We start from the raw sequence: 115343 nt of genomic DNA on the forward strand, positions 1-115343 counted from the left end.
TTGCAGCACCAGGATGTCTGGGGTGTCCATTTCCTTCCTCGATAGCGACAACCAGGGAATCGTTTCCCTTGAGAGGTGCGATTGTAAGCGTGGAGTCGGCAGTAGATGAAGGAGATAAGCGACAAATAGCTGACAGAAAGTGCGAAGCTTGCGCGCATCAAAGCGCGCAATGAGCGCGCAAGCGGCGATTTTTCCTAGGCGGCGAAGCGTTGCAGCTGCATCTCTTGCAGACGACTCAGGGTGCGGCGGAAAGGAAACTCCAGGTAGCCTTCGGTGTACAGGCTGTGCAATGGCACCTCGGCGTCGATAAAAAGTGGCACCTTGCGGTCGTAGCATTCGTCCACCAACGCGATAAAGCGCCGCACGCTGTCATCGTGCACCGACAACTGCGGCAACTCTCGATCCCCCGCCACCACGCGCTCGGCGCCGTCTTCAGTGCCACGGGCAATCCGGCCCGGGCGTTTTTGCGCACTGAGGTTGGGGACGTCTCCCAGCAGGATGGCGTGGAAGCGGTCACACAGCAGCATGAAGTCCATGGCTGCCAGAGGTTGCTCGCACAGGTCGGCATAACGACACCAAAGCACGGTGTCACTGGCCTGCACCGTCATGATGGAGCGGTGCCCTACGTTTACCGCCCCGCTGGTGACGGTTTGCCCTTGGCTCAATTGTCGGAACACCGCCGCCAGTGCCTCGGGTTGATTCACCCAATAACGCTGCACGCCCACGCCGGGATGCAAGCGATGATCCTCGCCACCGTCCACGGCCACCACCTGCATATGCTGCTTGAGCGCATCGATGCCCGGCAGGAAACGCTCACGGTTGAAGCCATCGGCATACAGCTGGTCGGGCGGCTGGTTGGACGTGCACACCATCACCACACCCTCCTCGAACATCACCTGGAACAGACGGCCGAGAATGATCGCGTCACCGATATCATTCACAAACAGCTCATCGAAGCACAGCACACGCACCGCCTGGCTCAGCTCCCGGGCCAACGCCTGCAAGGGGTCCTGGGTGCCCGTGAGCTGGAATAAGCGCTGGTGCACCCAGGCCATGAAGTGATGAAAATGCTGACGCCGAGCAGGCACACGCAGGCTTTGGTAGAACTGGTCCATCAACCAGGTCTTGCCACGCCCCACCGGCCCCCAGAGGTAAACGCCGGCAATCGACGAACGCCCTTGATGCAAGGCCTCGTGACAGGCTTGCAAGGCTTGTACCGCCCGGCGCTGGGCGTCGTCGGCGACGAAACCTGGCTGGGCGATGGCATGTTGATAAGCGGCGAGAGGCGAGTCGAAAGTCATAGGTGCCAGTATGACGGACGCAGAGTTGTTCAGGCACGAAATCTTGGCCTGCCCACGGTAACCACGATGCGAAGCGAGCCGCTCTTGATCTTGCTCTTGATCTTGCTCTTGCTCTTGCTCTGCTTGTGATCTTGATCTCAGGCGCCCCGTTAAACCACGCTGGCCGGAATTCGACAGGGATTTGGGGGGTAAACCGGCAGGGATGCCGGTTTAGCCGCCCCGCGCCATGGATGGCGCGTGGCGGCGGCCCCCCAAATCACTGGCGGATTACGGGCACACCGAGCCTAAGCGAGGTGCCGAGTGGTGGGGCAGGAGCCCTTTGGTTACTTTGGGGCTCTTTTCCAAAGTGACCCGCCGTCAGGGCGGAACCCTAAATGGCCGTTACCGCAGCAATGGATATGTACACAATCCAGCTGTGTTGACTGCCAGGCCGCCTTCGCGAGCAAGCCTGCTCCCACAGTTGGATCGTTGGGGTGTCAGGTAGATAGGGGCAGGCAAGCCAGCTCCCACAGATTCGCGTTAACGCGACACCGTAGCCCCCTGGCACGCCTGCCCCTCCCGCTCACAGATCTCCCACCCGCCACCCAGCGCCTTATAGATCCCCACCACCGCCAAGCGCTGTTCCGTGCGCGCCGCCGTCAACGCCCGGCGGCTGGTGAAGTCCGCGCGTTCGGCCTCAAGCACATCCAGGTACACACCCTCCCCTTGCGCAAACCGCTCGCGCGCAAAGCTGGCGGCCTCACGATTGGCCGCCGCCTCCAACAGTCGCAAGCCCAGCGCGTTGCCCGCCGTACGATTAGCCTGAAACGCATCATCGGTTTCCTGCAGGGCCCGCAACACGGTCTGGTCATAAGCAATCAAGGCGGCTTGGGTGCGCGCCTCGCTGGCGGCAATCCGCGCACGTACGCGCCCGGTGTCCAGCAACGACCAGCGAATCACCGGCGCGATAAAGTTCGACTGCATGCCCGCATCGCCCAGGGCGCTGAGACTTCCGGCCAGCAAACCGATGGAGCCCTGCACCTGGATATCCGGATACAAGCCCGCGGTTTCCACGCCAATCTGCGCGGTCGCAGCCGCCAGCGTGCGTTCGGCCGCGGCGATGTCGGCGCGGCGCGCCAGCAAGCCGGCGGGGTCTCCCACCTGCAGCGTGCGCAGGTTCAAGGTTTCACGCCCAGGCCGGGCCAGCGGTGGTTTGAAGCCTTGAGGCGCCTGCCCCAACAACACCGCCAGCGCGTTGGTTGCCCTGGCGCGACGTCGCTCCAGGTCAGGCGCTACCGCCTCCACATTGCGCAACAAAGCCTCGGCGCGCAGCCGGTCGAATTCGGTGGCGGCGCCGACGCTGACCATCTGCCCCACCAGGCCCAGGCTGTCGCGCTGGCTCTGGCTGATATCCGCAACCACGGCCTGTTCAGCTTCGATGCCTTGCAGGTCAAACCAGGTGGCCGCAACAGTCGCTGCGACGCTCGCTTGCACGTTGCGCAACAACGCCTGACGCGACCCCGCCTGGGCCTGGGCCGCCTCCACCGAGCGACGCACGCGACCAAACAAGTCGATTTCCCAGGCCGCATCCACCGCCGCGCGGGTGGTTTCAATGGAGCGCTGCTCGCCGAATGGGGTCTGGACCTCGCTGCGCTTGCGGTGCTCGTAGCCCAGGGCGGCGCCGCCGCTGGGCAGGAAGCCTTGCCGGCTTTCGCGCAACAGCGCCTTGGCTTCGTCCAGGCGTGCGGCGGCGATGCCGATGTCGTGGTTGGCCGCCAGTGCCTGCTGGATCAATTGGCTCAGTGCCGGCTCGTCGAACACCTGCCACCACTGCACTTCGACCTCGCCCGGACCAAGCCCGGCGATGGGCGCGCCAAAGCTCGTCGCCCGCTGCGCAGCGGGCAGCACCGGCGTGGAATAGTCCGGCCCCACCGAGCCGCAACCGGCCAGCAGGGTCAACGACAACACAAAAGCTGGATACGCCTGTTTCATGATGCGCTCTCCTTTAGCTGCACCTTCGGGCTCGCCCCCTGACGCTGCACGCGCAGCGCCAGGCTGCGCATCACCACATAGAACACAGGCGTCAGGAACAGGCCGAACAGCGTCACCCCCAACATCCCGGCAAACACCGCCACCCCCATGGCATGGCGCATCTCGGCACCGGCGCCACTGGCAAACACCAGCGGCACCACGCCAGCGATAAACGCCAGGGACGTCATCAAAATAGGCCGCAGGCGCAATTGACAGGCGTGGATCACCGCTTCCAAGGGGCTGGCGCCCTCGGCTTCGAGGCTGCGGGCAAACTCGACAATCAGGATGGCGTTCTTCGCCGCCAGCCCCACCAGCACCACCAACCCGATCTGCACGAACACATTGTTGTCGCCGTCCACCAGCCACACGCCGAGGATTGCGCTGAGCAGGCACATGGGCACGATCAGCAACACCGCCAACGGCAGCAGCCAACTGTTGTACTGCGCGGCGAGGATCAGATACGCCAGCAACACACACAGCGGGAAAATAAACAGGGCCGATGACCCGGCGAGCTTTTGCTGGTAGGTCAGGTCTGTCCATTCATAGGTCACGCCCTCGGGCAGTACCTCCTGGGCCAAGCGCTCCATGAGCGCAACCGCCTGCCCGGAGCTGACCCCTGCCATCGCGCCGCCAGAGATATCCGCCGAGGGATAACCGTTGTAGTGAATCACCCGGTCAGGCCCGGAGCTCGGCGTGACCGTGACAAACGCCGATAACGGCAGCATGTCGCCGGCGGCGTTGCGCACCTGCAGGCGGCCAATGGCTTCGGCCTGCATGCGGTGGTCTGCATCGGCCTGGGCCGTGACTTTGTAGGTGCGGCCAAACCGGTTGAAGTCATTGACATACAGCGACCCCAGATAGACCTGCAGCGACTCGAACACATCCGCCAGGCGCACGCCCTGGCTCTTGACCTGGGTGCGGTCGATGTCGACATTCAGTTGCGGCGCGTTGACGTCCAGGCTGGTCATCAACCCGGCCACCTGGCCTGACTCAGTGGCTTTGGTCATCAGTACCTGGGTCTGCTGCACCAACGCCTCAAGCCCGACGCCGCCACGGTCTTCGACCTGCAGCTTGAAGCCTCCGGTCACCCCGAGCCCCGGTACCGGCGGCGGCGGGAATACCCCGAGGAAGCCGTCGGGGATGCTCGCAAACTTGGCTTGCAGGCGCCCGGCAATGGCGACTGCTGTCATGTCCGGCGAGGTGCGTTCTTTGAACGGATCAAGCATGACGAACATCACCGCCGCATTCGGGACGTTGACGAAACCGTTGACCGACAACCCCGGGAACGCCACCACACTCTCGACCCCCGGCTCATCCAGGGCGATTTTCGACATTTGCCGCACCACCGCATCGGTACGCTCCAACGAGGCCGCGTTGGGCAGTTGGGCGATGCCGACCAGGTAGTACTTGTCTTGCATCGGCACGAAGCCGGCCGGTACCGCGTTGAAGCCAAACCAGGTCAGCGCGAGCAAGCCGCCGTAGGCCAACAGCGCCACGCCGCGACGGCCGACAACCGTGCGCACGGTGTTGCCATAGGCTTGCGGCGCACGCTGGAACGGCCGGCCCAGCACCTCCAACAGCCGCGTGGCGCGACCGCGCAGGCTGCGCGGGTCATGCACCACGGCGGCATGCCGTGGCCGCAGCAACAGGCCGGCCAGCGCCGGGCTGAGGGTCAACGAGTTGACCGCCGAGAGGATGGTGGAAATTGCGATAGTCAGCGCAAATTGCCGATAGAACTCGCCTTGCAGGCCACTGAGAAACGCAGTGGGAATGAACACGGCCGCCAGTACCGAGGTGATCGCAATGATAGGGCCAGTAACCTCGCCCATCGCTCGCCGCGCAGCCTGCATCGGCTCCTCGCCGTTCTCGATATGGCGCTCGACGTTCTCCACCACCACGATGGCATCGTCGACCACGATGCCAATCGACAGCACCAGGCCAAACAACGACAAGGTATTGAGGGAGAAGCCCATCAGGTGCATGACCGCGAAGGTGCCGATGATCGACACCGGCACCGCCATCAAGGGAATCAGCGACGCGCGCCAGTTGCGCAGGAACACCACCACCACGATCACCACCAGCAGGATCGCTTCCATCAGCGTAATGGCCACCGACTCCAGCGAAGCGCGTACAAACACGGTGGGGTCATAGGCAATCCGCGATACCAGCCCTTCGGGGAAGTTGGTTTGCAGGCGCTGCATGGTGTCGCGCACCGACTGCGCCACATCCAGCGCGTTCGCCCCCGGGCTCTGGATGATTTGCAAAGCCACCGCAGGCTCGCCGTCCAACAGGCTGCGCAGCGCGTAGGCATCGGCGCCCATTTCGATACGGGCCACATCGCGCAAACGCGTGACTTGGCCGTTATCGCCGGTGCGGATGATGATGTCGCCAAACTGCTCTTCGTCCGTCAGGCGCCCGAGGGTATTGACCGTGACTTGGAAGGCCGCAGTGGAATCCGGCGACTGGCCGACCGAGCCGGCGGCCACTTGCACGTTCTGCTCGCGCACGGCAGCAATCACATCACCGGCGGTCAAGCCACGGGCGGCGATCAGGTCCGGGTCGAGCCACAGGCGCATGCTGTATTCACCCGCGCCCCACACCAGCACATCGTTGATCCCCGGCAGGCGCGACAGCTCGTCGCGTACCTGCAGGTAGGCGTAGTTGGAGATGTACAGCGGGTCATAACGCTGGTCGGGGGACAGTAGGTGGACCACCATGAGGATGTCCGGCGAGGTCTTCTGCGTGACCACGCCCAGGCGCTGCACCTCTTCGGGCAAGCGCGGCAAAGCCCGCGAGACACGGTTTTGCACCTGGATCTGCGCCATGTCCGCGTTGGTGCCCTGGGCGAAGGTCGCGGTCAGGATCATGCGGCCATCGGTGGCCGACTGCGAGGTCATGTAAAGCATGCCCTCGACCCCGGTGATCACCTGTTCCAGCGGCGCTGCCACTGTCTCGGCAATTACCTGCGGGTTGGCCCCCGGATACGACGCAGTCACTTGCACCGTGGGCGGCGTAACGGCAGGGTATTCGCTCAACGGTAGATGGAAGAAGGCCACGATGCCGCCGATCATCATCAACACCGAGAGGACGATGGCGAAGATCGGCCGGTCAATGAAAAAGCGTGGGAAGCTCATTGCACGCCACCCACCGCCAGCGGTGCCTCAAGCGGCTTGCCCTCAATATTGGCAGCCAGCGGTGTCACCTGCATGCCGGGGCGTACCAGGCCTTTGACGACAATGCGCTCGCCCGGTTGCAGGCCCTGTTCGATGACCCGCAGGCCGTCGATCACAGGGCCCAGTTCGACCGGGCGGTACTCGGTCTTGTCGCCTTCACCGACGACCAGCACATAGCGGCGACCTTGGTCGGTGCCGATGGAGTGGTCGGCAATCAACACTCGCGGTTGCGCCGTGCCGGTGTCCAGCTTGACCTTGGCAAACAGCCCCGGCGTCAAGCGCCCATCCGGGTTCGCCACCACCGCACGTACGCGCACGGTGCCGGTCTTGCGGTCGGCCGAGTTGGCCAGAAAGTCCACGCGCCCTGCCCGTGCATAGGTGGTGTCATTGAGCATCGCCACCATGACCTTGGCGGCTTGTTCGCCCTTGGACCCGGCGTGCTGCCGCGTCGCTGCCAACGAATGCAGGTAGGTGCGTTCGTCCACATCAAAATACACATGCAAGGGGTCGATGGAGACAATCGTGGTCAGGGGTGTTTCCCCACGGGTGACATAGTTGCCTTCCGTCACCAATGCGCGGTCGATGCGCCCGCTGATAGGCGCGGTGACGCGGGTGTAACTCAGGTCCAGTTGGGCCGTATCCAGCGCAGCCCTGGCCGCTTCGACCTGCGCCCTGCCGGCATTCAATGAGGCAATGGCGGTGTCGAGGCGATCACGCGCTACCACTTTTTTGGCGTACAACTGCTCGGCACGGCCATGCTCGGCCTGGGCCAGCAACGCATTGGCCTCGGCCTCGCGCAAACGTGCCTTGGCGGCATTTACCGCGGCCTGGAACATGCGCGGGTCGATCGCAAACAAGGGGCTGCCCTTGGCCACGAACTGGCCTTCGGGCACGCTGACACTTTGCAGATAGCCACTGACTCGCGGGCGCAATTGAACCTGGTCGATGGCGGTCAACGAACCGGTGTACTCCACAAACGGCGTCACCGCCCGCGCCACTACCTGGGCCACCGGCACGCCGGGTGGTTGGGCGGCTGCGGCTGGCGGCGCCTTGTCCGAGCATCCGCCCAGCGTCAACGCTACGGCCAACGCCCCGGCAATCAGGCTTACTGGTTTGGTGTACATCGTTCACCCTCCTTGGAATTTTCAAGACAAATCGACACGTGGGGTTTTTATCCGGCTTGCCATACTGGGAAGGTCAAGCGCTATAAAACCGGGGGTGTGTTTTGTCTGAGAAATATCTGGAGGGTTAAACAGGTAGGAGCGAGCTTGCTCGCGAAAAACTCACAAGCGCCGCGCTTATTCAGGAAGACGCGTCATCGTTGACGTTTTTCGCGAGCGAGCTCGCTCCTACAGAGGAGCTCCATCAGGTCCAGGCGACTACCAACAAGCCTGCGCCCAACACCAGGCACAACGGCGAGTAAAAATACGTATCCAGGCGAGCAAACTTCGACCCGCCGACCTTCTTGAAAAATCCTACCAGCTCCGAATCCCCAATCGCCCGGGCAAACATCAGCACGGCTATCGCACTGATGCCCCACTGCAACGCCCCATGGGACACCGGCGAGAAATACAGCCCGGCGCGCAGGCACACGAGCAAGGCAATCGCCACCAGCCCCATCGCCACCAGGAAAGTGCCCAGCGCCGACGGTTTGAACGCCGGCCTGGGCCCGCTGGCAAACTCTCCGGGCAGTTGCGGGATAGCGGCCAGGCTACCGAGCTTGCCACCCGCAGCCCAATACAGATGCACCATGCTGATGAAGGTAAAGACCCCGACGATCCATCGCGCAATCACAAAGCTCATGGCCGGCGCTCCCTAAAAATGTGCGAATGAGGATAGTCGCCCTGAGATTTTTTGCAGGCATTTCGTCGGTCGCTGATGATAAAGTGCCGCCCCATGAAACTCGCCCGTGCCGACCGCTCGCTCATTGCCTGGATGCTCTACTGCTGCGTCCTGTTCAATGTGTTCGCCTGCAGCATTGGGCATGGGCAGATGGTGGGGATGCAGCTCAACGGCATCAGCGGCCAGTTCTGCACGGTCGACCCACGCACCCAGGCGCCGCTGCCCAGCAACTCGACGGACGAGAACCTGCCCACGCTGTCGAAGGCGTTTGGTTGCCCGTTGTGTTCTACCGGCGGCATGGGCCCGGCGCTCAACTCCCACCTGAATGTGGCGGTGCTGCCGCAACCCCATGCGCCGCCTGCTGCGGTGGTGCTTGCCGCTGACATTCCTGCCCGCTTCACCTGGCCTGCGGCTAATCCGCGCGCGCCACCTGCCTTCGCCTGATCCCTGCGCTTTCTGATCTGCATTGCCTCGTTTCCGTAAGGAGGACGGGTGGCTGTGCGTTGTTTTCGAGCCAAGTTTTCAGGATTCAACCATGAAACATTTACCCCTGTTGGCGGGCCTGTTCGGCTGCCTGCCTGTTTGCGCCTCGGCCCTTGAGCTGGCGCCGACCACCATTGATGGCGAGCAAAGTGCCGAGCCAGGCCTGGCCCTGGACCAATCCAGCGGCATGGCCTCGCGCCTGGGCCTGAGCGTGCGGGAAACCCCGGCGTCGGTGGCCATCGCCAACCGCAAGGATATCGAGCGCCACGGCGCCAAGACCTTTCGCGATGCGGCCAATACCCTGCCCGGCGTCAACGCCAGCGCGCCGCCCGGGTTTGGCGGTTTTGTCTCGTACCGAGGGTTTACCAGCAGCCAGATCACCCAGATGTTCAACGGCATCAATGTCGCCACCGGCCTGGCACGGCCGGTGGATGCGTGGATCTACGACCGCGTCGAACTGGTGGGTGGCCCCTCCTCCTTGATCAACGGCGCAGGCTCCGTGGGTGGCTCGCTAAACTACGTGACCAAGCTGGCAAGCCGCGAGGAACAGGCCGTCGAAGGCCAACTGAGCTATGGCAGCTACGACACCACTGGCATAGCGTTCGGCCTCAACCATGCGCTGACCGAACCCGGCGCAGAGGTACAGCATTACGCCCGCCTGGATGTGAGCCGCAACACCAACCACAGCTACATCGACCGAGACCAGCGCGATGCCTGGAGCGTCGCGTTCTCCCTGCTCAGCGACCTCACCCCGAACCTGTCCCACACCCTGGCGCTTGAGTATCAGGACGAGCATGAAGATAGCCCGTATTGGGGCACGCCGGTGCTCAACCCCAAGGCCGGTGAGCTGAAGATCGACAAACACAACCGCTTCAATAACTACAACGTTGCCGACGGTCGTTATGAGCAACGCACGATCTGGGCACGTTCGATCATCGACTACCGGATCAACGACAGCACCACACTGAAAAATACCCTATACCACCTCGACAGCCAGCGCGACTATCGCAACCTGGAGACCTATCAGTACAACGCCGACAACAGCGCGGTGAACCGCTCGACGGCCTATCAGGTGCGGCACCAGGGCGAACAGAACGGCAACCAGTTCGAGCTGCGCCATGACACCAGCGTGTTCGGCCTTGCCACCACCTGGTCGGGCGGTTTTGAGTACAAGGTCAACAGCACCACCAACAGCCCGTTGAATGTGCCGGGCAAGAGTACCGTAGACCCGAACCACTACGACCCAGGGCACTTCTATGATATTCCCGGTACCCGGCCAGGTTTCGTCAAGGACAAGACCAACCAGGTGACGACCAAAGCACTGTTCGTGGAAAACCGTCTGGGACTGACGGATAAGCTCTCGCTGCTGACCGGCCTGCGCTATGACGCCATCGATCTGGACGTGACCAACCATCGTACGATCACCGCCACCAACCCACGGCACTTCAAGCGCAGCTGGGAACCAGTGACCGGCCGGGTGGGCCTGACCTATCAGTTCATCCCCTCCGCCAACGTCTATGTGCAATACAGCACCGCCGTCGAACAGCCCAATACCACCACCCAGGTGTTCGACGTGTCCACCGGCAAGCAATGGGAAATCGGCAGCAAGTTCGATTACCTGGAAGGTCGGGGTTCGGCCACGGTCGCGGCCTACAAGATCGAGCGCAAGGACTTTGCCGTCACCGACCCGCTGGACCCGACCAGCAGCATTCCGGTGGGCGCACAATCGTCCAAGGGCATCGAACTGGCCAGCTCGTTGCGCATCACCCCGAGGCTACTGGCCGAAGGCAACTTCGCCTGGGTGGACGCGCAGTACGATGAGTTCAACGAAAAAATCGCCAGCGGCGCCGTGGTGTCGCGCAAGGGCAATACGCCAACCAACGTGCCCAAGCGCGTGGGCAACCTGTGGCTGACCTACGACTTTGCCGAGGACTGGCAAGGTGGCGTGGATGCGCGCTACGTCGCCCAGGTGTATGCAGACAATGCCAACACCCAGACCGTGCCGGCGTATACGCTGTTTGGCACGTTCCTGCGCTATAAGCTGGATGCGAACACCTCGGTCACCGGGCGCGTGCGTAACCTGACTAACGAGGTGTATGCCGAGTTTGCCCATGTGTCGCCGGCCTACTATCTGGGGTCGCCGAGGACCTTTGAGCTGGCTGTACAGACCAAGTTCTAACGCTGCAACGACCGTTGACTTGAAATGCAATTGAATGTGGGAGCTGGCTTGCCTGCGATGACTGAGTGTCAGACAACCTATTTTTATGCTGACCCACCGCTATCGCAGGCAAGCCAGCTCCCACATGTTGATCTTCACTGGATACAAAGACCGCCGCTTACTTGAGGCTTGCCTCGACCTTCTGCGCCACATCGTCCGTCAACCAGGCCTTCCACACCTGTGGATGTTCCTTGAGAAACGCCTGCGCCACTTCCCTAGGAGGCGTATGGCGCTCGCTCATCGTCGCCAAGGCTTTGTTAAGTGGCTCGATGGGAAACTCGACCTTCTCGAAGAACTGGGCAATCTGTGGATGTTCCTGCTGGAACGGCGTCGATACGCCAATGCTCAACTTGGACGCCAGTGAGCGTGTCGGCTTGGGGTTCGGGTTGTCGGCATCGGTCAGGGTCTTCCATGCGTCTGCGTCAAATGGCGGTTCTTGCAACTGGATCAATTTGTAGCGCCCCATCAACGGGGTCGGCGACCAGTAGTAGAACAGCACGGGCTTGCCCCGGCGAATCGACGAGGCAATCTCCGCATCCAGCGCTGCGCCCGACCCGCTGCGGAAGTTCACGTAGCTGTCGTCCAGGCCATAAGCCTTGAGCTTCTGTTTGTTGACCACTTCGGACGTCCAGCCGATGGGGCTGTTGAGAAAGCGCCCCTTGCCTGGGGATTCAGGGTCTTTGAACACGTCCTTGTAACGCGCCAGGTCCTGTACGCTTTTCAAATCCGGTGCCAGGGGCTTGAGTCCTTTAGAGGGGTCACCCTTGACCACGTATTCCGGCACCCACCACCCTTCGGTGGCGCCTTTGACGATATCGCCCAGGCCCGCCACCTTGCCTTCGGCTTCAGCCTTGACCCACACCGGGCTGCGGCCTGCCCACTCCTCGCCGATCACCTGGATATCATTCTTGGCCAGGGCGGTTTCCAGGGTGATGGTGGTGCCAGGCAAGGTGTCGGTGGGCAGGTCATAGCCCTTCTCGACGATAAAACGCAGTACTTCTGTGATCAGGCTGCCGCTTTCCCAGTTCAGGTCGGCAAAATGCACCGGCGCCTGGGCAGCCGATACCGGCAATGACAGACTCAGGGTCGTCAGGCCCGCCGCCAGCAGTGACTTCAATCCTTTCATGCCTTTGCACCTCGCGTTTTCGCAGTCATGGCAAACGGCTTTGCTGCGAATGCGCGAAGCCTCTGAATAGTTAAGTCAACTCAACTGTAGTAGAGGTTCCACAAGACAACGCTGCGCAACGTGTTCAGCGCCTACTCGCTGGCCTTGAAGGTCACCAGCTCACCCTTGCGCCACTTGGCGGCTTTGCCTGTCACGGCCTTGAGGGTTTTGGTCAACCCTTCCTGCAATTGCTCATGGGCGGCGAATACCAGCATCACGCTGTGGCCTTCCTTGAACACAATACCCTGGCCTTCGTTCGACGACACAAAGGCATAGTCGCCGAGGCCGTAGACGGTCAACTTGATATCGCGAAACCTCAATTCGAACTTGCCACCCTCGCGGCTGGGCAACACCGACGCGCGGAAATGGTCACCCACTTTAAGTTCCAGGCGCGGCTTGTCATCCACGACCAGCGCCGTTTCGGTATCGATCTCGGCGATATAAATACCTTCCGGCGTCTGTTCAGTGACGTAGACAAACCGAGATTGAAACTGCTTGACCAACTTAGCGCGCAAATCACCCAGCACGAATAACGCGTGCATATCCAGATTACTGACTGCCAAGGAAACGCCCCCACATCAAAAAAGCGCTGGCCGCCGAAGCGAACAGCACAAAAAATCGCCGTTACGACACGATCACAGAGTCATTAAAAAACTGAAGAGAACGCGTAAGACTAGTACAGACATCTGCGGCGGACCTCATGCAAGGTCATCCGGTGGTACAGCAAATCACAGGTTCAACGACCCGAGAATACAGGTCGACCAACTTCAGAGAATAACCCGATTAAAAATGCAGTTTTCCGACACCCAACACAAAAAAATATTCAAGACATGGAACCAGTCGCGAACTGCCGACGACAATACTAAAACAGCAACCGGGGTCAAAACCACCGCAAATGCTAACCACAGGCCAATAAAATCGATCGACAGGAGCTGAGCATGCAACGACGTCAACACGACGCTACGTCTTTCCACACTCGTTCATCATGTCCAGACGAACGCCAATACTACTGCTTGCTTAACCTTGACGGGTACTCCAATTCAGTGCTGTACCAAGTTGTACCGGCAGGAAAGAACTTTTTTCATATTCTTGAAGTGCCCAGCGGCAGGATCAAGGGTTTTCGCAGCGATCACAACAAGGCCTGTGAACTGGCCAAGACTCTGGAAGCAAAGCTGCACGCTCGTTGCGGTCGGGTCGTTTCGTCACCTGGCTGACTTTACTGCGCCACCGCCCCTCAACAACTGCCATACTGGCCCGTCCATTGAAGTTTGTCCCCTGCGGGTCAGGTTTCATCAACGCAGTTACCTTGAAGGGAAAGCTATACGTGACGGAATTTGATATTGGCGAATTTATTATCCACGGTGATGCGAGGGAAGTAGACGGCGAGTTTCAAGCGGTCATCATCATGCGAGCCAAACCGCCGCTGAACAAGGTCACCGCGCATCAGGTGGAAAAAGACCGCTGGTTCAAAACCGCCGACGCAGCTGCCGTGGCAGGCAAAGAAGCGGCCCAGGCGCTGAAAGCCGCCGTGGATTGCGGCGCGCTCAATTCCTGACAATCCGATAGAACTCTGGCGTCCCCCTACCCCTCACATGCATGACGATAAGCCCGCATGGAGAACGTTATGGACACCACCACCCCAACCCTTGAAACCCTGTTCGAACAACTGGGCCTGGATTCCAGCCAGGAAGCCATCGAGCGTTTTACCGCTGAACATCGCCTGCCCGATGAGGTAAAACTCATCGACGCGCCATTCTGGACCGAACAGCAGGCGAGCTTCCTCAGGGAACAATTGCACGTCGACGCAGAATGGGCGCCCGCAGTGGATGACCTCAATGCACTGCTGCATGAACGCCCCCACGTTTGATTCAATGCAGGCTGTCTGACTCTTCCAGGCGCAACAGCGCTTGCCAGGCAGCCTGGCATTCCTGCGCTTCATCCCGGCTGGCGAATGCAGTACCGCGCTGCTCACCGTTGAGCAACACCACCCAGCAAGCTCGCTGGCCCAGGGCACGCAGGGTTTCTGGTACGCCACTGCCGATCATCACGGCCACATCGACTTTGTTTTGCATGGAGCTTCTCCGCAGCATTAGTTAGCTGGCTAACAATGTTGGCCATGCTACGGTTTTATTCCAGTTGGAAAAAGCTATCTTCGGAATAGCTTCATTGCATAAACAGCAACAATGTAGAGACCGGGGCGGCCCACTCGAGAGCCGCCCCCTTCAACGCATCAGGCTTGACGCTGGTGCTTGTCGATCTGCTCGTGGCGCTCTTGCGCTTCGATGCAGTACTTGGTGGTGGGGCTGATCAGCAGGCGCTTGAGGCCGATAGGCTCGCCGCTGTCGTCACACCAGCCGAAGGAATCTTCCTTGATGCGCTCAAGGGCACGCTCAAGTTGCGGCAGCATGCGCTGGTCGCGGTCAATGGCGTTCACCAGCCAGGTGCGTTCTTCTTCGACGGAAGCCGCGTCAGCCGGGTCGGCCGGGGTGTCCAGGCTTTCGATGGCGATACGGTTCTGCTCAATGCGCTCGTGGTGTTCCACTTTCATGTCTTGCAGCAACTTCTCGAAAAAAGCGTGCTGTTCGGCATTCATGTAGTCATCCGCCGGCATGGCCAGCAACTTTTCCTTTGTCATTGATTTCTCTATAAAAAATACGTGCATTAAGGCGAATAAGGGAGCGTTCCGCAAGGCCTGTGCAGGTCTCGGAAGGGCGCCGTCCATTTCAAGCGCCACCCGGCACTCAATTTACGAGGGGCGGCAGTCTAAGGCCGACTTGAGGGCGCAGCAACTGAAAAGACAGGCATTTTTTCCCGATCAACCCCCAAAGGCACCAGGACGGGCTTGGCGAATGGTCATCGGAGTGCGTTTATAGCAAGAAATTCAGTGTAGTGGAGCTATATAGAAGACAAACGGTTGAAACAGACTGATCCCCTGTAGGAGCGAGCTTGCTCGCGAAGCACTCAAGGACACCGCGCTCAATCAGATAGCCCGCGTTATCTTGGCAGCTTTCGCGAGCAAGCTCGCTCCTACAGGGGTAGAAATTCAGCGCTTGAGCTTGCGCTTGTTGCGGTATTGGTCGATCACCACCGCCACCACAATGATCAGGCCCTTGATGATGTCCTGGATATACGCATCCACCCCGACAAAGGTAAACCCGCTGGCCATCACGCCCAGGATCAGCGCGCCGATCACCGTGCCGGTGATGCGCCCCACCCCGCCCGCCAGGCTGGTACCGCCGATCACCGCAGCAGCAATCGCATCCAGTTCGTAGGACATGCCCATGCCGGCCTGCCCCGTTGCAGCACGCGCCGAGGCCACCACGCCGGCCAGGCCCGCCAGAAGACCCGCGATGCTATAGACAATGATCAGGTGACGCTTGACGTTGATCCCCGAGGTACGCGCCGCCTGCATGTTGCCGCCGATGGCGTAGGTGTACTTGCCATATTTGGTGTAACGCAGGGCAATGTGGAAGATCACCGCCACCACCAGGAAGATAATCACCGGCATGGCGCCATGGCCGATCGCCGTGTAGGAGTCCGAGAGCATGCTCACCGGCTGGCCTTCGGTGTAGTAGCGCGCCAGGCCACGGGCCGAGACCATCATACCCAGGGTTGCGATAAACGGCGGGATGCCGGTGACCGCGATAATGCTGCCGTTGATTGCCCCCGCTAAAAGCCCCACGCCCAAGCCCATCGCCACCGGGATCCACACCGGCAAGTCGGTGAGGGACGGAAACACCGCCCGGGAAAAGTCGGAGGTCTGCGCCAGGCTGGCGGCGATCATCGCTGACAACGCCAGTACCGAGCCGGACGACAAGTCGATACCCGTGGTAATGATCACCTGGGTCACACCGATGGCCAAAAGGCCGATGATCGACACCTGCAAAATCATCAGCACCAGGCGCTGGGAGTTCATCAGAAAGCTCTGGTCGCGCACGATCCAGCCGAACAATTCAAACACCAGGCCGATACCGATCAGCACCAGGAAGATACTCAGCTCGGTGGGCATGCGTCGACGGTTCTTGACCGGTGCAGTTGCCGGCTTGTTGTCTGTTATTGCGTTCATAACCCATTACCTTCTTATTCTGTAGATCAGTGGACTGCGGTCATCCCGGAAGCCAACTGCATGACTTTTTCCTGGGTCGCCTCGGCGCGGTCCAGGGTGCCCATCAGCTCACCTTCGTGCATCACCATCACCCGGTCGCTCATGCCGAGCACTTCGGGCAGTTCGGAAGAAATCATGATCACTGCCATGCCTTCGCTGGCGAGGAAGGCGATCAAGCGATAGATCTCGGCCTTGGCGCCTACATCGATGCCGCGCGTCGGTTCATCCAGGATCAGCAAGCGTGGGTTGGTCATCAACCAACGCGCCAGCAAGGCCTTTTGCTGGTTGCCGCCGGACAAGGTGTCGATGCATTGCTCCAGCGAAGGGGTTTTCACCCGCAGCTTCTTGCACATGTCTTCACACAGGGCACGCAAGGCTTTCTGCTGGATAAAGCCGTTGCCCGAATAGTGCGGCAACACCGCCATCTCCATGTTCTCCAGCACCGACAGGCACGGGAACAGGCCGCTGAGCTTGCGGTCCTCGGTCAACAGCGCAAAGCCTTTCTCGATGGCCATATGCGGGTCGGTAATGCGCACCGCCTTGCCGTCCAGAGTGATTTGCCCGCTGGAGCTTGGGGTGATGCCAAAAATGGTTTCCGCCACGTTGGTGCGCCCGGAGCCCATCAGCCCGGCGATACCGAGGATCTCCCCGGCGTGCAGGTCGAACGATACGTCTTTGAAGACGCCGTCCAGGCTCAGGTCGCGCACCGACAGCAGCAGGTCGCCAATCGGCGTCTCGCGCACCGGGAACAACTGGCTCAGCTCACGCCCGACCATCATCGAGATGAGGCTGTCGCTGTTCATGCTGTCGGCCCGTTGCAAGCCGATGTATTGGCCGTCACGGAATACCGCCACTTCATCGGCGATGGCGAACACTTCGTTCATCTTGTGGGTGATATAGACGATGCCTTTGCCCTGGGACTTGAGGTCGGCAATGATCGAAAACAGGTGGGCCACTTCCTTGTCGGTAATGGCCGAGGTGGGTTCATCCATGATCAGGATGTCGGAGTCATAGGACACGGCCTTGGCAATCTCGACCATCTGCCGTTCGGCGATGCTCAGGTTGCCGACCTGTTCTTCCGGGTCGAGGTTGATGCGCAGGCGCGCCAGCAACTCGGCGGTGCAGCGATGCATTTCGCGGTGGTTGACCATGTGCAGGCTGTTGAGCTGTTCGCGGCCGATCCAGATGTTCTCGGCGATGCTCATATGGGGCATCAGGTTGAGTTCCTGGTGGATCATCGCGATCCCGGCCTTTTGCGCAGCCAGCGGCGTTTCAAAGGTGATCGGCTTGCCACGCAGGCGAATCTCGCCAGCATCGGGCTGGTAGATGCCGGCGATGATCTTCATCAGCGTCGACTTGCCCGCACCGTTCTCACCCATCAACGCCAGCACGGTGCCGGGGCGCACCCGCAGTTGAACATCGTCCAGGGCCACGACACCGGGAAAGCCTTTGCTGATGTTGAGGATTTCCAGCAGGTAGGGTTCGTCCAGCGCCAGCGCCGGGTGGGCGGCGGGCTGCGACGTGGCGGCTTGAGCAAGCATAGGGAGGTACTCCATCTGCAGGGCGGCCGTGACCGCCCTGCCAGCTTTTGTTGTTATGTGGGGGCTACTTGAAGTCTTTGACGTTGTCCGGGGTGATCAACTGGAACGGGATCACCACGTTCTGCTCGACCGGCTCGTTCTTGGCCATCTTGCGCGCCGCTTCCACCGAACCCACCGCCTGGCCCTTGGCGTCCTGGAACGCCGACACGGTCATGTCGCCCTTGGTGATCGCATTCAAGCCATCGGGCGTGCCGTCGACACCGGCAATCAACACGCTACCTTTTTCCTTGCCGGCCGATCTCAGGGCCATGGACGCACCGATCGCCATCTCATCGTTATTGGCCAACACCGCATTGAACTCCCGGCCCTGGGTCAGCCAGTCGTTGACCAGGGTCATGCCCCTGTCACGCAACCAAATGCCGGTTTGTTCCTGTTCGATCTTGATGTCCGGGTACTTGGCCAGTACTTCCTTCACGCCCTTGGTACGGTTGGTAGTGGAGTTGTTCGCCAGGTCACCCAGCAGGATCACGATCTTGCCCTTGCCGCCGAGTTTTTCGGCGATGTACTGCATCTGCAGGCGGCCGGCCTCGACGTCATCGGAGGTCACGGCCACTACGTCCTTGGGCAGGTCTTTCTGGTCTGGGCGACGGTTGACGAACACCAGCGGAATACCTGCCTTGGTGGCGGCACTGATGATGTTCTTGGTCGACGCGGTATCAACCGGGTTGACGATAATCGCGTCGACCTTCTGGCTGATGAAGTTCTCGACCTGGCTCAACTGCTTGACCACATCGGCACGGGCATCTTCGAACTGCAGTTGCACGCCATCGCCTTTTGGATAGGACTTGGCTTGCTTGTCCATGTCCTCGCGCAGGTAAGTGAGGAAGGTGTCATCGAACGCGGACATCGTCACGCCCACCTTGAGGTCGGCGGCGCCGGCAACGCCACTGGCCAGCAGCATGGACAGGGCCAGGGCGGTAAAACGGATCGGGGTCTTCATGAACGGTCTGTCTCCACTTTCTTGTTGATTTTTTTTCGACGTAGCGTTGATCAGGACTCGGCGGTCAGTCGCACCACCGGCGCGCCTGGAATGCAGCACACCAGCGCGCCCTGGTTTTCGACGCACAGCACATTCAGAAAGGAGAAGTAGAACGGCCGGGCACGGGGCAGTCCGCGTGGCGCTTGGAGGGGGCGTAAAACTCGCAGTACAGCGTTGAAGATTTTCATCTGACGGTACCTGGTTGTTTTTGATCTTGTTTTTGTTGAGTCGCCCGTAGGTTCCGGGACGTACTTTATGCAACCTGGAAAAGACTGTATTAGAAAATAATTTCCATATCAACCTGTTTTAGAATTTTATTCTATTTTTGTCGAAACCACCTGCTGGCGCTCGGCGCTCAGGCGTGCGGCGTCCAATATACGGGTGGTTTCCAGGGCGTCATAGGCGTCGACCGGCAGCGGCCCCTGCCCCACTACGGCCGCTTGCAACTGCCGATAGAATTGGGTCCAGCAGCCTTTCTCCGACGGCACCCGCTCACGCTCCGGCCCTTGCTCAAACCAGCCCCAGCGTCGATGCTCCTCAGCGCCCCAGTGTTCACCTTCGGTTTTCGGTGATTTGCCGGCCAGCAGCGCTTCTTCCTGGCCGTCCAGGCCGTCGACGGTGTAGCAACCCAAGCTGCCACTGACGCGAAAGCGCGGCGCCTGGCTGTTCTGCAACGCGTTGCCCCACAGGTGCGAGATCACGCCGTTGGCATGGGTAAGGGAGATAAAGAAACCGTGGTCCACGATGGGATGTTCAGGGGTGTAGTGCAATTGGGCGAATACCCGGTCCACCGGGCCGAACAGTTGCAACGCCTGGTCCACCAGATGGCTGCCCAGGTCGCGCAGCCACCCACCACCGCTGGCATTGCCCACGGCCTGCGGGCTGTAGCGCTCCACGCGGGATTCAAAGCGGGTGATGGTGCCCAGGGCGCCGGCGTCGATCAGTTTGCGCAGGGTCAGGTAATCCGAATCCCAACGCCGGTTCTGATAAACACTGAGCAACGAGCCCTGGCGCTCGGCGGCGGTGATCAGGGCCTGGGCTTGTTCGGCGTTGGCGGCGAAGGGTTTATCGCTGACCACCGCCACCCCGTGCTCGATGGCTTCCAGCACCAGGGCCGGGCGACCTTTGAGGGTGGTGGAAATCACCAGGGCATCGACGCCGGCTTCGACGATCTGCCCGATGGAATCGAAGGCTTTGACACCGGGAAGATCTGTACTCAATTGCTGGCGACGTTCGGGTGAACGCGTCACCACGCCGACAAAGGTGGCGCCAGGCAAAGTGGCGATCAGCGGCGCATGGAAAAAGCGCCCACCGTGGCCGTAGCCCACTAGTCCGATTCGCATGCTCAACTCCAGAATTGATTTGGAAACCCAATCAACTGTGGGAGCTGGCTTGCCTGCGATAGCAGTGTGTCAGGCAATGAATTTGTCACTGATAGACCGCTATCGCAGGCAAGCCAGCTCCCACAGTGTTAACCCCATTTCTTCAGTGAGTTAGCCGTAGAAGCGCGGGCGATCCGGCAGGCTGACTTTCACAATCTGCCCACTGCCCTGGGCTTCAATACACGCATCCGCCGCCACCGCCGCCGCAAACCCATCCCAGGCCGACGGCCCGCCGACTTGCCCGGCCAGCACGCTGTCGATAAACGCCTGCAACTCCACGTCATAGGCATCGATAAACCGGTCCTTCCAATCCATCAGGATCGCGTTGGACAGCTTCGCCTCGCTGCGCAGTTGCACCTGGGACGGCTCCGGCAACTTGGCGATGCCGCTCTCCCCTACCACTTCACACTGGATGTCGTAGCCGTATTGGCAGTTCACAAACACTTCCACGTCGATACGCGTGCCTTTGGCGGTTTCCAGCAGCACGATCTGCGGGTCACGCAGGTGCGCCAGCGCCTTGCTGGTCTTGCGCGGGAACACCACCTGCACGGACACGTAGTCGTCATTAAGCAGCCAACGCAGCACGTCCAACTCATGGATCAGGGTGTCGGTGATCGCCATGCCGGTGTTGTAGTTCTCGCCCACCGTGGGGTTACGGTGCGCGCAGTGCAGCATTAACGGCTCGCCAATCTGGCCGCTGTCGATCACCGCCTTGAGGGCGCGGTAGCCTTGATCGTACGGGCGCATGAAACCGACTTGAACCAGGCGTTTGCCGTGGGCCACTTCGGCCTCGACAATGTTGCGGCAGCCCTCGGCCGTCACCGCCAGGGGTTTCTCACAGAACACCGGTTTGCCGGCGGCAATCGCAGCCAGCACAAATTCTTCATGGCTCGGCCCCCAGGACGTCACCAGTACCGCTTCGACCTCTGGCGCGCTGATCAACGCATGGCCGTCCGGGTACACCTCGGCGTCCAGCTTCAAATCCGCCACCACCTGGGCCGCCTGCTCAAGGTTGATGTCGGTGACGGCCACCACCTGGCTGTTGAGCAAGGCCTGGCTGCAACGACGAATATGGTCCCGGCCGATGGCGCCCGTACCGATCACTCCAAGCTTCAAAGACATGCAAACACTCCTCTTGTTGTTAGTACTGCCGGGCCTTAGCCAGGTGTTCATTGAGTTTTTTTGCCGCTGCATTTGTGCGTTCACTGGTGGACACTTGCGCCACCCCCACCCGCCACCACGACAGGTAGCCGTGGACCATAGTCTTGGGCAGCACCTTGATATCGATCAGCGTGGAGACGGTTTGCACGCGGGCGTCGGCCAGCGCCGCTTCCAGCTGCTCCAGCGTGCTGACCTTGTAGGTCTTGCAGCCATAAGCCGCCGCACTCATGGCGAAGTCCACCGGTACAAGGCCACCGTCGAGCTTGCCGCTCTCGGGGTTGCGGTAGCGAAACTCGGTGCCGAAGCTGTCCATGCCATTGCCGATTTGCAGGTTGTTGATGCAACCGAACGCCATGTTGTCCAACAGCACCACGTTGATCTTGCGTCGCTCCTGAATCGAGGTGGCCAGCTCCGAGTGCAGCATCATGTAGGAGCCATCGCCAACCAGGGCGTACACCTCCTTGCCTGGCTCGGCCAGCTTCACGCCCAGGGCGGCGTTGATCTCGTAGCCCATGCATGAATAGCCATACTCGACGTGGTAGGTGTTGACGCCCTTGCTGCGCCAGGCGCGCTGCAAATCGCCGGGCAGGCTGCCAGCAGCGGCGACGATGATTGCGTCATCGGCCAGGCGTGCATTGAGCACGCCAAGCACGGCGCTTTGGGTCAGGCACGAACCGGTCAGCTCGATGAATTCGCGCAGGACGGCACGGTCCAGGTGGTCGTCGACTTCGGGGACGAACTCATCACCCAGGTATTGCACCTGATGCACGCGGTCGACTTCGGCATCGAGTTGCGCCTTGGCGTCGGCGATCTGCTCGCCCCAGCCCGAACGGTAATCGCCCAGGGCTGTGGCCAGTGCTTCAAGGGCCACTTTTGCATCGGCCAGCACTTGCACGCCGTCCAGCTTCAAGGCATCGGCTGGGCTGATATTGAGGTTGAGAAACTTCACCTGCGGGTGCTTGAACAGCGATTTGGACGAGGTGGTGAAGTCGGTATAACGGGTGCCGATGCCAATGATCAAATCGGCCTCGGGCGCCAGTAAGTTGGCCGCCAGGCAACCGGTTTCGCCAATGCCGCCGACGTTCAGTGGATGGCTGGACACCACGGCGCTCTTGCCCGCCTGGGTTTCGGCGAAGGGAATATCGAAACGCTCGGCAAAGGCTTGCAACGCTGCGTTGGCGCCAGAGTATTTGACCCCGCCGCCGCAGATGATCAGCGGCTTGCGCTTGCCGCCAAACGCCGCCAGCGCGTCGCCGATCATGGCGCTGGTAGCCGGGCGTCGGTCGATGCGGTGCACGCGTTTTTGCAGGAAGTAATCGGGGTAGTCCCAGGCTTCGGCTTGTACATCCTGGGGCAAGGCCAGGGTTACCGCGCCGGTTTCGGCCGGGTCGGTCAGCACGCGCATGGCGTGGATCGCCGCGGTCATCAGTTGCTCGGGGCGGTTGATGCGGTCCCAGTACTTGCTCACGGAACGAAAGGCGTCGTTGGTGCTGATGCTCAGGTCGTGGAACTGCTCGATCTGCTGCAACACCGGGTCGGGCTGACGGCTGGCATACACATCGCCGGGCAGCAACAGCAATGGGATGCGGTTGGCGGTGGCGGTGGCTGCGGCGGTGAGCATATTGGCCGCACCCGGCCCGACCGAGGCCGTGCACGCATAAATCTTGCGGCGCAGGTGCTGCTTGGCAAACCCGATGGCGGCATGGGCCATGCCTTGCTCATTGCGGCCCTGATGCACCACCAGGTCACCGCTGTCCTGCTCCAGGGCCTGGCCGAGGCCCAACACATTGCCATGCCCGAAAATGGTAAACACCCCGGCGACAAACTTGCTCTGTACGCCGTCGACTTCGATGTATTGGTTGTCCAGGAACTTCACCAAGGCCTGGGCCATGGTCAATCTTGTTGTGGTCATCACTTGCACCTTGTATGAATGCAATTGGAATGTTCTACACCGATCCACTGTGGGAGCTGGCTTGCCTGCGATAGCGGTCTATCAGTTGCACAGGTATTGCCTGACACACCGCTATCGCAGGCAAGCCAGCTCCCACATTTTGATCGCGTTATGGCAGGGGCTTTTGCAAATACGCAATGCTGCTGCCCAACGCCTGCTGGATATCCGCCAACCCATGCACGCTTTCGGCAAACGGCTCGAACGACAAGTAGCCGCTGTAACCGGTGCTCAGCAACGTGTCGATCTGCGCCGCATTACCGAGGATATCGTCCTCGCCCACCAACACGCGGTGGCCGTCGCGGATCGAGTCCAGCGGCGCCTCGCGGTCTTCCACCCCGGAGATATGCACCAGGCCGGTCAGTTCCGGGAAGAACTCATGCTCGCCGGCCAGGTGATGGTGAAAGGTGTCGTGCACCACCCGGAACACATCCAGGCCACCGATGGCCTTGATGGCATCCACTGCCACGCGCTTGCGGCGCAGGGCGGATACGGTGAAGCCCAGGGGCTCAATGAAACCGAGAATCCCGTACTCGCGCAGGATCAACGCCAGTTCGCTCAACGCCGTGCGCAAACCGGCGGCGCGCTGCGCATCGTTGCGCGTATCGCCAGGCTGATTGAACGGGCACATCACCAAGCCTTCGGCGCCGCACTCACGGGCGTAGGTGGCCAGTTCGATTGCCTGGGCACGACGTTCGTCGTTCCACACATCAAAGGGGTACAGCGCGTTGATCGACAGCACCTTGATGCCCTGCGCTGCGCACAACTCGCGCACGCGGCTGGCAGGTGTGCCGTATTCGATTTCACGGTTCTTGAGGTCATTGCGGATCTCAATGGCCTCGCAGTTGAGGGCCGCCGCCAACTGGATGAAATCCGGCAAGGACAGGTTGGGGGCGACCATGCGGTTAAGGGCAAAACGTAGCGGCGACTTCATTATTGTTGTTCTCCGTCCAACACCGGTTATAGGTCCAGCAGCCAGCTGTGCTGCGGGTCGTTATGGAAATGCCAGGCACGCTTGGGGCCGGCCATCACGTTCAGGTAATAAGACTCGTAGCCGTACGGCACGCTGACCGGGTGATAGCCCTTGGGCACCACCACCAGGTCACTGTTTTCCACGGCCATGGCCTGATCAATACTGCGGTCGTCCGTGTACACGCGCTGGAATACAAAGCCCTGGGGCGGGTTGACCTGGTGGTAGTAGGTCTCTTCCAGAAAGCTCTGGTGCGGCAGGTCGTCGGTGTCGTGCTTGTGCGGCGGGTAGCTGGAGGAATGCCCCGACGGCGTGCGCACTTCCACCACCAGCAGCGAATGGGCCGGCTCGCTGTCGGGCAGGATGTCGCACACGTAGCGGGTATTGGCGCCTTTGCCGCGCACACTGCGTTTGCACTGTTCCGGGCGGATCAGGCGCGGAGCGAAACCCTCGGCGCCCGGCGCGGCGCAGACAGCGATCTGCACATCGCTCAAGGCGCTGATCTGCGCATCGGTACCGGGCGGCAGGTAGGCGGCGAACGGTGATTTGTCGTCGAACACCGACTGGCGATCACCCAGGTTCTGCCAACTGAAACCCTGGCCTTCGATCGTCACCCGACCGCTGAGCAACACCAGGCACAGCTCCTGATCACCGGCGCTGACCGGCAGGGTTTCGCCCAGGCTCAGGCGGTAGGCGGCAAAGCCCACGTACTCCAGGCGCCCGGCTTCCAACGCCACCATGGTTTGCCCGCGTTTGCTGCTTTTGACCAACAAGCTCATCACTCAAGTCCTCTGGTTGAGAAGCGCACGCAGGGTGTCGTAACCCTTCTTCGCGTAGATATAGCTGGGCGCCACGGCCGGGTCCTGCTCGGCTTCCACCACCAGCCAGCCCTTGTAGCTCGCCGCGAGCAACACATCCAACAACGGTGCGAAGTCGATATCACCATCGCCGGGCACGGTAAAAGTGCCGTTGACGATGCAGTCCGGGAAGCTCCACATCTGGTTGCGCGCCAGTTGCACCACGGGTTTGCGTACGTCCTTGAAATGCACATGGCAGACGCGGTCGATATGCTTGCGCAGCACGTCGATGGGTTCACCGCCGCCCATGTAGCAGTGGCCTGAATCGAACAGCAAGCCGACTTCCGGGCCCGTGCGTTTCATCAACTGGTCGATGTCGTCGGGGGATTCGACGTACGCGCCCATATGGTGGTGGTAGGCCAGGCGCACGCCCTGGGACAAGGTGAAGCGCGCCAGTTCGGTGAGTTTGTCGGCGTAAGCCTGCCAGGCCTGCTCACTGTGAAAACGCGGACGCTCGATCAGGCGGATGCGCGAGCCCTGGATCGAGTCGGCCACTTCGCCGTATACCAGCACCGAGGCGCCGTTGTGTTTGAGCAGTTCGACATGGCCGGCAATGGCCTCGATTTCTTCAGCCACCGAACGGCGGGCCAGGCGGCTGGAGTACCAACCGGACACCAGCGCCAGGTCATAGGGGCGCAACACGTCAGCGACGCCCTGGGCATCCTTGGGGAACTTGCCGTTGAGCTCAAAACCTTCGTAGCCGATGTCCTTGCCTTCGCTCAGGGCCGTGCTCAGCGGGGTTTCACCGCCGAGGGCCGGGAGGTCGTCGTTGCTCCAGGAGATCGGGTTGATGCCAATTCGGATTGCGGGCATGGCTGCACCTTTATTATTCAAGTCGCTTCTCAACTGTAGGAGCGAGCTTGCTCGCGAAAAACGCAAGGGCAGCGCGTTTCGCCAGAATGCCCGAGTAATCGTTAACGATCTTCGCGAGCAAGCTCGCTCCTACAGGTATCGGTCATGCATCAGGTTCGGGCGCTGAGCCAGGCGTTGATGAGTTGTTCGAAGGTCTGCTGAACCTGCTGGATCAGCGTTTCATCATCAATCTCCCCCGCCATCCACGCCCGGCTCGGCTCGTGGAAGATCGTGCGGCCAACGGCAAACCCACGGCAGGTGCTGCTCTGGCTGGCCTGCTTGAAGCCATCGGCCAGAAACTCAGGCGAAGCATTCAGGCCCAGCAACACCACGCCACGGCAGTAGGGGTCGCGTTCCTGGATCAGTTCGTCGAGCTTTTTCCAGCCTGCGGCCGACTGGGTTTCGATCTTCCACCAGGCCGGGTAAATGCCCAGGTTGTAGAGGCGCTTGAGGCTGCGGTAGAGCACGTCCGGATAAGTGGACGGGTGATCCTTGGGCGGGATGACTTCCAGCAGCAGTTCGTGGCCACTGACCAGCGACGCCTCGTACACCGCCTTGAGTTGCGCTTCCTGTTCCAGGCGCAGCATCGGCTCGTCATCGGGGTGAAATTGCACCAGGCACTTGATGATCTGTTCCTGAGGCCAGGCAATCAGGTTGCTACCGATCGAGCGCCCGTGCTCGAACGCCAGGGGCCGCGAGTTCTGCACTTCCACCGGGCGAGCGATCCACCAGCCGCGACCGCTGGCGGCGTTGAGTGCATCCTGGCCAAAGCGTTGGTCGGCGAGCAGGCCCACATCCGCCTCGACGCCCTGCTCGCTGAGTTTGCGCTCCACGCGTTCGATGGCCTGGATAAACAGCTGCTTGATGTCGCTGATACGCTCAGGGGCCTGGCCGCCTTTTTGCGCCAGCTCCACCAATTGCCAACGGTGGTCGAAAGCAAACACGAACAGCTGCTTCCACGCCTTGCGCGGCACCGTGACACGGTGCAGGCGTTGCAGGGTCACGTCCTGGTCCGGCCGCGTGATGGGCACCGGGCTGTTGAACAGGTAATCGAGCTCGGCGGGTGTCGGCATCGCTGGCGCACAGGCGTGACGCGACACCACCAGGCCGCCGCAGGCGTTGGCCAACTGGCTGCAACGTTCATCGCTGGCGTCATTAATCCAGCCGCTGAGAAAGCCCGACATAAAGGCATCGCCGGCGCCCAGCACGTTGAGCACTTCAACGCGCACACCGGGGTAGATCGCTCCGTCTTCCAGGCGCGCGGGAATCGCGCCGTGGATCACCGTGCAGCCCTGGGGACCGAGCTTGACCACCAGGGTGGCCGGGGTCAGTTCACGTACGGTGCGCAGGGCTGTGAGCAGGTCTTCACTGCCGCCTGCAATCAGGAATTCTTCTTCGGTGCCGACGATCAGGTCGAAACGCGGCAGGATCTTCTGCACGTGCTGGCTGACATTCTGGTCGGCGACGAAACGGGTTTCGCCATCGGCCCTGCCCGCCAGGCCCCACAATACGGGGCGATAGTCGATGTCGAGCACGCGCTTGACGTTGTGCTTGGCCGCGTAATCCAGAGCCTGGAGGCTGGCCTTGTACACGCCGTCGGTGGAGAAATGCGTGCCGGTGATCAACAGCGCCTTGCTGGAGGCAATGAAGCTTTCGCTGATGTCTTCGGCGCGCAGAGCCATGTCGGCGCAGTTTTCGCGGTAGAACACCAGAGGGAAGGTTTCACGGTCTTTGAGGCCCAGCAGCACCAGGGCGGTGAGACGCTCCGGGTCGACCTTGATGCCGCTGACATCGCAGCCTTCGCGGGCCAGGGATTCCACCAGGAAACGGCCCATGTGGTCATCGCCCACCCGGCTCAGCATCGCCGACTTGAGCCCAAGCCTGGCCGTGCCGAAAGCGATATTGGCGGAGGAACCGCCCAGATACTTGGCGAAGCTGGACACATCCTCAAGCCGCGCACCGACTTGCTGCGCATAGAGGTCGACGCCCAGGCGCCCGAGGCAAATCAGATCCAATTGACGCCCACTGGCAAAACGAGTCTGGCCCATGCTGGCTCCTGTTATTTTTATCAGCCTGCGTTGTGCCGCCGTGGCGACGGCAAACGCTCTTGGTGGGAGCAGACTAGAACGTCCGGAGGCAGCAATCAATATTTATTCCATAATTATTTTATGTGGAATATTTTTTCCAATACTCCAGGATAGAGGCACGCCAGCGCCCATGCATCGTTTCAGCAGGCCACGCGGGCCGTGATGCCGGGGTATTTTTTTGCGCCTACCCTGTAGACTTGCGCCACCTATCAGCGCATCAGACGAACACGCCAGAAGGATTGCCCATGTCCCGCACCGATCCCGAGACCACCCTGGAAGAAACTGTCGCCAGCCCTCCGATCAATGCCGAACGCCTGTTGCAGCTGATCACCGACGAATACGAGAGCCTGCCGCGCCAGCTCAAACGCATCGCCAGTTACATGAGCCAGCAGAGCGACCGGATCATGGTCGACCGCATCAGCGACATCGCCCGGGAATGCGAAGTGCACCCCTCGGCCATCGTGCGGTTTTCCCAGCGTTTCGGCTTCAGTGGGTTCAGTGAGATGCAGGCGCTGTTTCGCGAGGCGTATACCCACAAGACCACGCCGGTGCAGAACTACCAGCAGCGCATCCGCAGCATGATCGCCAACAAGTCGCAGAAGGCCAGCGGCGGCGACCTGGCGCGCGAGTGCGTCAACGCTACCCTCTCGGGCATCGAACGCCTGGGGCTGGAGCTGGACGATGCGGCCTTCGAGAAAGCCGTGGACCTGGTGGTCAATGCCGACAACATCTACGTGGTCGGGGTGCGCCGCTCTTTTGCGGTAGCCGACTACCTGGTCTACAACCTGCAGCACACCAACAAGCGCATCCACTTGATCTCGGGGCTAGGCGGCAGTTATCGCGAGCAGATGCGCAGCGTGCGCGCCAATGACCTGGTGATCGCCATCAGCTTCACGCCCTACGGCAAAGAGACCCAGCACTGCCTGCGCATCGCGCAGCATCACCAGGCCAAGACCCTGATCATCACCGACAGCAACCTGTCGCCCCTGGCCAAGCGGGCGAACGCAGTGCTGTTGGTCAATGAAGGTTCTTCGTTTGCTTTCCGCTCGTTGAGCGCCACTCTGTGCCTGTGCCAGGCGTTGTTTATTGCGGTGGCGTATCGGTTGGAATTGAAGGTGGATGAGATTCACGAGCAGGTAGGATTCGACGACTGACAAGGCTTGCCCTATCTGCCTTCTATAGGAGCGAGCCAGGAGTGGGTTTAGTGCATGAAGATCGCGATCAGGATGATCACTGGAATCGGCACGCCGAGGAACCACAGCAGTAATGAGCGCATCATGTTCTCCTTGAATTAACGAACGTAGTTTTCGGTGTCGACGTACACCACGGCATCCCGGCGGCGACCGCCGAAGGTGGCGGCGAAGCTGGCGAAGAACGCACCGATGAGCAGGGCCACGAAGGTCCACAGCGAGGTGTAGGCTGCCACTTTCGCCGCAGTCTCAGCGGCTTGCTTGGCCTTGAGCTTGGCGTCTTCAACGGCTTTGCGCGCATCGCCATACACCTTGTCGATACGGGCTTCGGCATCGGCCTGGCTAAGGTTGGTGCGTTGGCTGATCAGTTGGGCCAGGTAGGCGCGGTCTTCCGCGGCCAGTTGGCCGTCGTTGCTCAACGTACGCGTCAGGATGCGTCCGACCACGGCATGCGCCGCATCATCGCTGACCGCCGCAGGGCGATCATCGCGGAACAGGCTGTCGACGTAATAACCGAAGTCGCCACTGTCGGCGCCCTTGGCCGCACTGCCGGCAGCTTGGGTAAGGCCGCTGGCGGCGCCCGATGCCACACTCGCGCCAGCTTTCACGCCGCCGCTGACCACACTGCTGACCGAGCCGACCACCAGCATCGCCGTGATCAAGGTGGCCACTGCCCACGCCAGGAAGCCATGGGCGGTATCGCGAAAGTACACCTCGTCGCCGTGCATATTGGCCCACTTCACCCGCAACCGACCGGCGATGTAACCGCCCAGGCCAGAAGCGACGATCTGGGTGAACGCCAGCCAGACAATCGTGGAAATGCCAAGGCCCTTGGCGCTGATACCGCTGTCCGCCCACGGCGACACCGCCGAGAAGCCCAGGCCGAAACCCAGCAACACCAGGATCAATGACAAGGCAGCCGCCGCAGCGGCCCCGGCAAAAATCGCCCCCCAGGAAACCCCGGAAAGCGTGCTTGACTCTTGCAGCGTGGATGAGGATGTGATCATTGTTGTTTTGCTCCAGGCACGAAAAATGATGTTACAAGTCTCAAAACGGACAGTGCAGGCAGCGTGCCAGCGGCGATTAAAATTAAATTCCTTTAATTTCAATGATTTATTTAAATTGAACTTAGCCAGATCATGCAGGTTGCAATAAACGGCGATATTAGGCGGGCGTAATGCACTCCCCTGTGGGAGCTGGCTTGCCTGCGATAGCGGCATGACCGCCAACGAATATGCCAGCAGGTAAGCCGCCATCGCAGGCAAGCCAGCTCCCACAGGGCGATGTCGGTTTGAAGAAGATGAAGTTTTATTTAGGAAACATTCAGCAACTTCTTGGCAAAATGTCGCCACTTCTAGTGTGAACGCTCACCAGGTAATCCTATGACCCGCATTTTGACCATCGAGGATGACGCCGTAACGGCCCGCGAGATTGTCGCCGAGCTGAGTAGCCATGGACTGGACGTAGATTGGGTGGACAACGGCCGCGAGGGCCTGGTCCGCGCTGTGAGTGGTGATTACGACCTGATCACCCTCGACCGCATGCTGCCCGAACTCGATGGCCTGGCCATCGTCACCACGTTGCGCACCATTGGGGTGTCTACGCCGATCCTGATGATCAGCGCCCTCTCCGATGTCGACGAGCGCGTGCGCGGCCTGCGTGCCGGCGGCGATGACTACCTGACCAAGCCGTTCGCCTCGGATGAAATGGCCGCCCGTGTCGAGGTGCTGCTGCGGCGTAAAAGCACGGTCCAGGAGTTCGAAACCGCCCTGCGCGTGGCCGACCTGGAACTGAACCTGATCAGCCGCGAAGCCAGCCGCGCCGACCAGCCGCTGACCCTGCTGCCCACCGAATACAAATTGCTTGAATTCCTGATGCGCAACACCGGGCAGATCCTGTCGCGGATGATGATTTTCGAGGAAGTCTGGGGCTATCACTTCGACCCCGGCACCAACCTGATCGACGTGCACATTGGCCGTCTACGCAAGAAAATCGACCCACCGGGCCTCACGCCGCTGATCCGCACGGTACGAGGCTCGGGTTATGTCATTGCTGAACCCCTCTAAAGGCTGGCGCTCTTCCAGCAGCCGCTTGCTGGCGCTGTACAGTTCGTTGTTCGTGGCCTGGAGCTGCATCCTCATGGGGGTGCTGTACTACGAGGTGTCGGGCTACCTCAGCGACTTGTCGCGCCATTCCCTGCTGCAGCGCCAGCACCTGTTCCAGCGCTTTGACGGCGAAGAATTGGTGGAGGCGCTTACCACCAGCATGACCTTCGACATGAAGGGCGTGGACGCCTATGGCCTGTTCGATGAGCAATTTCGCCCCTTGAGCGGGCCGATCCACGCCGTACCACCCGACCTGCCGCTGGACGGCAAGATCCACGCCCTCACCAATTGCGTGCAATCCGATGACCCCAAACTGCCCAAGGACAGCTGCGACGCCGTGGCCACCCACACCGAAGACGGCCGCTGGCTGGTGTTGGTGCGCGCCAACGGCTCGTTGTTCGGGGTCACACGGATTATCTGGCATGCCCTGCTGTGGGCGCTGTCCTTGACCATTATCCCCGGCGCTGCCGGCTGGCACCTGCTGCGCCGTCGCCCGTTGCGGCGCATTCGCGGGATCCAGGCCAGCGCCGAGGCCATTGTCGCCGGCGACCTCACGCACCGCCTGCCGCTGTCCAACCGGCGCGACGAACTGGACATGCTCGCCGCCATCGTCAACGCGATGCTCGACCGCATCGAAAAGCTGATGAACGAGGTCAAGGGCGTGTGCGACAACATCGCCCACGACCTGCGCACCCCGCTCACCCGCTTGCGCGCCCAGCTTTATCGCATTAAGCAACAAGCCGAGGAAGACTCGGCCCACGCGGTAAAACTCGATGACGCCATCGCCGAAACCGACACGCTGATGGCGCGCTTTCGCGGGCTGCTGCGCATCTCGGAACTGGAGGACCACCAGCGCCGCTCGGGCTTCCTGGTGCTGGACCCGCTGCCGTTGCTGCGCGAGTTGCATGACTTCTATCTGCCCCTGGCCGAAGAAGGCGAACTGGAGCTGGTGTTGCAGGCGCCTGACTCACTGCCGTGGATTACCGGTGACCGTGCGCTGTTGTTTGAAGCCCTGGCCAACCTGCTGAGTAATTCGATCAAGTTCACCCCACCCAAGGGCAAGGTGATTCTGCGGGCAGTCAACGACCTGGGCAGTACGCGCATCGAAGTGCTCGACTCCGGGCCGGGCATTCCGGCTGCCGAGCGCGCGTCGGTGTTCCAGCGTTTCTATCGGGTCGATGAGAGCGATCAGCAAGGCGGGTTTGGTTTGGGACTGTCGATTGTGGCGGCGATCATCAATTTGCATGGCTTCAAGTTGGAGGTCGGCACCAGTGAGCTGGGCGGCGCCCGGTTGGTGCTCGAATGCCGCCAGCAACTGATGCCGGAATAGAACCCTGACGCAATGTAGGAGCGAGCTTGCTCGCGAAAAACTCACAGGCGCCGCGTTTATTCAGGAAGCGCGCGTTATCGTTGGCGTTTTTCGCGAGCAAGCTCGCTCCTACGTTGGTGATAAGTATCAAGGCATCTGGCGCTATAACACGCTGCCCATGGCCTTGATCAACACCGGGTCACGCGCATAAATATCCGGCGCGTACACCAGCTCGCCCTGGCGATCCACTTCTACCGTCCAATACCCCAACAGCACCGGTACCGGTGTGGCCAGCCTGAACTCATGGGTTTCGCCGGTCGCCAGCAGTTCATCGGTGCGGGTGCGTTCGGCCGGCGTTACCAGCAGGTCGCGCAATAACAACGGTTGCTCGACCCGTACGCATCCCGAACTGAACGCCCGCGGGCCCTTGGTGAACAAGGGTTGGCTGGGGGTGTCGTGCAGGTACACCGAATACGGGTTGGGAAAGCGCATCACAATCTTGCCCAACGGGTTACGCGGGCCGGCCTGCTGGCGCAACAGGATATTGCCGGGGCGCGCCCAGTCGACTTGGTCGGCGGCCAATGGGTGACCTTCGGCGTCGAGCACTTGCAGGTTTTGCTGGCGCAGGTATTCAGGGTTGAGGCGGATGGCGGGCAGTTTGTCCTCGCGCATGATGGTCGGCGGGATGGTCCAGGTGGGGTTGAGGGTCAGCCGGGTGATGCGCGACTTGAGCAACGGCGTCTGGCGTTCGGCACGGCCCACTTGCAGACGGGTTTGCCACACCGGGATGCCGCTCTGGTACACGCTCAGTTGCGCGGCGGCCACATTGACCACGACGCCTTCAGGCTCCAGGTCCTGGGCCAGCCAGCGGAAGCGCTCCAGGTTGATGCGCAGCTGCTCACGACGCACCGCCGGGCTGATATTGAGTTCGGCCACGGTGCCGGCGCCGACCACGCCGTCGGCCTGCAACGAGTGGCTGAGCTGGAAGGCTTTCACCGCCTTGACCAGTTCGCCCTGGTACTGCTTGCCGTTGCCGCTGGGCAACTGGGCCAGGTAGCCACCGCTGTGCAGGCGCCGCGCCAACTCCGGCACGCGGGGGTCGTTCATCCCCGGGCGCAACAGCGCGCCCTCAGCGACCGGGTCCCACTGGGGCAGCGGTTGCGGGCGCACGCCGGCATAGGCATTGCGCAGGCTGCGGTACAAATCGGCGCTCGGCCGCGCCTGATCGAAGGCTTGGGCCATGTCTTGCAAGCCGGTGGCAGCGAACGCCAGTACCTGGGCATTAGGATCGCCATTGGGCGGCTGCGAATGCCATAGCGGCTCAAAGCGCGATTGCTGCAGGCGTCCGTAATGCAAATCCTGCAGGGCTTGCAGGTACTGCTGGCTGTGGGCGATATCGCTGCACAGCACGTTGGCCGTGGCATCCGCCGTGGGCAAGCTATAGTGGGTGGGGTCCAGGCCATCGTCGGCAAGCATCAGCAACTGGCTGTGCAAGGCTTGCCGGCGCTCGTCAGCCGCCCATAGCGGGGCATCACCCTGCTGCTGGTAAAAAGCTTGCAGGCGCACCAACGCCGCAGCATCGATGCGCGGGGCAAGTTGCGGGCAGACACTGGTCAACTGCGCCAATGCCTGTTGCAGCGGCGCCAGCGCGACCGGTGCAGGGGTGGTGACGGGCAATGGTTCCAGCGGCAGCGTTTGGGCTGTAGCGACCAATGGTGCAACGAGCAGGCAAATGCTCAAGTAACATGCGTGTTTTTTGAACAATTGACTTAGCTCCACTCCACAGCGGGGACTCGACTGTAGATGCTGACTTTTATACGCCTGCTCAGGCTAACCAGCCTGGGCTTGATCACCGGGGGCCTGGCTTTATTGAGCAATGTTGCGCTCGCCGCCAATGGCACCTCTCCTTCCCTGTATAGCAGCCTGGCGCGCTCGGCTCCAGAACTCAATCCCACCGTCCTCAAAAGCGCCCTGAGCGCCGTGCAGTGCGCGGTCAATAACGGCGAGGAACGTTCCGATCGCCTAGCGGTTATTGACTACTCCCAGCCCTCGACCGCCCGTCGCCTGTGGATCTTCGACCTGCGCAAAAAGACCCTCGTTTTGCGCGACCTGGTGGCCCACGGCGCCAAGTCCGGGGAAAACTTCGCCACCCAGTTTTCCAACCTTGAAGGCAGCCATCAGTCGAGCCTGGGGTTGTTCCGCACCCAGGAAAGCTACCTGGGTGCCCATGGCTACTCGCTGCGCATGGACGGTTTGGAACCCGGTTTCAATGACCAGGCCCGCGACCGCGCCATCGTGATTCATGCTGCCGACTACGTCAGCCCGTTGTGGAGCAAGCGCGACGGCCGTATCGGCCGCAGCCAAGGTTGCCCGGCCGTGCGTCCGCAAGTTGCCCGCCAAGTGGTGGACAAGCTCAAGGACGGGCAGTTCATGTTTTCGTGGTACCCCGACCAGCGCTGGCTGAAGTCATCGACCTACCTCAATTGCAAACCCCAACAGGTGGCGAGTAGTCGTACAATCCGTGGCGGATAGCCTGTCCCCATAGATAAAAGAGAGCGTCGCATGCTTCTACACACCTCCACCTGGATCGAAATCGGGCAGTTCCTGGAACGCAGCCGCACGGTGGTGATTCCCATCGGCTCCAACGAGCAACATGGCCCCACCGGCCTCTTGGGCACTGACTGGATGTGCCCGGAAATCATCGCTCATGAGGCACAGAAGCACGCCGACATCCTCGTCGGCCCGACCTTCAATATCGGCATGGCCCAGCACCACCTGGGCTTTCCCGGCACCATCTCCCTGCGCCCTTCCACCTTTATCGCCGCGATTGGCGACTGGGTGCGCTCGCTGGCCGGGCATGGTTTCGAAAAGATCCTGTTCCTCAACGGCCACGGCGGCAACATCGCGACGATTGAAGCGGCGTTCTCCGAGCTGTACGCCGAAGCCAGCTTCGCCGGCCGCCCGGCCGGGTTCGCGCTGAAACTGGTGAACTGGTGGGACCTGGAAGGCGTCACTGACCTGGCCCAGCGTCAATTCCCGGTCGGGCATGGCAGCCACGCCACGCCGTCGGAAATTGCCGTGACGCAGTGGGCGTATCCGGACGCGCTCAAGTCTGCCGAGTACTCACCGCAAATCGCCAACACCGGCCCGATCCGCGAAGCCCTGGACTTCCGTGCGCGCTTCCCTGACGGCCGCATGGGCTCGGACCCGGCGTTGGCCACCGTGGAGAAAGGTGGTGAGTTGGTGGCGTTGGCGGCGCAGGGGCTGGTCAAGACTGTCGACAGCTTCAGCAACGAAGCCAAACCCTGATCCAAATGGCCGCCAATACCCTGTAGGAGCGAGCTTGCTCGCGAAAGACGTCAACGATAACGCGCGGTTACTGAATAAACGCGGCGCCTGTGAGTTTTTCGCGAGCAAGCTCGCTCCTACAGGGTGTCAGAGGTTGCCCCCGCCCACATTTGGGTTTGCGTTGTGCCGGGGTTTATTTGCAATCCTGCGCGGCCTGTTCCAGCCGCGATGGCTTGATCGCCGAAGCCAGTGGCTTGCGCTCATACAGGAACACCTTGGTGCCGTCCTGGGACTTGTAGGCCTCCAGCACATCATCGGCGGCAATCTTGCTGGTCAACAGCACCTTGGCGTGACGCGAGTTCTGGGTGACGGTCGAGGTGATGCCGTGCTTTTCCAGCTTGGGCAATACGCATTGCACATAGCCGTCGGGGGTCTTGTTGGTGTGCAGGGTCAGCGAGGGGGCATTGGGCGCCGTGATACAGCCGGTCAGCAACAACGAAGCACAAGCCAGGGCCGGGGCGAAGAAAGAGCGCATAAACATTCCTGAAAATAACCAAATAGGGTTCACAACCATTCGTGGGTCAACCTGCGCGAACCAGGGCCTTGAGCGACGCATCGAACTGCTTCAGGGCATCTTGCTGTACATCGCGTTGTTGCTCGATCAGTGCAGCAATCTCCGGGGCCGCCTTGTCGTGTACCCACACTGACGGCACGTGCTTGTCCACCGAGCCTTCGGCCTTGGCGATAAACTGCAGGTTCGCATCATAGAAGCGTGCGACAAAGCGTGCTTCGACCTGGTCATTACGCTGGGTGAGCAATTGGTTATGGGTATCGAGCACCACCACCACATCCGGGTGCGCCTGCACCAGGGCATCCAGGCTGCTATAGACCGTCACCGAGAAAAAAGTGCCCTGCAACGAGTGCATCAACCAGTCGATCGCCAGTTCCGGGTCGGAGCTGTTGACGAACGCCTCGCGAATCCGCCCATCCAGCGCATCCTTGGCGCCGTTCAGCGCCATGGCGTGGTAGCGTTCAAGGTAGCTGAGGTTGTCGCGGGTGTTTTCACTGAACAATACCCCCACCGACTGGGCACGCTGCAGGGAGTCTACGCTACCCACCAGTGGCAGCAAATGGCCTGTACGCACTTCATCGGCCATCGCCGGGGTGGTCATGACCGCGGTGCCCAGCATCAGGGCCATCAAAGCCAACTGGATAATCGTCCTCATCGCGCATTTTCCTTGGGCTGCGTCTCGATGTGCAGATTCTGCGCGTTTGGCGAAAAAACAGAACTTGTGATCCTTGATGGTGACTATCATTTGAACCGATAGTGTCAGGCCGCCCATAAAATCTATAAGGACCCCGCCATGAAGCCCTACCAGAAAATCTTCGATCGTATCCGCGAGGCAGTACTGCCAGAGTTTCGCGAGCGAGTCGCCGACTACCTGGTCGAGTACGAAGCCGTGTTGCTGGACTCACACGCCGACGCCGCAAAAGGCAGCGCCAGCGCCGAGCAACTGCGCGGCTACTTGCGCGGCTTGAACACCATGCGCGTGCTGGGCATGGCCGACTGGGAAGACCTCGACCGGCGTGTTGCCCAACAGGCAGAGTTAGAGCGCGGGCCGTCGCAGCTCGACCCACTCGCGCACTGATGGCCGCTGCCACTGGCGCTGCGCGTAGGCCACCAGTTGCGCGGGTACGGCGTCACCGTTGAGGATCAGGCGATTGAGCATCACCGCCAGGTCCACATCGGCAATTGACCACTGGCCGCACAGGTACTCGCGGTTATCGGCCAGCAAGGCTTGCGCGCCGCTGAGCAACTTGGTCGCGGCGGCTTGAGCCTCTGCTGACAACGGCGGCCTCTTCTGCCCGCAGAACACCACCAGCGTCGAGCGCTCCTGGCGAATCGGCAGCAAGTCGCTGCGCAGCCACGCCTGAACCTGTCGCGCCCTCGCCCGCTGCTGCACATCCGCCGGGTACACGCGGGTCTCGGGGTAGGCCTGGTCCAGGTACTCGGTGATGGCCGAAGACTCCGACAGCGCAAAATCACCGTCGATCAGGGTCGGCACTCGCTGGGTCAGGGAGCGCTGGGCGTAATCTGCCGCCTGGTTCTGCCCGGCATCGAGGTCCAGGGCGACGGTCTCGAACGCCAGGCCTTTTTCGCGCAAGGCGACAAACACCGACATGGCATAGGGGCTGGTAAACAGCGAATCAACGTAGAGGTGCAGCGGGCCTTGGCTCATGGGCAATCTCCTGGGGTGAGCCATCACGCTACGAGATCCGGGCCGATAAAGACAATGCAGGGTTTTTATGGGGGCATTCCTGGCGGGAATAGCGCGGGTCGTGGCAATATTATGGCTACCGCTGATTTTCAAGGAAGGAACAGCACATGAAACAAGCAGTTGTGGTTATCCACGGCATCGGCGAGCAGCGCCCAATGGACACCTTGCGCGGCTTTGTCGAAGCGATGATCCCCACGGACACCCCCGAGGGCAAACCTCTGTACTGGAGCAAGCCGGATCGGCTGTCGCGCAACTTCGACCTGCGCGTACTGAAGTCCTCGGGCCGCACCTCGACGGATTTCTATGAGTACTACTGGGCCCACAAGATGCAGGGCACCAAGCTCGGCCATTTGCTGGGCTGGCTGTGGGACATCTTCAAGCGCCCGCGTCGCGACATTCCCGACGCCATCGTTCCGATCTGGCGCAGCACGCGCTGGACGGTGCTGGTATTACTGCTATTGATTGCCAGCGGCGCACTGGCCGCAGCCTGGGGTCAGTTGCCCGTCAACGACAACCCCTTCGCGCTGATCCCCCTGCTGCTCGCGGCCATGGGACTGGGGCTGCGCTATTCGGCGCTGGCGTACCTGGGAGACGCCGCGCGCTACTTAAGCCCCAACCCGCAGAACGTAATGGTGCGCGAGCAGATCCGTGCTGATGGTGTAGACCTGCTGCGCGCCCTGCACAATCAGGGCGACTACGAGCGCATCATCGTCGTGGGCCACAGCTTGGGCAGCGTGATTGCCTATGACATCGTCGGCTACCTCTGGCATGAATACCACGACCAACTGACCCAACTGATCCCCAGTAACCGTGAACTGGCAGCCCGTTATGCCAACCGCGAAACGCTGCAACCGGTGGTCAAGGAGGCCCTGCCCGCCGCCGGCGCCTTGCTGGACGGCAGCCTGGGCAGCCTGTTGAATTTTCGTCAGCAACAGGCCGAAGCTTTTGCCGAACAGCGCGGCCTGGGCAACCCCTGGCGCATCACCGACCTGGTCACGGTCGGCAGCCCGATGGCCCACGCCAGCCTGTTGCTGGGCCGCAGCGTCAGTGACTTCCAGCAGCGCATGGAACGCCGAGAGGCCCCGGCCTGCCCGCCTACCGAAGACACCCAAGGCTACGGCTACAACGCCCGCCAACCGCTGATGCTCGGCCAAAAGCCCTTCACCCCGCACTACCTGCACCACGCCGCGGCCTTTGCCGTCACGCGCTGGACCAACCTGTACTTCCCTGCCCCCTTCGGCGTATTCGGCGACATCGTCGGCGGCCCGGTCAAGCCGGTGATGGGCAGCGGCGTGCTGGACTTGCCGGTGACCGTGGGCAATGGCAAAGGCTGGCTGGCCAGATCCTGGCTCAGCCACACCCATTACTGGAGCGAACGCGGCGGTACACAGGGTTACCTCAGCGCACTGGGCAAGGATGAACAGGCGATCACCCAAGGCCCGCGCCCTTCAGCCACTGAAGCGTTGCGCTGGGCGATTGACCTTAAAGGGGTGCGGCGGTTTCGCCGTACGAAGGTAGAGCAGCGGGCGGCGGCGGCAGAAGCCTGAGAGTCCCCTATCAGTCCTCTTGCACTGATAGGAGAACCGTCAACAACGCCCCCACCCCTAAACTTAAAGCGAGTAAAGCTACGCCCTGCGTGCCAAGAGGAATGAGCAATGACGCCAACGTTCCGAACAGCAGGGCTACCAGCTGTTGTAAAAAACTGAACAGCATCATTGACTCCATTCCAGGGTATTTTTTTACTGCAAGAGACGCGACACAGGGATACATCATTGCCTGGGCATACCAGGCTGCAAAATATGCCAGCACCGTAAATTGGCGATCCAAATATCCAAAAGTTGTAAATAGAAATACTGACGTCGCTACAACCAACACACTACTACCTGTGATTGAAAGTGCATAAACACTCATAAAATTCAATGCATACCTTACAGTCAACGCCCCCGAAAAATAGGCAAGCCCTAGCCATACCCCGAGCATTCCGTATTGCACACTTCCCCACCCCAAAAGCACGTCAAAGACAAAGACGCCCACACCTTGATATACGACAAACACCCCATAGCTACATCCACCGACTATGACCGGCAAATAAAAGCTGGGCCGACTGATGATGGCTGCATACCCTGAACAGCTGACTCGACGCGTTCTATCCATGTCCAGAACCGACAAAATCCCTGCTGCCAGCAGCACTAGGACAAGGGTTATAACTGAGCCAAAAGCCATGATCACTGCCACTACTTCCCAGCGAAAAAAAGAAATTAAAAAGCCGCCTGCGAGTTGTCCTACCACCAAGGCAAAAACAAATGAATAGGATAAAAAAGACAACTGCTTCGCCAGGCGTGCTCCCGAGTAGATCTCGGTTAACAATGCGCGCCCAATTAAGGCTGCTCCACCACCACCAATGCCTTGGAGCAGCCTGGAAAGATAAAAACCATCATTATCATGGACCCATATAGATAAAATACTTCCGCTAAAGAAGACGCCACAAAACCCCAGCAGAACGACTGACCGGCCAAAAAATCGAATAAGTTGTACGGCAAAAACCAACGGAACTGCGGTACCGCCTAAATAGATTAGTAAGGCAGTGTAGCCTTCGGCATCACTCATACCGAAAGCATCAACAATATCAGGCGTGACGGGCAAATAAAGCGTCACGCCCAACTGAGCCATCATGGTAGTACTACAGGCTAAAGTCAGCACCCTTACATTCGACTGCACGTGCCCCCCACCAAACTTAGTTAACTTGGCAGCGATGTTTTAACACGCGAGAGCATTTTACAAGCAGACAAAGTATGGGATTAGCCCCAAAACTTTGTAGGCTATTTCCTCAGGTAACAATGACTACGGTTTAGCTCCATACTAGCCAACGCAACACATCGGGGACCAGTTAAAGGCGCTTGAGCAAGCGCCCCCTCCTGTACCTACCCCGCAAACCCACCCTCATCCAAAAAAACCTGTTCCGCAGCGGTGGTCTTCCTCCCCAACACCTCATTGCGATGCGGAAACCGCCCGAACCGCTCGATGATATCGGCATGCTCCTTGGCCCAGTGATAAGTGCTGGCATCCAACTGCTGGTTCAGGGCCAGAGACCGTTGCTGGTCCTGCGGGTCTTCCGAATGTTCAAAAGGCAAATAGCAGAACGCACGTAACTGAGGTTCGACCTGTTGATCCAATCCCGCCTCCACCATCGTTCGCGCATATAACCGCGCCAGCGGGTCGGTGGCGAACATGTGCGCCGTGCCGCGAAAGGCGTTGCGCGGGTACTGGTCCAGCAGGATCAATAACGCCAACGCGCCATCCGCCGTGGTCAACCAGTCTTCGAGTTCACGCCGCGCCGCCTGCATATGGGTGGCGTGGAAGCGGTCGCGAAAGGCCGCATCGAACGCCTCGTCCTTGGCGAACCAACGCTTGGGCCCCGCCTGTTTCCAGAACGCGATTACGGCTTCGGCCGATTGAGGGGTCATGCTTACCTCGCTTAATGTTATAGAATAACGTCAATATTTTGCCTGCGTGTGATCCTCACCTTATGACTGACGCTATGACTTTACGCAAACGCCTGTTGTCCATCGACGCCCTGCGCGGCTTGGTGATCCTGTTTATGTTGCTGGACCACGTGCGTGAAACCTTCTTGCTGCACCGCCAGGTCAGCGACCCGATGAGCATAGACAGCACCGAGCCTGCGTTGTTTTTCAGCCGCACCCTGGCCCACTTATGCGCGCCGGTGTTTGTGCTGCTCACCGGATTGTCGGCCTGGCTGTACGGCCAAAAATATCAGGGCCGTCGTGACGTGTCGGCATTCTTGTTCAAGCGCGGGCTGTTCCTGGTGGTGCTGGAGTTCACTCTGGTCAACTTCGCGTGGACCTTCCAACTGCCGCCCAGCGTGATCTATATGCAAGTGATCTGGGCCATCGGCATCAGCATGATCGCCCTTGCCGCGCTGGTCTGGCTGCCGCGTGCCTGGCTGATCGGCTTGGCGCTGGTGATTATCGCCGGGCACAACCTGTTGGATGGGCTGCACTTTGCAGCGGGTTCGATGTGGCATGTGCCGTGGACGATCTTGCATGAACGCAACTGGATTGAAGTGTCTGACAACCTGCGCCTGCGCACCACCTATCCGGTGCTGCCATGGATCGGTGTGATTGCCCTGGGTTACGGCCTCGGGCCATGGTTTGCCAATGCCACGCTGCCGGCTGTGCGTCAGCGTTATTTACTGGTCGCGGGGGTGGGTGCGTTGGTGGGCTTTGGGCTGCTGCGCGCGCTCAATGGCTACGGCGAGCAGCCTTGGCAGGTGTATGACAGCGGCGTGCTGACGCTGATGAGCTTCTTCAACATTACCAAGTACCCGCCTTCGCTGTTGTTCCTGGCGTTGACTCTGGGAATTGGCATGCTGTTGCTGCTGGCATTTGAACGCGCCGGGCATAAGCGCTGGATCGGCGTGCTGGCAGTGTTCGGCGCGGCGCCGATGTTCTTTTATCTGTTGCACCTCTATGTGTTGAAAATCCTCTATGTCGCCTGCGTTGCGTTGCTTGGCCTCAACCATGGCAATTACTTTGGCTTCGACGGTATCGGTGCGGTGTGGCTGGCAGCGCTGCTGTTGCCGATTGCCCTGTACTTGCCGGTGCGCTGGTTCGCCGGCCTGAAAGCCCGGCGGCGCGACCTGGCATGGCTCAAATACCTCTGAGCTGATGCAGGGGGGCGAATATTGCCCCCTTCCCTTGTAGGAGCGAGCTTGCTCGCGAAAAACTCACAGGCGCCGCGTTCATTCAGAAGCTACGCGTAATTGTTGACGTTTTTTCGCGAGCAAGCTCGCTCCTACAGGTTGACTCGGCACGCAGTTGGCGAGCGGCGGTGACCATGTGGATGAGCGCCGCCTCGGTTTCCGGCCAGCCTCGCGTCTTCAAGCCGCAATCGGGGTTCACCCATAAGCGCTCCGCCGGAATCCGCTTGGCGGCCTTGCGCAGCAAGTGGGCCATTTCCGAGGCATCCGGCACCCGTGGCGAGTGGATGTCGTAGACCCCCGGGCCGATCTCATTCGGGTAGGCGAAAGCTTCGAACGCGTCGAGCAGTTCCATGTCCGAGCGTGAAGTCTCGATGGTGATCACGTCGGCATCCATGGCGGCGATGGACTCGATCACATCGTTGAATTCGCTGTAGCACATGTGGGTGTGGATCTGGGTTTCATCGCCCACGCCACTGGCGCACAGGCGGAACACTTCGGTGGCCCAGTCCAGGTAGTGCTGCCACTGCGCCTGGCGCAATGGCAAGCCTTCACGAAAGGCCGCTTCGTCGATCTGCACGATCTTGATGCCGGCCGCTTCCAGGTCCACCACTTCGTCACGAATCGCCAGGGCCAGTTGCCGGGCCTGCATTTCGCGGCTCAGGTCTTCCCGTGGGAATGACCACATCAGCATGGTCACCGGGCCTGTGAGCATGCCCTTCATCACCTTGTCGGTGAGGCCTTGGGCATAGCGAATCCACTCCACGGTCATGGCTTTGGGACGGCTCAGGTCACCGACAATCACTGCGGGTTTCACGCAGCGCGAACCGTAACTCTGCACCCAACCGAAACGGGTAAACACGTAGCCATCCAATTGTTCGGCGAAGTACTCGACCATGTCGTTACGCTCGGCTTCACCGTGCACCAACACGTCCAGACCGAGGTTTTCCTGCACCTCAACCGCATGCTTGATCTCACTGTGCATGGCTTCGATGTATTCGGCTTCGCTCAACTTGCCAGCCTTATACGACTGGCGCGCCAGGCGGATCGACGCGGTCTGCGGGAACGAGCCGATGGTGGTGGTTGGAAACAACGGCAGGTTAAGCCCGGCCCGCTGTTTTTCGATGCGCTGGGCAAACGGCGACTGACGCTGGCTGTCCTGGGCAGTAATGGCGGCGACACGGGCCTGAACAGCGGGTTTATGGATACGTGACGATGCAGCACGAGCCACCTGCACGGCGCGGCTTTCGGCCAGGGCGGCGAGTACGTCAGGTGCTGAGGGCTGGTCAACCGCCTTGGCCAGTAGCGCCACTTCCGCGCACTTCTGCACGGCGAAGGCCAGCCAGCTTTTCAGTTCGGCATCCAACTGGTCTTCCCGCTCAAGATCTACCGGGCTGTGCAGCAGCGAGCAGGACGGTGCGACCCACAGGCGATCGCCCAACTTCTCATGGGCATGCTGCAAGGTGGCCAGGGCTTTTTCCAGGTCGCAGCGCCACACGTTTCGGCCGTTGACCACGCCCAGGGACAACACCTTATATGCTGGCAGGCGGTCGAGGATGGTCGGGTACTGGTCCGGCGCACGCACCAGGTCGATATGCAGGCCATCCACCGGCAGGTTGGCGGCCAGGCCGAGGTTTTCTTCCAGGCCGCCGAAGTAAGTGGCCACCAATTTTTTCAGCGGGTCGCGCTGGATCAGGTTATAGGCGCGCTCAAAAGCGTTCTTCCACTCCTGGGGCAGATCAAGCGCCAGGATCGGCTCGTCGATCTGCACCCACTCCACGCCCAATTCGGCCAGGCGCTGGAAGATCTGGCCATACAGCGGCAGCAGTCGCTCGAGCAGGTCGAGCTTGTCGAAGTCAGCGCCCTTGGCCTTGCCCAGCCACAAGTAGGTCAGCGGGCCGATCACCACGGGCTTGACGCGGTGCCCCAGGTCGAGGGCTTCTTGGACCTCTTCGAACAGTTGGTCCCACGCCAGGTGGAATTGCTGATCGACGCTGAACTCCGGCACCAGATAGTGATAGTTGGTATCGAACCACTTGGTCATCTCCTGGGCATGGGCACCGCCGCAGCAGCTGTCACTGACGCCACGGGCCATGGCGAACAAGGTATGCAGAGTGGCCTGGCCATCGGCCGGGCGGAACCGCTCGGGGACCACACCGAACATTAACGAGTGGGTCAGCACCTGGTCGTACCAGGCAAAATCACCCACCGGCAGCAGTTCGATGCCGGCTTGCTGTTGCAGCGCCCAGTGGGTGCTGCGCAAATCACGGCCAACGGCGCGCAGGCCGGCTTCGTCGAGCTCACCCTTCCAGAACGCTTCCTGCGCTTTTTTCAGTTCACGATCGCGTCCAATGCGTGGAAACCCGAGGGAATGAGCGACTGCCATGACTTACAACTCCGATGGTGTGATTGATGGCGGTCATTGTCGGCACAGGGGTGTCTTGAGACAAACTCATTTTGTTCTAGATCATCACAAGATTTACTCATGTTTAGGTGGGCATGATATTGGCGGCGCTACTGTGGGGTTTGTGTTGCCAGGGCGGCCGTCATCGCGGCCTCGCTTAGGCTCGAGCGCTCCCACAGTTTGGGCGGGGTGATTCTTATGAACGGTCATACTTACGCCCTATGCTTAACGTGGCGCGCAAAATCCGCCGGCTAACCTTTCGATCTGTTCCAAGTGCGGGCACAATGCGTGTCCTTTTTTGGCAGGCACCGCCGCAGGCTCTCAAAAATGATCAAAACGCCGTACTACCTCATCGATAAACAGAAGCTTCTGGTCAACATGCAGAAGATTGCCTACGTGCGCGAACAGTCCGGCGCCAAGGCTCTGCTGGCGCTCAAGTGCTTTGCCACCTGGTCGGTGTTCGACTTGATGCAGCAATACATGGACGGCACCACCTCGTCGTCGCTGTATGAGTTGAAGCTTGGTCGCCAGAAGTTCGAAGGTGAAGCGCACGCCTACAGCGTGGCCTGGGCCGACGATGAAATCGAAGAGATGCTGGAGAACTGCGACAAGATCATCTTCAACTCCATCAGCCAGCTGCAGCGTTTTGCCGAACGCAGCGAAGGCAAGACCCGCGGCCTGCGTGTGAACCCGCAGGTGAGCAGCTCTGACTACCTGCTGGCCGACCCGGCGCGCCCGTTCAGCCGCCTGGGCGAGTGGGACCCGGTGAAGATCGATAGCGTGATCGACCAGATCTCCGGTTTCATGTTCCACAACAACTGCGAGAACGGCGACTTCAGCCTGTTCGACAAGATGCTCGGCACCATCGAGGAACGCTTCGGTGCGCTGCTGCACAAGGTCAAGTGGGTCAGCCTCGGCGGCGGCATCCATTTCACCGGTGAAGGCTATGCACTGGACGCGTTCTGCGCGCGGCTCAAAGAGTTCTCCGAGAAGTACGGCGTGCAGGTCTACCTGGAACCCGGCGAAGCGGCGATCACCAACAGCGCCTCCCTGGAAGTCACCGTGCTCGACACCCTCTACAACGGCAAGAATCTCGCCGTGGTAGACAGCTCCATCGAAGCCCACCTGCTGGACCTGCTGATCTACCGCCTCAACGCCAAGCTGGCGCCGAGCGAGGGTGAACACACCTACATGGTGTGCGGCAAATCCTGCCTGGCCGGGGACATCTTCGGCGAGTATCAATTTGATCGTCCGCTGGCCATCGGCGATCGGCTGTCGTTCATCGACACCGCAGGCTACACCATGGTCAAGAAAAACTGGTTCAACGGCCTGAAAATGCCGTCCATCGTAGTGAAACAACTCGACGGTACAGTCGAGGTGGTTCGTGAATTTGGTTACGACGACTACCTGTCCAGCCTGTCCTGAGCTGGCGGATAAAGGAGAGATAAAGCAATTGAAAAAGAACGTTCTTATCATTGGTGCAGGAGGTGTCGCCAAGGTGGTGGCCCACAAGTGCGCGCAGCACAACGACGAACTCGGTCGTATTGCTATCGCGTCGCGCAACATCTCCAAATGCCAGGCCATCATCGACAGCGTCAAGGCCAAGGGTAGCCTCAAGGTTCCCGCCGATATCCAAGCCTTCGCGCTGAACGCCCTGGACGTGGAAGCGACCAAGGCCCTGATCCGCGAGACCGATTCGCAGATCGTCATCAACGTTGGCTCCGCCTTCCTCAACATGTCGGTACTGCGTGCCTGCATCGACACGGGCGTGGCTTACCTCGACACCGCCATCCACGAAGAGCCGGGCAAGGTCTGCGAGACCCCGCCGTGGTACGGCAACTACGAGTGGAACCACCTGCAAGAGTGCAAACAGAAGAACATCACCGCCATCCTTGGCGTGGGCTTCGACCCAGGTGTCGTCAACGCGTACGCCGCGCTGGCGCAGCAAGAGCATTTCGACCGCATTGATTCGATCGACATTCTCGACGTCAATGCCGGCTCCCATGGCAAATACTTCGCCACCAATTTCGATCCGGAAATCAACTTCCGCGAATTCACCGGGCAGGTGTGGAGCTGGCAGAACAGCCAGTGGACCAGCAACACCATGTTCGAAGTCAAACGCACCGACGACCTGCCAGTAGTCGGTTCGCAGAACCTCTACCTCACCGGCCACGATGAAGTGCACTCGCTGTCGAAAAACCTCGACGTGCCCAACGTGCGTTTCTGGATGAGCTTCGGCGAACACTACATCAACGTGTTCACCGTGCTGAAAAACCTCGGCCTGCTCTCCGAACAGCCGGTCAAGACCGCCGAAGGCCTGGAAGTGGTGCCGTTGAAAGTGGTCAAGGCCGTGCTGCCCGACCCGTCTTCGCTCGCACCGGGCTACACCGGCAAGACCTGCATCGGTGACCTGGTCAAAGGCACCAAGAATGGCCAGCCGCGTGAGATGTTTATCTACAACGTGGCTGATCACGAAGAGGCCTATGCCGAGACCGACAGCCAGGGCATCTCCTACACCGCAGGTGTTCCACCGGTAGCCGCTGCGCTGCTGGTGGCGCGTGGCGAGTGGGATGTGAAGCACATGGCCAACGTCGAGGAACTGCCGGCTGAGCCGTTCCTCAAGGCGCTGGATGTGATGGGCTTGCCGACTCGGATCAAAGACGAGCACGGTGATCGGGCTTGGGATGCGATGGCCTGATAGGCGATAGTTGACCGAGCAAAAGAATGCGCCCCCAGGGGCGCATTTTTTGTTTGGGCTCACCTGCAACTCAAAGAACAATAAAGATCAAAATGTGGGAGCGGGCTTGCCTGCGAAGGCGGTGTGTCAGTCAATGATTCTTCAACTGAACCACCGCTTTCGCAGGCAAGCCAGCTCCCACATTGGCCGTGCATTACCCACGGAATCAGCGCCCGACACCAATCCCCTGTAGGAGCGAGCTTGCTCGCGAAAAACGTCAACGATAACGCGCGCTTTCAGAATAAACGCGGCGTCTTTGTGTTCTTCGCGAGCAAGCTCGCTCCTACAAAAAGCCATTAGCGCTTGCTCGAGGGCGGTTGTAAGTTGAACCACCGCTTTCGCAGGCAAGCCAGCTCCCACAATGAATCGGCGGTGTATCTGGAGCTTCGGTTCACTCCAGATTGCGCGCCGAATTACTCAGTGCCCTTGAGCACTGCAACAGCGCCGGCGCTAGTTGTCGCTCGGCGTCCGCCTGGCTCCAGCGGCTGGTCGGCGCCACCACATGCACGGCGGCCACGGGCCGGCCATTGGCGCCCAGCACCGGCGCGCCAATGGTCATGTCGCCGAGGAACAGTTCCTGGGTGTTCACCGCATAACCCTGCGCCCTCACCTGCTCCAACGACGCCATGATCGCCTCGACCTCAGTCAACGTGCGGTTGGTATGCGCCACTCGCTGGCTGTTCTCGATCAAGGCCAATGCCTCCTCTTGCGGCAACGCACTCAAATACGCTCGCCCCGACGCCGTGCAGTACATCGGTACCCGTGAGCCAATCGGCATATGCACCGGCACGAACCCCGAGCTGACAAAGCGCGCAATGTAGGTCATGTCATAACCTGCGGGCTCAGTCAGGCACGACGTCTCGCCGGTCAACCGGGTCAACTCGGACAAGAACGGGTTGGCCACTTCAATCAGCGAATGCGCATCCAGGTAACTGAAGCCCAACTCCAACACCCGAGGGGTGAGTTGGTAATGGCGTGTGCGCGAGTGTTTCCGAAGGTAACCCAGGCTTTCGAGGGTAAACACCATGCGCTGAGCCGAGCTTTTGGTCATGCCGGCGGCCTCTGCCACCTCTGCAAGGCTCATGCTGCGGCGCTGTGCGCTGAAAGCCTTGAGTACCGACAGGCCTTTTTCCAGGGATTGGTTGTGCAAACTGTTGCGGTCTTCGGGCATGGCGAACTCGCGGTCAGGTGGCTCAGGCGTGGTGATACTTCTACCTTAAAAGCTCATTAATGACCATTAAATATCGCATATCGATACGAAAGGTGCATTTTTAAAACTTTATGTAGTCATTTACGATTTTTCCGATTCGAAATGGCATAGAGCTTGCGGTTTCATCGCCAGCCGCTTGCGGTACTGACTTTCCGTTTTTCTTCTGGAGTAACCCGATGAACAGTCTTTCGCCCTTGTTTCGCCGCCTTGCCTTCGGCCTGTGCGCCACGCTCTGCATCAGCGTCGCGCACGCAGGCAGTGCGCCCTCGTACAAAGTCGGTGCAACCGCCAGTGGTTCACCGTTTACCTTCCTCGATATCAAGAGCAACAGCATCCAGGGCGTGATGGTCGACGTGGCCGAAGCCGTCGGCAAGGCCGGTGGGTTCAGCAGCCAGATCGAGCAGACCAACTTTGCCGCGCTGATCCCATCCCTGACGTCCGGCAAGCTGGACTTTATTTCCGCCGGCATGCTCAAGACCCCGGAGCGCACCCAGGTGGTCGACTTCAGTGCCCCGGTTTACGCCTATGGTGAAGGGCTGATCGTCAGTGCCGACGACGATACCGCCTACCCTGACCTCATGCCGCTCAAAGGCCAGGTCGTCGGCGTGCAAGCCGGCACGATCTTCTACGACCAACTGAACAAGCTGGGCATCTTCAAGGAAATCCGCACCTACGACTCCATCGGCGAGATGGTTCGCGACCTGTCCCTGGGCCGCATCAAGGCGGCCGTGGGTGACCAGCCGGTGGTGGCCTACCAGATCCGCCAGAAGCTGTTCAAAGGCGTGAAACTGGCGCCTGACTACAAGCCCACCAATGTTGGCGAAGTGTGCCTGGTGGTGCGTAAGGGCGATGCCGCGACCCTCGAACGCTTGAACACCGCCATCGCCAGTATCAAGGCCGACGGCACGCTGGAAAGCATCCTCAAAAAATGGGGGCTGGACGCCCAGGAGCGCCCATGAACCTGGCTGAGTTCCTGCAGAACGCCCAGGACTTCCTGCCGATCCTGCTGCAAGGCGCCTGGGTGACGATCCAGATCACCGTGCTGTCGTTTCTGCTCAGCAGCGCCATCGGCCTGGTGCTGGCGTTGCTCAAGCTGTCGCCGATTCGTGCGCTGTCCTGGACCGCCAGCACCATCATCAACGTGATCCGGGGGCTGCCGATTATCGTGCAGCTGTTCTACATCTACTTCGTGCTGCCGGACATGGGCATTCACCTCACGGCGTTTTATGCCGGGGTGATCGGCATGGGCATCGCCTACTCGGCGTACCAGGCCGAGAACTTTCGCACCGGCATCATCGCCGTCGAACAAGGCCAACGTGAAGCCGCCGAAGCCTTGGGGATGCGCACCGGGCTGATGATGCGCCGGGTGATTCTGCCCCAGGCGTTTCGCATCGCCCTGCCGCCCTACGGTAACACCCTGGTGATGATTCTCAAGGACTCCTCGCTGGTGTCGACCATCACCGTCGCCGAGATGACCCGCCAGGGCCAACTGATCGCCTCGTCGACCTTCCAGAACATGACCGTCTACACCCTGGTCGCCCTGCTCTACCTGTTGATGAGCCTGCCGCTGGTGTATGGCCTGCGTCGCATGGAGCAGTACCTGGGCCGGAGGAAAAAAGCATGATCGAGATTCGCCAGCTGCAAAAACACTACGGTGACCACCGCGTCCTGCACGGCGTCGACCTCGACGTGGCCAAGGGCGAAGTGGTGTGCCTGATCGGCCCCTCGGGCTCGGGTAAATCCACCCTGCTGCGCTGCATCAACGCTTTGGAAGCCTACGACGGCGGGCATATCAACGTGTTCGGTGAAACCGTACAGCGTGGCAGCAAGACCGTACACGCTCTGCGCAGCCGCATGGGCATGGTGTTCCAGCGCTTCAACCTGTTCCCCCATCGCACGGTGCTGGAAAACGTGATGGAAGGCCCGGTGTACGTCAAAGGCGAACCGCCCCGCCAAGCCCGCGAAGAAGCGCTGGTGCTGCTGGAAAAAGTCGGCCTGAGTGCAAAGGCCGATGCTTACCCGGAACAGCTTTCCGGCGGCCAGCAGCAACGCGTGGCCATCGCCCGCGCCCTGGCAATGAAACCCGACGCCATGCTGTTCGACGAACCTACCTCAGCCCTCGACCCGGAACTGGTCGGCGATGTGTTGGCGGTGATGCGTACCCTGGCCGATGAAGGCATGACCATGATTGTGGTCACCCACGAAATGGGCTTTGCCCGCGAAGTGGCCGACCGTGTGTGTTTCCTGCATGGCGGCTATATCGTCGAAAGCGGCCCCGCCGAACAGGTACTGGGCAACCCGCAACATGCGCGCACCCAGGACTTCCTGCGGCGCGTGCTGCACCCCACGGGCAACACGCGGAGCCTGTCATGAAGTCGTTGTGGTCAGCCACTGCGCCGTCAGTGGTGTCAACGCCGGCCCTGAGCGAATCGGTGAAGGTTGACGTAGCGATTGTCGGTGCCGGCTATACCGGCTTGTCGACCGCGCTGCACCTGGCCGAGCGCGGCGTGCGCGTGTGTGTGCTGGAGGCCCATGAGCCAGGTTGGGGCGCCTCGGGGCGCAACGGTGGGCAGGTCAACCCTACGCTCAAGTATGACCCGGAGCAGTTGGTACAAAAGTACGGGCCGGAACGCGCCGAGGCATTGATCGCCACGGTGTCGAACTCGGCAGACCTGGTGTTCAAGCTGATCGAGCGCCATGGCATCGACTGCGCGCCGGTGCGCAAGGGTTGGATGCAGGTGTCGTACAGTGAAAAGGCGGTGGCCGGGCTGCATGCGCGGGCCGAACAATGGGCCCGCCGCGGCGTGCCGGTACAGCGCCTGGACGCCCACGCAGTGGCAGCGCGCATGGGCAGTTCGGCGTTTGCCGGCGGCTGGCTGGATGGGCGTGCCGGGGCGATTCAACCCTTGGCCTATGCCCGTGGGTTGGTGGCGGCGGCGTTGGCGGCGGGCGCCCGCATTCATGGCCAAAGTGCGGTGACAGGTTTGCAGCGCGAGGGCTCGGCCTGGCAGTTGCAGACCGCCGGCGGTGCCCAGGTCACGGCGGACCAAGTGGTGCTGGCCACCAATGGCTACAGCGATCACTTATGGCCAGGCATGGCCCAGAGCATCCTCGCGGCCAACAGTTTTATCGTCGCCACCAAGCCATTGAGCGGCCGCGCAGCCGAAAGCATCTTGCCGGGCCAGGAAACCGTGTCCACCGCGCAACGCTTGCTGCTGTATTTTCGCAAAGACGCGTATGGGCGCCTGCTGATGGGCGGCCGCGGCCTGTTCAACGACCCCACCGGGCCGGCCGATTTTGCCCACCTGGAGCGCTCCCTGGCGCTGCTGTTTCCGCAACTGGGCCCATTGGAATTCGACTACCGCTGGGCCGGGCGCATCGCGATCACTCGGGACTTCATGCCCCATGTCCACGAACCGGCGCCGGGGCTCACCTTGGCGCTGGGTTGCAATGGGCGCGGGATCGCGCTGTGTACCAGCCTGGGCCAGCAATTGGCTGGGCGGCTGTGCAACAGCACGGCAGACTTCGCCTACCCGATAACGCCGTTGCAGCGTTTGCCCTTGCATGGCTTGCAGCGGTTCTATATTGGGGCGGGCGTGGCCTGGTATAGCTTGTTGGATCGGTTGAACGTCGGTTAAATCGCCAATCACGCTTACAACTGTCAATTCCAACAGGTTACCGACTCCGTGAATGCCGTTAGTCTGAGCGAGCCAGTCATCGATTGGCTCACCCATTCACCATGTGCGAAAGGAATCGTCCATGATACGGCAACCCACTTCAAACAACTTCGCGGCACGCTTGGCTGGCCTGGTCTATAGCACCTGCTGCTACCTGGTTTTCCTATTCACCTTGCTTTACATGATGGGCTTCGTGGGGGCTGTGGTCGTACCCAAGCACATCGACTCCGGCGCGGGCGTCGACTGGGCACTGGCACTCATGATCAATACGTCACTGATCATTGTGTTTGGTGTCCAGCACAGCGCCATGGCGCGGAAGCGCTTCAAACGCTGGATGGCAGTCTTCGCCCTGGCAGCGGTGGAGCGTTCTACCTATGTGTTGCTCTCCAGCCTGATGCTCGCGCTGCTGTTCTGGCAGTGGCGGCCTATTACGCACACCGTTTGGGAAGTTGACGCCGCCTGGGCCAAGGCACTGCTGAGCGGCCTCTTCTGGCTGGGCTGGGGCATCGTGGTGCTGGCAACTTTCTTGATCAGTCACTTCGAGTTGTTCGGGCTGAAACAGGCCATTGATCGCTGGCGCAACGCCCCACCGTCGGGCCTGACATTCCGGACGCCGCTGCTCTACAAAGTCGTGCGTCATCCGCTGTACCTGGGCTTCCTGATCGCCTTTTGGGCAACGCCGCTTATGACCGTGGGGCATCTGGTGTTTGCGCTGGGGATGTCGGTGTATCTCTTCATCGGCGCCCGTTTCGAAGAACGGGATTTGGTGGCGCTGTTTGGTGAGCGGTATCGGCGTTATCAGCGTGAGGTAGGCATGATCGTGCCGCGCCTCAACAGGCCCCGCCACTAATCCACTGTAGGAGCGAGCTTGCTCGCGAAGATCGTCAACGATAACGCGGGCAACCTGGATGACCGCAGGGCCTGGGCGTTTTTCGCGAGCAAGCTCGCTCCTACAGTGGGGTATGGTCTCGGACGCTTCCCACAGCTGTTTCAGGTTGTCGCTCGGAACTTCACTGACTAACCTCTGGGCCGTCGCTGCCAATTCAGCGGCCGGATTTGACCGTCCGATTAATTAAGGACTGCTGCAGCCAAAACCTATTTCAGGCGTTTTTTTCACGCCTGAGGTATCGTGTCGCGGCGGCTGTACGCGGGATACCTTCGGGTATGCCGGATTTCCTTAGATTGCCGGTCGGTCAACCCGCGTACAGCTGCCACCCTCCTCGCTTGACCGCGAATGTTGGCAGCTCCACCAATCTTAGGACCTTCAACATGATCAAAGAGACCTCAACCCCACTAGAAACGCTCTTCACCGTGCGGCCTGACATCGGCACGGAGACCTTACTGATCAATGCCTCTCAAGACTTATCATCCATCACCGACATCGCCACCCACCTCGCCTTTGAAATCGACGGTACCCAACGCAACGTAGCGCTGGGCATCTGCCGCATGCTCGAAGGTGTGCAGTTGCTCGTGGACAAGGCGCTGGATGACACCCATCCAGCCACTTGACCTGATGCTCGCGCCGCGCCCTTACCCACTGTAGGAGCGAGCTTGCTCGCGAAGATCGTCAACGATGACGCGGGCAACCTGGGTGACCGCAGGGCCTGGAAGTTTTTCGCGAGCAAGCTCGCTCCTACAGTGGGGTATGGTCTCGGACGTTTCCCACAGCTGTTTCAGGTTGTCGCTCGGAACTTCACTGACTAACCTCTGGGCCGTCGCTGCCAATTCAGCGACCGGATTTGACCGTCCGACTCCCAACTGCACCTGTGCCACATCGAATCAGGCGTTTTCTTTACGCCTGCTGTATCGTGTCGCGGCAGCTGTACGCGGGATACCTCCGGGTATGCCGGGCTCCTTGGGACCGGTCGGTCAACCCGCGTATAGCTGCCACCCTAATTCGTTTGACCGCGAACCGTGGCAGCTCCATATCCCTTGGAGTTTCACCGTGATCAAAGACAGCCCCAACCCACCAGAACAACTCTTCAATGTGCGCTCCGGCCTGGGCACCGAAACCCTGCTGATCAACGCGTCCCAGGATCTAGCCTCCATCACCGACATCGCCACCCATCTAGCCTTTGAAATCGACGGCACCCAACGCAACGTAGCGCTGGGCATCTGCCGCATGCTCGAAGGTGTGCAGTTGCTCGTGGACAAGGCACTGGATGACACCCATCCGGCCACTTGACCTGATGCTCGCGCCGCGCCCTTACCCACTGTAGGAGCGAGCTTGCTCGCGAAGATCGTCAACGATGACGCGGGCAACCTGGAAGACCGCAGAGCCTGGGCGTTTTTCGCGAGCAAGCTCGCTCCTACAGTGACCGTTCCCAAGCTCTGCATGCCCGGGCGCTCTGCGTCAGGCTGTGCGAGGTGACGCCGAGCGTCACTGCATGCATTACCACGCAGAGCGTGGGACCGACCGAATAGCGGCCTCTACACACTGAAATATGCCACGCAAGCATTCAGTAAAGGGAGCCGGAAGGCGATCCTTATGAAGTAACATTATAAAAAACTGTCATTTCCTACAGGTTCTCGTAAGAGAACTGTCACTCAGTATGACTGCGTATCACTTTCTCTCTCGCTACTTATCAGGAACTGCCCATGATCTACTCTCTATCCGGAAACTACGACGGCGGATCCAGTAACGTATTCCGTCTGACTATTAAAAAGTTCGATCAGTCAGCAGGTTCCTTCAGTGGAGAATTTCATTATTTGCTTACCAGCATATCGGAGCCCGTCAGTGGCCACTATCACCTTTACGGAGATGGTCGAGACGAGACCGTGCTCTGGTTTGAAACCAGTGGCGGTTCGTGGCGTTGGGAAGCGGATTACGTTAACGGCTCCCCCTCTTTTGAGAAATGGACAGCCAAACGCACGTCCAGTAACGGCGACATCGAAACTGAATTCTTGAAAGAGACCGCCTAATTTATGACAACCTAGACTGAACGAGATGAAGTTTGGTTTTGAGCGCCGATTCGACTTCAGTCTGATGCTCGTCCCCATGCCCGTGGGAATGATCTCAAAAAACCGACCACCCAATCCGCTCACTCAACAATTCCAACGCCTTCATCCCCGCCAGCGAATTACCCGCTGCGTTCAGCTCCGGCGACCACACGCACACCGTGAACTGCCCCGGCACCACCGCGACGATCCCGCCGCCGACCCCGCTCTTGCCCGGCAGGCCCACGCGGTAGGCAAAATTGCCCGCCTCGTCGTATAGCCCGCTGGTGGCCATGATCGAGTTCACTTGCTTGGTCTGGCGCGCCGTCAGCACCTGCTCGCCACTGTGGGCACTCACGCCTTCGTTGGCCAGGAAGCTGAACGCCCGGGCCAGATCCAGGCAGCTCATCTGCAGCGCGCAATAGTTGAAGTAGCTGTGCAGCACAGCGTCCACATCGTTATGAAAGTTGCCGAACGACTTCATCAGATACGCCATGGCCGCATTGCGCGCACCGTGCTGGGCTTCCGATTCGGCCACCACGCTGTTGACCAGGATCTGCGGGTTGCCCGACAGGCGCCGTACAAAATCGCGCATCGACAGAATCGGCACGGCGAAGCGTGACTGGTTGATGTCGCAGATCACCAGCGCGCCAGCATTGATAAAGGGATTGCGCGGGCGTCCACGCTCGAACTCCAATTGCACCATGGAATTGAATGGCTGCCCCGAGGGCTCATGGCCCAAGCGTTCCCAGATGGTTTCGCCGCCATGGTCGATGGCCTGCACCAGGCTGAAGACCTTGGAAATACTCTGCACCGAAAACAGCGTGTCGGCATCACCGGCGCAGTAAGCCGCGCCGTCGTTGCCGTATACCGCGATGCCGAGTTGGTGGGCGGGCACGTCGGCCAGCGCGGGGATGTAATCGGCGACTTTGCCGAGGCCGATCAAGGGGCGCACTTCGTCGAGGATCGACTCCAGCAGCGCCTGCATAGCTTGTCCTGTCATCTTTGTTTGAATCAGTGGTAAACGAGGCGCGGAGGATACGTCACTGAGCGCGCAACACCCACACAATCTCTACCACCCGCTCGGCAACCACCACGTAGATCAGGATCAACAACAGTTGCAACGCCAAGTGATAACGCAATTTGGCCAGGCGGCGAATGCCGTCGCTGACGTTCAACAACATCAGCAGCGTCGACAACACAATCAAGCCCCAGCCCGCAACGCTGGACGCGAATACACCGATCAGCAACTCGTGCGGCCCCATCAACGCGTTGGTCCCCGCCGCAAACAACAGCGCGCAGACCAACAGGTTCTTGACGTTGTCGAAAATCTGCGTGCTCAGGTCGTTTTCCAGCAACGCCAGATACCGCGTCCATAAAGTGCGCATGCTTGAGTACCGAGTGGGAAGGCTCGTCAATCAAGGTAGTTCAATTGTGGACGCTGTCGAGCTTTGGCCAGGCTTAGAAATGCGCCACATCCGACACTTCCTCATCCAGCACGTCCTGGGCCAGCGCCCAGGCACGGTCCTTGGACTCCACCACCAGCAGCGGGTAGCCCCAGGCCTTGCCGAATGTCACGGCGAAAGGCTTGAGGGCCAGGCGCTTGGCGGCGCTGGGCTCCACCTGGATCATGCCTTTGACGTACGCGCGCAAGGCTGCTTTGTTTTTCTTCATCCAGATAGAGGCGCGCTTGCGCTCGTCGTGGGCGTGTTCGTGATTGTTTTCATCCACGGCTTTTTCGTGCAGCAGCAAGAAGGGCTGCTCACGGGCCAGCAGGCGTTCGAAGGTCAGGAAGGCGTCTTCCGGCCCGCCCTCGTTAGGCGCGTCAAAAAAGATTTTCACCACGGGGAAAGTTGAACTGTCGAGTCGCATGGCAAAGCTCCTTGGATGAGATTGGTTCTCATCATAGAGCGCAGGACGCTGGACAGCATTGCACAGAATAGCCAGAATATTTCGCAATCCAGCCAAGGCAGTTATCACCATGGTTCATCACCGCCTCGACCAGTACGACCCCTGCCGGGTTCGCGACGCCGCCGCCATCCCTCGCTCGATAGTGGCCGTGGGCGCTTCGAGTACGTCCGAACGCTGGGAACATACCCCTCACCACCATCAACACGGGCAGTTGATCTACACCCTGCGCGGCGTGGTGCATTGCGTGATCGAGGCGGGTATCTGGATCGTGCCGCCGCAATGCGCCTTGTGGATTCCCGGCGGTGTGACCCACGCGGCCCGCGGTGCCGGCGAAGCGGATGTGTACTGCCTGTTGATCAACCCGGACGCCGCCAGCGCCCTGCCCCGGCAATGTTGCACGCTGTCGGTGTCGCCATTGCTGCACGAATTGGTCGGCAAGGCGGTCAGCTTTCCGCCGCTCTACGACGAAGACGGCGCCCAGGGCCGGCTGGTGGCGACGTTACTCGACGAGTTGGCCCAGGCCCCCATCGAAGCCCTGCATTTGCCCATGCCCCAAGACCCTCGCTTGCATCGGCTGGCCAACAGTTTATTGGCCAACCCCGGCGACAAATCCACCCTGGGCGAATGGGCCGTGCGCATCGGCATGAGCGAACGCAGCATGACCCGCCTGCTGCTGGAAGAGATCGGCCTGAGCTTCGGTCGCTGGCGCCGCCAGTTGCATGTAATCCTTTCACTCCAGCGCCTGGCCAACGGCGAGAGTGTGCAGAGCGTGGCACTGGACCTGGGCTATGAAAATGCCAGCGGCTTTATCACCATGTTCCGCAAGGCCATGGGCCAACCGCCGGCGCGTTACCTGGCGGACCGTGCCAGTACCGCTGGGCCGCGAAGCAACGCATCAACTATTGCGCTGACGTGAGCTGTTTGGATCTGATCTGATCGTTCCCACGCTCTGCGTGGGAATGCCTCCTGTGTCGCTCCGCGTCACGCGTAGGGACGCAGAGCGTCCTGGGCCGTATTCCCACGCGGAGCGTGGGAACAATCCACCGGTCAACTCAGCAGCTTCAACGCCCGTTGTTAAGCTTCTCATTGATTGCATCCGTTTGCCGTTCAATCTCCTTGATCGAGGTCGGCGTCACGACTTTGTCGATGGTTTCGGTCTTGGGATTCGCAGGTTCAAGCGTTTGCCCTTGGGTGGACTCGGCATTACCTTTTTGCACGTCTTCAGAGCTGACGGGGTCGGGGGTTTTATCGGCGGTCTTATGATCGGTCACAATGCAATCCTCCTGGCAATAGCGGGCCCCTGAGATGACGGCCCTATGCAGCAGAACCCTGCGAATCCGGATTGGTTCAAGTCAATTACCCCCCCTCACCACTGGGCAAAAAAGCACAAAAAAATTTAAACCTTTTACCCCCCTCTCCATTCAACAGTCAGGTAACGGCATCCCGCCATTTCCAAGGAGAGACACCATGAAAACTCGACTGATGAAACCAATGGGCCTTACCTTCATGCTGATCGCAGGCTCGATGTCCACCGCGATGGCGGCGACCTCCAACGACTTTGTCGACAACGCCGCCGAGGGCGGTATCACCGAGGTGGAAGCGGGCAAGCTGGCCCTGGAAAAAAGCAGCTCGGCGGACGTACAGACCTTCGCCCAGCATATGGTCACCGACCACACCAAGGCCAATCAGGAACTGATGGCCCTGGCGAAAAAACTCGATATCGAAGTCCCCGATGACGCCGCACTTACCGACCAGGCGAAGAAAGCCATCCTGGAAATGCGCGATGAATCGTTCGACAAGGCCTACGCCAACAACCAGGTGGCGGCCCATGAAAAAACCGTCGAACTGTTCAAGAAAGAAGCGGCCTCCTCGGACAATCCCGAGCTGAAAGCCTTCGCCACCAAGACCCTGCCCACCCTTGAAGCCCACCTGAAAATGGCCAAGGAACTGCAAACCAAATACGCCCATTAATCGATCCATGACCCAAGGAGACACTCGACCATGAGTTCACAACTCAACGGCAAGCACATCCTCGTCATCACCTCCAACACCGGTATCGAGCGCGACGAGCTGCTCAAGCCTCTGCAGACGCTGCGTGGCTACGGCGCGACCGTGACGCACGCGTCCAGCAAAGGCGGCATCACCCAGACGTTTGTCGGCGATACGGAGAAAGACCAGGCCGTGGAATCCGATGTACAGCTGTCGGATGTGGTCAGCGCCGACTTTGATGCGCTGGTCATCCCAGGCGGCACGGTCAATGCCGATACCCTGCGCCAGGATACTGCCGCTCTGCGCTTGATCAATGAATTCGTGCAGGCCGGCAAGACCATCGCGGCGATCTGCCACGGGCCATGGACCCTGATCGACGCTGGCGTGGTCAAGGGCAAAACCCTGACCGCCTATAAAAGCGTGCGCATCGATCTTGAAAACGCCGGCGCTGCCAGCGTGGTGGATGCCGAGGTCAAGGAATGCCAAGCCAACGGCTGGACCTTGATCACCTCGCGCACGCCGGACGATCTACCGGCGTTCAATGAGGCGATTGCCAAGGCCGTCGGCGGCTGATCGGTTTAGCGCAATGAAAACAGGCGCCCCATGGGCGCCTGTTTTTTATCACTCACCGCTTCAGCTTTTACGGTGCTGCGCCATCTCACGCTTGGGCCCGAACATTGCCCACGCAAGCAACCCCAGCAGCGGCACAAACACCAGCACCACCACCCACAACCCCTTGGTCTCCCATCCGCCCGTGCTGCGCAATACGATATTGATCGCCCAGAGTTCCAAGAGCAGCAGAATCACCGCCAATACGATCCAGATATATTCAATTTGCATGATTCACCTCCTGAAGTCTAAGCGTTAGGTGCAGCAGATGCCCCAAGGGTTCCATTAGATTTTCAGGCCACGCTTCAGGCTGCTTCCCCGATGCGCTGGAGCGTCAGCCACCGGTTGGGCGTTGTGCAATGTCAACGCAACCCGACCATGCAAGCTGCACGACAGCCTAGCCCCAAGACAACTCCAACCTTCTGATTTTAAATAGAATTTTATAAACATAAAGTTGGTACGCCTGATGCAACACCCCTCCCCACGAGGCGCGCACTTCGACACGCCCGCACACCCTCCGTGAGGTTACCTATGAATGCCATCGACCTGCTCAAAGCCGACCATGAACGCGTCAAGACCCTGCTGACCCAGTTGAGCGAATCCACTGAACGCGGTGTGAAAAAGCGCACCGAGTTGCTGGCCAAACTGGAAATGGAAATTACCCTGCACACCCAGCTTGAAGAGGAAATCCTCTACCCCGCGTTCAGAAAAGCGGGGGGCAAGGAACAGGACATCATGTACCACGAAGCCAAGGAAGAGCACCGCACGGTCGACGCGCTGGTACTGCCGGACTTGAAGAAAACCGACCCATCGTCCACCGAGTTTTCCGGTCGCGTCAAAGTGGTCAAGGAGCTGCTTGAGCACCATATCGAAGAAGAAGAAACCGAGATGTTCCCCCAGGCTAAAAAGCTGCTGGGTAAAGCGCTTCTCGAAGAGCTGGGGGCCGAGATGGAAGCGATGAAGGCCGCGCATAAAAAAGCCATGGCGAAAAAACCTTTGGCGGCGTAACGGCTGCCTCCTCGCCGCAAAGTTCGCGCGACAGTGACCCACAGGCCCTGTCGCGCTATCGATTTGCACCGATGATTTCTCCTCGCTCACTCAGCGATCCGGCCGACCGAGCCGGCGTGGCGCCCCATGCTAGCGTGCCATTGCCCTTGGCAGTGGCCGGGGGCTTTCAGGAGATTCATCACAATGGACGCGCGTTCCCCCACCTATACCCACCTGTTCAAAGAGGACTGGCACCTGCTGTGTTCGCCCTCTTCCATGGCCGCGATCGACTCCCCGATCGCCTACCTGAAGGCGCTATACCTGTTTGCCCAGGCGCTGGAAAAAAACGGCAAAGGCAAACACAACAAGATCACCCTGGACCAGCGCCGCCCCGAACTCAAGACACTGCCCCTGGACGAACGCAGCCTCAGCGCTGTGATTGCGCAACTGTCGATTATCAACGAAACCCTGTCACGCCAGATCGACGCTCACCTCAAACAAACCCGCCGTGAATACCGCGGCCGCTCCCTTGATGAGGTGCTCGGCAAGCAACGCTTCCCCTTCGTGCTGCCGTTCGAACGCGCGCATCGCCAGTGCTGGCTCGGGTTATCCGGCGACAAGCCACAATTGGGCGAACTCAGTTACCGCATCAGCCTCAAGCTGCCCACCGGCCAGCGTGCGCAGAACACTTACGGCGTGGTCAGGCATGAAGCCTATGAAGCGCAACGTTTGCTGTCCGGGCTGAGCCCTGCCCAGCAGGTGTTATTGACGGAGCCCTTTATAGAGAAGACGGGAGACGTACAGGCAAAGGATTTTTTCACCCAGCACTATGGTACCCAGGAGCAGCCCCTTGAGGCGTTGTCCCACTGGTTACAACAAACCGGACTCACCGCCGATCAAACTGAAGCGCTATTAGCGTGTGGCAAGTATGTGCCGGTGCTGTCGGGCAAGGTCTTGGCAAGCGCCCTGCCACCGCCGCCGGCCAAGCTGCGCCTGCACAACGGTGCTGCGTACGTGAACGGGCCGATCACCGAGGCCGGCGCAGCCCAGTCGCCCCTGTCGATCGCTACGCAGGACCAGGCTGGCGCCCGCCTGCATAATACCTCATGGGAACGTTACCAGCGCCTGCACCGAATGATCCGCCTGCAACGTTGGACGCAGTTGCCCTTTGACGCACTCGACGCCCTGTTAACGAGCGTCGTACGGCGTGAAGACGAGGGTGACCCGGCGCGCCCCGCCAACGACAACACCCTGCGGGCACTGGGGGTCTATCGCTATCTGGAGCGTCGTTACGGCCTGTCATTGCAAGCCTTTGCGGCCGTGCTGGATGAGATACCGGTGTGGGCACCCGGCACTCGCCTGTCGCTGTACGACGAGGTGTTCAACCCCGGCCCGTTCCCAGGCCAGGCATTGATGCTGGACAGACCGACCCTGGCGTTGAAAGAAGAAATCCCGACAACCCTGCGCCACCCGCTCTGCGCCGGCCTGCACCTGAGCGATACCCCGGACTCGTTGCACTGGCTGATCAAGCAGGCCCGCCTGCATCTCCCCGCCTCTTGCCCGACACTGACGTTTTATAGCGCGCTGTATCGCCAAGCCCGGATCGCGCAGTTGTTCGGGCTGTCAGTGCTCGACAGCTACCAGGTGGCGGCGCTGCTGGGCGGTAAGGATTACACCGCCCAGCTGGTCAACCCGAGCCTGCGTCGCTCGGGCGTCAATGCCCCTGCCGACCTGCTCGATGTGCTGATGCAAATGGACTGGCTGGTCAGCTGGCTCAATGACACGGGGCAAACGGTTGATCAACTTCGCCGCCAATTGCTATTGGATGCCCAATCCCCACCGCCCCACGTGCAAACGTACATCACCCAACTCGATGAGGTGATCGAACTGACCCGGCATGGCCTGCTGGCGCAAGGAGACCTCGCTGACCTGTCATTGCCCCAGCCCGAGGCCGATACCAAGGCGGCGCCCATTGCCTGGCATGCCCTCATCGTACAAGGGCTGCTGCACAGCCAACCGCAGCTCAAGCCTGCGCCGCCCAAAGAACTGCCCAATGGGGTTGTGCAGCTTATCGAAGCCCAGACCCTGAGCCTGGACGCCGAACGCAACACGGTTCTGCGCAACGACGCCAAACAAGCAGTGACCAAGAAACTGGGCGCGTTCTACCAACAAATGCAGCCGCTGAAAGAAAAAATCGACACGCTGCTCAATGCCCCCGCGCACCTTGCCGGCGACCCGGCTACGTACCTGCAATGGCGCAGACTCGTGGTTCGGCAAATTGCCCGCACGGCCACGGCCGACTCCACCGCGGAGCTGCACAAAAATGTGTTGCTGAGCCTGCCGGATGCCGAAGTCTCCTTGGGGCTGGCGGTGAGCCGTGAGGCCTTGCAGGCCTTCGTGTTTCATCCGCACTGGCTGAGCACAGACTACACGGCGAGCTCGCTGCTCAAGCTGACGCTGAACACGCTGTACCTGCTGCAACGCTTTGCCCATTGCCTCAACACCTACGGGCTGGCCCAGGACAGCGTGCTCGCCTATTTGCAGTGCGCCAATTCATCCTCCGTTGAAGGCTCCACCGTGACTGACGATGGGGCTTGCACCGCGCAACTGGCCGCGTTGTTCAAGTGGGATGTCGACGAAATCAACCTGCTCGCTGAATACCTGTCTGCCAAACAGGTGAAGACCCTGGCTGACCTGGACTGGCTCATGCGTTGCCATGAAGCCGTCAGGCTCACCGGCCTCTCCGCCAGCGCCTTGCTCAAGGCTACCGACCTGCATGCCACCTTGATGAATGAAGACTGGCAACACGTTGGCTCGGCATTAATCGCCACAGCACCCTAACCCCGTTGTATTTCGCCCGGTTCAAGGAATGACCATGTCTGACACCCTCACCCAACACCTCAACCAACACCTGCGCGACGCGATGCTGGGGTTCTACCTCCACAGCGTGCTGCCTGAAGACACGGCAGTGGCCGATACCGTCAAGACCGCCGACGATGTGTATACCTATTGGCTGCTCGATCCTCAGGTCAGCCATACGGTGCCCACCACCCGTGTCGCCAGCGCCATTGCCAGCCTGCAGCAGTACATCACCGGCATTTACCTGGGCCTGGAGCCTGGCTACGACGAACAGGGCATGAGCGCTGACCAGCAGACCCAATGGCGAGACCAGTTGCTGTCCTATTCACTGTGGCGTGCCCACCAACAACTCCAGCACTACCCGGCCACCTACCTGAGCCCCACATTGCGCCATGACAAAAGCGACAATTTCAGGCACCTGGAGAACCAGCTCAACCAGTTTCGCATCGAGCCTGCGCCACTGCAGACAGCCGTCCACAGTTACCTCAGCCGCTTCGAAGCACTTGCCAACATCAAGACCCTCAATGGCTATATCGACGGTGATAAAGACAGCTTCGCCAGCAGCACTTATTACTTCACCGGCAAGTCCAGTTCGGAAAACACCTATTACTGGCGCACGCTGAAGATGGCCTCGGGCGACGCGGCCATCCCGGCAGCCTGGTCCGCTTGGCAAACCATCCCGCTGTCGATTGACGATAACGTCCCCGAACAGACGATTCGTCCGGTGGTGTTCAATGGGCGCCTCTTCGTGGTGTGGGCCCAATGCATCAACCCGACGTCGCCGTCGAGGGACATCACCCCGATTGGGCGCGGCGATGTTGAATCGGAGAAGGACTACCAGCAACGGCTGGAAACCCGGATAAAGACCACCTGCATACAGTTGCGTTTGTACTTTTCCTATAAAAAACTCGATGACAGTTGGAGCGTGCCGCAGGCCTGCATACAGGAATACAGCCTGGCACGGGGTCTGGACGATTTGAGCGCGGAAGACCTGATGAGCGCCACTGCGTCCATCGCCGTGCTCGATTCAAAAAGCCAACCGCCGTCACTGTTCCTGGGCCTGAGCGCACAGCCGAACCATCAAACGGCTTCATCGCACAACGGCCTGCATCGGCATTTCTTTCAAGCGGTACGGCTGGATCAACACTTCAACGTCCATTGGCTTGAAACCCTGGGCAGCACTCGGCGGATGTTCTCCTGGCATAAAGAGTCGGAGCTGGCCGGGCGCTACGTGGCCCTGTTCGGGCACCACAACAGGTCCAGGTTTCAATTCAGGGCACCCGAAACGGTCCAGGTCAAAGTCCAATCGCTGATCAACGGTACGCCCCATAAGACTACCAACGGCTGGAACTACGAAGAAAGCCAGCAGTACATTCGCAGCCTGTCGGCCGAAACCGATATCAGGTTCAACCGCACGACGTCGGTACTGGAGGTCACCACCCGCCTGGAAAAACGCTTCGAGCCGCACCGCACCATCAGGTTCAGCAAGGCAGATGCACTGGTCAACTTGACCATCACACTCAGCAGCAGCGGGCCTGCCGAAAACGAGACGCTGGCGTTAGGCCCCACCTCGGAGATTTTTCTGGAGGGCGCCAAGCTGGCAACCTTCTCCAACGTGCGCATCGACTTAACCCTCAAGTGCAATGAGACCGGCGTCAGCTATGCCCAATTTATAAAAAATGCAGAAAATCAGCCGGCGACCTTTACCCTGCCGCAGATTGAAAAAGATGAAGAGAACCCCAAAAGCACGACATTCAATCTGCGCGACAAACGCATTAGCGAGGAAGCCTTCGACTATTTTTTCAACACCCCGGACGCGACCTACACCGCTATTTTGTCGTTCTACAACAACCAGGCTGAGTCCAGCAACCACGCCTACGATCTGTTACTGGACAAGGTCCAGGTTCAACAGAAACAACGCCTGTACAAACCCGTATTGATGTATCCAAAACAGGGACATAGCGCATTACCAGAAAGCCCCCACCGCAATAACACGGTACTCGTCGGCCTGGCAGACGCCTCTCGGCGCACCCTGCGCGATACGTTCACTGAACTGTCCCAGACGCACACGTTTGAGGCGCAGATCGAACTCTCCCCCAAAACTTTGCACCCCTATAACGAGGACCTCACCAAAACGCCGGCTTCCACATTGACGCTGATTCACGGGGTGTTGCTGCTGGAAAGCGATGTGCATTACCCCGACCCGATCATACTGGGCTACGCGTTGAAAACCGCGACCTTCACCCTGCCGCCCGATAACAGCGCCCCCATCATTCCACTGGCTCCGTTTATCCGCCGCCTCCCTACCCCGCCCTATGGCACGGCAGAGTTCATCGACTTCAACGGTTCCACTATCGAGTCCCTCGACAAGCCTGAAAACAAACGGCTGCCCATACGTACCAACACCTGCGTGGCCGGCCTACTGGCAAAAACCGCCGGCGCAGGTTTGCATGAGCTGTTTGCCTTGGCACCGGATGCCTGGCGCGAGCCGCCATTGCCAGGCGAGAAAAAGCCCAGTCCACTGGACTTCCAGGGCCCCCATGGCACCTATTACTGGGAGTTGTTTCTTTACCTGCCCTGGCTGTTGGCACAACGCCTGAACCAGGAGCAGCAATACGCCGAGGCCGAAACGTGGATACGCTACGTGTTCGACCCCGTACACCCCTCCGAATTCTGGCGCCTGCCTGCGCTGCTTACCAGTGCGCCACACCAGCACCACGCCTCGTCCCTGTCCCACCCATTGGCAAAAAGCAGTGCGGTACATTTTCGTCAGGCGCTGTACCTGTTGTACGTCGACATCCTGCTCAATCGCGGGGACGCGGCCTATCGGCAAATGACCCGTGACGGCCTGGCCGACGCCAAGTTGTGGTACATCCGCGCCAAGGGCTTGCTCGGGCCAAGACCGCCGCTCAACCCGGTCGATCCCTGGGCAACCACGACCCTGGACAAACTGCAAAATCCTTCCACGCTCGACAGCAAGACAGTGCCGGCGGGCACCTCAAGGTTGTGTCGGTCCCTGAGCCCTGATTTACTGCTGCGCTGGGACAAAATCGAATCTCGCCTGCACAACCTGCGCCATCACCTGGACCTGACCGGCAAGCCCTTGAGCCTGCCGCTGTACGCCGCCACGCTGTCGCCGCAAACGCTGCTCGCCGCGTACCAGCAAGGATCTGTCGGCGCCAGCCTGCGCCCGTCGCTGCGCACCGCCCAGGCTGGGCACTATCGCTTCCAGGTGCTGCTGGGCCACGCGTTGCAGGCGGTCGACAACTTGATCCAACTGGGGACGACCTTGTTGTCGCTGTTCGAACGCAAGGAGCAGGCCCAGTACCTGGAAACCCAGCAACAGCAAGCCTGGGACTTGGCCAGGCTGGCCGTCGAGCAACAGGCCCAGGCCGTGCAGTTCGATGCCAGGAACAAAGAGGCGCTGTTGGCCGGGCGCAGCATTGTCCAAGCGCGCGTCGCATTCTTTGAACAGCAACTCAAGCGTGGCATCAGCCCGGCCGAAGCCCAGGCCACCCAGGAGTACCAGGACAGTGCGCGCTGGGACACCGCCGCCGCCGTGGCACAAGCCGGCGCGGGCCTGGCCATGCTGATACCGAACATTTTTGGCACCTCCAACGGCGGCGTACGCTACGAGGGCGCTTTTCACGCCCTGCACGCGGCGTCCCAAGGCATTGCCAATGAAAAGCGCGCCAACGCGGCCCATCTGGACCGCACCGACCTGTTTGCCCGGCGCGCCGCCGAGTGGGCCCATTCACTGGAGCAGGCACGCCTTGAACTGGCCCAGGTCGACGCCCAACTGCAGGCTTACACCGAGCAGCAAACCCATACCCGCTTGCAATTGAGCCTGGCCCAGACCAGCTTGACCCAAGCACGCACCCTGTACGACCAACTCGGCAAACGCTTCACCAACGCCCAGCTGTATCAATGGCTCAACGGCCAGCTGTCGACCTTCTACTACCAGGCCTATGACTCCACCCTGTCGCTGTGCCTGGCGGCCGAAGCTTGCTGGCAGGAGGAGCGCGCACAGTGGGACAAGCACTTCATTCAGACCCAACTGTGGACCCATCAGTACCGGGGTTTGAGTGCCGGCGAAGCGCTCAAGCAAAATCTACTGAGCATGAGCAGCGCCTACGTCACCCACAACGAGCGTTTGCTGGAGATCACTAAAACTGTGTCGTTGCGCCATCTGCACAGCCAAGACCCTGTGGCCACGCGCGACATGCCCTGGGCCACGCTTAAAGCCGACCTGGTAAAAACCGGCACCTTGACCTTTGAACTGACCCTCAAGCTGTTCGACGACGATTACCCAGGCCATTACCTGCGCCGCATCAAGCACGTCAGCGTGTCCCTGCCCGCCACGCTGGGGCCCTATGAAGACATCAAGGCCATCCTGACCCAAACCGCCAATACCACGCACCTCGCCCCTGCGACCAAACACACCGACGCTGCGGTAAAAAAAGACCTGCGCGCCAAACAGCAAATCGCCCTGTCCAGCGGGCTCAACGACAGCGGGTTGTTTACCTTGAACTTCGACAGCGACGAGCGATACCTGCCGTTCGAATACACCGGAGCCATTTCCACCTGGCAACTGACCTTTCCCAACCACGCCCGGCAAAGCGCGCTGCTCGAATCCCTCACCGATATCATCGTGCATCTGCGTTACACCGCTAAAAACACTGGAGGTCAACGATGAGCGCGCAACCGTTCGATCTCCTGGAACCGAAGATTCCGGCACTGCCCAAGGGCGGCGGCGCCATCCAAGGCCCCGGCGCACAATGGGGCGCCGTGGGCGCGCGGGGCGAAGCGTGCCTGGACGTGCCCTTGCCGATTTCGCCCGGCCGGGGCTTCACGCCTGCATTGAGCCTGGGTTATCGCAGTGCCCAGGGCAACGGGCCCTTCGGCCTCGGCTGGGCGATGGCGGCAGGCGCCATCAGCCGTGATACCCGCAAAGGTGTGCCCGCCTACGGCGATGACGACCGCTTCATCAGCCCCCAAGGCATCGACATGATCCCTGAGCGTGACACTCAGGGTGCGATTCAGGCCATGACCTGCGGCCACTACAACGGCTTGGCCCTGGATGAACCCCATCGGGTGGTGCGCTACCTTCCGGTGATAGAGGCGCGCCTGGACCGCATCGAGCATTGGTCCTCGCCCGGCGACAAGGCCGGGTTCTGGCTGGTACAGGGGGCCGACGGCTGCGTGCACTTGTTCGGTAAAACCGCAGGCGCACGCTGTGCAGACCCGAACGACAGCCTACGTGTTGCCCAATGGCTGTTGCAGGAAAGCCTCAACCCGCTGGGTGAGCAGATCTACTACCACTACAAACGCGACGACCAGCCGCCAGGCGCCGCCAGGGACTATCGCGCCCAGCGCTATCTGGCGCGAGTGTGCTACGGCAACCGCAAGCCCCTGGAACAGCTGGCGCTATGGAACACGGCTGCTCTGGCGGACAAACAATGGCACTTTGAACTGCTACTCGATTATGGCGAACGCCACACCGACCTGAGCCAAGTGCCCACCTACGCCGAACAACACCCGTGGCCGGCCCGCAACGATCCGCTCAGCAGTTATGCCTACGGCTTTGAACTCGGCACCCAGCGGCTGTGCCAGCAAGTGCTGATGTTTCATTACTTCCCCGACGAGCCGAGCCTGGGCGCCGAGCCGGTGCTGACGCGGCGCATGTTGCTGGAGTACACCGACCGCCATGCCATCGGCAGTTGCCTGAATGCCGTGCACAACCAGGCCTTTGACGCCCAAGGCAACGCCAGTGCCTGGCCGCCCCTGGAGCTGGCCTACAGCGCCTTCGTGCCGACGCTGGACGCCGCGCGCTACCAGGCGTTCGACGCCATGGCGGGCCTCAACGACGGGCAGCATTACCAGCTGGTCGACCTGCACCGCGACGGTTTGCCCGGCATCCTGCACCGCACCGATAAAAGCTGGTACTACCGCGAGCCGCTGAGGGCCCCCGGCCCGGCCGACAGCAATGCGCTGGCCTATGGGCCATGGCAGGCGTTGCCACGCATCCCCCTCGCCGATTCCACCCAAGCCACGCGCCAGGCACTGGCGGATCTTGACGGCGATGGGCATCTGGAATGGGTGGTGGCGCAACCGGGGTTGAGCGGTTTTTTCAGCCTCGACTCGCAGCGCCGATGGTCGGGCTTCGTGCCTTTTGCAGCTATGCCCCAGGAGTTTTTCCATCCCCTCGGCCAACTGGCTGATCTGATGGGCAGCGGGCGCCTGGACCTGGCCCTGATCGGCAACCGCAGCGTGCGCCTGTATGCCCAGCGCCAGGACGGCGGGTTTGATCCGGGCCAGGAGGTGCACCATGCGCCCGACGATGAGGGGCTGCCTACCCTCAGCCATACGCCCGCAGAACTGGTCGCCTTTTGCGACCCCCTGGGCAGCGGCCAACAACACCTGGTGCGTATTCGCCATAACGAAATCAAGTGCTGGCCCAACCTCGGTCGTGGGCGCTTCGGCAAAGGGTTTGTCTTCGCCACGCTGGCGTTCGACGCTGCCCGCTTCGACGCCGCCCATATTCGCCTCGCCGACCTGGACGGTTCTGGCGCGGTGGACCTGGTTTACCTGGCGCCTGAGCACATGCAGATCTACATGAACCGCGCCGGCAGCGGGTTAGCGTCAGCGCCACTGACACTGCGTTGGCCCGAGGGCGTGCGCCATGACGCAACGTGCCAGGTCAGCTTTGCCGACCTTCAAGGCCTGGGCTGCTCCAGCCTGATCCTGAGCGTACCGCACATGACATCCCAGCATTGGCGCTATGACTTTGTCAGCCTCAAACCCTATTTGCTAACCGCCACCCTCAACAACCGGGGGGCCACCACCCAACTGAGTTACCGCAGCAGCGCCCAGGAATGGCTTGACGAAAAACAGCACTGGCAAAGCCTGGGAATGCCCCCGGGCAATGGCCTTGCGTTCCCGGTCCCGGTGGTCAAGCGGCAACAGCAAAAAGACCTGGTCAGCGGCAACCGTTCCACCCAGTATTTTCGTTACCGGCAAGCCTGCTATGACCGTGAGGAGCGCCAGTTCCTCGGCTTTGGCCTGGTGTTGCACACCGAGCAACCCCCTACGGTCAATGCACCGCGTGGTGTGTTGACCAAACGCTGGTTCCACACACTTGAGCCCTCGCGGGAGGCTTTTTACCCGGGCGACCCGCAGGCGCCGGCGCTGGGGCCGACCCTGCTGAGCCAGCTGGAGGCCGCGCGCACGGAGGATACGCTGATCGCCACACCCAGTGCCTCCACCCGGCGCGCGATGCAGCGTGCGTTGGCGGGTAGCCTGCTGCGTGAAGAGGTGTATGCCGCCGCCGATGCGCCACAGCAGGCGGTGCCGTATTCGGTGCAGCAACAGCGCTATCTCATCCGCCAGCTAAACCCGTCGGCCAAGGCCGGCGAACCGGCGGTGCTGCTGCCGTTGCTGCTGGAGTCGTTGACCTGTCGCTACGAGCGCCAGCCGGACGACCCGTGCTGTCGGCACGTCCTCAATCTGCGCTGGGACCGCTACGCCGGCCTTTTGCACAGCGTGGTGGTCGACTATGCCCGTCGCAAGACGGCCACCGACGCGCCACCGCCGGGGCCGGCCCACGAGCAGCAGTGGTGGCGTGACGCACATGACTCGGCGCAGCAGGCGTATTACCTCAACGAAACCCGCGCCAGCTTCATTCACCTGGACGCCGCGCAGCGCTGGCGCTTGCACCTGCCCTACCAGCAACGCAGCAACCTGCTGGTGCTGAGCAAAGAAGCGTTATCGAGTGAGAAAATAAGCTATGAACACTTCATCGCACAGGGCCCGGCCGATCCACTGGGAACAGCTGCCCAACGTCGACTGGGCGGGCTGACGATGCAACATTACTGCCTGGCGGAGCACACCGAACCCTTGGCGGCTGGAACCGCGAGTTTTCAGGCGCTGCTCGCCTATGTCGAGACAGCCGAGCTCGATGAGCAGGCGCTAAAGGTGTATGAGGGCCACGCTGTCACTGCCACGCTGAGCGCACAGCACTATCGCCCCATGACCGCGTTCCTGTCACCGCACCCTGGGCAGGATGAAACCCTCACGCTGTGGTCGCTCGGCCAGGGTTACACCCGTTATGGCCAGGCCGAAATGTTCTACCGCCCTCGTCGTCATCAGGCGAGCCTGAGCCACGGGTTCACGCAGACCGAGTACGACCGCTATGGGCTGTACGTCGTCAAGGTGCAATCGGCGGACGGCTGCACGACCCAGGCGCGGTACGACTACCGTCTCGGCCTGCCGATAACGGTGACTGACGCACAGCGCACACAACGCTACGCGCACTACGACGCCCACGGTCAGCTGCTGGCGACCGGACTCAAGGGTGAGGAGCAAGGAAAGCCGGTCGGCCATGACGCCTCAACGCCCTTCACCCGCGCGCTCGATGCCAGCCCGGCGCAGGCGCTGGCCGACCCGAAGACGGCCTTGCTCAACGCTCAAAGCGCGTGCTTCTACGACGTGTTCAGTTGGATGGGGCACATTGCGCCCGCCCGCATCCAGGCGCAATGGGTAAGCAACGGTTACCTGCTGCCCAGCGGGCATATTCGTGCCTCGGCGCTGGCACGCCTCAACAGCCTGGCCGCTGCGCTGGCCCATCATAAAACCCTCAAGCGCCTGATTCAGGCGGCCAGGCAAGTGCCGGTGCACGCCGTGGTGCTGCAGGCCGACCGTTGGCAAGGCGCGTCGCAAAACCCGCAGATCCAGGTGGCCCTCGCCTTCAGCGACGGCTTTGGCCGCGTGCGGCAAACCCAGGAAAAGGCGCGACCGGGCCCGGCCTTTGCAGTCGATGATACCGGGGTGTTGAGCGCGGGCGCCGAGCCAATCGAGGCCACTGACCGTTGGCGGATCAGTGGCCGTGTGGAGTACGACAACCAGGGCTGCCTGGCACGCACCTGGCGCCCTTACTTCGCCGACCGTGCCGGCTATATCGACGATGCGGCCTTCAACACCTCGCGCCCCAGCGAGCAACACTTTCATGATGCCTTGGGGCGCCCGGTGCGCGTGCTCACTGCCAACGGTGACACGCGGCGCCAGACCTACTGCGCCTGGTACAGCATCGCTGAGGACGAGAACGATACTCACGCGCCGGCCTGACGCTGCGCACATTAACGGCGGTGAGGGTTCATCACCCTGACCGCCCGATAGTTGAGCCCGCTGACGTGCTGGATCATCACCCGATAGGCGCCACGGCCGCGCTGACCGCGATAGCCCGGCAAGTCAAAACTGCGGACATTCTGCCCACCCGCCATGGCATGGCCGGTATGAAAATCCAGGGTGCGGGCTTCCAGCCGGTTGATCACGTTCCGGATAATTCCCCCTCCAGGGCCACGTAATTCATTCAGAACAGGTTCGACGTCAATCACCAGGCGCTCAGGCTGTAGACCGGAAGAAGGCCCAGGGCTGACGGGTTGCGCGACGGGTTCTTCAGAGGCGGAGCCTCTGCGGCTCAAGCTCGTGACCCGGGTTTGCGGTTGTACTTCGGTGTGGGTCAGCCCAGCCGGTGGAAGCGGGCTGGCGCCCACCTTGCGGGCCGGGGCGCGAAGTTCTATCCCTACAAACCCCAACCTGGCAAGCGTAAAGCTGGGGTTGCGCTCCGTTCGTGATGCCGTTTCCGCCTGCTCCCTGCGCTCGGTGGGCCCAATGTAGCCATAGAGCCCGCCCCGCGCTGCAGGCGTCAGTCCGTAGGACAGGCTTTTAGTGTCGACGGTGGCCAGTCGGTGCTCCAGGAAAAAGTCCGCCAACTCGCTGACTTCCTGTTCGGTAGCACCCTGTCGGCGGCCTAGCTCTTGCGCACCGGCCAATGCCGATTGCTCATAAAACGCTCTGCGCCGAACTTCAGTAGTGCTTAGCCGTTGATTCGCGTAAAGGACGACACCCACCACTCCTGCAATCAGCCCAAAGTAAGCCAGCTCAACCCTGTATCCAACCTCTACACCGACCCCATGCCCGATCAATAACACCAGGAGCAGAACCGTCACCACCTCCAGCATCGAACGGCGCTGCAAACCGTCATCGTCCACATACCCCATAGGGTTGTTCCCCACCATCGCATACAGGTTCAACCCATCCACATCACCCGCCGGGTCTGCGCTGATCCACCGTAACAACCACGGCGCGTAGTACCTGAAGCCGTAGTAATACAACCCGCTGGCGTCGCGCTCCTTGCCCGAATACCGGCGAGTTTTATAGTTTGCCTCCAGCGCACTCTTTGCCGCCCACCAGGCGGTCGCGCCGAACGGGTAATAACTCTCCTGGCTCAGCAACCCGGCGTTGTCGTCCAGTTCCAGCGTACTGCTGCCCAAATGGTCGTCGAGACTGAAGCGCAGTTGCTCGTCGCTCATTTCCTCGGGGCGTCCCTGTTCCCATTGCAACCCTCTGACCGAATGGCGCCCGCCTGGGGCGAGCAACACGTTCAGCCATTCGCCGTCCGCCCCCTGGCGATGCAACTCCAGCCCGGGCAGATAAAGCACTTCATGGGTGTGGGCCTGCGTCTTGCCCTGTGCCACCCGGCGCTTGAGGATTCGTTGGCCAGCTGCGTCGTACAGATAAACCTCATCGTCATGTTTGCCATTGTCGCGCACCACCTGCGCGACACGAGCCAGCTGGTTGCGCCCATTCCAGGTCAACGCCTGCCCAGGCGCCAGGGCCACAAGATTGCCGCCCTGGTCGAAGCCGTTGCCCAGGCCCGGCGCCCTCGCGCCCTCGCGGGCAATCACGCTGTGATTACTGTGTTCGCCCACCTGCATGCGTTGGGTATAACCGCTGCCGGTGCTGGGCACATGGCGCATCTGCGTGAGGTTACCGGCCGAGTCGTAGGTGTAGTGGCGGGTGTAGTTGCCCCAGAGGTTGTCGTCTTTGGCGCCGAACGAGACTCGCGCCGGCAGTGCGGATGCGCCGGTGTTACGCGCATTTTCACGGCCGGTGGCCTTGATCAATCGCGACAGGCTGTCGTATTCGAATGCGCTTACTGCCTCCACCTGCACGTTGCTGGCCCAGCGGGTCGGCTGCGCCGCATCGCGGATGCGCAACACATTGCCGACCCGGTCGTAGCTGTAGAACAGGTCTTGCAGGCGCTTGCCTGCCGAATCCTTCAGGTAGGCGCTCAAGCGGGTCAAACGACCATCGTTATCCGAGTATTCGGCAACGCTGACCACGCCGTTACCCAAGCGCTCGCTCAACACCTGGGCCGAGGCATTGACGCTGCGTTGATCCACCAGGGTCTTGCGCGCTCCGCTTTTGAACAGCATCTCGCTTTTAGTCAACAGGCCGTCGACACCGTACTGGGATTGCTGGCGATTGCCACATGCGTCGACCTGCTCCAGGCGCTGCCCCAGTGCATCGTACTGCCAGGTGGTGGTGAAGGTTTGGGCTTGCAACAGGGCATCCCGTTCACTCACGGGCAGCGGCCAGTCGGGCGCGGTGTGCGACTTGCACAGGCGCCGGGTTTGCGCGGTGATGTTGCCTTGCACATCGTAGCGCTCAATGAGCAACGTGCCTGCCGGGTCATCGTGACGAATCATGCGGCCACAGCGATTGCGCGCAGCCTCCGTGGACGTCACGCCTGCGTAGGTCATGCGCTCCACGCAGCGTTCATCCGCCGCCTCCTGCGCGCGCTCGAATACCGCCACGGGGCGTAGCAACGGGTCGTATTCGAACCGCTGACGCGTGCCGCGACTGTCCCACTGTTGCACGACCTGGCCGCCACTGCCGAGCAAGCGCGTCTGGCGGCCTGCATCCACGCTGTCGGTGCTCAGCACTTGCCCGCCCAAGCTATAACGATGAGACAGATTGGGCGGCACGTCGGCATCGCCAGCGTGCAACTCAAACAACCTGGGGTCCCACTGTTGCTGCAACAGGCCGCGAGCGTCGAACACCTGCCGCGTGACCTGCGCGCTGGGTGATTGCTGCGCGGTAGTGCGATGGTACGCCACGCTGCGCACGGTCAACCCTCGCGGGTCGACCACCGTCAGCGTGGGCGTGTTGTGATGCAAAGAAGACATAGCTGATGACCTGAAAACCAGAGAAGCCTAGAGCCTAGTCATCAGCTCGATGCCAGCCTGCGGGCCGCGCACGCCGCGCCGTGTGCGGCGCTTCCGAGGGTGTCGTGAGGCTTACCGGGCGCGGCGCTTCAGGGCACTGGCCGCCAGCCGCTGAAGGTGCCTTGGGCACCCAACGGGCACCAGGCGAAATCCCAGGCCGGAGGCGACAATGCCGGTTGCTGCGCACCGATCGAAGGGCTGCCCTTCCAATCGAACAGGGTCCACTCACGCCAGCTCAGAACAATGCCTGCCGCCGGGCTGTCGTCCGTCAGCACCCATCGCGCGGCCGCGGCGGCCATGAAGGCCTCTATCGGCTCCTCATCGATCTGTGTGCGGTACGCCGAACCCAGTAACCAGCGGCATACGTTCAGGTGGTAGGTCCAGTCCAGCGGCGGCTGGTTGCGATAGGCCCAGGTCATGAAAGCGCGAAACAGGTTCAAGCCCTCCGGTGGGTCGAGCTTGAGCAGCGCGGGGCAGATGTCGAACAAGGTATGCCAATGAGGCAGCAGGCGCGCATCCAGGTGCACGAAACAGCGCGAATTGCTCGGGTAATCAGGCAGCGCCGGCTGCGCACGCAGGCGCCGCGACGCCTTGCTGACCAGGCGGCTGGCGCCGGCAGGCAATTGAGGGTTCATAAAACGTACTCACCATCGTGACGAGAGAATGCCTCCTGGTTACAGGAAGCCCAAGGCACACGTCAGGATGCGGGAGAAGCGCGGGGGTTGGCCGAGGGCCAGGAATAGCGCGGAGGCGCCTTGTTGCGCCGTTCATGGGTGGCACGCGGGGTTTGGGTGAGGCCGAGCAGCCAGGCCAGGCCGATCAGGAACACCAGGGCGACGGTAACCGCGTTGCACACCGGGCAGGCAAAGTAGTTCGAGATGTTGCTGGAAGATGGGTTTGCCAACCCTTTGTCGGAAATGGGCGACTGGCCGCCGTCCACCGAACAGAACAGCCCGCCGATGCCGTTGAGCTGCTGGCCCATCATCTGGCCATGCCCCAAACCGCAGGCGAACAGGTTCATCAGCACGCAGAAGTACAGGGCCCAGGCGATCAGTGAGCGGTCAGAGTGGCGCAATTTCATGGCGGCGACTCTACCACCGAAGCCACAAAAGGACGAAATGCGACGCGCCCCTGTGGCAGAACGTCGCAGATTACGCGCACCGGCCAGGGTTGCTAGACTCTGCACCCTTCTCGTTACTCCTTTTCAAAGCCTGGTGGGGCAGCTCTACTGCCTTGCAGGCGTTTCACAGGATGCACAGTTGATGAGTACGTTATTCACCCGCCGCAAAGTGCTGACCGGCATGGGCCTGTTGGGCCTGGGCAGCCTGCTGAGCGGCTGTGACTACAGCCCCAAGCTGAACTTCAAGTACGGCAAGGACCTCAGTGACAAGATCATGGGCCGCACTTTCAAGCTCAAGAACACCGACGGCGAAACCGTTACCTTAAGCTCGTACCGCGGCCTGATGCCGGTGGTGTTCTTCGGCTTCACCCAGTGCCCGGCCGTCTGCCCGACCGCCCTGGCGCGCGCCGCCCAGGCCAAGAAGCTGATGGGCCGCGATGGCAAGATCATGCAGGTGGTGTTTATCACCCTGGACCCCGAGCGCGACACCCCCGAGATTCTCGACAACTACGTCAAGGCCTTCGACCCCAGCTTCGAAGCGCTCTACGGCACCCCGGAAGAAATCGCCGTGGCCGCCAAGGAGTTCGGGATCTTTTATGAAAAGATCCCCGCCGGCGACACCTACACCCTCTCCCACACCGCCACCAGTTTCGTGTTCGACACCCGTGGCAACCTGCGCCTTGGCTTGCAGGCATCCCTTACCGCTCAAGAGTGTGCAGAAGACCTGCTCACCGTCATGGAGGTCTGCTAATGACTGCCGTTCAACACCTCAAGCGTCTTACCCTCGGCCTCACCCTGCTGGGCCTCGCCGCCCACGCCAGCGCCCAAGTACAAGTGACCGACGCCTGGGTACGCGCCTCCGTCGCGGGCCAACCGTCCAGCGGCGCCTTCATGACCCTCACCGCCGACAGCGACAGCAAACTGCTGAGCGTCGCTTCGCCGGTCGCCAAGGACGTGCAGATTCATGAAATGAGCATGAAGGACGACATCATGCGCATGGGCCCGGTGGACTCCGTGGTACTGCCCGCGGGCAAAGCCGTCAAGCTCGACCCGAACGGCTACCACGTGATGCTGATGGGCCTGACTGACCAGATCAAGGAAGGCGACCAGGTGCCGCTGACCCTGACGGTGCAAGATGCCAAGGGTGAAAAGCAGGCTGTCGAAGTGAAGGCAACAGCCCGTGGGCTGGATGGCATGGACCATAGCAAGATGGACCATAGCAAGATGCATTGAGAACCCTTCAGCTTGCTCCCACGTCACTACGATGCGAAGCGAGCCGCTCTTGCTCTTGCTCTTGATCTGCTTTTGATCTGAAGCGCCCCGTTAAACCACGCTGGCCGGAATTCGACAGGGATTTGGGGGGTAAACCGGCAGGGATGCCGGTTTAGCCGCCCCGCGCCATGGATGGCGCGTGGCGGCGGCCCCCCAAAGCACTGACGGATTACGGGCACACCGAGCCCAAGCGAGGTGCCGAGTGGTGGGGCAAGAGCCCTTTGGTTACTTTGGGGCTCTTTTCCAAAGTGACCCGCCGTCAGGGCGGAACCCTAGGTGGCCGTTACCGCAGCAATGGATATGTACACAATCCAACTGTGTTGACTGCCAGGCCGCCTTCGCGAGCAAGCCCGCTCCCACAGTTGGATCGCGGAGTGTCTGATAGATGGATGTCGGCTTTCAGGCCGTCATCGCAGGCAAGCCAGCTCCCACATTGGGGCCGAGCGGAGTCAGCCCCATCACACTTCCCGCGCCATATGCTCCGCAATCCGGCCCCTCAACCACCGCTCCGCCGGGTCGTTGTCATGCACCCCGCTCCACACCATCGACAACTCCGCTGCATCAATCGCAAACGGCGGGTCCTCGGCGCGCAGGCGTGTGCCTTCGGTCAGCGCGCACGCGGCGTAATCGGGCACGGTCGCGATAATTTGCGTGCCCGCCAGCAACGCCCTTAACCCACTGAACTGCGGCACCGCCAGCACCACCCGGCGCGAGCGGCCGATGCGGGCCAGGTCCAGGTCGATATTGCCGCTCAGGTCGCCGGAGAACGACACCATGGCATGGGGCCGGGCGCAGTAATCATCCAGGGTCAGCGGCGCCTCGCCGTCATCACCGCGCAGGACCTTGCAGGGAATATCCCGCAGTTTCTTGCGCTTGGCATTGGCCGGCAGATCGGTGGTGTAGCTGACCCCCACCGAGATTTCACCACTGGCCAGCAACGAGGGCATCAACAGGTAATTGGCCCGGCGCACCACTACGATAATGCCCGGCGCTTCATCGCGCAGGCGGCTGAGTAACGACGGAAACAGCCCGAACTCCGCATCATCGGACAAACCGATGCGAAACACCGCGCAGCTGGTGGAGGGGTCGAAATCCTTGGCGCGGCTGACGGCGCCCGAGATGGTGTCCATGGCCGGTTGCAGCTCCTTGAGTATCGCCAGTGCACGCGCCGTGGGTTCCATGGCGCGGCCGTTGCGCAGCAGCAACGGGTCGTCGAACAGATCACGCAAGCGGCCCAATGCGGCGCTCACGGCCGGTTGGCCAATAAACAGTTTTTCGGCGACTCGGGTCAGGTTTTTCTCGAACATCAAGGCTTCGAAAATCACCAGCAGGTTCATATCGACGCGGCGCAGATCGTTGCGGTTCATGGGCGCTATCCAAACGTTTTCCAGGGGGCCAGGGAAGCATGCACCGCACGCCTGGGATTGCATAGCTGTGCTGTCTTTTCCAGCACCCAACCTGGCGAAATTAACAACGATTAACTCGTCAGCCAGGCGGCCCGGCCACAAGATGAAGCGCGTCTACACTGCACCCATCCACCGGGAACGTTCCCATCGACTGCGGATATTTGTCATGGCCCGACTCGAGCAATATGCCCCCCGGTTGCCTGCCACCGGTGGCCTGTGCCCCCGGCGTGAGCGCATCGCCAAGCAACTGATCCTCGCCAACCTCGGCGAAAGCCTGGCGATCGCCGACCTGGCCCAGGCCTGCGCCTTGTCGCGCAGCCACTTTTCCCGCGCCTTCAAGTGCACCACCGGGCTGTCGCCCCAGGAATGGATTCGCCAGCAACGCATCCAGCGCGCCAAGGAATTGATCACCGGCTCGTCCCTGAGCCTCACCCAGATCAGCCTGGAATGTGGCTTTTGCGACCAGGCGCACTTTTGCCATATGTTCACCCGCAGCGAAGGCGTTAACCCGATGACCTGGCGAAACCACCACTCGCGCAGCAAACCTGATGTGATCGCTGCCTAGTGGTCTGCACGTACCTGGAATATGCTGGCCGCTCCCTTCCTCCAGAACCTGGGCAGCCATGAATGACTTGAGCGACCAGGCCGTGCATTTCGGCCCCTACCGCATCCACCCGCGCCAGCGCCTGGTGCTGGAGGCCGGCCGCCCGCTGCGCCTGGGGCGGCGGGCGGTGGACATCCTGCTGATCCTGCTGGAGCACGCCGGCAATGTGGTGAGCAAGCAGGAGCTGATCGCAAGGGTCTGGCCCAAAAGCGTGGTGGAAGACGGCAACCTGCGGGTGCACATGGCCGCGTTGCGCAAGGCGCTGGGCGATGGCCAGGCCGGGCAGCGCTATATCGTCACGGTCGCCCAGCGCGGCTACAGTTTTGTTGCGCCACTGAGCATCGAACCCATGACGCTGCCCACCGACGGTGCGCCCCAACGCCCCAGCCATAACCTGCCCCTGCGCCGCACGCGCATGATCGGCCGCCAAGCGCTGATCGACGCCCTGGTCCAACAACTGCCGCAGCAACGCTTCATCACCCTGACCGGCGCCGGTGGCATCGGCAAGACCACCGTGGCCTTGCGCGTCGCCGAACTGCTGATCGGGCATTACCGCGACGGTATTCACCTGCTGGACCTGGCGCCGCTCAGTACCGCGTCCATGATCCTGCCCAACCTGGCCGCCCTGCTCGGCCTGGCACCGGGTGAGAATACGACCCTGGCCAGCCTCGCCCGCAGCCTGCAGGCACGCCAGATGCTGCTGGTGGTCGACAACTGCGAGCACCTGCTCGACGACATCGCCCTGATCAGCGAAACCCTGCTGCGTCATGCACCGCACCTGCACCTCCTCACCACCAGCCGCGAAGCCCTGCGCGCCGAAGGTGAGTATGTGCAGCGCCTTGAACCGCTGGCCTGCCCACCCGCCACCGGCAACCGTGCCCAGGCCCTGGGTTACCCGGCCATGCAATTGCTGATCGAGCGCGCCATGTCCCACCAGGAGAGCTTCGCACTCAGCGAAGCTCAATTGCCCCTGGCGATTGATATCTGCCAGCGCCTGGACGGCATTCCCCTGGCGATCGAACTGGTGGCCGCGCAAATCGAACGGTTTGGCTTGCCGGGCCTGCTGGTGCAGATGGAGGACAACTTTCGCCTGCTGACCCGTGGGCGACGCAGTGCCCTGCCCCGCCAGCAGACCCTGCGCGCCACGCTCGACTGGAGCTTTGACCTGCTCACCGAGTGCGAACAAATCTGCCTGCGCCGCCTGGCGGTTTTTCGTGGCGGCTTCAGCCTGGTCAGCGCAGCGGCAGTGATAGCAGGTGAACAGATGGCCCCCGCCGAAGTGCTGGGCTCCATTACGCAACTGGTGGCCAAGTCGTTGTTGAATGTGGAGGCCAGCGATGACGAGATGGTCTATCGCCTGCTGGACATCACCCGCACCTACGCCCTGGAAAAGCTCAGCCACGCCTGCGAGCTGCATGCCACGCGAGAGCGCCACGCCGCACGCTGCCTGGCGCTGATGGAACAGGCCCAGGGCGACTGGGACTTGATCGCCACACAGCCGTGGATCGACCGCTATGCACCGCTGCGCGAAGACGTGCGTGCCGCCCTTGATTGGGGCTTTGCCGATGGCGGTGCGCAGTTGCTGGCTATCCGCCTGACAGTGAGTGCAATGCCACTGTGGCAAGAACTGTCGTTGCTGCGTGAGCACGGCGGCTATGTGGATCAGGCGCTGGCGCTGATCGATCAGGTCACCGCGCCTTGCACGCAATTGACCCTGCAACTGCAATTGGCCCTGGGCAGCCTCTCCTATCACGCCATGGGCGCTGCGCCTCGCACCATTGCAGCATTCGAGGGGGCCGCGCGCCTGGCCGAGGCGCGCCAGGACCGTGCCGGCCAGTTGCGTGCGGTCTCCGGGCTGATGGCAGTGAACCTGTGTGCCGGGCGCTATGGCCCAGCGCAGGAGCTGAGCGTGCAGTTCGAACGCCTCGACCCTCGCACCGAGCCGTTGCTGGACCTGAGCGCGCAGCGGCTGCGTGCGCTGGGCCAGCATTACACCGGTAACCAGGCCCTTGCGCGGCACCACGCCGAGCAGGTGCTGCAGCGTATGGCCCAAAGCGGTCACGTGAACCGCTTTGCCCTCGGGGTTGGCGTGCAATACGACCAGAGCGTCGCCTCCTTGACCGTGCTGGCGCGAATCCTGTGGTTGCAGGGCTTCCCCGAGCGCGCCTGGCGCACCGCCAGCCAGGCACTGGAGTTGGCCCTGCAGATCAACCACGGCACTTCGATCTGCTACACCCTGGCCCTGGCTGGGGTGGTGATCGCCCGCTACAACGGCGCCGAAGACGACGCCCAAGCCCTGCAACGGCTGCTGCTGGAGCAGTCGCACCAGCATTCGGTGCAGTTGTTCCAGACCTGGGCCGGGCATTACGCCGGTATTCTTGCCCACCCGGATTGGCAAGGCCTGGGCCTGATCCAAGACACCTTGATCACCTTCGGCACCCATGCGGTGGATGCGCCCACCCTGGAGCGCGCGCGCAGTGGTGCGGCGGGCTGGTGCGCCCCGGAGATTCTGCGGGTGTACGCCTTGCAGCTTGAGGATGAGCAAGCCGCCGAAGCCCTGCTGCTGGAAGCGCTGGGCCTGGCGCACCAGCAAGGTGCCCTGGCCTGGGAGCTGCGCTGCGGCGCGTCCCTGGCGCAACTGTGGCAACAACAAGGGCGTATTCAGGTCGCCAGGGACTTGCTCGGTTCAATCCATGCACGCTTCAGTGAAGGCTTCGCCACCCAGGATCTACTGCGCGTGCGCTGCCTGCTCGACGAGTTGCAGCACAAACGGCCGGCCTGAGAACGCGCCCAGGCAAGGCGCGTAGCCTTGCTGCAAACGCTGGACCTGGCGCGGGTCGCGCAGTTGCCCCAACGCGTAGCTGCGCACACAGCTAAGCAGGCGATAGCGTGGCGGGCCCAGGCCGGGCTCGACGCTCAGCAACGAGACGTTGACCAGGCGTGCCAGCAGGTAAGACAGGTCGGCATGTTCAAGCTCGGTACCGGTCACCAGGTCATTCAGGGTGGGTAAGGTGACCGCCATCTTGAACAGGCTCAGTTGCAGAAACAGCCAACACTGCGGCAGGCTCAGGCGCTCGTAGCTCCAATCCAGGGCCGCGGTGAGTGATCGATGGCGTTCCACCGCCGTGCGCCGCCCTCGGGCCAGCGCTTGCAAGCCGGTGCGTACCTGCATCTGCACACCGCCGATGCCCAACGCATCCACCTGGGCGGCCGCCAATTCCAGGGCCAACGGCAGGCCGTCCAGGCGTCGACACAGGTCGCGCAGCGGCGCCAAATCCTGGGCCCGCAAATTAAACCCCTGCTGATTGGCACGCGCACGGGCAACGAACAGCTGCACCGCAGGACAGGCCATCGCCTGTTCGACATTGGCCGACGGCGACGGCACCGCCAGCCCAGGCACGCGTACCACCCACTCGCCAGGGGCCAGCAAGGCTTCGCGACTGGTGATCAGCACGCTGATGCCAGGCGCCGTCTCGCGCAGCGCACGCAGCAGCTGTCGACACGCGCCCAGCAGCAGGTCGGCGCCGTCGAGTACCAGCAACAAGCGGCGCGAGGCCAGGCGCCGGCCCAGTTCGTGGAGGCTGGCGGGCGTCGAATGCAACTGCAACACCCTGGCCAGGCTGCCGAGCAGTTCGCTCGGCGCTTGCACAGCGGCCATGTCGAGCCACCATACGCCGTCGCGATAACGCGGCAACACCCGCTCGGCCAGGGCCAAGGCCAGCGTGCTCTTGCCAATGCCAGCCACGCCGGTGAGGGTCAACAAGCGCTGCACAGGCAACCGCCGCGCCAGAACCCCCACCAGTTCATCACGCCCCCACACCGGGCCGAGCCGCGCAGCCAGGTTGTGCTGAGGCAGTAGCGTCGGCAGCGCGTCCTGCGCCGGTGCGGCGAAGCAGTAACCGCGCTGGGGATGATTGAGGATCCAGCGTTGCCCGTCCAGGGCGCGACGCAGCGCGGCAATGTGCACGCGCAGGTTGCTCTCTTCGACAACGCTGTTGGGCCACACCCGCTCGATCAAGGTCGCCTTGCTGATGAAGTGCCCGGGCGCTTCGAGCAGTACCGCCAGAATATCCAAGGCTCGCCCGCCCAGCGGTACCGGCCAGCCCGCCTTGCTGACCAGGCGCTGCTGCCGATGAAAGGTATAGGGGCCAAAGCTCACCGCCGTAGCATTTTGCATGTCCGTCACAGCGCTGAAACACCCGTGCTTGAGTGCCTGCGCATCCTTTTTCCATGGGCTCGACGCTATCTTGCCAGTTGGCGATGACAGGACAATGCTGGCACGGGGAGCGATACGGACAATCGGGTGCCTGAGACGGACATGCTGTCGTTAACTGAACTGTTGTCGGTATTGGGTAGGGTTCAAACCGAGCTTTTCGCTGAACAGAAAGCGCATATGCCGCACGCTGCCAAAACCTGCGTGGAAGGCCACGGTCTTGAGCGGCAGGTCGGTGGTTTCCAGCAGGTGCCGGGCCCGGTCGATGCGCGCGCCTTGCAGGAACGCCATGGGCGTCATCTGTACGTCCTTGGCGAACAGCCGCGCAAAGTGGCGCGCGCTCATGCCTGCCAGCTCGGCCATGGACTCGATGGTAAAGGGTTGATGCAGATGCGCCAGGACATGGTTCTGCACGCGGGTGATCGGGGTTTCCTGGGGCGCCACGGCCGCGGTCATCGGGCTGAACTGGGCCTGGCCGCCCTGGCGCTTCATCACCACCAGCAGCACCTTGGCCACGTCCACCGCCACTTGTTTGCCGTGGTCCTGGGCCACGACCGACAGGGCCAGGTCGATACCTGCGGTGACGCCGCCAGAGGTAATCAGGCGCCCGTCCTGCAAATAGATGCGATCGGTCTCGACGATGGCGTTGGGAAACGCCTTGATCAATCGCTCGGTGTAGTGCCAGTGGGTGGTCACGCGGTGCCCGTCGAGCAAGCCTGCGTGGCCGAGCACAAAAGCGCCGGTGCAGATCGAGCCGAAACGCCGGGCCCGTGGCGCCGCCGCTTTCAGCCAGGGCAACAACGCCGGGTGGCATTCGTTATAGGCGCCGGGGCCGCCCGGCACCAATAGCAGGTCATAGGCCGCCTGGGCCTGTTCCAACAACAGGTCGGTCTGCACGCTCACGCCATTGGAGGCCTGCAACGGGCCGGGCTCGGTGCCGATGGTCAGGATCTGGTAGTGATCGGCCGCCGGCAGGTAGCGGTTGGCAATCGAAAACACTTCCAGCGGCCCGGCCATGTCGAGTAGCAGGAAGTCCGGGAACAGCGCCATAGCCACGGTTTTCATAAGCGTGAAATGTCCATCGAGAAGGAGTGCGGCGGGCATTATGGCACGACTTTAACTGTCAACCTGAAAGAGACAGTTATTCTATTTTCATCTTCTTAATCAATAATTCGTTAACCATTAACCTTCTTCTCAACGCAAGCGCCCTGCATCTCGCAGCCCGCGCTCACTTGAGGACTGGACCATGCTGACCCTTCGCAAAGCTTCCGAACGCGGCGCCGCCAATCACGGTTGGTTGAAGTCGTTCCACACCTTCTCTTTCGCCAACTATTGGAACCCCAAGGAGCAGGGTTTTTCCGACCTGCTGGTGATCAACGATGACCGCGTCGCCGCAGGCAAAGGCTTCGGCCAGCACCCGCACCGCGACATGGAAATCTTCTCCTACGTGCTCGAAGGCGCGCTGGAGCACAAGGACACCCTGGGCACCGGCTCGGTAATCCGCCCCGGCGATGTGCAACTGATGAGCGCGGGCAGCGGCGTGGCCCACAGCGAGTTCAACCACAGCCAGCGTCATGGCGTGCACTTCCTGCAAATCTGGATCGTGCCCAACGAAGCCGGCGCCAAACCGCGCTATCAGCAGGAGCATTTCACTGAAGCGCAAAAACGTGGGCGCTTGCAGTTGATCATCTCGCGGGAGGGCGCCAACGGTTCGCTGAAAGTGCGCCAGGACGCACGGGTGTATGCCGGCCTGTTCGACGGTGACGAAAGTGCCCGCCTGGAACTGGCACCGGATCGCTACGCCTACATCCATGTGGCGCGCGGCAGCGTGGAACTCAACGGCCAGCGCTTGCAGGAAGGCGACGGTGTACGTGTACGGGACGAACGCCAGATCCGCCTGAGCCATGGCGAAGACGCCGAAGTCCTGGTGTTTGACCTGCGCTCCAACGAACTGCCGCAAATGCCATGACGGCCACAGTGATGGTCCCGCCAACGGGACCATCGTTGGCGTCGATAGTCACCATCAGCGCAATGAAGTTCTCTTAAAAAATGCAACGCGTAACATCAAACCCATGCCAAACGGCACCCAACTAAAACACTCGGAGCACACCCTCATGAAACGCCAACTCTTGCTTAGCCTCGCTTTCTCGGTACTCGCTGCAAACGCTTTTGCCCACCCGGTTGTCGCTGAAGGCGGCGCGGATCGCCTGATAGAAACCCGTGTAGCCGAAGGCGGCGCGGATCGCCTGCAAGAACGTGGTTTGGCTGAAGGCGGTGCCGATCGCTTGCAGGAACGCGGCCTGGCTGAAGGCGGTGCCGATCGCTTGCAGGAACGTAGCCTGGCTGAAGGTGGTGCCGATCGCTTGCAGGAACGTGGCCTGGCTGAAGGCGGCGCCGATCGCTTGCAGGAACGTGGCCTGGCTGAAGGCGGTGCCGATCGCTTGCAAGAACGTGGTCTCGCTGAAGGTGGTGCCGAACGCTTGCTGAGCACCCACGTATAACCCCGCACTGTTGGCGGGACACCCCAAACCGGCCTGATCAGCCGGTTTTTTTTCGTCTTCAATTTCTACATCACACTGCCCCCCGTAACCACGATGCGAAGCGAGCCGCTCTTGATCTTGATCTGCTTTTGATCTCAGGCGCCCCGTTAAACCACGCTGGCCGTAATTCGCCAGTGATTTGGGGGGTAAACCGGCATGGATGCCGGTTTAGCCGCCCCACGCCATGGATGGCGCGTGGCGGCGGCCCCCCAAATCACTGGCGGATTACGGGCACACCGAGCCCAAGCGAGGTGCCGAGTGGTGGGGCAAGAGCGTTTTGCTTACTTTTGCGCTTTTCAAAAGTGAGCCGCCGTCAGGGCGGAACCCTAAGTAGCCGTTACCGCAGCAATGGATATGTACACAATCCAACCGTGTTGACTGCCAAGCCGCCTTCGCGAGCAAGCCCGCTCCCACAGTTTGATCGTGGGGCATCAGGTAGATAGGCGTCGGCTGAGAGGCCGTCATCGCAGGCAAGCCCGCTCCCACAGTTGAATCACGGGGCAATCAGGAACTTCTTGCGATACGCCGCCGGCAGCATCCCCACCCGTTGCAGAAACAACCGCCTAAACGAATTACTGTCCTCATAACCCACCGCATACGTGATGCTCTCGAGCGTCATCCGTGTCGACTCAAGCATCTGCTTGGCACGCTCCAGACGCAGGCTCTGCAGATAACCAATCGGTGTAGAGCCGGTGGCTTCCTTGAAGCGCCGCTTGAAATTACGCACGCCAAAGCCAAAGCGCTGGGCAACCTCGTCGATCACCAATGACTGCGCAAAGTGCTGCTCCAACCAATGCTGCACACGCAGGATCTGCGCATCACCATGGCTCTTGGGCAGCGACCACATCGCGTAGGCCGACTGCTCAGTGCGCCCAGCATCGATCAGCAAGTACTTGCCGCAGGTATGAGCCAGCTCCGGCGAACCGAAACGGCGGATCAGGTGCAGCATCAAATCCATTGCTGCCGTAGCGCCCCCGCACGTGATCAGGCGATTTTCTTCGCAGAGGATCTGCCCCTCATCCAGGCTGACCTGGGCATATCGACGCCGGAAGAACCCGGCAAATGCCCAGTGAGTCGTCGCGTGCAAGCCGTGCAATAACCCCGTCTCGGCCAGCATGAAGGCCGCCGTGCACATCGAAGCCAACACGGCGCCTTGCCCATGCTGTTCACGCAACCAGGGGCCGTAGGCGCCAAACGTCGGCATGGCTTCCTTGAGGGTAAAGAGAAACCCGGGAATCAGCACCAGGTCGGTGTGCGCGATCTGCGCCAGAGAACCGTGCACCTGCAGGCATTGCCCACCCCATAGCGTCACCGGCTGGCCGTCCAGAGACGCGAGCGTCACCTCGAAGGGCGGGCTTTGAGCGAACAGATTGGCCGCACTGAGCATTTCCATGGCCAGGGTGGCACTGGCAGCGGAACACTGATCCGCCAGGAGCAAGGTGACGTGCATGTAAAAACTCCAGCTTGCACTTTTCGCATGTAATAAGTCATTTACGCATCTACCTTAGCCGATTCCGTCTCCGTACAGTGCGGCCATTGATCAACTGTCTGGCGTTTTTATGAATCTCTGGTTTCGATTACTGCTCATGCTGTTGCGCCGCCCCTGGCGCAAACCGGTCGACGGCCTGGCCACCACGGTGGTACGCATGCGGGTCTGGCCGCTGGATCTGGACCTGAACCGGCATGTCACCAATGGCCGGTATTTCACCTTGGCCGATGTAGCGCGCATGGATTTTGTGCTGCGTACGGGCGCCTTTCGCGTAGCGCTGCGCCACAAGGCCATGCCGATAGTCGGCGATACCTGGGGCAAGTTTCGCCGGGAATTGAAGCTGTTCGAGGCATTCGAAGTGCATACCCGCATTCTTGGCTGGGACCACAAGTGGAACCTGATGGAGCACCGCTTCGTCAGCAATGGGCGGGTGGTCGGCGTGGTGGTGATGCGCGGGCTGTTTCGCTCCGCCAAGGGCACCCTGCCCCCGGCTGAATTTATCCGCGAGCTGGGCTTGGACGACACCTCACCGCCGATGCCGCAATGGTTGAGCGACTGGGCACGCAGCTGCGATGAGATGAGCGTGCAATTACGAGCACAAGAGCAAGCCTGAAAGCTATTGAGCCCACAGGAAGGAATCCTTTGCGTGTCGCTATTGGTCACACTCCAGTCACTGCCGCAGAGGAACCCTCGCGCTCTTTTCCTTCACCCAACAAACGCGTCAGAAGTTCAGACGCACACCTCAGGAAACTTGCCTATTTGATATTCGCCCTACAGGTCCTCTATCCATGCTCAGCACGATCACGCACACAGAATCACACTGGTATGACACCCTCTTTCATACCCCTAAGCCTGATAGGCCACCCAGCCAGGCGACAACGATCGAACCGACAGCCCAGTCCGCTGCCGCCGCATCCGAGAGTCGCACCTATGCCCCGATAACCTTCAAAGAAGCGCTGGGCGAGCGACACAACCTGCAGACGTTGACAACGAAACTCACCGACATCGCCGCCCAACTGGCGGTAAACGCCACGCCTCAGGCGATACTGGCTACCTTAAGAGCCCCCTTCGATATCCATCCTGACGCCTCCTTCCCTATACGCCCCAGTGAAGGTGCGACATTGGAGAGCTTTATCAGGGCCAAGGGTTGGCCGATGCCAACCACCCATCGCTCGCTGCTTGAGCTGATAACAACGGTGAAACAGCACGCCCTGACGCATCCGCTGGGTAATTTTGGTGGCGCGTTGTCATGGTCAATGCCCCCGAGCCAGGCTGAGCAGAGCCGACTACGCATTATCTCCATGAGGTCTGACTACCTGAATGCGCTGGATGCCTTGCTAGCCCAGCACCCACTGACCCCCGAGGTACAAAGTGACCCCGCCCAAGCGCTGGAGGCCCTGCTCGGTTCACCCGCAGGGCAAACGCTGGGTAAACACCTGCAAGAGCAATCCGGCGGTATTGCCACTGCCAACAGCGCCACCGACTATCTGATGGCCGCCATTGGGCTGCAATTGGACCCTGAATCCATTAGCGCCCCTCAACGCAATAACGTGGCCGGGTTTGACTTGGCGCACGAACGCCACTGGGGCAAACCTGCGTCTAGCGTGCTGGATGCGTTGAGCAAGCATTTGGTCGACAGTGGCAGGATCAGCCCTGCGTTGTCCAAAGTGGCCGCGTATATGTTGCTGGCGAAGAAAGCCCCTGTCTATCTGATCAAAGACATCCCGCCCTCCGTGAAGCACGGCAGCCCCGCCTGGCTGAACCTGGTCATTGCCGCGGCGAGCATCGAAGCGGGTGAGCCCGGGAAAGTCCCGAACATGACTTTTGCCCAAGTGATGCAAGAAGGTGAACGTGCACGGTTGGCGCAACCAGAGGCGGCTGCGCAGGCCCGCACGGCAGCCCTGGTAGATTGGGGGGTTTGCCATAACGTGATTGCACGCAAGGACGACACGCACTACACCGTGCAAGAGCTGGACACTCTAAAAACCACCTTCACAGCCCGACAGCAAGACATGCTCGGTGCCTCTGCCGCCCTGGATCTGGAACTCCCCACCCGAGAAAAGATGGCCATGGCCGTACTGGTGGAGCGGTATGGCGACCTGGGTGATCTGTTCAAACAAAAATTGATCAAGTTCAGCACCACTGCGCGCAGCGGGCAGAACACGGCACACACCTGGCTGCACGGTCTTCACTCGATGCTGGACATCGCAATGATGGACCTGAGAGTGCCCTACGTCTTTGAAGCAGTGGACAAACGTGTACCGATCAAAGACTTGAACGCCCGCTATCGATTTGGTGTGAGCGGTCACTTCGAAAAGCGCTTTGAGGAAACGATCAAGCAGAAAAAGATCGCCCTCGCCACGACGGTCAAACACCTGGTCGCGCAACTTCCCCTGCAAGACCGTAAAAACTTCGAGTATGGCAAGATCACCTATTATCGAAACTCATCCGCTCAGCTGGGTTTCTGGAGCAAGTCCGACCCGGTTTATGAAAAACCCCTGCTGGTAAACATTGAACGCGACGGCCAATCCACCGGCTACTGTATCGACGTAACCAAAGGCACAATCGTGCCCGTTGAAAGGTGGGCGGTGAAAGAGCGCGAATCCAGGGAAGGTAATGTGGAGCTCAAGACCAGCGTATTCGTACCCAAGGGTGTGAGCGCCAGCCACGCAAACGAACGCGCCTCCTCCACTGACACAACTATTGATAGTTTTGCCACAGCCCGCACGCAACACATCGCTGATGCCTTTGTGGAGCACTTCAATCTCGATGACCCAGACATTGAGAAATACGCCACAGGGCAAACCACCCTGGACCTGGCGAACGAAAAAGCCAATCAGGTCAACGATTTCTTCATGAACTTGATTCCTTTCCGCTCGGCGATTGAGAACCTTAAAAAAGGTAACAACGTCGAGGGCGGGTTTGACTTGGCCCTGGATGTGTTTGGCTTTCTGACAGCCGGCGCAGCCAACATCGGCAAACTGACCAAGGTCGCCGCCAGTGCCGCATCCCTGGCCACCAAAGCCGCACGCGCGGGCAAAGTCATCGGCATGGTCACATTGAGCAACTTCAACCCGCTGGACGGGTTGGCTGACCTGGCCGTTGGCGGTGCAAACCTGATAAGCAAAGGGTTGACCAAAACCACCGCATGGCTGGCCAATATACGAAACACGGATAAAAGCCTTGATTGGCTCAAAGCGATCAGCCGGGAACATGGCAACGCAGTGCTCGGTTCGATCACCTCCAGCGGACACACCCTTGACAGTGTCGTGGTACTCAAAAACGACCAGTGGCACCACTACGATCCCGTCACCCGCCAACCCTACGGCACGCCAATCAATGGCTTCACCCCCAAAGTCCTGGCCACACAAGGCGAGATCAACGGCAGCCTCAGCGAGTGGGTTGCCAACTGGTTCAACCCGGCGAAATCCGACATCCCGCTCTCGGAAGCCTTTAGCGACGCAGTTGATGCAGCCAAAGCAACTACCACAGGACAGGCTGCGTTCCATCAGGGTTACAACACGGCGGCCCCGCCAAGCCTCACGGGCTATTCAGCGGAACTGGGCATCACGCAGTTGAAAAAACTGGCCATGGACGCCACCGCGTCACCTGAGGTGCTGGGTAGCCTGTCCAGGCGCATAGACGAATTGGAGGCGCTGCCAGACAAAGTCAAAACACTCTATGAACGGCTCATCCCGCCCAGAAAACCAACGCCCGGCCAGCCGCCAACGCCGGAACAAATGCAGTTTGAGGAGTCCCTCGCGCGGGGCATTCCAGATGGGATCGCGGGGTTTTCACCCACGATGAAAATGCACCAACTGCGCGAATTGATATTGAACCCGAACCTCACACCTGCCGACCTCGGGGCGCTTTTCAAGCACATGCAAAGTCGAGCGATGGAGGCCAGCTTCGCGAGCAGCAAAAAATTCATTGATGACATGAGCGCAGCCGGGGGCACGGTGATCGCCATGCCGCAAGGCTTCTACCTGAGCCAGGTCAACCTTATGTCCAAGGGAGACTGTGCGGCGTTGTCGAACGGTATGGCACTGGCCATTCTCGACAACGCGGAAGACACCCTGATCAAGAATTTCTTTATCAGTATGGCGCACCCCAAACATCCCAATACGGAACGATTTCGCGACAGCCTGGAGACATTCCAGAATACCCTCACAAGCGACTTTCACTCCGGGCAGCTCACCCGAAATGCGACATACGACAGGATCATCTCGGATTTGGCAGCGGCCACCACCTCCAAAGCCTTGCTCATCAGCAATTCGAAGCATGGCGTCACAGCCGGCGTCAGAGTCATAAATGGCCATAAAACCTGGTTTTATTATGATCCCAACTTCGGGCTCGCCAAATTTCCCACTGAGGCGGCCATGCGCAGTGGCATGGAGCGTGCGCTCAACAGTGGGCAGACCAGCCATTACTTCCAACCGCTCAAGAGGGCCGATGGCTACACCGTGTCTGAATTCAACGAGTTATACCTGATCAATAAGATGGGTGATCCTCGCAGTGTCAGCGGCCTGTATGCGGCAGAGATATCCATAACCTAGAACGCTTCCACGGCCTTCAAAGCGTGCGCGTGAGCTTCAAATGCCGCGCGTACCAGGGCCTGCGCGGTACACGTTTGAACAAGCCCTTGAGTACGTCCTCGTCGGCGCCGAAAGTAATGCGCAGGGCCAGCCTCATGACTTCCGGATCCATTTCCATCGAGCGGCCCTGTTGCAACCCCGGCGTGGTGCTGCAGCCGTGGGTGTCAGGGCCCAGCCATGGGTCGCCTACTTCGACCCAGCGGCCTGGCGCGAACCAGGCCACGCCGTTGACTTCCAGGCGGGTCACCTCGCCTGGGTTGAAGCGTTCGTGGGCACGAAACCAGTCTTCGATGCGGTCATCAATCCAGCCGTGGAAATGCCAGAACACCGGGTTTACATGGGATGAAAACGGGTCGCCCAGAAAGTCGTTCTCCGGCGCATACCAGCGTGCGGCAAAGTCTGCGGGGTCACGGGCGAAGGGTACCGGGGCGCCGTTGGACGGGTCGCGAGGTACCGAGGCCCAGCGCATATGCAGCCAGTCGTGCAGGCCCAGCTCCATTTCCGATCCCAGTTGGCCCAGGCTCAACTTGGCCAGGTAGCGCGGATCGCGGTACTGGGATTCCCACACCTGGAAGTTGCTGTGGTAGGTCTCTGCCGCCTTGATATCGCTGACCCACTGGGTGTAGTCGGCGTCATCCGGCGCCGACCAACAGGGCGGCAGCGCGAAACCGTCGTGGTTGTCGAAGTAGCGCACAAAGCCCAGGCGATCGCGCTCCAACGGCGGTTGCGGCTCGGGGAATTGCGGCCAGGACGGCAAGTCTTGCATGGAGCGTGCGGTGCCGAGCATATGGCGGTGCATGAAGAAGAAGTCGATGCCCGAGCCATTGCGGTCCTTGCGCTCGCCTCGAGCGTCGCGCTCCTGGCCACGGGGCCCGGGTTGCCAGCCGATGCCGCGCAGGGCCTCGCGTTTTTCTTCGGAGAGTTTGTGCCACTGGTCGCGAGTGGCGTGCCACAGTTGGTGAAACAACCGGTGCTCGGGAGAAATCAGCCAGGCCAGTAAGGTCGGGTTGAGGCCGATGCGCTGGCGGGCTTCGGGGAACAGTTGTTTGTGGGCGATAAAACGGTTGTCGCGTTCGGTCAGCGCCAGGGGCCGCTCAAGGTCGAGGATGTGCCCGCTGAGGGTGGCGCTGCCGGCATTGCCGAAATCGGCCCAGACTTCATCCAGGGTCATCTTGAATTCATAGGCCGGCGCGCCGCCGTCGGAATCACGGTCGATCAAGCGCCAATAGAGCACGGCGCCGTCGCCCGTCAGCAGGTCGCCCAAGACGCGGTAGCGCGGCTCGCTTTCAGCGCGCAGCTGCTCGGCGGTGTCCAGGTAACCGCGCAGGCCACGGCCACGGGGGGCGATGTCCAGCAGCAACTCCAGGCCTTGCAGCGGCAAGCCCGCAAGGCCCGCATCGCGGCCTTCCAGGCGCAGGCTCCAGACACCCCGCAGGGTGTTCGCCAGGTGCTGGCCCTGGGTGTCGGCGAGGTCGACCGTGGCTTCGCCGGGGGTGATGGGAAACGCTTCTTCCCGCGTCAACTCGCGATGGGCATAAAAGGCCGCGGGCACGGCTGCACCGGTCAGCGCCAGGCCTGCGATGAACCCACGTCGAGAGATTGTCATTGGCTACCTTAGGAAACAGCTTGATCAGAGCTAGAACGTTTGCAGCCCGATGAAATTTACCGCCCTGCCCCCGCCCGCTAAATTTCCCCCGCCATCGCTCGTTCTTCCCTGATAGCAAAGGCCTCAACTGACTGAGATGGCAATGACAAAATCACGTTCGAAAAAGGCGCTGTATATCGGCCTGCCGCTGGCCCTGGCTATCGGCGCCGGGGCGGGCTTGCTGGTCTGGGATCAGTGGTTCAGGGGCAACGCCGGCTACCCGCTGGAGGTGATCAAGCAGGCCAATGAAATGCAGGATCGCCTGTTGTCGTTCGACAGCCACATCACCCTGCCCCTGGATTTCGGCACGGCGGGCAACGAGGCCGACAAGGATGGCAGCGGCCAGTTCGACCTGGCCAAGGCCGCCCGCGGCCGATTGTCGGGCGCTGCGCTGACGATCTTCGGCTGGCCGGAAATCTGGAACGGCGCCAACGCCCCGCACAAGCCCACCGACGGTTTTGTCGAAGAGGCCCGCCACGAGCAGGAAGTGCGCTACAAGATCATCTCCGGCATGGTGCGTGACTTTCCCAACCAGGTGGGCATTGCCTACACACCGGACGATATGCGCCGCCTGCACGGCGAAGGCAAGTTCTCGATTTTTATCAGCATGCTCAACGCCTACCCCTTGGGCAATGACCTGAACCAGCTGGACTTGTGGGCCGCACGCGGCATGCGCATGTTCGGGTTCAGCTACATCGGCAATAACGCCTGGTCCGACTCGTCGCGCCCGCTGCCGTTTTTCAATGACTCCACCGATGCCCTCGAGGGCCTGTCGCCTATCGGCCAGCAAGCGGTGCATCGCCTCAATGACCTGGGGGTGATCATCGACGTGTCGCAGATGTCGACCAAGGCCCTGGAGCAAGTCGCGCAGTTGAGCCGCACGCCGATGGTGGCGTCGCACTCGGCGCCACGGGCATCGGTGGACATTCCGCGCAACCTCAGTGACAAGGAGCTGCAACTGATCAAGAACAGCGGCGGCGTGGTGCAAGTGGTGGGATTCCCCGCCTACCTGCGCCCCTTGAGCCAGCCGACCCAGGACAAGCTCAATACCTTGCGCGCACGCTTCGACCTGCCGCCACTGCCCAACCTGGCCATGGCCCTGATGCCCGGCGATGCAATCATTGCCGCCTGGCCCGAGCAACGCTTCGGCCAATACGCCAGCGCGCTGTACGGCATTCTCGAGGAAGAACCCAAGGCCACCCTCAAGGACCTGGGCGACTCCATCGACTACACCGTGCGCAAGATCGGTATCGATCATGTCGGTATTGCCTCGGACTTCAATGACGGCGGCGGCGTGCAGGGCTGGGAGAACGTCGGCGAGGTGCGCAACGTCACTGCCGAACTGATCCAGCGCGGCTACTCCGAAGCCGATATCGCCAAGCTGTGGGGAGGCAACTTCCTGCGGGTGTGGGAGCAGGTCCAAAAAGCCGCCAAACCCTTGGCCAACCGCTAACCACTCACGAAGTAAGTCCATGACCGACCGCCGTACATTTCTCAAGCAGGCCGGCGTCTTTGCCGCAAGCCTGCCGCTGGGCACCGCGTTGCTGCCTCAGGCAGTGGCCGCCGTTACGAACGACCCATGGACGGGATTGAAACAGCTGTTCAACCAGGACCCGAGCTACCTGCACTTTTCCAACTTCCTGGTGGCCTCGCACCCAAGGCCCGTGCGCGAGGCCATCGAGCGCTACCGCCAGCAGATCGACCGCAACCCCGGCCTGGCCATGGATTGGGACCAGCAGGAAACCTGGAAGCGTGAAGGCCAGGTGCGCGAGTGGGCCGGCCGTTACCTGAACGCCAAACCGGCGCAGATCGCCCTCACCGGCAGCACATCCGAAGGGCTGGCGATGATCTATGGTGGAATCAAGGTGCGCGCCGACCAGGAAATCCTCACCACGGTGCATGAGCACTACGCCACCGCGTTCAGCCTGAATTTCAGGGTGCGCAAGGAGCGGACCCAGGTACGCAAAATACGCCTATTCGACAGCGCCAATCAGGTCTCGGCCGACGAAGTGCTGGGCAATATCCAGCGCAATATTCGCCCCAACACTCGCGTGCTGGGCATGACCTGGGTGCAGTCCGGCAGCGGCGTGAAATTGCCCATCGGCGAGATCGGCAAGCTGGTGGCCGAACACAACCGCAACCGCGACGAGCCGGACCGCCTGCTTTATATCGTCGATGGTGTGCACGGCTTCGGCGTGGAAGACCTCGACTTCCCCGCCATGCACTGCGACTTCTTCATCGCCGGCACCCACAAGTGGATGTTCGGCCCCAGGGGCACTGGCCTGGTGTGCGCCCGCGAGACCGAGAACAAATACATCACGCCGATGATTCCGACCTTCTCAGAAGACAAGGACTTCGCCACGACCATGACGCCCGGCGGCTATCACGCCTTCGAACATCGCTGGGCCGCCGACGAAGCCTTCAAGTTGCACTTGCAACTGGGCAAGGCGCCGGTGCAGGCACGTATCCATGCCCTCAACACCGAACTCAAGGACCAACTGCTGGCCCACCCGCAGATCGAACTGGTGACACCGCGCAGCCCCGAGCTGTCAGCCGGATTCACCTTCTTTCGGGTCAAGAACCGGGACAGCGATGCCGTCGCGGCCTACCTGATGAAAAACCGCGTGGTGGTGGACGCGGTGGACCGTGACGTTGGCCCGGTGATTCGCACCTCGCCGGGCCTGCTTAACAACTCCGATGAGATCCAGCGCTTCATGACCCTGCTGAGCCAGCGGTTATGACCCCTTTTCCCTTTGAACGAGACGCCTCCATGATGCCATCCCGACTCAAACCGCTCACCGCATTGGCACTCACCGCCCTGTGCGGCGCCCTGCTGCCCGGCCTGGCCCAGGCCGCCACCCCACAACCGGGCAAGGTGTTCAAAGACTGCAAGGACTGCCCGGAAATGGTGGTGCTTCCCGCAGGCACCTTCACCATGGGTACGCCGGAAGACGAAGTGGGCCGCGAGCCCGACGAAGGCCCGATGCACGAGGTGACCTTCGCCAAGCCGTTCGCCATGAGCCGCTTCCATATAACCGCCGGCGAATGGGACAGCTACGTGCGCCAGACCGGGGTCAAGATCGCCAATGGCGACGACCGCCCCGGCCGCGAATGCATCGCCAGCAAGCCGCGTTACCCCCAGGGGCCACGTCAGCCGGCGGTGTGCATGGACATGGACGACATCAAGCAATACGTGAGCTGGTTGTCGAAGAAAACCGGGCACACCTACCAGATGGTCAGCGAAGCCCAGCGTGAATACGCCGCCCGCGCCGGCACCGCCGGCCCGTTCCCCTTCCCGTTCGACGAAGGCAAGGGCTACAGCATCGCCCAGCACGCCAACACCTACGGCCCGGCGGACGGCTACAGCTATTCGTCGCCCGTGGGCAGCTACCCGCCGAATGCGTTTGGCATGTATGACATGCACGGCAACGTGTATGAGCGGGTGGCTGATTGCGAGCACCCCAACTACGTCGGCGCGCCGACTGATGGCAGTGCGTGGGTGGAGCCCAACTGCGAGGCCTACCAGATTCGCGGCAATGACTGGGGCGAGGCGCCGGTGTTCTCACGCTCGGGCAATCGCAACAACATCTACCCGCAAACGCGCGGGGACTGGATCGGCTTTCGGGTAGTACGCGAACTCTAATACCTTGTAGGAGCGAGCTTGCTCGCGAAAAACTCACAGACGCCGCGTTTATTCAGGAAGCACGCGTAATCATTTACGTTTTTCGCGAGCAAGCTCGCTCCTACGAGGTTCGCGTCCGCATGTTTAGCCTTGTTTGGCCAACAGCTCCAAGCCTTCATGCAGCGCCGGGAACAGGCTGTTGTTGAAGTTGTTCCAGCGCAGCTCAAGGATGGTGTCCTCAGGCGAAATCTCGGTCTTGAGCACGTCGTGGAACACCTCTCCCGAATCGATGCCGTTATCCACGTAGTGGAATGACGCACCGGTCCAATACAACGGTTCGCACGCCTGGGTCGCTTTGCTCGCCCAGTCGGTAATTGCCTGCCCACGCGCGCCGTACAGCGCATTCCAGGTGGCGTACGCCCCACGGCGCTCATAAGGCGATTCGATGCGGGTAATGCCCGGATGAATGTTCATGATGCGCCGCGCAAACGGCGCACCCGGGCGCACCAGTTCATCGAGGATCACCAGCAAACCATCCAGCACCACGATGTCAGCCTTCAACTCCACCAGGGTGTCATGCAGGCGACGCTCGAAATCCTGCTTGCCGGCGACATGCTCGGCGCTGCCTCGTGGCAGGCGACGATAGGTCGACGGCACGCTGAGCAGCAGGTCGTTGACCAACGTGCCCTGCACACGTAAGTCCGCCGGGTACAGCCACTGGCGACCCGGCTGGTAGGCGAAGCCATAGTCCGCCACCAACTGCTGGTCGCGCGGGTTGTGCTCATCGTCGTCATACACCACGCCCACCAGGTTGTAAGCCTCGCCCAGCGGCGTGTCGTTGAGCGAGCCCACCAGAAACTCCAGCACCGATTTCATATAGCGCTCGTGGTCTTTATAGGCCACCGGCTGCCCCGCCTTGTCGGCGGCGGCATTTCTCAGGGACCAGACATACACCAGGTTCTTTTTCGTCATGTGTTTCGCTCTCGCTCAAAGGGCCACGCACGGCATTGATACACGTGCGCCTACAGAACAAGAACGAACCAGCCTCCGGGCAATTTATCGCTGACGGCCACCGCCCGGCACGCCGCGCTAAATAGTCACGGCACAGCTTCGTTTGTCATGGGTAAGGGTCTGTGTGCCCAGCCCCCTCTTTTTCACTTTCCGGGAAGTATTTATGACCGACCCCAAGCGCGGCGCCTTCAAAGGTTTGCTCGCATTGCTCAGGCCCTTTCGTACCATCGTGACGGTCTCCGTAGCCCTCGGCATGGCGGGCGGCCTGGCCATTACCTTGCTGTTGGCGACGATTAATAATGCGCTGCATTCGTCTACCGGCATGACACAGGGGGTAATCCTGACCTTTGCTGCACTTTGCCTACTGGCCCTGACCAGCTCGATCGTTTCCGATATCGGCACCAACTACGTCGGGCAACGGATCATTGCCGCCCTGCGCAAAGATCTCGGCGAAAAAGTCCTGTCAGCACCCATTGAACAGATTGAACAGTATCGTTCCCATCGCCTTATCCCGGTACTGACGCACGACGTCGATACCATCAGCGACTTTTCCTTTGCCTTCACCCCACTGGCCATCGCTACGACCGTGACCCTGGGCTGCCTTGGCTACCTGGCCTGCCTATCGGTACCTATGTTCCTGATGATGGTGGTGGCGATCATCATTGGCAGCAGTGTGCAGTTCATTGCTGGCGCCAAGGGGATACGCGGCTTCGACGAGGCCCGCGACCAAGAGGACGAGCTGCAACGCTACTATTCGGCAATCGCCTCGGGTGCCAAGGAACTGCGCATACACCGGCCGCGCCGCTATCGCATGAACACTCACCGCATCCAGGAAACCGCCGACCGGATCAGCGATATCCAGGTACGCTCGGTGAACATCTATATTGTCGCCAAGACCTTTGGCTCGATGCTGTTTTTCGTGGTCATCGGCCTGGCCCTGGCGATGCAAGCCTACAACCCTAACCCGGACCCGGCAGTCATCACCGGCTTCGTGCTGGTACTGCTGTACATGAAGGGTCCGCTGGAACACGTGGTGGGTTACCTGCCGATCATCGGCAAGGCGCGCATTGCGTTTGCACGCATTACCGAACTGTCCGAACGCTTCTCCTCCCCCGAGCCGCACTTGCTGATGGACGGCAGCGAAGCGCCAACACCCGTGGTGCACAGCCTGGAATTACGCGGTGTGAGCTACAGCCCGCCGCCAGTGGAAGGCAGCCAGCCGTTCCACCTGGGGCCGATCAACCTGAACATCAAGCAGGGCGATATCGTGTTTATCGTCGGCGAAAACGGCTGTGGCAAGACCACCCTGATCAAGCTGTTGCTGGGCCTGTATCAACCCCACGCCGGCGAAATCCGCCTCAACGGCGAAACCGTGACCGACCCGGCACGCGACGACTACCGACAACTATTCACCACGGTATTCGCCGACTACTACTTGTTCGATGACTTGGTCCAAGGCAGCGCCACTCAATCGCTGGACAGTGCCGCAAGGTACCTTGAGCGCTTGGAAATCGCGCACAAGGTCAGCGTCAAGGACGGCGTGTTCAGCACCACCGACCTCTCCACTGGCCAGCGCAAACGCCTGGCACTTGTGAATGCCTGGCTGGAAGAGCGCCCCGTGCTAGTGTTCGACGAATGGGCGGCCGACCAGGACCCAGCCTTTCGCCGCGTGTTCTATACGGAGCTGCTGCCGGACCTCAAACGCCTGGGCAAGACCATCATTGTGATCAGCCACGACGACCGTTACTTCGACATTGCCGACCAGTTGGTGCGCCTGAGTGCGGGCCAGGTGGTGCATGAAATGGAACCCGCGTGAATTTCTTTTCCGGTTTCTGCAGGTAGGAACGTCTCACTAGTGGTAATGAGAATTGACCTCAATAAACACCTATAAACTGCCCACCTAAAAACACAGAAGAGAACGCATCCATGTCAGTACGACTCGGTCTCAGCCCCCTGAGCAAAGCGCTATCCATGCGACGGGCACTGAATTTCAACCTCAAGCCTTGCGCGCTTGCCCTCGCGGTGTCCCTGCCCATGGCCAGTTATGTGCAGGCTCAGGAGATCGAGATCGACATTCCCGCACAGCCGTTGGGGATGGCGCTGCAGGAATTTGGTCGTCAGACCAACCTGCAGGTGCTGTACAGCCCGACTGATGTGCAGGGCAAGAACAGCACCGCGGTCAAGGGCAAGCAGGAGCCCAACAAGGCCATCGCCACCCTGCTCACTGGCGCCGGCGTCAGTTATGGCCTGCAAGGCAATACGATCACCATCAGCGCGGTCGCATCTTCGGGGCTGGAGTTGGGGACCACGCAGGTCACCGCCAACCAGCTGGGCACCGTGACAGAAGGCACAGGTTCGTATACCCCGGGGACCATCGCCACGGCGACGCGCCTGGTGCTGACGCCACGGGAAACGCCGCAGTCGATATCGGTGGTGACGCGTCAGGTGATGGATGATTTCGGGCTTAACGCTATCGATGACGTGATGCGCCATACCCCGGGCATCACCGTGTCGACCTATGACACCGAGCGCACCAACTACTATTCCCGTGGTTTCTCTATCGTCAACTTCCAGTACGACGGTATTCCGACCCTGCGCGACGCCCAATACTCGGCCGGCCAGACCCTGACCGACATGGCGATCTACGACCGCGTCGAGGTGCTCAAGGGCGCCACCGGTCTGTTAACCGGCGCCGGCGGCCCAGGCGGCACCATCAACCTGATCCGCAAAAAACCGACCTCCGAGTTCAAGAGCAGTATCGAACTGGGCGCCGGCTCCTGGGATAACTATCGTTCCCAGGTCGACGTCAGCGGCCCACTGACCGAAACCGGTAACGTGCGTGGCCGTGCCGTTGCGGCCTATCAGGACAAACACTCGTTCCTCGACCACTATTCGCGCAAGACCGGTGTGCTTTACGGCATCCTCGAATTCGACCTGGACGAAAACACCCTGCTGACCGTTGGCGCCGACTACCAGGACAGCGACCCGAAAGGCTCCAGCTGGACCGGAACACGCACCATCTTTGACGCTACCGGCAACAAGCTGGACCTGCCGCGGTCGTTCAACAACGGCCCAAAATGGGGCTCATGGGAGCAGTACAGCCGCACTGCGTTCGCCACCCTGGAACATACGTTCGACAATGGCTGGGTCACCAAGGGCCAGTACAACCACCAGATCAACGGCTATAACGCGCCCCTGGGTTACATCTCCCAGGATTCCGCCACAGCCAGCTCCATTTATGCGCGCAAATACGTCGGCGACACTACCAGCGACAGCCTCGATGTGTACGCCTCAGGGCCATTCGAGCTGTTCGGCCGCGAACACGAACTGGTGATCGGCCAGTCCCTTTCCATCTCCAAATGGAAAGCCAAGGACTACACGGCGTCCACCTACTTCAACAACTCCTATGACTTCTACAACTGGCACGGCCAAGCCATAGAGCCGCTGTGGACTGCTACCAAGATCAACGACGAAACCACCCGCCAGACCGGTACCTATGTGACAGGCCGTTTCAGCCTGACGGATGAGCTGCACCTGTTACTCGGCTCACGTATCGCCAACTATCAGGTCACCGGTACCAGCGACACCCAGGAAAGCGGCAAGGTAGTGCCCTACGCCGGCTTGACGTATGACCTGAACGACAACTTCACCGCGTATGCCAGCTACACCGAAATCTTCCAACCACAAACCCAGTACCGCACACGTACCCGTACCATGCTCGACCCGAACGAAGGCAAGAACTATGAGCTGGGCCTCAAGGGTGAATTTTTCGAAGGCCGCCTGAACTCCAGCCTCGCTTACTTCGAAGTGCACGAAGAAAATCGTCCGCTTGCCGATACGGCCTGGAACTCCCAGCCAGGCGTCGACTTCTCGTACATCGGCACCAAGACCAAGACCAAGGGCTACGAAGCGGAAATCTCCGGCGAACTCGCCCGAGGCTGGCAACTGCAAGCGGGTTACACCCACAAGATCGCCCGCGATGACGATGGCAAGAAGGTTGCCACCTGGGAACCGGAAGATCAGGTGAGCTTCTATACCACCTACAAACTGCAGGGCAACCTGGACAAGCTCACCATTGGTGGCGGCGCACGCTGGCAGAGCGCCGGCTGGCAGACCGTCAACAACTGGGGCTACCCCGGTGGTGGCCGCTCCGAGAAGTTCACCCAGGACCCGTACTGGATAGTTGACTTGATGACCCGCTACCAAGTGACCGAAAACCTCTCGGCCACCCTCAACGTCAACAACCTGTTCGACAAGCACTACTACACCAACATCGGTTTCTATGACTCGGCCTACCCTGGCGACCCACGCAACGTAATGGTCACCACACGCTGGGACTTCTAAGCCTGCCCCCCAAAAGCCCCTGATCACCACGTGACCAGGGGCTTTTTTGTACCCTTTACGCATGCCTGGGTGAATGCAGTGCCTGGGTGTTTTTCGCCGGCAAGCCGGCGCTTACGGAAGATGCGTATACCCGAAGGAGCCGGCTTGCCGGTGATGGGCACACCAGATAGCAAAACGCCCCTGGTCATCACTGACCAGGGGCGTCTGTTACCGCAGCCGCTTACTCCATTGCCGAGACAAAACTGCTGATGAACTCGGCGTTGTCCACGATCCGGTGGTGTGTCGTGTCGATCACCACCGAGCGCTGGATGCCTGACTGGCCAATCACTTCGCGCATGCCGGTCTCAATCAGCGCCTGGTGAATACCGCCTTCGCTCAGGGCGGCCCACCAGCAAATGACCGGAGCCTTGATCGCACGGTAGTCGGTGTCTTGCAGGCGCTCGTCCAGCACCTGTTTGAGCGCCCAGGAACGCTCGGTCTCGCCGCCGCTTTGCAACTCATCCTTGAGTATGCGGAAGCTGTCGCCCAGGGTCAGTTCGGCCCACTCGGACACAGTTTGCCACTGCTCGTCCTGCTCGCCGACAGCCATCTGCCAGACGTTCTGGATCTGCTCGGCATACGCCGGGAACATCACCGCCAACAATTCCACGCGGCGTTCGGCGGCAGAAATCACTCGCTCGTCCACCCCCGCGCCCTCTTGCCAGAATGCGGTAAAGCGTGCAGGCGGCGGCGCGTCGATCCAACTCAGCAATTCCACGGTCCGGCCAGCTTGTTCCAGGCGATACGCCACCTCCATCGCCAGGTTGCCACCCAGTGACCAGCCACCCAGACGGAAGGCGCCGTGGGGCTGGGCCAGCAACAGCTGTTGGGTGTAGTCCTCGACCATCTGCGCCCAGGTCGGCACCTCAACCCCCTCTTCCACCAGGGCCCGACAAATCACACCCAACACCGGACGCTGCTCACGCAATGCAAGGGCGATAGCCTTGTAACAATGCACCGAGCCAAAACTTGGGTGGAACAGGTACAGCGGCGTGCCCTGGGTCTGGCTGTTGAGCCTGACGATCAGCGATTCACCGACATCCCCATCGATACAGCGCGCCTGGCCTGCGATCGTCGGGTGCAGCATCAGCTGATTGACGGCGAGCGTGGCACCGCAGGCTTTGTGGATGCGGTCCTTGAGCACCAACACCAGCAACGAGTGGCCGCCCAGTTCGAAGAAGTTGTCGTGCAACCCCACACGCTCCACCTCCAGCACCTGCGCCCACACCGCGGCAAGCTGATGCTCCAGTCCGGTCTGTGGTGCAACGTAATCGCGGCCGCTCACTTGCGGTTTGGGCAGGGCCTTGCGATCCAGCTTGCCGTTGGGGCTCAGGGGCATGTGTTCCAGCAATACCCATTGCGACGGGACCATATAGTCCGGCACGTGACTGGCCAGATAGGCGCTCAACCGCTCGCGCCAATCGTCGCCGGTCTGTTGCAGTACCAGGTAACCCACCAGATGCTTGCCATCGACTGCCAGCACGGTGGCCTCACGCACAACCGGGAGTTCAAGCAGGCGTGCTTCGATTTCTCCCAGCTCGATACGCAAACCGCGCAGCTTGACCTGATGATCGAGACGACCCAGGTATTCAATGATGCCATTTGCACGCTGGCGCACGCGATCGCCAGTGCGATACAGGCGTGCGCCGTTGTGGAACGGACAAGGAACGAAACGTTCGCCGGTCAGCGCCGAACGGCGGTGATAACTGCGTGCCAGGCCCGCGCCGCCGAGGTACAGCTCCCCGGCGACGCCGACCGGCACGGGTGCCAATTCAGCGTCCAACACATAAGTGCGCAGGTTGGCGATGGGCTCACCAATCGGCACCGTGTCGCGGCCTTCGTCGCGGCAGGTCCAGTGCGTCACGTCGATGGCTGCTTCGGTCGGGCCATACAGGTTGTACAGGCCGGCCTGCGGCAATTTGGCGAAGACTTGCTGCTGGGCATCCACGGGCAGCGCCTCGCCGCTACACACAATGCGCTGCAGGCTGTGACAGCTGGCAACCGCCGAATCCTGGAGGAACGCTTGCAACATCGAGGGCACGAAGTGCAACGTGGTGATGCGCTGCGCATTGATCAGCGCAACCAGCTTTTGCGGATCGCGATGATCCCCCGGCGCGGCGACGACAAGTCGCGAGCCGGTCATCAGTGGCCAGAAGAACTCCCACACCGACACGTCGAAACTGAACGGCGTTTTTTGTAGCACGCTGTCGCGGGCATTCAGGCCATAGGCTTCCTGCATCCAGCACAGCCGGTTGGTCAGTGCCGAATGACGGTTGCCGGCGCCCTTGGGCTGACCGGTGGAACCGGAGGTGTAGATCACGTAGGCGAGATTTTCGCCGTGCAAAACGATACCCGGGTTCTCTTCGCTGTAGCGTTCGAACACAGATCCGTCCAGCACCAGGGTTTCCAAACCGGGTGGAATCGGTAACTGGTCCTGCAAGTGCGCCTGGGTCAGCAACAGTTTCACACCGCTGTCTTCCAGCATATAAGCCAGCCGCTCACGCGGGTATTCAGGGTCCAGCGGCACATAGGCACCGCCAGCCTTGAGTACTGCCAACAAGCCGATGACCATTTCGATGGAGCGCTCAACGGCCAGCCCTACCAGGACATCCGGGCCCACACCGGCTTCCATCAAGCGATGGGCGAGCCGGTTGGCGCGGTGGTTCAACTCGGCGTAGTCCAGGCACTGTTGACCAAACACCAGGGCAGGTGCATCCGGTGTGCGGACGACCTGTTCTTCGATCAATTGATGCACGCAACGTTGCAACGGGTATTCGCGCGCGGTGGAATTCCAATCGTGGACCGCTGCTTGCTGCTCCTGAGGTTCGAGCAGCGGCAACTGGCCGATACGCTGCTGGGCATCAGCTGTCATACCATTGAGCAGGTTCAGCCAATGGGCCGCCATGCGCGCCAATGTGGCGAGCTCGAACAGGTCCGTGGCGTAAGTCAGCGAGGCGGCAAGCCCCTCGGCGGACTCATTGGTGTTGAGGCTCAGGTCAAACTGGGCGGTATGGTTGTCCCACTCCAGGCCACTGACGTGCAGGCCGGGTAATTGCTCACCTTCGTCGCGGCCACTGGTTTGGGTCTGATGATTGAATAGCACCTGGAACAACGGGTTGAAACTCAGGTTGCGCTCAGGCTGCAAGGCTTCCACCAACTGCTCAAAGGGCAAGTCCTGATGGGCCTGGGCGTCCAGCGCACGCTGTTTGACCTGGGCGAGCAACTGAGCAACCGTCTGTTGGCCATCGATATCGGCCTTGAGTACCTGGGTGTTGACGAAAAAGCCGATCAGCCGTTCGGTTTCCACGCGGTTGCGGTTGGCCACGGGCACGCCCACGCGGATATCCGACTGACCGCTGTAACGATGCAACAGGGTCTGGAACGACGCCAGCAGTAACATGAACAGGGTCACGCCCTCGCGCTGGGCCAGCGCGCGCAGCGCCGTCACCAGCGCGGGCGGCACTTGGATGTCCAGGCTCGCGCCGCGATGGCTTTGTTGACTCGGGCGGGCGTGATCCAGCGGCAGCTCCAGTACCGGTTGTTCACCGCCCAGCAGGCCGCACCAGTACTCCAACTGGCGGGCCTTCTCGCCCGCCTCCATCCACTGGCGCTGCCACACGGCATAGTCAGCGTATTGGATCGGCAACGCTGGCAATTGCGGCGCCTGGCCCAGGCTGAAAGCGGCGTACATCTGCACCAACTCATCGACCATGACCTGCATCGACCAGCCATCTGAAACGATATGATGCTGCACCAGCACCAGCACATGATCGTCTTCGGCCACACGCAGCAGGCTCGCCCGCATCAGCGGCTCCTGAGTCAGGTCGAAAGGCCGCGCGATCTGCGACTCCACTTCGGTACGGATCGCTGATGCGCCGATGTCGACCCGGGCGATCTCGACGCTGGCCTGCGCGGCGATCACCTGCACAACACGCTCACCGTCTTGCTGAAGGTAAATCCGCAGGTTTTCGTGACGCGCTACCAGGGTGTCAAAACTGCGCTGCAGTGCCGGCAGGTCAAGGCGCCCTTTCAGGCGCAGAGCGCTCGGCACATGATAGGCCGCGCTGTGCGGGTCCAGTTGCCAGAGGAACCATTGGCGCTCCTGGGCATAGGACAGCGGCAAGGGCTGATCGCGCCCGACCGCAACCAACGCCGGTGCCAGTGGCATGCCCCTGTCGGTCGAAAGCGCGGCGACAAACCCTTGCAGACGCGGTTGTTCGAACAAACTTCGCAGCGCCACTTCCCGGCCCAACAGGTTGCGCAAGCGTGAGATGACCTGCATCGCCAGCAGCGAGTGGCCGCCAATCTCAAAGAAGTGATCGGTCAACCCGACCCGCTCGGCGCCAAGGATACCGGCCCATACCGCTGCAACCTGTTGCTCAAGCTTAGTCACTGGGGCAACCCAGGCCTGCTGTGATTGGCTGGCGTCGGGTTTTGGCAACGCGTGGCGATCCATCTTGCCGTTGGGGTTCAGCGGCATGCGGTCGAGGAAGACCAGGTGCGCCGGCACCATGTAATCCGGCAGTTGTTCACGCAGGGCATTTTTGAGTGCTTCACCGTCTTGCTGCTCGGCGACCACATAAGCGACCAGTTGATTATCGGCAGCCAACACCAGCGTTTCACGTACGCCGTCCTGGGCCAGCAGCAATGCTTCGATTTCCCCCAATTCAATGCGGAAACCGCGAATCTTCACTTGGTGGTCCACGCGGCCGACGTACTCGATCACGCCGTCGGCGCGGTAACGCGCCAGGTCGCCCGTGCGGTAGAGGCGCCCGCCGGTTTCACCAAACGGGTCCGGCACAAAACGCTCGGCGGTGAGCAATGCGCGGTTCAGGTAAGCGCGCGCAAGACCGCAGTGGCTGCCGATATACAACTCGCCCACGGCTCCCAGCGGCGCCAGGTTCAAGTCGCGGTCCAGCACATACAGGGCACGGCCCGGCAGCGAGCGGCCAATCGGGCTGGCAGTGGCGCCGATGGTTTCAGTACCGGACGTACAATCCAGCACGCTCGACACCACAGTGGCTTCGGTCGGGCCGTAGGTGTTGAGCAAACGCACACGGCCAAGACCGACTTTCATCCATTGTGCAGGGCCATCTAGCGGCATGGCTTCGCCGCCAATGTGAATTTGACGCAATGCACCATAAGAGCGAGGGCCGGCGGCCAGGCAGTCAAGCAAAAACAGATTCCAGTAGGCCGTTGGCAAATCGGCCAGGGTGATGCCCTGGGCAATGATTTCTTCGTACAGTCGAGCGCTGTCCCACAACTCCGGGCCGCGCAGGACAACCGTGGCGCCATGGGTCAGCGCCGGGTACAGCTGCTCGACGAAACCATCGAAATTCAGGGTGGCGAATTGCAGTACGCAATCATCTTGAGTGAGTCGCGAGTAATCTGCCGCAATACTCGAGAATTCGGTGAGTGCTGCGTGGTTGATTGCCACGCCTTTGGGCTTGCCGGTAGAACCGGAGGTGTAGATCACATAGGCGAGGTTTTGCGGGTCGACCGTTACCTGTGGATTGGTCTCAGCGTATTGAGCCAGGTCCGCATCACTCAGGTCCAGCGTCGCCATACTTTCGGGCAATGGCATGTCGGTATGTGATTGGGTCAGCACCAGCCGCACACCACTGTCTTCGAGCATATGCAGCAGGCGTTCGCGTGGGTATTGCGGGTCCAGCGGCACATAGGCACCGCCTGCCTTGAGCACCGCCAGCAGGCCGACCACCATCTCGAACGAGCGCGCCACCGCGACGCCCACCAGCACTTCCGGGCCGACACCCCGGGCGATCAGCGCATGGGCCAAACGGTTGGCCTGAAGATTCAACTCGCCATAACGCATGGACCGCGCACCCAGGCACAGCGCAACCGCATCCGGGCGCCGTTGCGCCTGATGCTCGAACAGGTGCTGCACGCCCTGTTGAATCGCACATGCAGGGGCGGCGCTGTTCCATTCCTGCAGTATGTGCAACTGCTCCTGGTGATCGAGCAGCGCCAGTTCGCCGATGGGCTGCACGGCATCCCGCGCCACATCTTCCAGCAGGTTCTGCCAATGCTGCGCCAGACGTGCAATGGTGGCGGCCTCAAACAGATCGGTGGCATACGTCAGCGACGCCCAAAGACCGTCACTCGACTCCTGGGTATCCAGGCTCAAGTCGAAATGCGCGGTATGGCTGTCCCACGCCAGCCCTTCCACCCGCAAGCCGGGCAGTTGTTCGCCACGCGGTACACGGGCCTCGGACTGATGGTTGAACATCACCTGAAACAGCGGATTGTGGCTGAGGCTGCGTTCCGGCTGCAGCACTTCCACCAGTTGCTCGAACGGCAAATCCTGATTGGCCTGGGCATCGAGGGCGCGACGCTTGACCTGCTGCAACAGCTGGGCAAAGGTCATCTGCCCGTCGATATCAACTTTTTGTACCTGGGTGTTGACAAAAAAACCGATCAGCCGCTCGATTTCTGCACGATTGCGGTTGGCAATCGGCACACCGACGCGGATATCCGACTGGCCGCTGTAGCGATGCAGCAAGGTCTGGAACGACGCCAGCAACAGCATGAACAACGTCACGCCCTCGCGCTGTGCCAACGCCTTGAGGCCTGTAACAAGACCGCTATCCAAACCGACTTCCAGCAAAGCACCCCGGTAGCTCTGCACCGCCGGGCGCGGATGATCCAGCGGCAACTCCAGCACCGGCTGTTCGCCGCCCAACAGTTCACGCCAGTAGTCCATTTGGCGCTGCTGCTCACCGGCGTCCATCCAACCACGCTGCCACGCCGCGTAATCGGCGTATTGCAACGCGATCGCCGGTAGTTGCGCCGATCTGCCCTGACTGAACCCCGCGTAGAGTTGCACCAGCTCATCGACCATCACTTGCATCGACCAGCCATCGGACACGATATGGTGCTGGACCAGTACCAGCACATGTTCCTGCTCGCTCAGTTGCAGCAACGTCACCCGCAGCAACGGGCCCTGGCGCAGGTCGAAAGGCCGGGCGATTTCCGCTTCGACACGCGCCTGCACCTGTTGTGCAGACGCACCTTCCAACCGGGCAAAATCCATCTGCAATGTGGCGATTGGCAGGATGTGCTGCAGCGTGCGCTCACCGTCCGTGACAAACACAGTGCGCAAGGCTTCATGGCGCGCGAGCAAAGCGTCAAAACTGCGCTGCAGGGCCGGGCGATCCAGCTGCCCGCTCAGGCGCAACGCATTAGGCACATGGTAGGCCGCGCTCTCGGGTTCCAATTGCCAGAGGAACCACTGACGTTCCTGGGCATAGGACAACGCCAGTGGTCGGGCACGGGACACGGCCACCATCGACGGTACCAGCATGGTGTTATCCAGCGCTTGCAACGCCAGTACAAAGCCTTCCAGTTGCGGCTGTTCGAACAAAGTGCGCAGGGCGACTTCATGCCCTAGTAACTGACGCAGGCGGGAAATGACCTGCATGGCCAGCAGTGAATGCCCGCCCAGTTCAAAGAAGTGATCAGTGAGGCCGATCCGCTCGACACCGAGGACGTCGACCCATATGGCCGCTACCTGCTGCTGCAAAGGGGTAACCGGCTCGACAAATACACCTTGGGATTGGGTAACGTCCGGCTGCGGCAAGCTTTTTCGGTCGAGTTTGCCGTTGGGGGTCAGCGGCATCTGGGCAAGAAGCATGAAGTACGCCGGGACCATGTAGTCCGGCAGGCGGGTTTTCAATGCACGGCGCAGTACTTCACGGAACTCGACCTGATCAATGAGGGCTGGATCGGCGGGTACGACATACGCCACCAGCTGCTTGCCGGTCGGCCCTTCCTGGGCCACCACTACCGTTTCGCCAACGTTGTCCTGCTCACGCAGACGCGCTTCTATCTCGCCCAGCTCGATACGGAAACCACGGATTTTCACTTGATGGTCTACACGACCGAGGTAGTCCACCACACCGTCCGGGCGGCCACGGGTCAGGTCACCGCTGCGATACACGCGGCCGCCGGGCTTGCCGAACGGGTCCGGCACGAAGCGCTCGGCGGTCAGGGCCGGACGCTCCAGATAACCCCGAGCCACGCCCTCGCCGCCCAGGTACAACTCCCCGGCCACGCCGATGGGTTGCAGGTTGAGTTGCGAATCCAGCACGTAGCCGCTGCGGTTGCCCAAGAGCGTGCCGATCGGTGCGTAGACGGCGCCACACGGATCGCCCTTGCGCGCTTTCCACAGCAAAGGTGTGACCACGGTTTCTGTCGGGCCGTAGCCGTTGAACAGGTAGGTCGGTTTGAGTGCTCGCCAGGCCAGGTCATAGCTGGCCTGGGCCACCGCGTCACCGCCAAAGCAATACACACGAACAGCAGGAGGATTACCGTCACGCTCGGCATGCTCGGCCAACTGCTGCAGGTACACCGGCGGGAACACGGCCATGGTCACGTGATGGCGATGCATTTGCTGGTAGGTGTATTCCGGCAGCCACAGGCTATCGTCACGGATCAACACGCTCGCGCCGTTGATCAGCGGGTGCATCCAGCCTTCGTGGGAGCCGTCGAAGGCAAATGACATGAAGTGCAGTTCGCAATCGGATGGCGAGGTTTCATAGCGCTCGCCGGTGGCGATGATATGGGCCACCAATGGGCCGTGGGATACTGCCACGCCCTTGGGCATGCCGGTGGAGCCGGAGGTGTATATCACGTAGGCCAGGTTGTCGCCATCCAACTTCACCTGAGGAGGAGTGTCGCTGAATCCTGACCATTGCTCGGTGCGATCAATCGCCAGGCTATCGAGGCCGTCTGGGATCGGCAGTTGCTGCAACGCGCTGGTGTGGGTCAGCAGCAACTGCGTGCGGCTGTCCTGCATCATGTATAGCAGGCGATCACGCGGGTATTCGATGTCCAGCGGCACGTAGACGCCACCGGCTTTCATCACCGCGAGGAACGCCACCATGCTCTCGGCACTGCGCGGCATGGCGATAGCCACACGCACTTCGGGACCAACGCCACGCGCCATTAGCGCATGGGCCAGGCGGTTAGCCTGGCGGTCCAGCTCGCCGTAGGTCAGGGTTTGTGCGTCGAATTTCACTGCCACGGCATCGGGGGTTTCCCGAGCGCGGTCGGCCACCAACTCGTGAACAAAGCGCTCGGCCGAGAAGCCGGCGTCGGCCTGGTTCCACAGCTGCAGGATATGTTGTTGCTCAGCCTGGTCCAGCAGACTCAATTGGCTGATGGGTTGCTGTTGGTCGGTAACCATTGCCTGCAACAGGTTCCGCCAGTGGCCAGCCATGCGCTCGATGGTAGAAGCCTCGAACAGATCGGTGGCATACCCCAGTGACGCCCAGAGCCCGTCCGCTCCCTCCTGAATATCCAGGTCCAGATCGAAATGTGCGGTACGCCGGTCCCACGCCAGCCCTTCGATGCGCAAATGGGCCAGTGACTGTGGCTCATCACCTGGACGCCCTTGCGCCTGGTGATTGAACATCACCTGGAACAATGGATTGAGGCTCAAGCTACGCTCGGGCTGCAAGGCTTCTACCAGTTGTTCGAAGGGCAGTTCCTGGTGCGACTGGGCATCCAGCGCACGCTGTTTGACCTGGGCCAGCAACTGGGCAACGGTAGTTTGCTCATCGATCTCGGCCTTGAGCACCTGCGTGTTGACGAAGAAGCCAATCAGCCGTTCGGTCTCGATACGATTGCGGTTTGCGATCGGCACACCGACGCGAATATCCTGCTGGCCGCTGTAACGGTGCAACAAAATCTGGAACGACGCCAGCAGCAACATGAACAAGGTCACGCCCTGTGCCTGGGCCAAGGCCTTGAGTTCGGCGGCCAGGGCGGTTGGCAGCGGCACATCCAGCCGCGCACCGCGATGGCTCTGTTGCGCCGGACGCTGATGATCGAACGGCAGTTCCAACACCGGCTGCTCACCGCCGAGCAGGTCACGCCAGTAATCCAGCTGTCGGGCCTTTTCGCCGGCCTCCATCCAAGCACGCTGCCACACGGCATAGTCGGCATACTGGATCGGCATATCCGGCAGTTGCGGCGCCTGGCCTTGGCTGAAAGCGGCATACAACTTCACCAGTTCTTCGACCATCACCTGCATCGACCAACCATCGGATACGATGTGATGCTGCACCAGCACCAGCACATGATCGTCCTCGGCCAGGCACAGCAAGGTCACACGCAGCAACGGCCCTTGCTGCAAATCAAATGGTCGGGCGATCTCGGCTTCAACCTGCTCCTGCAGATCAGCCTCTGCGACCTGGTCCAGCCTGATCGGCAAAGCAGCGTCAGGCCGAATCACCTGCAGCGCTCCGTTCGGTTGCTCCTGCACACAGGTGCGCAGGCTTTCGTGACGGGCCACCAAGGCATCGAAACTGCGTTGCAGTGCCGAAATATCCAAAGCGCCCTTGAGTCGCAATGCACTGGGGATATGGTACGCGGCACTGGAGGGGTCCAGTTGCCAGAGAAACCACTGACGCTCCTGCGCGTAAGAGAGTGGTAGCGATTGTTCGCGACCGACCGCGAGCAACGGTGGTGCCTGCTCGCCCTCACGCGCCTCCAAGGCTTGCAGAGCGGCGGCGAAACCTTCCAGACGCGGTTGCTCGAAAACCAGTTTCAGTGGAACTTCGCGGCCCAATACATGGCGCAGGCGCGAGACCACCTGCATTGCCAAAAGCGAGTGCCCGCCCATTTCGAAGAAGTGATCGGCCAGCCCTACCCGTTCAGCCCCAAGAATGTCTGCCCAGACGGCGGCAACCTGTTGCTCCAGTTCCGTGACCGGGGCAACCCACACTTGTTGTGAATGACTGGCATCCGGTTTCGGCAGTGCCTGGCGATCCAACTTGCCATTCGGGTTCAGCGGCATGCGTTCAAGAAAAATCAGGTGCGCAGGCACCATGTAGTCCGGCAGCTGTTCACGCAGGATCGACTTGAGTGCCTCGGCATCGTGCTGTTCGGCTACCAGATAGGCCACAAGCTGGGTATCGACAGCCATTACCAAGGTTTCACGCACGCCCGCCTGGGCCAGTAGCAGCGCTTCGATTTCCCCCAGTTCAATGCGAAAGCCGCGAATTTTCACC

At 61.0% G+C, this 115343-nt stretch carries 88 protein-coding genes (2 of these 88 running past the window's edge); 43 read left to right on the forward strand and 45 right to left on the reverse strand.

What is annotated here, in order from left to right; genetic code table 11:
• The 6 genes from HU731_RS03340 to HU731_RS03365 all read right to left on the reverse strand — a co-directional run.
• A protein-coding gene (locus HU731_RS03340) for a GNAT family N-acetyltransferase (RefSeq protein WP_161906913.1) crosses the window boundary here: on the reverse strand, window positions 1–30 show its start. It extends 462 nt beyond the left edge of the window; only the first 30 of its 492 coding nucleotides appear in the window; the start codon lies at window positions 28–30; its stop codon lies off the left edge, out of view.
• A gap of 164 nt (window positions 31–194) precedes the next feature.
• The gene (gene zapE / locus HU731_RS03345) at window positions 195–1301 is read right to left on the reverse strand and encodes a cell division protein ZapE (RefSeq protein ID WP_186608318.1); all 1107 of its coding nucleotides are present in this window, start codon (window positions 1299–1301) and stop codon (window positions 195–197) included.
• Between the two features lie 519 nt (window positions 1302–1820).
• Window positions 1821–3272, reverse strand: a complete 1452-nt coding sequence (locus tag HU731_RS03350; RefSeq protein ID WP_186608319.1) for an efflux transporter outer membrane subunit — start codon at window positions 3270–3272, stop codon at window positions 1821–1823.
• Complete coding sequence (locus tag HU731_RS03355; RefSeq protein ID WP_186608320.1) at window positions 3269–6445, reverse strand: efflux RND transporter permease subunit; 3177 nt, start codon at window positions 6443–6445, stop codon at window positions 3269–3271. Before HU731_RS03355 ends, HU731_RS03350 begins: the two co-directional genes overlap by 4 nt.
• A complete protein-coding gene (locus HU731_RS03360) occupies window positions 6442–7608 on the reverse strand; it encodes an efflux RND transporter periplasmic adaptor subunit (RefSeq protein WP_186608321.1) in 1167 nt (388 codons plus the stop codon). Before HU731_RS03360 ends, HU731_RS03355 begins: the two co-directional genes overlap by 4 nt.
• Before the next feature lie 241 nt (window positions 7609–7849).
• A complete protein-coding gene (locus tag HU731_RS03365; RefSeq protein WP_003191649.1) occupies window positions 7850–8287 on the reverse strand; it encodes a DUF3995 domain-containing protein in 438 nt (145 codons plus the stop codon).
• 93 nt (window positions 8288–8380) lie between these two features.
• Here HU731_RS03365 and HU731_RS03370 point away from each other — a divergent pair, with 93 nt between their 5' ends.
• The gene (locus HU731_RS03370; RefSeq protein ID WP_044274076.1) at window positions 8381–8770 is read left to right on the forward strand and encodes a DUF2946 domain-containing protein; all 390 of its coding nucleotides are present in this window, start codon (window positions 8381–8383) and stop codon (window positions 8768–8770) included.
• A gap of 91 nt (window positions 8771–8861) precedes the next feature.
• Window positions 8862–10988: a TonB-dependent receptor gene (locus HU731_RS03375; RefSeq protein ID WP_186608322.1), complete on the forward strand. Its 2127-nt coding sequence runs from the start codon at window positions 8862–8864 to the stop codon at window positions 10986–10988.
• A 157-nt stretch (window positions 10989–11145) separates the two neighbouring features.
• Here HU731_RS03375 and HU731_RS03380 read toward each other — a convergent pair whose 3' ends face one another.
• Window positions 11146–12153, reverse strand: a complete 1008-nt coding sequence (locus tag HU731_RS03380) for an ABC transporter substrate-binding protein (protein WP_186608323.1) — start codon at window positions 12151–12153, stop codon at window positions 11146–11148.
• 131 nt (window positions 12154–12284) lie between these two features.
• A complete protein-coding gene (locus HU731_RS03385; protein WP_186608374.1) occupies window positions 12285–12734 on the reverse strand; it encodes a hypothetical protein in 450 nt (149 codons plus the stop codon).
• 396 nt (window positions 12735–13130) lie between these two features.
• Between HU731_RS03385 and HU731_RS03390 the strand changes: the two genes are divergently transcribed.
• The 3 genes from HU731_RS03390 to HU731_RS03400 all read left to right on the forward strand — a co-directional run bounded on the left by HU731_RS03390 (window position 13131) and on the right by HU731_RS03400 (window position 14059).
• Complete coding sequence (locus HU731_RS03390; protein WP_080765570.1) at window positions 13131–13406, forward strand: hypothetical protein; 276 nt, start codon at window positions 13131–13133, stop codon at window positions 13404–13406.
• A gap of 110 nt (window positions 13407–13516) precedes the next feature.
• Entirely contained in the window at window positions 13517–13747 is a 231-nt protein-coding gene (locus HU731_RS03395) for a hypothetical protein (RefSeq protein ID WP_003191661.1), read from the forward strand.
• A gap of 69 nt (window positions 13748–13816) precedes the next feature.
• Window positions 13817–14059, forward strand: a complete 243-nt coding sequence (locus HU731_RS03400) for a DUF2789 domain-containing protein (RefSeq protein WP_186608324.1) — start codon at window positions 13817–13819, stop codon at window positions 14057–14059.
• Window position 14060: 1 nt separating this feature from the next.
• Here HU731_RS03400 and HU731_RS03405 read toward each other — a convergent pair whose 3' ends face one another.
• The 13 genes from HU731_RS03405 to HU731_RS03465 all read right to left on the reverse strand — a co-directional run bounded on the left by HU731_RS03405 (window position 14061) and on the right by HU731_RS03465 (window position 28095).
• Window positions 14061–14264 carry a hypothetical protein gene (locus HU731_RS03405; RefSeq protein WP_186608325.1) on the reverse strand — a complete coding sequence of 68 codons (204 nt, stop codon included), beginning with the start codon at window positions 14262–14264 and terminating at the stop codon, window positions 14061–14063.
• Window positions 14265–14422: 158 nt separating this feature from the next.
• The gene (locus tag HU731_RS03410; RefSeq protein ID WP_003191666.1) at window positions 14423–14827 is read right to left on the reverse strand and encodes a TraR/DksA family transcriptional regulator; all 405 of its coding nucleotides are present in this window, start codon (window positions 14825–14827) and stop codon (window positions 14423–14425) included.
• A gap of 408 nt (window positions 14828–15235) precedes the next feature.
• The gene (locus HU731_RS03415; protein WP_003191668.1) at window positions 15236–16258 is read right to left on the reverse strand and encodes an ABC transporter permease; all 1023 of its coding nucleotides are present in this window, start codon (window positions 16256–16258) and stop codon (window positions 15236–15238) included.
• A gap of 26 nt (window positions 16259–16284) precedes the next feature.
• Entirely contained in the window at window positions 16285–17838 is a 1554-nt protein-coding gene (locus HU731_RS03420; protein WP_032897009.1) for a sugar ABC transporter ATP-binding protein, read from the reverse strand.
• Window positions 17839–17902: 64 nt separating this feature from the next.
• Window positions 17903–18838, reverse strand: a complete 936-nt coding sequence (locus HU731_RS03425) for a sugar ABC transporter substrate-binding protein (protein WP_014718766.1) — start codon at window positions 18836–18838, stop codon at window positions 17903–17905.
• Between the two features lie 50 nt (window positions 18839–18888).
• On the reverse strand, window positions 18889–19065 hold the full coding sequence (locus HU731_RS03430; protein WP_003191673.1) for a hypothetical protein: 177 nt from the start codon (window positions 19063–19065) through the stop codon (window positions 18889–18891).
• 126 nt (window positions 19066–19191) lie between these two features.
• Window positions 19192–20220, reverse strand: a complete 1029-nt coding sequence (locus tag HU731_RS03435; protein ID WP_186608326.1) for a Gfo/Idh/MocA family protein — start codon at window positions 20218–20220, stop codon at window positions 19192–19194.
• A 150-nt stretch (window positions 20221–20370) separates the two neighbouring features.
• A complete protein-coding gene (iolG, locus tag HU731_RS03440; RefSeq protein WP_186608327.1) occupies window positions 20371–21381 on the reverse strand; it encodes a bifunctional inositol 2-dehydrogenase/D-chiro-inositol 1-dehydrogenase in 1011 nt (336 codons plus the stop codon).
• Between the two features lie 19 nt (window positions 21382–21400).
• On the reverse strand, window positions 21401–23332 hold the full coding sequence (gene iolD, locus HU731_RS03445; protein ID WP_186608328.1) for a 3D-(3,5/4)-trihydroxycyclohexane-1,2-dione acylhydrolase (decyclizing): 1932 nt from the start codon (window positions 23330–23332) through the stop codon (window positions 21401–21403).
• 148 nt (window positions 23333–23480) lie between these two features.
• Complete coding sequence (locus HU731_RS03450) at window positions 23481–24302, reverse strand: TIM barrel protein (RefSeq protein ID WP_186608329.1); 822 nt, start codon at window positions 24300–24302, stop codon at window positions 23481–23483.
• A 26-nt stretch (window positions 24303–24328) separates the two neighbouring features.
• Window positions 24329–25117 carry a 5-deoxy-glucuronate isomerase gene (iolB, locus tag HU731_RS03455; protein WP_186608330.1) on the reverse strand — a complete coding sequence of 263 codons (789 nt, stop codon included), beginning with the start codon at window positions 25115–25117 and terminating at the stop codon, window positions 24329–24331.
• A 3-nt stretch (window positions 25118–25120) separates the two neighbouring features.
• On the reverse strand, window positions 25121–26008 hold the full coding sequence (gene iolE / locus HU731_RS03460; protein ID WP_186608331.1) for a myo-inosose-2 dehydratase: 888 nt from the start codon (window positions 26006–26008) through the stop codon (window positions 25121–25123).
• Window positions 26009–26157: 149 nt separating this feature from the next.
• Window positions 26158–28095, reverse strand: a complete 1938-nt coding sequence (locus HU731_RS03465) for a bifunctional 5-dehydro-2-deoxygluconokinase/5-dehydro-2-deoxyphosphogluconate aldolase (RefSeq protein ID WP_186608332.1) — start codon at window positions 28093–28095, stop codon at window positions 26158–26160.
• A gap of 284 nt (window positions 28096–28379) precedes the next feature.
• Between HU731_RS03465 and HU731_RS03470 the strand changes: the two genes are divergently transcribed.
• Window positions 28380–29288 (forward strand): MurR/RpiR family transcriptional regulator, encoded by a 909-nt coding sequence (locus HU731_RS03470; RefSeq protein WP_005787722.1) that lies wholly within the window; start codon window positions 28380–28382, stop codon window positions 29286–29288.
• Between the two features lie 137 nt (window positions 29289–29425).
• On the opposite strand, the gene HU731_RS03475 is transcribed toward HU731_RS03470, so the two are convergent.
• Window positions 29426–30331, reverse strand: a complete 906-nt coding sequence (locus HU731_RS03475; protein WP_186608333.1) for a hypothetical protein — start codon at window positions 30329–30331, stop codon at window positions 29426–29428.
• A 375-nt stretch (window positions 30332–30706) separates the two neighbouring features.
• Between HU731_RS03475 and HU731_RS03480 the strand changes: the two genes are divergently transcribed.
• Window positions 30707–31390: a response regulator transcription factor gene (locus HU731_RS03480; protein ID WP_003191687.1), complete on the forward strand. Its 684-nt coding sequence runs from the start codon at window positions 30707–30709 to the stop codon at window positions 31388–31390.
• Window positions 31368–32759: a sensor histidine kinase gene (locus HU731_RS03485; protein ID WP_186608334.1), complete on the forward strand. Its 1392-nt coding sequence runs from the start codon at window positions 31368–31370 to the stop codon at window positions 32757–32759. The genes HU731_RS03480 and HU731_RS03485 overlap by 23 nt, the downstream gene beginning before the upstream one ends.
• Window positions 32760–32900: 141 nt before the next feature.
• On the opposite strand, the gene HU731_RS03490 is transcribed toward HU731_RS03485, so the two are convergent.
• Window positions 32901–34502 (reverse strand): L,D-transpeptidase family protein, encoded by a 1602-nt coding sequence (locus HU731_RS03490; protein WP_186608335.1) that lies wholly within the window; start codon window positions 34500–34502, stop codon window positions 32901–32903.
• A 39-nt stretch (window positions 34503–34541) separates the two neighbouring features.
• On the opposite strand from HU731_RS03490, the gene HU731_RS03495 reads away from it, so the two are divergent.
• The gene (locus tag HU731_RS03495; protein ID WP_186608336.1) at window positions 34542–35270 is read left to right on the forward strand and encodes a murein L,D-transpeptidase catalytic domain family protein; all 729 of its coding nucleotides are present in this window, start codon (window positions 34542–34544) and stop codon (window positions 35268–35270) included.
• A gap of 30 nt (window positions 35271–35300) precedes the next feature.
• Window positions 35301–36047: a creatininase family protein gene (locus tag HU731_RS03500; protein ID WP_186608337.1), complete on the forward strand. Its 747-nt coding sequence runs from the start codon at window positions 35301–35303 to the stop codon at window positions 36045–36047.
• 172 nt (window positions 36048–36219) lie between these two features.
• Here the strand turns inward: HU731_RS03500 and HU731_RS03505 are convergent, their stop codons facing one another.
• Together HU731_RS03505 and HU731_RS03510 are read right to left on the reverse strand one after the other, a co-directional pair.
• Window positions 36220–36561: a hypothetical protein gene (locus tag HU731_RS03505; RefSeq protein ID WP_186608338.1), complete on the reverse strand. Its 342-nt coding sequence runs from the start codon at window positions 36559–36561 to the stop codon at window positions 36220–36222.
• A gap of 46 nt (window positions 36562–36607) precedes the next feature.
• The gene (locus HU731_RS03510; RefSeq protein WP_186608339.1) at window positions 36608–37252 is read right to left on the reverse strand and encodes an ATPase; all 645 of its coding nucleotides are present in this window, start codon (window positions 37250–37252) and stop codon (window positions 36608–36610) included.
• A 138-nt stretch (window positions 37253–37390) separates the two neighbouring features.
• Here HU731_RS03510 and HU731_RS03515 point away from each other — a divergent pair, with 138 nt between their 5' ends.
• Window positions 37391–37675 carry a hypothetical protein gene (locus tag HU731_RS03515; RefSeq protein WP_186608340.1) on the forward strand — a complete coding sequence of 95 codons (285 nt, stop codon included), beginning with the start codon at window positions 37391–37393 and terminating at the stop codon, window positions 37673–37675.
• Here HU731_RS03515 and yfcF read toward each other — a convergent pair.
• Entirely contained in the window at window positions 37634–38266 is a 633-nt protein-coding gene (gene yfcF, locus HU731_RS03520) for a glutathione transferase (protein ID WP_186608341.1), read from the reverse strand. The two genes, HU731_RS03515 and yfcF, sit on opposite strands and share 42 nt — an antisense overlap.
• A 146-nt stretch (window positions 38267–38412) precedes the next feature.
• Between yfcF and HU731_RS03525 the strand changes: the two genes are divergently transcribed.
• Window positions 38413–39852 (forward strand): alpha/beta hydrolase family protein, encoded by a 1440-nt coding sequence (locus HU731_RS03525; RefSeq protein ID WP_186608342.1) that lies wholly within the window; start codon window positions 38413–38415, stop codon window positions 39850–39852.
• Between the two features lie 10 nt (window positions 39853–39862).
• Here HU731_RS03525 and HU731_RS03530 read toward each other — a convergent pair whose 3' ends face one another.
• A complete protein-coding gene (locus HU731_RS03530; protein WP_186608343.1) occupies window positions 39863–40978 on the reverse strand; it encodes an MFS transporter in 1116 nt (371 codons plus the stop codon).
• 248 nt (window positions 40979–41226) lie between these two features.
• Window positions 41227–41769 carry a DUF924 family protein gene (locus HU731_RS03535; RefSeq protein WP_186608344.1) on the reverse strand — a complete coding sequence of 181 codons (543 nt, stop codon included), beginning with the start codon at window positions 41767–41769 and terminating at the stop codon, window positions 41227–41229.
• A gap of 62 nt (window positions 41770–41831) precedes the next feature.
• Between HU731_RS03535 and HU731_RS03540 the strand changes: the two genes are divergently transcribed.
• Window positions 41832–42986, forward strand: coding sequence for an acetyltransferase domain-containing protein (locus HU731_RS03540; RefSeq protein WP_186608345.1), 1155 nt, complete (start codon window positions 41832–41834; stop codon window positions 42984–42986).
• 82 nt (window positions 42987–43068) lie between these two features.
• Here HU731_RS03540 and metE read toward each other — a convergent pair whose 3' ends face one another.
• Complete coding sequence (gene metE / locus HU731_RS03545) at window positions 43069–45408, reverse strand: 5-methyltetrahydropteroyltriglutamate--homocysteine S-methyltransferase (protein ID WP_186608346.1); 2340 nt, start codon at window positions 45406–45408, stop codon at window positions 43069–43071.
• A gap of 345 nt (window positions 45409–45753) precedes the next feature.
• On the opposite strand from metE, the gene HU731_RS03550 reads away from it, so the two are divergent.
• A complete protein-coding gene (locus tag HU731_RS03550) occupies window positions 45754–46851 on the forward strand; it encodes a carboxynorspermidine decarboxylase (protein ID WP_186608347.1) in 1098 nt (365 codons plus the stop codon).
• A 28-nt stretch (window positions 46852–46879) separates the two neighbouring features.
• On the forward strand, window positions 46880–48124 hold the full coding sequence (locus tag HU731_RS03555) for a saccharopine dehydrogenase family protein (RefSeq protein WP_186608348.1): 1245 nt from the start codon (window positions 46880–46882) through the stop codon (window positions 48122–48124).
• Between the two features lie 430 nt (window positions 48125–48554).
• Here HU731_RS03555 and HU731_RS03560 read toward each other — a convergent pair whose 3' ends face one another.
• Window positions 48555–49334: an IclR family transcriptional regulator gene (locus tag HU731_RS03560; protein WP_186608349.1), complete on the reverse strand. Its 780-nt coding sequence runs from the start codon at window positions 49332–49334 to the stop codon at window positions 48555–48557.
• A gap of 215 nt (window positions 49335–49549) precedes the next feature.
• Between HU731_RS03560 and HU731_RS03565 the strand changes: the two genes are divergently transcribed.
• From HU731_RS03565 to HU731_RS03600, 8 genes are all read left to right on the forward strand, one after another.
• Window positions 49550–50332 (forward strand): ABC transporter substrate-binding protein, encoded by a 783-nt coding sequence (locus HU731_RS03565; RefSeq protein WP_186608350.1) that lies wholly within the window; start codon window positions 49550–49552, stop codon window positions 50330–50332.
• Complete coding sequence (locus tag HU731_RS03570) at window positions 50329–50997, forward strand: amino acid ABC transporter permease (RefSeq protein ID WP_186608351.1); 669 nt, start codon at window positions 50329–50331, stop codon at window positions 50995–50997. Before HU731_RS03565 ends, HU731_RS03570 begins: the two co-directional genes overlap by 4 nt.
• Window positions 50994–51746 carry an amino acid ABC transporter ATP-binding protein gene (locus HU731_RS03575; RefSeq protein ID WP_186608352.1) on the forward strand — a complete coding sequence of 251 codons (753 nt, stop codon included), beginning with the start codon at window positions 50994–50996 and terminating at the stop codon, window positions 51744–51746. Before HU731_RS03570 ends, HU731_RS03575 begins: the two co-directional genes overlap by 4 nt.
• Window positions 51743–53011, forward strand: a complete 1269-nt coding sequence (locus HU731_RS03580; protein WP_186608353.1) for an NAD(P)/FAD-dependent oxidoreductase — start codon at window positions 51743–51745, stop codon at window positions 53009–53011. Before HU731_RS03575 ends, HU731_RS03580 begins: the two co-directional genes overlap by 4 nt.
• A gap of 121 nt (window positions 53012–53132) precedes the next feature.
• Window positions 53133–53900, forward strand: a complete 768-nt coding sequence (mddA, locus tag HU731_RS03585; RefSeq protein WP_186608354.1) for a methanethiol S-methyltransferase — start codon at window positions 53133–53135, stop codon at window positions 53898–53900.
• A gap of 419 nt (window positions 53901–54319) precedes the next feature.
• A complete protein-coding gene (locus HU731_RS03590) occupies window positions 54320–54559 on the forward strand; it encodes a DUF6124 family protein (protein WP_186608355.1) in 240 nt (79 codons plus the stop codon).
• A gap of 436 nt (window positions 54560–54995) precedes the next feature.
• Window positions 54996–55235 carry a DUF6124 family protein gene (locus HU731_RS03595; protein ID WP_186608356.1) on the forward strand — a complete coding sequence of 80 codons (240 nt, stop codon included), beginning with the start codon at window positions 54996–54998 and terminating at the stop codon, window positions 55233–55235.
• Between the two features lie 413 nt (window positions 55236–55648).
• Window positions 55649–55972: a hypothetical protein gene (locus HU731_RS03600; protein ID WP_186608357.1), complete on the forward strand. Its 324-nt coding sequence runs from the start codon at window positions 55649–55651 to the stop codon at window positions 55970–55972.
• 94 nt (window positions 55973–56066) lie between these two features.
• On the opposite strand, the gene glsB is transcribed toward HU731_RS03600, so the two are convergent.
• The 3 genes from glsB to HU731_RS03615 all read right to left on the reverse strand — a co-directional run bounded on the left by glsB (window position 56067) and on the right by HU731_RS03615 (window position 57859).
• Window positions 56067–56975 carry a glutaminase B gene (gene glsB / locus HU731_RS03605; RefSeq protein WP_003191719.1) on the reverse strand — a complete coding sequence of 303 codons (909 nt, stop codon included), beginning with the start codon at window positions 56973–56975 and terminating at the stop codon, window positions 56067–56069.
• Window positions 56976–57030: 55 nt separating this feature from the next.
• Complete coding sequence (locus HU731_RS03610; protein ID WP_186608358.1) at window positions 57031–57375, reverse strand: hypothetical protein; 345 nt, start codon at window positions 57373–57375, stop codon at window positions 57031–57033.
• A 73-nt stretch (window positions 57376–57448) separates the two neighbouring features.
• Window positions 57449–57859, reverse strand: coding sequence for a hypothetical protein (locus HU731_RS03615; protein WP_186608359.1), 411 nt, complete (start codon window positions 57857–57859; stop codon window positions 57449–57451).
• Window positions 57860–57968: 109 nt separating this feature from the next.
• Here HU731_RS03615 and HU731_RS03620 point away from each other — a divergent pair, with 109 nt between their 5' ends.
• Window positions 57969–58814 carry an AraC family transcriptional regulator gene (locus HU731_RS03620; RefSeq protein ID WP_186608360.1) on the forward strand — a complete coding sequence of 282 codons (846 nt, stop codon included), beginning with the start codon at window positions 57969–57971 and terminating at the stop codon, window positions 58812–58814.
• Between the two features lie 145 nt (window positions 58815–58959).
• Here the strand turns inward: HU731_RS03620 and HU731_RS03625 are convergent, their stop codons facing one another.
• On the reverse strand, window positions 58960–59169 hold the full coding sequence (locus tag HU731_RS03625; RefSeq protein ID WP_186608361.1) for a hypothetical protein: 210 nt from the start codon (window positions 59167–59169) through the stop codon (window positions 58960–58962).
• 196 nt (window positions 59170–59365) lie between these two features.
• Here HU731_RS03625 and HU731_RS03630 point away from each other — a divergent pair, with 196 nt between their 5' ends.
• Both HU731_RS03630 and HU731_RS03635 read left to right on the forward strand, forming a co-directional pair.
• Window positions 59366–59869 carry a DUF4142 domain-containing protein gene (locus HU731_RS03630; protein WP_186608362.1) on the forward strand — a complete coding sequence of 168 codons (504 nt, stop codon included), beginning with the start codon at window positions 59366–59368 and terminating at the stop codon, window positions 59867–59869.
• A 30-nt stretch (window positions 59870–59899) separates the two neighbouring features.
• The gene (locus tag HU731_RS03635; RefSeq protein WP_186608363.1) at window positions 59900–60460 is read left to right on the forward strand and encodes a type 1 glutamine amidotransferase domain-containing protein; all 561 of its coding nucleotides are present in this window, start codon (window positions 59900–59902) and stop codon (window positions 60458–60460) included.
• A 60-nt stretch (window positions 60461–60520) separates the two neighbouring features.
• Here the strand turns inward: HU731_RS03635 and HU731_RS03640 are convergent, their stop codons facing one another.
• Window positions 60521–60727 carry a PLDc N-terminal domain-containing protein gene (locus HU731_RS03640; RefSeq protein ID WP_186608364.1) on the reverse strand — a complete coding sequence of 69 codons (207 nt, stop codon included), beginning with the start codon at window positions 60725–60727 and terminating at the stop codon, window positions 60521–60523.
• A gap of 300 nt (window positions 60728–61027) precedes the next feature.
• On the opposite strand from HU731_RS03640, the gene HU731_RS03645 reads away from it, so the two are divergent.
• The 4 genes from HU731_RS03645 (at window position 61028) to HU731_RS03660 (ending at window position 73465) form a co-directional block, all read left to right on the forward strand.
• A complete protein-coding gene (locus HU731_RS03645) occupies window positions 61028–61504 on the forward strand; it encodes a PA2171 family ribosome-binding persister protein (protein WP_186608365.1) in 477 nt (158 codons plus the stop codon).
• Between the two features lie 183 nt (window positions 61505–61687).
• Window positions 61688–64324, forward strand: coding sequence for a Tc toxin subunit A (locus tag HU731_RS03650; RefSeq protein ID WP_186608366.1), 2637 nt, complete (start codon window positions 61688–61690; stop codon window positions 64322–64324).
• A 34-nt stretch (window positions 64325–64358) separates the two neighbouring features.
• The gene (locus tag HU731_RS03655; RefSeq protein WP_186608367.1) at window positions 64359–69038 is read left to right on the forward strand and encodes a Tc toxin subunit A-related protein; all 4680 of its coding nucleotides are present in this window, start codon (window positions 64359–64361) and stop codon (window positions 69036–69038) included.
• Window positions 69035–73465, forward strand: coding sequence for a SpvB/TcaC N-terminal domain-containing protein (locus tag HU731_RS03660; RefSeq protein WP_186608368.1), 4431 nt, complete (start codon window positions 69035–69037; stop codon window positions 73463–73465). Before HU731_RS03655 ends, HU731_RS03660 begins: the two co-directional genes overlap by 4 nt.
• An 11-nt stretch (window positions 73466–73476) precedes the next feature.
• On the opposite strand, the gene HU731_RS03665 is transcribed toward HU731_RS03660, so the two are convergent.
• The 3 genes from HU731_RS03665 to HU731_RS03675 form a co-directional block, all read right to left on the reverse strand.
• On the reverse strand, window positions 73477–76371 hold the full coding sequence (locus HU731_RS03665) for an RHS repeat-associated core domain-containing protein (RefSeq protein ID WP_186608369.1): 2895 nt from the start codon (window positions 76369–76371) through the stop codon (window positions 73477–73479).
• A 128-nt stretch (window positions 76372–76499) separates the two neighbouring features.
• Window positions 76500–77045, reverse strand: coding sequence for a putative natural product biosynthesis protein (locus tag HU731_RS03670; protein WP_186608370.1), 546 nt, complete (start codon window positions 77043–77045; stop codon window positions 76500–76502).
• Between the two features lie 62 nt (window positions 77046–77107).
• Window positions 77108–77491 (reverse strand): DUF2946 domain-containing protein, encoded by a 384-nt coding sequence (locus HU731_RS03675; protein ID WP_186608371.1) that lies wholly within the window; start codon window positions 77489–77491, stop codon window positions 77108–77110.
• A 181-nt stretch (window positions 77492–77672) separates the two neighbouring features.
• On the opposite strand from HU731_RS03675, the gene HU731_RS03680 reads away from it, so the two are divergent.
• On the forward strand, window positions 77673–78281 hold the full coding sequence (locus HU731_RS03680) for an SCO family protein (RefSeq protein WP_186608372.1): 609 nt from the start codon (window positions 77673–77675) through the stop codon (window positions 78279–78281).
• Window positions 78281–78763 (forward strand): copper chaperone PCu(A)C, encoded by a 483-nt coding sequence (locus HU731_RS03685; protein ID WP_186608373.1) that lies wholly within the window; start codon window positions 78281–78283, stop codon window positions 78761–78763. The genes HU731_RS03680 and HU731_RS03685 overlap by 1 nt, the downstream gene beginning before the upstream one ends.
• Window positions 78764–79260: 497 nt before the next feature.
• Here HU731_RS03685 and HU731_RS03690 read toward each other — a convergent pair whose 3' ends face one another.
• Window positions 79261–80169 (reverse strand): LysR family transcriptional regulator, encoded by a 909-nt coding sequence (locus tag HU731_RS03690; RefSeq protein WP_186609591.1) that lies wholly within the window; start codon window positions 80167–80169, stop codon window positions 79261–79263.
• 205 nt (window positions 80170–80374) lie between these two features.
• Here HU731_RS03690 and HU731_RS03695 point away from each other — a divergent pair, with 205 nt between their 5' ends.
• Window positions 80375–80773, forward strand: a complete 399-nt coding sequence (locus tag HU731_RS03695) for a helix-turn-helix domain-containing protein (protein WP_003191911.1) — start codon at window positions 80375–80377, stop codon at window positions 80771–80773.
• A 58-nt stretch (window positions 80774–80831) separates the two neighbouring features.
• On the forward strand, window positions 80832–83594 hold the full coding sequence (locus tag HU731_RS03700; RefSeq protein ID WP_186609593.1) for an ATP-binding protein: 2763 nt from the start codon (window positions 80832–80834) through the stop codon (window positions 83592–83594).
• Here the strand turns inward: HU731_RS03700 and HU731_RS03705 are convergent.
• Window positions 83541–84989: an ATP-binding protein gene (locus HU731_RS03705; RefSeq protein WP_186609595.1), complete on the reverse strand. Its 1449-nt coding sequence runs from the start codon at window positions 84987–84989 to the stop codon at window positions 83541–83543. The two genes, HU731_RS03700 and HU731_RS03705, sit on opposite strands and share 54 nt — an antisense overlap.
• 150 nt (window positions 84990–85139) lie before the next feature.
• A complete protein-coding gene (locus HU731_RS03710) occupies window positions 85140–86090 on the reverse strand; it encodes a GlxA family transcriptional regulator (protein WP_186609597.1) in 951 nt (316 codons plus the stop codon).
• Between the two features lie 181 nt (window positions 86091–86271).
• Between HU731_RS03710 and HU731_RS03715 the strand changes: the two genes are divergently transcribed.
• Together HU731_RS03715 and HU731_RS28785 are read left to right on the forward strand one after the other, a co-directional pair.
• Window positions 86272–86994, forward strand: coding sequence for a pirin family protein (locus HU731_RS03715; protein WP_186609598.1), 723 nt, complete (start codon window positions 86272–86274; stop codon window positions 86992–86994).
• A gap of 145 nt (window positions 86995–87139) precedes the next feature.
• Window positions 87140–87526 (forward strand): hypothetical protein, encoded by a 387-nt coding sequence (locus HU731_RS28785; RefSeq protein WP_275970809.1) that lies wholly within the window; start codon window positions 87140–87142, stop codon window positions 87524–87526.
• A gap of 532 nt (window positions 87527–88058) precedes the next feature.
• Here HU731_RS28785 and HU731_RS03725 read toward each other — a convergent pair.
• Window positions 88059–89015, reverse strand: coding sequence for a GlxA family transcriptional regulator (locus HU731_RS03725; RefSeq protein WP_186609330.1), 957 nt, complete (start codon window positions 89013–89015; stop codon window positions 88059–88061).
• Between the two features lie 109 nt (window positions 89016–89124).
• Between HU731_RS03725 and HU731_RS03730 the strand changes: the two genes are divergently transcribed.
• Both HU731_RS03730 and HU731_RS03735 read left to right on the forward strand, forming a co-directional pair.
• The gene (locus tag HU731_RS03730; RefSeq protein ID WP_186609332.1) at window positions 89125–89667 is read left to right on the forward strand and encodes a thioesterase family protein; all 543 of its coding nucleotides are present in this window, start codon (window positions 89125–89127) and stop codon (window positions 89665–89667) included.
• Between the two features lie 175 nt (window positions 89668–89842).
• Window positions 89843–93610, forward strand: coding sequence for an Mcf1 protease effector domain-containing protein (locus tag HU731_RS03735; protein ID WP_186609334.1), 3768 nt, complete (start codon window positions 89843–89845; stop codon window positions 93608–93610).
• Between the two features lie 16 nt (window positions 93611–93626).
• Here HU731_RS03735 and pvdP read toward each other — a convergent pair whose 3' ends face one another.
• Window positions 93627–95255 (reverse strand): pyoverdine maturation tyrosinase PvdP, encoded by a 1629-nt coding sequence (gene pvdP, locus HU731_RS03740; protein WP_186609336.1) that lies wholly within the window; start codon window positions 95253–95255, stop codon window positions 93627–93629.
• Between the two features lie 142 nt (window positions 95256–95397).
• On the opposite strand from pvdP, the gene pvdM reads away from it, so the two are divergent.
• From pvdM to pvdO, 3 genes are read left to right on the forward strand one after another with little or no spacing between them, the layout of a single operon-like run.
• A complete protein-coding gene (gene pvdM / locus HU731_RS03745; protein WP_186609343.1) occupies window positions 95398–96747 on the forward strand; it encodes a pyoverdine-tailoring dipeptidase-like protein PvdM in 1350 nt (449 codons plus the stop codon).
• A 19-nt stretch (window positions 96748–96766) separates the two neighbouring features.
• On the forward strand, window positions 96767–98035 hold the full coding sequence (pvdN, locus tag HU731_RS03750; RefSeq protein WP_186609345.1) for a pyoverdine-tailoring periplasmic protein PvdN: 1269 nt from the start codon (window positions 96767–96769) through the stop codon (window positions 98033–98035).
• A 29-nt stretch (window positions 98036–98064) separates the two neighbouring features.
• Window positions 98065–98937: a dihydropyoverdine dehydrogenase gene (gene pvdO, locus HU731_RS03755; RefSeq protein WP_186609347.1), complete on the forward strand. Its 873-nt coding sequence runs from the start codon at window positions 98065–98067 to the stop codon at window positions 98935–98937.
• A 123-nt stretch (window positions 98938–99060) separates the two neighbouring features.
• Here the strand turns inward: pvdO and HU731_RS03760 are convergent, their stop codons facing one another.
• Window positions 99061–99888: a formyl transferase gene (locus HU731_RS03760; protein ID WP_186609349.1), complete on the reverse strand. Its 828-nt coding sequence runs from the start codon at window positions 99886–99888 to the stop codon at window positions 99061–99063.
• A gap of 202 nt (window positions 99889–100090) precedes the next feature.
• Between HU731_RS03760 and HU731_RS03765 the strand changes: the two genes are divergently transcribed.
• On the forward strand, window positions 100091–101743 hold the full coding sequence (locus HU731_RS03765; protein ID WP_186609351.1) for a cyclic peptide export ABC transporter: 1653 nt from the start codon (window positions 100091–100093) through the stop codon (window positions 101741–101743).
• Window positions 101744–101898: 155 nt separating this feature from the next.
• Window positions 101899–104271 carry a TonB-dependent siderophore receptor gene (locus tag HU731_RS03770; RefSeq protein WP_186609353.1) on the forward strand — a complete coding sequence of 791 codons (2373 nt, stop codon included), beginning with the start codon at window positions 101899–101901 and terminating at the stop codon, window positions 104269–104271.
• Window positions 104272–104491: 220 nt separating this feature from the next.
• On the opposite strand, the gene HU731_RS03775 is transcribed toward HU731_RS03770, so the two are convergent.
• Window positions 104492–115343: the 3' portion of a non-ribosomal peptide synthase/polyketide synthase gene (locus HU731_RS03775; RefSeq protein ID WP_225931592.1), read on the reverse strand. It continues 2711 nt past the right edge of the window; only the last 10852 of its 13563 coding nucleotides appear in the window; its start codon lies beyond the right edge, outside the window; it ends in the stop codon at window positions 104492–104494.

This window comes from Pseudomonas salmasensis (genome assembly GCF_014268375.2).
Lineage (GTDB): Bacteria > Pseudomonadota > Gammaproteobacteria > Pseudomonadales > Pseudomonadaceae > Aquipseudomonas > Aquipseudomonas salmasensis.

Excerpts from the sequence above, each read along its gene's own strand:
- zapE (WP_186608318.1), bottom strand. The coding sequence starts at position 1,301 with ATGACTTTCGACTCGCCTCTCGCCGCTTATCAACATGCCATCGCCCAG.
- HU731_RS03350 (WP_186608319.1), bottom strand. The coding sequence starts at position 3,272 with ATGAAACAGGCGTATCCAGCTTTTGTGTTGTCGTTGACCCTGCTGGCC.
- HU731_RS03355 (WP_186608320.1), bottom strand. The coding sequence starts at position 6,445 with ATGAGCTTCCCACGCTTTTTCATTGACCGGCCGATCTTCGCCATCGTC.
- HU731_RS03360 (WP_186608321.1), bottom strand. The coding sequence starts at position 7,608 with ATGTACACCAAACCAGTAAGCCTGATTGCCGGGGCGTTGGCCGTAGCG.
- HU731_RS03365 (WP_003191649.1), bottom strand. The coding sequence starts at position 8,287 with ATGAGCTTTGTGATTGCGCGATGGATCGTCGGGGTCTTTACCTTCATC.
- HU731_RS03370 (WP_044274076.1), top strand. The coding sequence starts at position 8,381 with ATGAAACTCGCCCGTGCCGACCGCTCGCTCATTGCCTGGATGCTCTAC.
- HU731_RS03375 (WP_186608322.1), top strand. The coding sequence starts at position 8,862 with ATGAAACATTTACCCCTGTTGGCGGGCCTGTTCGGCTGCCTGCCTGTT.
- HU731_RS03380 (WP_186608323.1), bottom strand. The coding sequence starts at position 12,153 with ATGAAAGGATTGAAGTCACTGCTGGCGGCGGGCCTGACGACCCTGAGT.
- HU731_RS03385 (WP_186608374.1), bottom strand. The coding sequence starts at position 12,734 with ATGCACGCGTTATTCGTGCTGGGTGATTTGCGCGCTAAGTTGGTCAAG.
- HU731_RS03390 (WP_080765570.1), top strand. The coding sequence starts at position 13,131 with ATGCAACGACGTCAACACGACGCTACGTCTTTCCACACTCGTTCATCA.
- HU731_RS03400 (WP_186608324.1), top strand. The coding sequence starts at position 13,817 with ATGGACACCACCACCCCAACCCTTGAAACCCTGTTCGAACAACTGGGC.
- HU731_RS03405 (WP_186608325.1), bottom strand. The coding sequence starts at position 14,264 with ATGCAAAACAAAGTCGATGTGGCCGTGATGATCGGCAGTGGCGTACCA.
- HU731_RS03410 (WP_003191666.1), bottom strand. The coding sequence starts at position 14,827 with ATGACAAAGGAAAAGTTGCTGGCCATGCCGGCGGATGACTACATGAAT.
- HU731_RS03415 (WP_003191668.1), bottom strand. The coding sequence starts at position 16,258 with ATGAACGCAATAACAGACAACAAGCCGGCAACTGCACCGGTCAAGAAC.
- HU731_RS03420 (WP_032897009.1), bottom strand. The coding sequence starts at position 17,838 with ATGCTTGCTCAAGCCGCCACGTCGCAGCCCGCCGCCCACCCGGCGCTG.
- HU731_RS03425 (WP_014718766.1), bottom strand. The coding sequence starts at position 18,838 with ATGAAGACCCCGATCCGTTTTACCGCCCTGGCCCTGTCCATGCTGCTG.
- HU731_RS03430 (WP_003191673.1), bottom strand. The coding sequence starts at position 19,065 with ATGAAAATCTTCAACGCTGTACTGCGAGTTTTACGCCCCCTCCAAGCG.
- HU731_RS03435 (WP_186608326.1), bottom strand. The coding sequence starts at position 20,220 with ATGCGAATCGGACTAGTGGGCTACGGCCACGGTGGGCGCTTTTTCCAT.
- iolG (WP_186608327.1), bottom strand. The coding sequence starts at position 21,381 with ATGTCTTTGAAGCTTGGAGTGATCGGTACGGGCGCCATCGGCCGGGAC.
- iolD (WP_186608328.1), bottom strand. The coding sequence starts at position 23,332 with ATGACCACAACAAGATTGACCATGGCCCAGGCCTTGGTGAAGTTCCTG.
- HU731_RS03450 (WP_186608329.1), bottom strand. The coding sequence starts at position 24,302 with ATGAAGTCGCCGCTACGTTTTGCCCTTAACCGCATGGTCGCCCCCAAC.
- iolB (WP_186608330.1), bottom strand. The coding sequence starts at position 25,117 with ATGAGCTTGTTGGTCAAAAGCAGCAAACGCGGGCAAACCATGGTGGCG.
- iolE (WP_186608331.1), bottom strand. The coding sequence starts at position 26,008 with ATGCCCGCAATCCGAATTGGCATCAACCCGATCTCCTGGAGCAACGAC.
- HU731_RS03465 (WP_186608332.1), bottom strand. The coding sequence starts at position 28,095 with ATGGGCCAGACTCGTTTTGCCAGTGGGCGTCAATTGGATCTGATTTGC.
- HU731_RS03470 (WP_005787722.1), top strand. The coding sequence starts at position 28,380 with ATGTCCCGCACCGATCCCGAGACCACCCTGGAAGAAACTGTCGCCAGC.
- HU731_RS03475 (WP_186608333.1), bottom strand. The coding sequence starts at position 30,331 with ATGATCACATCCTCATCCACGCTGCAAGAGTCAAGCACGCTTTCCGGG.
- HU731_RS03480 (WP_003191687.1), top strand. The coding sequence starts at position 30,707 with ATGACCCGCATTTTGACCATCGAGGATGACGCCGTAACGGCCCGCGAG.
- HU731_RS03485 (WP_186608334.1), top strand. The coding sequence starts at position 31,368 with ATGTCATTGCTGAACCCCTCTAAAGGCTGGCGCTCTTCCAGCAGCCGC.
- HU731_RS03495 (WP_186608336.1), top strand. The coding sequence starts at position 34,542 with ATGCTGACTTTTATACGCCTGCTCAGGCTAACCAGCCTGGGCTTGATC.
- HU731_RS03500 (WP_186608337.1), top strand. The coding sequence starts at position 35,301 with ATGCTTCTACACACCTCCACCTGGATCGAAATCGGGCAGTTCCTGGAA.
- HU731_RS03505 (WP_186608338.1), bottom strand. The coding sequence starts at position 36,561 with ATGCGCTCTTTCTTCGCCCCGGCCCTGGCTTGTGCTTCGTTGTTGCTG.
- HU731_RS03510 (WP_186608339.1), bottom strand. The coding sequence starts at position 37,252 with ATGAGGACGATTATCCAGTTGGCTTTGATGGCCCTGATGCTGGGCACC.
- HU731_RS03515 (WP_186608340.1), top strand. The coding sequence starts at position 37,391 with ATGAAGCCCTACCAGAAAATCTTCGATCGTATCCGCGAGGCAGTACTG.
- yfcF (WP_186608341.1), bottom strand. The coding sequence starts at position 38,266 with ATGAGCCAAGGCCCGCTGCACCTCTACGTTGATTCGCTGTTTACCAGC.
- HU731_RS03525 (WP_186608342.1), top strand. The coding sequence starts at position 38,413 with ATGAAACAAGCAGTTGTGGTTATCCACGGCATCGGCGAGCAGCGCCCA.
- HU731_RS03530 (WP_186608343.1), bottom strand. The coding sequence starts at position 40,978 with ATGATGGCTCAGTTGGGCGTGACGCTTTATTTGCCCGTCACGCCTGAT.
- HU731_RS03535 (WP_186608344.1), bottom strand. The coding sequence starts at position 41,769 with ATGACCCCTCAATCGGCCGAAGCCGTAATCGCGTTCTGGAAACAGGCG.
- HU731_RS03540 (WP_186608345.1), top strand. The coding sequence starts at position 41,832 with ATGACTGACGCTATGACTTTACGCAAACGCCTGTTGTCCATCGACGCC.
- metE (WP_186608346.1), bottom strand. The coding sequence starts at position 45,408 with ATGGCAGTCGCTCATTCCCTCGGGTTTCCACGCATTGGACGCGATCGT.
- HU731_RS03550 (WP_186608347.1), top strand. The coding sequence starts at position 45,754 with ATGATCAAAACGCCGTACTACCTCATCGATAAACAGAAGCTTCTGGTC.
- HU731_RS03560 (WP_186608349.1), bottom strand. The coding sequence starts at position 49,334 with ATGCCCGAAGACCGCAACAGTTTGCACAACCAATCCCTGGAAAAAGGC.
- HU731_RS03565 (WP_186608350.1), top strand. The coding sequence starts at position 49,550 with ATGAACAGTCTTTCGCCCTTGTTTCGCCGCCTTGCCTTCGGCCTGTGC.
- HU731_RS03570 (WP_186608351.1), top strand. The coding sequence starts at position 50,329 with ATGAACCTGGCTGAGTTCCTGCAGAACGCCCAGGACTTCCTGCCGATC.
- HU731_RS03575 (WP_186608352.1), top strand. The coding sequence starts at position 50,994 with ATGATCGAGATTCGCCAGCTGCAAAAACACTACGGTGACCACCGCGTC.
- HU731_RS03580 (WP_186608353.1), top strand. The coding sequence starts at position 51,743 with ATGAAGTCGTTGTGGTCAGCCACTGCGCCGTCAGTGGTGTCAACGCCG.
- mddA (WP_186608354.1), top strand. The coding sequence starts at position 53,133 with ATGATACGGCAACCCACTTCAAACAACTTCGCGGCACGCTTGGCTGGC.
- HU731_RS03590 (WP_186608355.1), top strand. The coding sequence starts at position 54,320 with ATGATCAAAGAGACCTCAACCCCACTAGAAACGCTCTTCACCGTGCGG.
- HU731_RS03600 (WP_186608357.1), top strand. The coding sequence starts at position 55,649 with ATGATCTACTCTCTATCCGGAAACTACGACGGCGGATCCAGTAACGTA.
- glsB (WP_003191719.1), bottom strand. The coding sequence starts at position 56,975 with ATGCAGGCGCTGCTGGAGTCGATCCTCGACGAAGTGCGCCCCTTGATC.
- HU731_RS03610 (WP_186608358.1), bottom strand. The coding sequence starts at position 57,375 with ATGCGCACTTTATGGACGCGGTATCTGGCGTTGCTGGAAAACGACCTG.
- HU731_RS03615 (WP_186608359.1), bottom strand. The coding sequence starts at position 57,859 with ATGCGACTCGACAGTTCAACTTTCCCCGTGGTGAAAATCTTTTTTGAC.
- HU731_RS03620 (WP_186608360.1), top strand. The coding sequence starts at position 57,969 with ATGGTTCATCACCGCCTCGACCAGTACGACCCCTGCCGGGTTCGCGAC.
- HU731_RS03630 (WP_186608362.1), top strand. The coding sequence starts at position 59,366 with ATGAAAACTCGACTGATGAAACCAATGGGCCTTACCTTCATGCTGATC.
- HU731_RS03635 (WP_186608363.1), top strand. The coding sequence starts at position 59,900 with ATGAGTTCACAACTCAACGGCAAGCACATCCTCGTCATCACCTCCAAC.
- HU731_RS03640 (WP_186608364.1), bottom strand. The coding sequence starts at position 60,727 with ATGCAAATTGAATATATCTGGATCGTATTGGCGGTGATTCTGCTGCTC.
- HU731_RS03645 (WP_186608365.1), top strand. The coding sequence starts at position 61,028 with ATGAATGCCATCGACCTGCTCAAAGCCGACCATGAACGCGTCAAGACC.
- HU731_RS03650 (WP_186608366.1), top strand. The coding sequence starts at position 61,688 with ATGGACGCGCGTTCCCCCACCTATACCCACCTGTTCAAAGAGGACTGG.
- HU731_RS03655 (WP_186608367.1), top strand. The coding sequence starts at position 64,359 with ATGTCTGACACCCTCACCCAACACCTCAACCAACACCTGCGCGACGCG.
- HU731_RS03660 (WP_186608368.1), top strand. The coding sequence starts at position 69,035 with ATGAGCGCGCAACCGTTCGATCTCCTGGAACCGAAGATTCCGGCACTG.
- HU731_RS03665 (WP_186608369.1), bottom strand. The coding sequence starts at position 76,371 with ATGTCTTCTTTGCATCACAACACGCCCACGCTGACGGTGGTCGACCCG.
- HU731_RS03670 (WP_186608370.1), bottom strand. The coding sequence starts at position 77,045 with ATGAACCCTCAATTGCCTGCCGGCGCCAGCCGCCTGGTCAGCAAGGCG.
- HU731_RS03675 (WP_186608371.1), bottom strand. The coding sequence starts at position 77,491 with ATGAAATTGCGCCACTCTGACCGCTCACTGATCGCCTGGGCCCTGTAC.
- HU731_RS03680 (WP_186608372.1), top strand. The coding sequence starts at position 77,673 with ATGAGTACGTTATTCACCCGCCGCAAAGTGCTGACCGGCATGGGCCTG.
- HU731_RS03685 (WP_186608373.1), top strand. The coding sequence starts at position 78,281 with ATGACTGCCGTTCAACACCTCAAGCGTCTTACCCTCGGCCTCACCCTG.
- HU731_RS03690 (WP_186609591.1), bottom strand. The coding sequence starts at position 80,169 with ATGAACCGCAACGATCTGCGCCGCGTCGATATGAACCTGCTGGTGATT.
- HU731_RS03695 (WP_003191911.1), top strand. The coding sequence starts at position 80,375 with ATGGCCCGACTCGAGCAATATGCCCCCCGGTTGCCTGCCACCGGTGGC.
- HU731_RS03700 (WP_186609593.1), top strand. The coding sequence starts at position 80,832 with ATGAATGACTTGAGCGACCAGGCCGTGCATTTCGGCCCCTACCGCATC.
- HU731_RS03705 (WP_186609595.1), bottom strand. The coding sequence starts at position 84,989 with ATGCAAAATGCTACGGCGGTGAGCTTTGGCCCCTATACCTTTCATCGG.
- HU731_RS03710 (WP_186609597.1), bottom strand. The coding sequence starts at position 86,090 with ATGAAAACCGTGGCTATGGCGCTGTTCCCGGACTTCCTGCTACTCGAC.
- HU731_RS03715 (WP_186609598.1), top strand. The coding sequence starts at position 86,272 with ATGCTGACCCTTCGCAAAGCTTCCGAACGCGGCGCCGCCAATCACGGT.
- HU731_RS28785 (WP_275970809.1), top strand. The coding sequence starts at position 87,140 with ATGAAACGCCAACTCTTGCTTAGCCTCGCTTTCTCGGTACTCGCTGCA.
- HU731_RS03725 (WP_186609330.1), bottom strand. The coding sequence starts at position 89,015 with ATGCACGTCACCTTGCTCCTGGCGGATCAGTGTTCCGCTGCCAGTGCC.
- HU731_RS03730 (WP_186609332.1), top strand. The coding sequence starts at position 89,125 with ATGAATCTCTGGTTTCGATTACTGCTCATGCTGTTGCGCCGCCCCTGG.
- HU731_RS03735 (WP_186609334.1), top strand. The coding sequence starts at position 89,843 with ATGCTCAGCACGATCACGCACACAGAATCACACTGGTATGACACCCTC.
- pvdP (WP_186609336.1), bottom strand. The coding sequence starts at position 95,255 with ATGACAATCTCTCGACGTGGGTTCATCGCAGGCCTGGCGCTGACCGGT.
- pvdM (WP_186609343.1), top strand. The coding sequence starts at position 95,398 with ATGACAAAATCACGTTCGAAAAAGGCGCTGTATATCGGCCTGCCGCTG.
- pvdN (WP_186609345.1), top strand. The coding sequence starts at position 96,767 with ATGACCGACCGCCGTACATTTCTCAAGCAGGCCGGCGTCTTTGCCGCA.
- pvdO (WP_186609347.1), top strand. The coding sequence starts at position 98,065 with ATGATGCCATCCCGACTCAAACCGCTCACCGCATTGGCACTCACCGCC.
- HU731_RS03760 (WP_186609349.1), bottom strand. The coding sequence starts at position 99,888 with ATGACGAAAAAGAACCTGGTGTATGTCTGGTCCCTGAGAAATGCCGCC.
- HU731_RS03765 (WP_186609351.1), top strand. The coding sequence starts at position 100,091 with ATGACCGACCCCAAGCGCGGCGCCTTCAAAGGTTTGCTCGCATTGCTC.
- HU731_RS03770 (WP_186609353.1), top strand. The coding sequence starts at position 101,899 with ATGCGACGGGCACTGAATTTCAACCTCAAGCCTTGCGCGCTTGCCCTC.